Source organism: Gelidibacter mesophilus DSM 14095 (genome assembly GCF_000423005.1).
Lineage (GTDB): Bacteria > Bacteroidota > Bacteroidia > Flavobacteriales > Flavobacteriaceae > Gelidibacter > Gelidibacter mesophilus.
Map to the genome: position 1 here is coordinate 115,344 of NZ_AUHD01000004.1, position 115,343 is coordinate 230,686.

A 115,343-nucleotide genomic window follows, 5' to 3' on the forward strand; every position below is an offset into this window, starting at 1 on the left:
TTTTAACGTACTTTCAAGTTTCTTTCCAGCATCTGCTGCAGCTTTTTCATCGGTTGCAACTAAAGCATCTTTAAGCACCATATAATCAGCCAATACTTGTTGGGATTCAGGATTTTGCACATTAGACTTAGATGTACTTGCTTGCTCTTGGCTCACTTCAGAGTCCATTGTAGCAGTTGAATCTTTCTTCTGATCATCTTTACAAGACATTGCTGTTAGGCCTACAAAAGCCATTGCCATAATTGTTGTTGTTACTCGTAAATTCTTCATTTTGATTTTAATTTAGATTAATACTTGGTTTTAACTGATTTATAAAGTTTTATTAGAATCTCACTGACAGCCCACCACCTGCACCAAAACGGTTGTCGTAGCTTGCCATCAATGAAAAATCTCGTGATAAAAAATATTCTACGCCTGCATTCCAGGTCACTTCGTTTGCGTAATTATTTCCGAAGGGAAGGCTATCAGCCCATCCGAAATCTGCCTGATATTCATACCTTCCAAAAATGGCTGTTCTTGGAAAAATCAATAGTTCACGGGACAGGCTTATCTGTGGTCTCAATTTGCTGTCGATACGTACATCAAGATTGAACAGATACGGTGTTAAAAATCGAATCCCGGCGATAGCGGTGGTCGAAATATCATCCATACTGTCTGCCATTTCATTTTCAGCTTTCACGCCACCGAAAACTCTGAAATAATCGTGTAGATAACGTTCATAGGTCACTTCGGCTTCCAAATTTTGGTTCCAGCCATATTCTGCGGAAATATTAAATTGGTTTCGAATATTAGATGCAACGAAATTAAATGACGCCATATGTGAGGCTGCTTCAAGTGTTGACCAAGCATAAAATTCGTCTGCTTCCTTGATTAAATGCTTTACTGGATGCTCTTCCATTCTTGGGTCACGTGGCGTCTCATAACTCACCACTCGTGCCATTCCACTCATCATATGATATAAGATATGACAGTGAAAAAACCAATCACCATGTTCGTCGCCTTCGTTTCCGCTGAATTCGATGGTCACTTCTTGCATCGGTGCAACATTAACGGTATGTTTTAAAGGGGAGTATTCCCCATTTTCATTGACAACTCTAAAAAAATGACCGTGCAAGTGCATGGGATGATGCATCATGGTAAGGTTATTAAAAGTTATCCGAGTTATCTCTTTTCCACTTATTTTAATATCATCTGTCTCACTTAATGGAACGCCGTTCATACTCCAGATATATCGGTTCATATTTCCAGTTAGGTTCAAAAGGATTTACTTAACAGGAAGTTCTTTATCATAGGTCGTTGGTTCTGGGGATTTCAGATAGTCATAATTGTATTCTGAAAACATACCCATACCTTCCATTCCTGAATGGTCCATTGCCATTCCCTTTTCAGCTTCAGTGGAATCCTTTTTCATTGCCATTTTGGAATGATCCATTTTGGAATGATCCATTTTCTCATCGATAGCAGCCTCTTTGGAAGTTTCCATCTTCATTTCATCCATTTGCATTCCGTATTCTTCCTTCATTTCATAGCGCTCATCCTTTTTTGGACGGAATTTCAAAGCGTGTGCCCCCATTTTCATATCCATTTTTGCCATCTCCTGCATCATCTCAATCTTATCGGGTTTTGCCATAACCCCTGCAGGAAGCACTTCTCCTTTTCCAAAATACGCTGTAACTATCCCAGAACCATCCTGTGCCATTGCCCGTAACTCAATCTTCCCATGATGAGGAATAGTGATTATAAAATCATAGGTTTCGGCTGTAGCTATGAAAGTTTTAGGATGTTCAACGGGAACAACATCAACCCCATCAGCAGATACTAATAAAGGCGTTTCCCCTCCCATGGTCATCCAAAACTGAGAGGAAGCAGAACCGTTTATGACTCGTAATCGTACCTTCTCACCTGGTTTATAATTAGGATATTCTTGAGTTTTCTCTCCATTGACCAAAAATGCGGGATAATAGACATCCGCTATGTCTGCACCACCCATCCGTTGTCTCCAGAAATCGAGCTGTGCACCGAACGCACCACGGGCAATGACCTTATTCAAAGGTGTTGCCGTTCCCTTCTTCATTTGATACCATTCGTTACCGCGCTTAATATTTTGCATGATGCGGTGCGGATTTTCATTGGTCCAATCAGATAACATGACAATTAAATCATGGTCATAATCCAAGGTTTTTTCCTTTGGATGGCTCAGCAAGGAACCAAAAACGCCACTTTGCTCTTGGAGCATGGTGTGGGAGTGGTACCAATACGTTCCCGACTGTCTGATAGGAAATTCATATTTAAATGTGGTTCCAGCTTTAATTGGAGGCGTTGTTAAATAAGGTACACCGTCAAAAAAATTGGGTAACAAAAGTCCGTGCCAATGAATTGAGGTTTCAACGCTCATTTCATTTTTCACGTAAATCACAGCATAATCCCCTTGTGCAAACTCCAAAGTTGGCCCTGGAATGGTTCCATTGACGGTCATTCCCTTAACCTGTTTTCCTGTTTTACTGATCAATTCTTCCTTGATTACCAAGGTATATTCACGAACCGGAAGATTATCAGGATTGCCTTCCACTATTTGTGCAGTTATCTGTCCACAGCCTATTAAAAGCAATATTGAAAAGAACTTTAGATGGTTCATTTGTTATTAGTTTTAAATTATTGTGTATTCGAATTCATTGATAAATAGTCATCAATTTGTTCCCATAAAATAATCAATGATGCTCACTTGATGAAAATATGCACCGATCGCATCGATACGATTCAATTGAAAATTCAACTGCAATTCTTGCACATCTAAAACCTCTCTAAAATCTGTAGTGCCCGTCTCATAGTTTTTAAACAAAATTTCAGTCGCATTCTCTGCTTGTTTCAAATTCTTGTCCTGCGTTTCCAAACTGATACGCGCTGCATTCCTGCTTCTCACAGCAGTCTGCAATTCTGCAATCAAGGAATTTTGGGAAGCTTGCTTTTGAACCTCCAAGGCTTCATGTTGGATTTTGTTCTGCTTCGCAATGGACTTATATTTATTATTGAAAATTGGTATTGAAACGGATACCATCGGCATCAACATATTAGGCGCTTCGTTGTACAACATATACTCCATCCCTACCCCAAACCCCGGTGCACTCTCTTTTTTATTGAGCGCATCGGCTTGGGAAACGACCTTGTTCAGTTCCTCGAATTTTCGCAATTCGGGATGCAAAGTAAGATTGTCAAAATCTATGTCACTATCCTTTTCGGGCATGATTAAGCTATCTAAAATTGAGATCTCGGCTATTTCATTCCGGTTCATAATCTTATTGAACGCTGTCAGCTCTGCGGCATAATCTTGCTCCAGCACTAATTTTCGTTCCATTAGATCGTTTTGTCGCATCTGAAGTCGCAACACCGAAACTGCAGAAGCCTGCCCTACTTCGACAGAGGTTAATGCCATCCGCTCATAAACCTGTAAAAGCTGAATGTTGGCATCCAATACTTCTTGCTTTTTAGCGATTGCATATAAGCGGTAATACGATTGTGACAAGACCATGGCGATTTTTCTTTTGGCAATTTCAATCTCCAAAAAATCTGCATCGGCCATTGCTGCGGCATAGTCGCCACGAGCCGAAATCGTCCCAAACCAAGGCAGCATTTGCATCACCGAAAATTCCGCTTGTTGCATCATGGGCATCTCGGTGCCTATCATATAACCTCCTGAAAACTCGGTATTGGGAAGTGTGTTGGTCTCTATGATCTTTTCAGTAGAAATAGCATGTTGCTTTTCTACGGCCTGAATATTCGGATTGTTATTGATGGCTTCTTTAATATAAGTTTCCAGCTGCTGGCTTTGCGAAGACCAACCAAAAAATAGCAGCGTCACAAGACATAGACCCCCAACACGACACTGCTGAAAACGCAAACGAATAGTTGTATTTAAATTTAGATTCATTATTTCTATTGTTTTTTAAGGATTCTTAGCCGTCTTTTCAATTTTGCTTCGCGTCTCCAACTGAAGAGTACAGGAACAACAAAAAGCGTAATCAGCGCAATCAACATGCCGCCAAAACTCGGAATGGCCATCGGGATCATGATATCACTTCCCCGACCTGTAGAGGTCAATATTGGCAACAAGGCCAAAATAGTGGTGGCCGTAGTCATCAAAGCGGGACGTATTCTTTTATTTCCTGCTTCTACTACAGATGCACGGATTTCCTTGACATCTTCGGGGTCGTTTTTATCAAAAGTTTGGGTGAGATACGTTGCCATCACCACACCATCATCCGTAGCAATCCCGAAGAGGGCAATAAATCCTACCCAGACGGCCACACTTAGATTAATGGGATGCATTTGGAACATCTCCCGCAAGTTTTCTCCAAAAAAGGTAAAATTTAAGAACCAATCCTGTCCGTAAAACCAAATCAGCAAAAATCCTCCGGCAAAAGCAACGGTGATTCCTGAAAATACTATCAGTGAAGTAAATACAGAACGGAACTGGAAATAAAGGATCAATAAGATGATCCCCAAGGCCAAAGGCACAATTACGGAAAGTGTTTTCTCGGCGCGTATCTGGTTTTCATAAGTTCCAGTAAATTGATAATTGATCCCTTTTGGAACGGTGAGTTCTCCACTGGCGATCTTTTCTTTGATCAACGCCTGTGCATTCTCAACGACATTGACTTCTGCGTAACCTTCCAATTTATCGAACAAGACATAACCCACCAAAAATGTGTCCTCACTTTTGATCATCTGCGGCCCCTGCTCGTAGCGTATTTCTACAAGTTCTCCCAATGGTACTGGATTGCCTTTTTCTACCGGCACATAGATATTCTTAAGATCGTATGGGTTTGCCCGTAACTCGCGTGGATAGCGAACCCGAACGTCATAACGTTCTCTTCCTTCTACCGTTTGGGTCAATGGCATCCCTCCGACTGCAACTTGCAAAATTTGCTGTACATCTTCTATAGACACTCCATATCGCGCTAAACGATCTCTTTTAATATCTATTAACAGGTAAGGTTTTCCTACAATTCGATCGGCAAAAACAGCTTCTACTTTTACGCCTTCGGCATGTTTTAAGATTTCCTCAAGTTCAATTCCAAAGGCTTCAATTTCCCGCAGATCTTGACCTTTTACTTTAATCCCCATCGGCGCTCGCATTCCAGTTTGCAACATGACCAATCGGGTTTCAATAGGCTGCAATTTTGGAGCGGAGGTGACACCAGGGATTTTCGTTACCCGAACGATTTCATTCCAAATATCATCAGGGGATTTTATTTCCGGTCGCCAGTTTCTATAAAATTCGCCATCATCATCCGGAACAAGATCTTGGTCCTTCACGAAAAACGCATCCTGAGTTTCTGAATTCTCAGTAGATCTATCTTTAGCGGCTTCACTATTTGGATTGAGAGCAAGTTTGCCGTCCTTAAGAATAAATAGCCCATCATTATTCACTTTAAACCTTTGGCGCTTTCCATCTTCATTTAGAGCGTATTCCGACTTATAGAGAATGATATTCTCATACATTGCCAATGGCGCTGGGTCAAGTGCCGACTCGGTCCGACCTGCCTTTCCAACAACGGTTTCAATCTCTGGAATGCTCGCCACGGCCATATCCAATTGCTGAAGTACCCGTTTGTTTTCTTCCACGCCAGAGTGGGGCATGGAGGTAGGCATCAACAAAAAGGAACCTTCATTTAAGGAAGGCATAAATTCCTTACCTGTATTTTGCCAAATCATAATTCCAAAAACAACGATAAGAGCTGGTATAGACAGGAACACTAACTTGTTGCGAAGTGCCCAACCGAGGATACGCGTATAGTAATGCATAAACAACCAGAATACGCCCAAAAGACCAAAACAGATCAATCCAACAAATATAAGGTTCCAGAAGATACTTTTATCCACGCCAAGTGGGCGCCAGAATTCTGCCAAAAGGAAGACTACAGCCAAGGCCGAAATAAATATATTGATGCTATTGGCCCGCTCGTCAGTTAGTGTTAACCTGTTAGATATTTTAGAAGCAGTCCCTTCATCCTTTAACAGCGCAGTGATACCGAATCCTATTAAGATCAGACCCAACCAATACCCAAAAACTATGGCTGCAATGCCTATGATGATCAATAATCCACTAATTATAGTTGTAGTTACCTTTTTTAAACTTGTTCTTCGGAACAAGTAGGCCGCAAACGGAGGAATCAGAAATAGCGCCACGATAAATGAAGCGGTAATGGCCATGGTTTTGGTAAAGGCCAAGGGTCTGAATAATTTCCCTTCCGCACCGATCATCGTGAACACCGGAATAAAACTGATGATGGTCGTCAATACTGCAGTAAGAATAGCACTTGAAACTTCGGCACTTCCCTCATAGACCACTGTATTGATCGATTTTTTACTACCTGTCAGGCTATAACGTTCCTTTTCCTCATCGAGATGTCGGATGATATTTTCGGTAAGGATGATCCCAATATCCACCATGGTCCCAATGGCAATGGCAATCCCGGATAAGGCCACAATATTGGCATCCACATTAAAGAACTTCATTGTGATAAAGACCATTAAGACCGCAACGGGCAAGAGTCCAGAAATTAGTACGGAAGCTCTTAGATTGAAGACCATCACGATAATCACAAAGATGGTAATGAGTATTTCCAGGCTTAAAGCTTCATCAAGCGTGTCCAAAGTTTCCTGAATAAGTATCGAACGGTCGTAAAACGGAACAACCGTAAGCTGGGATAGTCTACCATCAGAAAGTTCCTTGGAAGGCAGACCGGCTTTAAGTTCTTCCAGCTTTAACTTGACATTGTTGATCACCTCCATTGGGTTGGCACCGTAGCGCGCCGTAACAACGCCGCCCACAACCTCAGCACCTTCCTTGTCCAAAATCCCTCTTCGAGGAGCAGGGCCCAAGCTGACGTTTGCGATATCCTTTATCCGTATGGATGTATAATTTTCGGAGGTCACCACGGCATCTTCAATATCTGCAACGGACTTGATATATCCGAGACCTCGAACCAAGTATTCCACCTGATTGATTTCCATGGTCTGGGCACCAATATCCTTATTGCTTTCTTTGACTGCTTTAACAATTTCAGACAAGCTGATATTGTATTGGCGCATCAACTCTGGTTTCACATCAATTTGATATTCCTGTACATAGCCTCCAATAGACGCCACTTCAGAAACGCCACTTGCAGAAGAAAGTGCATATTTCACATAATAGTCCTGAATGCTTCTGAGTTCGTGAAGATCCCAACCTCCGGTGACGTTACCATCTTTATCGCGACCTTCCAAAGTGTACCAGTACACCTGGCCTAATCCTGTGGCATCTGGGCCCAAGGATGGGTTGACACCATCGGGAAGCAGACCGGAAGGTAAGGAATTGAGTTTTTCCAAGATACGGCTACGACTCCAGTAGAACTCGACATCTTCTTCAAAAATGATATAGATGCTCGAAAAGCCGAACATGGAAGAACTACGGATGGTCTTCACCCCTGAAATGCCCAGTAAGGTCGTGGTAAGTGGATAGCTTATTTGATCCTCTATATCTTGTGGGGAACGCCCTTCCCATTGGGTATAAACGATTTGTTGGTTTTCGCCAATATCAGGAATGGCATCAACGGCGACAGGATTGCTGGGAAGAAAGCCAGTGTCCCACTTAAAAGGTGCATTGACCACACCCATGCCTACAAAGAGTGCGAGTAATAGAACTGCGACGAGTTTATTCTCTATGAGAAATTTTATGCTTTTATTTAGCATGTAAATGGATTGTTAAACAGTTGAACCTCGTGTCGTACGCTGATAAAATCAGAATATGAAACACAACAAAATGTGCCCAAAACGGAACTACCGCAGGGCAAAATATTTACTGTTTAAAATCAAATTAAATAAGTCTCGTGTAGCTTTTGTATATCCCGTATAACAAAGGGAGGATTATAGTCTCTAAAAGGAACGCTATTCTCGTCTTGTACTTCAAAGAGATTAAGATACGAATGATAAAAAGTGGCAACAAAGACCTGTTGCTCAAAGGTTAGTGTATCAAATGATAATTTCAGATCATCTTGACCTTCCATGATTATCTGCGACTCTGAACAGCATGTACTTTTTGTAAGTTCAGTGCCACAATCCTTAGTTGATTTTTGTTTTTCCATTCCGCACGTTTTTACGTTATCGAATAAAGAAAAATCGACTAAAGTATCGCCACAAAAATGCATATTAAGAGCGAAAGAAAGAGTGCTGAACAACACTAGACCTGCCATCTTTATAGATAATATTTTAAAAATTAATGCATTCATGGTATCGCAAAATTAGGCAAAATAAATGATATGGGTAGCGACAATCCCTCAAATTTAAAAATTTAACCTGATTTAACAGTTCCTTTTATATTAAAACACGCTAAAATAAAAAGCTTTAAATTTACTGATTCTTTTTCAAGACCTCTTTTTGTAATTGAAATAAAGTTACGGAAAGAAGACTTACAGTCCCGAGCATAACAACAGACACATCACTATGCAAAACTTAACAATGTAAACAAAGCGACCATGTTGAAGTCGCTTATAATTGATTCAGCTACATTTCAAAAGAGCAACTCAAATATTTAATTCTTTCAAATTACGCTACACTTTGCAACCAGCGTTGCACATAGCTGTCATTTCTAGCATACCATTGCGTATTGATAGCATAGGAAAACCCGTTACGTTTAAATTCAAAATCCCAAGTCCATCGGTTCACACCTTTTCCATCTTTTACGGCATCAGTTTTTTCTTTGTCCGTAAAATGCTCTGGAACTTTTAAAAATAGCGGCATGTTGATATCAAAAACAGATTTTGAATGGGTCTTTTTACAGAACTTGTCCAATTCGGCATCTGAAAATTTTTTAATTGCGTTTGAAATTTTTTCTTGAATTTCAGTGTTGGAATATATTCGTTGATTCATAATTAATTCTAAGTTCTCGTTAATTTCTTTATGGCTAAACCCAAGGGTGCAAGATAGGGGATTAAGTGTCGGGTTGAAATTATTTTAAGTCTTCATTTGATATCTATTCGTAAAAAACTAAATGTTGTAAATTTGCTTTTATATAATAGATTAAATTACCTAAAATCATCTTTCTGATCACGTCAACATTCAACATCATATTTATGAAAAATATATATTCTAAAATTCTAGTACTTGCAATTGGTTCTCTAATGGTGTCCTGTGCTGGTAATCCATACGCTCCCACAAACAGAGCGCATAAAAAACAAACCAACGCACTCAGTAAAGAATTAAAAGTCCTGCCACCACCTGCACCAGGAACTTCTGCCATGTTTAAATATGCCGATAACTGGGTTGGCACTACAAATTTTAATTTAAGACGACCAAATCTTGTCGTGATTCACCACACGGCCCAAGATTCTGTTGGACAAACTCTTAAAACGTTTACATTGGAACGAACCCAAGTGAGTTCGCATTATGTGATAGGAAAAAATGGTGAAATCTATCATATGCTTAACGATCTCTATCGCGCATGGCACGGAGGCAGTGGCCAATGGGGGTCAAACACCGATATAAATTCTGCATCTATTGGTATCGAATTGGATAATAATGGTTTTGATGAATTTTCGCCAGTCCAAATTGCAAGTCTGTTGGAATTATTAGAAGATCTCAAAACAAAATATAAGATTCCAGCCGCCAATTTTATTGGTCATTCGGATATAGCTCCTACCAGGAAAAACGATCCTAATAGGACATTCCCATGGAAGTTACTCGCAAAAAAAGGCTACGGATTGTGGTATGATGAAAGTATTACAGCAATTGTTAAACCTTTGGAAGACAGCAGTTTTTCTTCACAAGTGGCAACAACAGAACTTCATACTATTTTGAACGATTCGGCTAATGTGACTACAATAGAAGTCGCAAAAGAAGCCATATTGGATGTGAGTCCTGCTGTGGCCTTAAAGATAATTGGGTATGATGTGACAGACTTACCAGCTGCCATCAAAGCATTCAAGCTGCACTTTATACAAACTGAGGTTGATTCAACATTAACAGATTATGATTTAAAGGTGCTCAACAATCTTTATAAGAAATATTTATGACCCTTTTAATATGCAAATAATAACTGATATTTTGACACTATTGAACGTCGAGCCTTCATTTTCATAGATGATTTGTTCTAAAGTTGCAGATGGAGTACCGTTCCCGCTCTTGTCAATTCTGATAGATACAGGGCAATATTTCTTTTGGACATATCCAAACTGATCCGATCTCAACCAATTGGGGTCTATAAATTCATTAGCCATGAGGTTTTCACATCATGAGACTAACCTTCCTCCTTTTACCTCCATGAAATTATAAACTCATGAAATCGCCATTGAATTATAATCATTCAAAAGTTTCTAAAATTAGAAAAATCTGTTGGAAAAAAACACCAATTTCTGGATGAAACAATTGACTGATCATAACCTAAAAATTACATACTGTCGCATTATGTATTTATATTCGCAAATGCAACAACAAAAATGAGTGTATTTCTCTTTGCTTGTAGGTATATGTTGTTTTGCTAAGCGAATTTATAATTGTTTCATGAGGTTTATACAATCAATTTTAAGAGGAATCGGCCAAGTCTTCTTTCAGAATAATATATTTTCTGGTATATTATTTTTAGTCGGCATCTTTTATAACTCCTGGTTATTAGGCTTAGCCGCCCTGTTCGGAACAGTTATAAGCACAACTACGGCTCAAGTTCTAAGATTTTCGAAAGCAGATATTGAAAACGGACTATATGGTTTTAATGGTACCTTAACAGGGATTGCCATTTTGTATTTTTTTGAGTTCAATTTTATTAGCGTTTTCGCCCTCTTATTAGGTTCCGTTTTTTCAACATTGGTAATGCATTTTCTAAAGAAAATCATTCCACCATTCACATTCCCATTCGTTTTGACCACTTGGCTCATCATGTCCATATTTTTATTATTTCTTGAAATTCCCCTCTTATCCTCATCACAATCATTAACAAATATTATTGACATCCTAAGCGTATCAAGCAATAGCTTTGGGCAAGTAATGTTTCAAGAAAACATAGTCACTGGCGTATTTTTTTTATTAGCCATTTTGGTAAATAATAGATTAATGGCAGTCTATGCTGTGTATGCTGTTATTTTAGGTTCACTAACGGGATGGGCTTTATCCGAGGCAGTGACATCAATAAATTCTGGCTTTATGGGCTACAACGCTATACTTTGCGCCATTGCTCTTACTGGAAAAAGTTGGAAAGACTTATTATGGGTTAGCGTTGCGATAGTTCTCTCAACCCTGCTAAAAATTTGGTTGACCCAGATGGGAATTATTACTTTGACCGCTCCTTTTGTTCTAGCCACGTGGACTGTTTTAATACTAAAGAACCCCAAATCCATCCGACGAGGTATCAATAAAAGATTGTATTTTCGGTCAAGTCAAAACTCGGAATATTAAAACCCAGTTGTGTCAACTATAGGTTTTGAAAGGCACAGCGTAGGATTTTATTGTTTTATTCTCGATTTTTGTATCGTTAAGCACCTTACGTGCTTGAATATGCTTATGGTGGATCACCTCTTCTATTTCCAAGATTGGAGACAAGAAGGTGTCGTAATCTTTACTTAAACTCGCCCATTCATCTCTTGTTTTGGTTTTAAAAAGTAATTCCAAGTCCTTTTTGGGAAAGATGCCATCAATCAATTCCATATCTGTTTTTCTTTTCCAGTCTGGTTTATCCACCATCTCACAGAAGGCATTCCAAAATTTAGGTTCCAACGCTCCTAAGGCCACCCATTTTCCATCTGAACATTCGTAAACATTATAATTGACCAACATGCCACTTAAAATAGGTGTTTTTTTATAAGATGCACCGCCTTGGAACATACTGTGTGCAATGGCATTTAATGGGATGGTAGCATCGAGCAAGCTAAGATCGATATACTGTGGTTTATTCTGTAATTTCTGAGCCAACATGCCCCATGTACACGCCGAAAGCAGCATATAAGAGCCACCGGCAATATCGGCGATTTGAAAACCGGGAATAACGGGTTTCCCTTGGTTATCCCTATTCAAATCCAATAAGCCTGCCGTAGCCAAATAATTAATATCATGCCCGGCCTTTGTATGCAGATCTCCATTTTGTCCGTAGCCTGTAACCGAGACATAAACAATATTTGGGTTGCTATTTTTTACCGTCTCAAAATCCAAATTAAAACTGGCCATGGCGCCCGGACGAAACTGTTCGATCAACACATCGGCAGTGGCTGTTAAATCGGTTATTTTCTGATAGCCTTCTTCAGTTTCATAATCAATAATAACCTGTTCCTTAGAATGGTTCATTGCATGAAACATGAGCGAACTATCTCCTATTTTAGGCTCGTAAAAACGGGTGTAATCCAATCGCTTGGGACTTTCTATTTTGATGACCTTAGCGCCCAATTGGCTTAATAAATGCGTGCCCAAAGGCCCAGGCAACAAACGCGTGAAATCAATAATGGTAATCCCTTGCAGTGGCTTTGTTTCTTGCATTAATCTTCTATTTGATGGCATTTATCTCTTCCAATGGGAATTCTCAATTTGAATGATATGAATAGGCGCTAAAACCTCCTCTGCACGAACGCGTAACTATGTATCTTGGAAGTGTCTCACCAGCTCTAATTTTTTTGACACGTCCCGATAGCTAACGGGATCACTAATTTTCACAAAACTAAGCGCTCTTCAAACCTTGACAATTACAATACTTATCATTTCACGAACCTGACTATCGTGAGGCAGGTTCGATAGATTTTCAGTCTGTATTTAAAATACTTCCTGAAGTCAGAGCGACATGATTTTTTAATGCATAACCGCTTAATTTTTCTTGCGCGCGGCCTTCATTTGCGCAAACAACTCTTTAAATAGGCCTCTTGCCACCACTAATTTCATGATTTCATTGGTTCCGGCATAAATCCGTGCCACCCGATTATCGGCGTACATTCTCGCGATAGGATATTCCCACATATAGCCATAGCCTCCAAAGAGCTGTAAACATTCGTCAACAACTTTACTGTGCATGTCGGTTGCCGAAAACTTGGCCATGGACGCACTTTCTGCAGAAAGTTTATGTTGTGCTAAATCTTCTGTACAACGGTCCACAAAGGCTTGATGGATCTGTAATTGCGCCGTAGCCTCAGCTAATTTGAATTGGGTGTTCTGAAACCCAGCAATAGGTTGTTTAAAAGCCGTTCTGGTAGAGGTGTAATCTATGGTTTCTTCGATGGCACCTTCTGCACCTCCAATGGCCGCTAAAGCTACGGACAAACGCTCTCGTGCCAATTCCTTCATCATAATCACAAAACCTTCTCCTTGTTTGCCTAAGAGGTTTTCTTTGGGCACTTTGACATTGTCAAAAAAGAGCTCGCAGGTGTCTTGTGCTTTCATTCCTATTTTATGGAAAGGCACCCCTTTTTCGAAGCCTTCCCATTTGCTTTCCATAATCAATAAGGACACGCCTTCGTCAGGAGTTCCTGAATTGGTTTTTACAGCCACAATGGCCATATCACACATATAGCCATTGGTGATAAATGTTTTTTGTCCGTTGACCAAATAATGGTCGCCTTTATCTACCGCTGTTGTGCGAAGGGCTTGCAAATCTGAACCACAATTTGGCTCCGTCATCCCAATGGCGGTAATTATTTCTCCGGTGGCCATAATGGGCAAATACTGCTGCTTTTGAGCTTCTGTTCCCCATTTTAATATATAGGGCGCAATAATGTCGGAGTGCAATGAAAATCCAGGACCACTGATGGCTTTTTTAGCTAATTCTTCAATGAACAAAGCGCTAAAACTAAAATCCAATCCAGAGCCACCGTAAGCTTCTGGCATGTCTATACACAGCAAACCCAAGTCCCCTGCCCGTTTCCAGATGTCACGACTCACCATGCCATCCTTTTCCCAAGCGTCCATTTGAGGCAAGATTTCATTTTTAATAAAATCCTGAATCATGCCTTGCATCATCTTGTGTTCTTCTGAGGCATATATTTTCCGTTCTAATAATACGTTTTGTAACATGGCTGTTATATTTTATTATTCGTTATTATTTAATTTTTATAGAACACCCGATTAACACCCGCATCTTGAATACGCTGCAAAAGTGATTTTGGCAATTGGAATCTCTCGCCATGCTTTTGCGCCAAAAATGCTGCATAGTCTTTAAACTTTTGTGCCCCTATATAATCGATATAAGACATGACGCCTCCAGTATGAATTGGGAATCCAAGTCCTAAGATAGAACCTATATCCGCATCTTTAGGTTCTTTTAACACACCACTATCCAAACATTTGTACGCATCGATGACCATAGCAAATAATAAACGTCTTCCTATTTCTTCTTTGTCATAGTCCTCTATTGTTGGATAAATGGTACTCCACTCTTTCCTGAGGTGTTTTTTTGCTCCTTTCGGATAGTCATAAAACCCTTTGCCTTCCTTTTTACCAGGTCTCTTATGGGTATGGACTATCGTCGAAATTATTTTTTCCAGTTCTTTTTCGAAATCCGTTAATGTAGGGTCTTCACTCATAATGTCCAACATGAGCTTCAAATTCACCTCATCTGAAATTGCCAAAGGACCTACCGGCATGCCAATCTTCTTGGCAACATTTTCTATGACTGCTGGCGGAACGCCTTCCGTTAACATGGTGATGCCTTCGTTTACAAATTTCGCGAAAACACGAGAAGTGAAAAATCCGCGACCATCATTCACGATAATGGGTACTTTTCGTATTTTAATAACATAATCAATAGCCGCTGCCAAGGTTTCATCAGACGTTTCTTTACCAACGATAACCTCAACCAAAGGCATTCTATCTACCGGCGAAAAGAAATGTAAGCCTATAAATTTATCAGGCCTTGATGATGCTTTTGCCAGCGTTGAAATTGGAATGGTTGATGTATTACTGGCATAAATCACCTCGGGCTTAATGACCGCTTCCGTTTCTTTGGTGACCCGATTTTTTAAGTCTTCATTTTCAAAAACAGCTTCGATAATTAAATCACAATCTTTTAAATCGCCCACACTCTCCGAAGGGATGATATGATCCAAAATTACCCTTGCCTTTTCTTGAGTACTTCTTCCCTTCTCTAATTTTTGCTGTTCGATACTTGCTGCATAACCTTTACCTCTTTCAGCGCCTTCTAAAGATAGGTCTTTTAAAACCACATCCAAGCCTGCTTTTGCCGACTCATAAGCAATTCCTGCGCCCATCATTCCCGCGCCTAAAACACCAATCTTTTTAAAGCTTACTTGCTCAAAACCTTTTGGTTTGGCTTTTCCTTTGGCAGCATCCCCTATGAAAATGAAAGAGGCTCTAATAATATTTTTGGTTTCTTTAGTAAATAAGGTATCCACAAAATAACGCGCCTCTACTTCCAAAGCATTATCAATGCCTGTAGAACTCCCATGGTATAAGGCACTCAACACGTTTTTGATATGCGGCAGATTGCCATGGGTTGTTTTATAGGCCATGGCATTGGAGGCCGAGTAAAATTCAGTATATCCAGATAGTTGTCCGATGCCATTTGGGGTTCCCGGAACTACAAATCGCTTGTCATCCCAAGGTTGTCTGACTTCTGGGTTTTGCAAGATCCATGCTTTCGCCAAAGCATTGATATCGTCTTCTGGTTTACAGATTTGATTGACCAATTGATCTTTTAAAGCCAGATCGGCAGTTAGTTTTTTAGCCTGAGTAATATATTCTATCGCTTTTTGAGGTCCCAACATTCTCAAGAAACGCTGTGTTCCTCCTGCGCCTGGAAGCAAACCCACAGAGCACTCCACCAATCCAATTCTATTGGCTGGATGATCCGTCATAATTCGATAATTACAAGCTAAGGCAATCTCTAAGCCGCCACCTAAGGCCAATCCGTTTATTGCCGCTACAACTGGTTTAGAGGATAATTCCAATTGTCGAAGGGCATGGTGGGTCTTCATAAGCATTTCAAAGCAATCCTCTTTGGATTTGGCGTAATCTAAGAACCACTTCAAATCGCCTCCAGAAATAAAATCTCTTTGTGCTGAGTTAATAACGATTCCTTTTACGGTATCATCTGCTAATGCCTTGCCTACAGTGGTCAAGAATTCTGACATCGTCTGTTCATTCATAAAATTAACCGGAGAGTTGGCCACATCCCAAGTAATAAAAGCAATCCCGTCAGTATCTATTGAATATTTTATATGTTGCATTTTGTCTTTTTTTTAGAAATTATACACGTTCGATGATCGTCGCAATACCCATACCACCACCAACGCAGAGCGTCGCTAAAGCGGTGCTTTTATCTTGCCGCTCCAATTCGTCCAAAGCCGTTCCAAGAATCATACACCCTGTAGCCCCTAAAGGATGGCCCATAGCAATAGCACCTCCGTTGACATTGACGATGGAGTGGTCGATCTCCATATTTTCCATGAGACGCAAAGGCACGACGGCAAAAGCCTCGTTGATCTCCCATAAATCGATATCTGAAGCATTCATTCCTGCTTTTTGTAAGGCTTTTTTAGTAGCAGGCGTTGGTCCTTCCAACATAATTAAAGGTTCTGAACCAATGATACTTCCCATTCTGATTTTTGCTCTTGGGGTCAAACCTAATTTTTCGCCAATTTCTTTGGTGCCGATTAACATTAATCCGGCACCATCTACAAGACCAGACGAATTTCCGGCATGGTGAACGTGGTTGATGCGCTCGATCTCGATATAAGTGTCCAAGGCCGTTTGATTAAATAATAGCTCACCCATCATTTCAAAGGATGGATTTAATTTACCTAAAGCTTCTAAGGTTGTGTTTGCACGAATATATTCGTCTTTTGATAAGTGTTCCAATCCATTAAGATCCCTGACCGGAATGATCGATTTATCAAATGCTTTCTTAGCCCAAGCTGCTGCTGCTCTTTTTTGGGATTCCACAGCAAAGGTGTCCACATCCTTTCTTGAATAACCGTATTTAGTAGCAATTAAATCAGCCGAAATCCCCTGGGGTACAAACTTCCCAAAAGCAGCATCCGGCTCCATAACCCAAGCAGAACCGTCAATGCCCATAGGGACTCTCGACATGGATTCTACACCGCCCGCGATAATCAAATCTGACCATCCAGATCTTACACGAGCTGCGGCTTGATTTACCGCCTCTAATCCAGAAGCGCAATATCTGTTGAGGGACACTGCCGCTAAATGATCGCCGTAATTCGCGACCTGCGCAGCTACTTTGGCAATATTTCCACCTTGCTCCCCTGCTTGCGTGACACAGCCCAATACCAAATCTTCCACATAAGAAGTGTCTAAATTATTGCGCTCTTTTAATGCCGTAAGCAACGTCGTTACTAATTGAACTGGGCTTACTTGAGATAAGCTTCCTGTGTTTTTTCCGATGCCTCGAGGCGTTCTTACAGAATCATAAATATATGCATCCATTATGTCTAATTGTTTAGAGTTACTAAGTGGTAACATGGAAATAAAAAAAATATGTGACCAAGTGGTTACAAACTTATACATAAGATTTATATTTGTCAAATAAAATAGCAGCGAATATTAAGATTGACTGCAAATTTACAACATGCAACTCACTGCTAATCTATCGCTTAATTAAAGCTAAAACATATGGAACCAACCTATTTAGAAGAGAATTGCAATTTTGACTACTCGTCTGTGGGAATTCAAAATTTAATTAAAAGGATAGAGGACGGTATTTCTGATGCCTCTCCCCTTGATTTTGCCCTAAAAGCCTATCACTATATTCGAGATACCTGGCCCTACAATCCCTATCGTTTCAGTTTAATTGAAGACGATTGGCGTGCGTCAAAAATCTGCACCCATAAAACAGGCCATTGTTTGGATAAAGCCATTTTGTTGATCAGTGTATTACGTGCCAAAAACATCCCTGCGCGATTAGGGTTGGCGAAAGTGAGAAATCATATTGCCGTTGAAGCTGTTATTGAAAAATTCGGTAATGATGTTTTGGTGCCACACGGCTATGTTGAACTCTATTTAAACGGCAAGTGGGTGAAAGCAACTCCGGCGTTCAATAAATCTTTATGCGAAAAATTGAATGTCGCACCGTTGGAGTTTGATGGGACAACTGATTCTTTGTTTCAGGCTTATGACAGTTCGGGCACATCGGTATTTATGGAGTATTTAGAAGATTATGGGGCCTTTGACCACGTGCCATTAGCCTATATGTTCAATTTAATGAAAGAAACCTATCCCCCATTACGAGAAAAAAATATAGACCTAGGAATGGTATTAAACCTCAACGAATTATAATCCCAATTAAACATTCAAATACTGTATTAAAAAATCCAATTGGTATAATGAAAAAAGATAGAGCCGCTACTGAAGATAAAATATACGAAAGCTTTTTAAGCCTTTTAGAAGAAAAAGGACCCCAGGCCGTGGGCATTAATGCCATTGCAAAAAAAGCAGGGGTTTCCAAAGAACTCATCTATCGGTACTTTGGTGGTTTGCAAGGACTGCTCCTCCAACTGGCCAAAAAAGGTGATTTTTTCAGGTCGATGTTGGCCCTTCACGATAAAGACTTAGCCACAGTGGAAGATCTAAAGGAATTTGCGAAAGCTGGAACACAAGAGCTCAGAGAAAATAAACTTACCCAAGAAATCTTGCGTTGGCAGTTGCTCGAAAACAACGAGGTGACGCGCGATTTGTTTAAGTACAGCAATAAAGAAATAGGTAAAATGTTCGCTATTTCTAATAAGGACAGCTCCCTTAACCACGCTTTTCAATTGATGATTGGAGGTTACGTATATTTTACGCTATTGTCCAAATTCAATAAAAAATTTATTACTACCGATCTAAGCTCCCAGGAGTCCTGGGATAACTTTGATAAAGCGATTGAAAAGACGATTGATTTATTTAATGAATAAGGATTTTTACAATGTCGTTTAAAAGTGGATAATTGTTGCGGGCAAACACCAAAATAGCGTGATTACGATAAGATAACGGTCTGCCGCAAACAGCGTTTCTATATCAGTCTAAAAACCTTTTATATCCTCTCTTTTTAAAATATCTACAAAGCCTAAGCTTATAGCTTAAATGGTTTTTCAATCTATTCTTTTCAAAATAAACAATTTCCATATTTGAGCCACCCCATGTATGATTAAATTTTAACTTTGCGCGAATTAAATCAATCGCATCTGTTGTATGACTCACGACGTCCTAAGGCAACCAAGTAGGGGTTGGATTTTAGCGGCATTAATGCTAACGATGGCTTTAGCCGCCATGGATAGTACCATTGTCGCGACTGCAATTCCTCAAATTGTGGGAGACTTAGGTGGGTTTTCTTTATTCAGTTGGCTATTCTCCATATACCTTCTGATTCAAACCATTACAATTCCCATTTACGGAAAATTGGCAGACACCTATGGGCGTAAACCTATCCTAATTTATGGAGTGATTGTTTTTCTTTTAGGCTCTGCCGCTTGTGCTGGCGCTTGGGACATGATCAGCTTAATTGTATTCAGAGGTCTGCAAGCCGTAGGTGCCGGTGCCATTATGGCGACGGTCAATACTATTGCTGCAGATATTTATACACTTGAAGAGCGCGCAAAAATTCAAGGCTGGCTTTCTAGTGTGTGGGGCGTTTCTGCGATTTTAGGACCAACATTGGGAGGTGCCCTGGCCGATTATGCGTCTTGGCGCTGGATTTTCTTGATTAACATTCCCGTTGGGATTGGATCTATCATTATGATCAGTATGTTTCTTAAAGAAAATAAGCCCACCAAATACGCAAAAATCGATTGGCTTGGTGCATTGGCCCTATTGATCACGGGTGGATTTATCATGTTCGGATTGATGCAGGGTGGGCAATCTTGGGATTGGATTTCCTACGAAACCGTTATTTTTACTGCGGTTTCAGCCCTTTTAGTTTATGCAACCATGAAAATCGAGGCGCACGCCGAAAGTCCTATTTTACCACGTTGGGTGTGGCGAAAGCGGATTCTTGTGGGTGCTAATCTTGCAACTATCGGCATGGGTGTCATGACAATGGGACCCAACATGTTTTTACCAGTTTTTTCGCAATCTGTCATTGGCGTAGGGGCCATTATGGCAGGTTTCATATTGGCAAGTATGGGAATTACTTGGCCCATATCCTCATAGTTTTCGGGAAGATTATATCTACGCGTTGGCTTTAGAAATACAGCGCTTTGCGGTATTTCCATTGTAATTATTGCCGTGTCAAGTTTTCTCTTCATGCCCTACCCAGGTGCCGTATGGACATTAATTGCTATCCAATTGCTTATGGGTGCAGGATTTGGATTGATTTCTACTCCGTTAATGGTTGGGGTGCAATCCACAGTTGATTGGGGTCAAAGAGGTGTTGTAACTGGGGCCAGCATGTTCTCTAGATATTTCGGTCAAAGTTTAGGTGCTGCCGTTTTTGCGGCTATTTTCAATTCGGTGTTATTTGATAAAATGACGGAGGCACCTGAAAATTTACAGAGCGCGCTACCCAAAGTGAATGAAGTTGTAGAGGTATTGCAATCCGCCCACTCAGACGATAGCGTTCAAAACTATCTGCAACATGCCTTTTTTGATTCGACACACACGGTTTATATTGGGTTATTGACCGTGGGAGTGCTTACCCTTATTGTTTTGTTGCTCACACCAAAACACTTTGGAAAAATTGATAAGTTTTAAACATTAAATATCGATATCTGAATTTTGGTTAGCGAGGTATAGTTTTAAGCATAAATCGAAACTCCTAACTTTAATTCCAATCCCAACAAAAATCAGCAAAATAGTAACTATCTTGCACCCTTAATTTTTCATAAAAAAAATTGGACACGTGGTTCGAAATTCTCCCACGTTAAAAAACTAAGAAACGCTTTATGTCCGTTACTAAAAACACTCGACTTGTAGGATTACTCGTCGGATTTCACATTCTTATTATTGCGTCAAGCAACTACCTAGTTCAGTTTCCTATTTCCATTTTCGGATTCAAGGCCACGTGGGGTGCATTTACCTTTCCTTTCATCTTTTTGGCTACAGATCTGACCGTACGGCTTTTTGGTGCACAAATGGGGAGACAGATTGTTTTTTATGCCATGCTTCCGGCCTTAGTCGTTTCCTATTTGATTACCGTTGGATTTCGCAATGGCATTTGGTTGGGATTCGATGCTTTCTTGAACTTTGACCTATTTGTAGCGCGAATTGCCATCGCCAGCTTCGCAGCCTACGTCGTTGGTCAGGTTTTAGATGTTTTCGTATTCAATAAGCTTCGGCAACATAAACAATGGTGGCACGCGCCAATAGCTTCGGGTATTTTTGGGAATTTCATGGACACTCTGGCATTTTTCTTTATTGCCTTTTACAGAACTTCAGACATTTATCTTGCAGAAAATTTGGTAGAAATAGCCACCGTCGATTATTTTTTTAAAATAATAATCAGTGCGCTGTTCTTCCTTCCACTTTATAAAGTTATTTTAGATAGGGTGACAAAAAGATTGAAAGAAAATAGCATTAGAAGTTGAGCCTACTCATAAAGTATTTTCTTTTCAAAATAGACTAAAGAAGATTCTTACTCTATTTTCTGTAAAATGTAGAACGCCATACCTCCCAATAGATAGCACAGAACATCCCAAAGATCTCCGGTATATCGATTATCTTGTTGTGGGAGATAGTATTCAAATACAAATGAAAAGAGTATTACTAGACTTAAAATTGTAAAATTATTCAAACGAATGGTTTGGTCCTTCTTAATAAGCCAAACGCCATGCAAACCTGCTGTAGCAACCATCGGAATTACCAAAAAATCATTGAGGTGATGGAAAATCCAATTAGAGACAACTATGGAAAAGAATTTGAAGCTCTGAACAATTAAAAATACCACCAAAGAAAGTAGTATATAACGATGCAACGTATTTAGCGGAAACCGACGCATCATATAAACAGCATGGCTATTAACCAAGCTAGAAACATTCCGATAGCCATTACAACCGACCATATAGAATAAAAGATGTAATAAATACCGCGCACAAGAAAAAACCGATGGGTTTTCATACGTTCAGAAAACGGTACTTCGTTGACAACTTCAGGTGTTAATTCAGATTCAGTATCGTCTCCGTTATGTTCAGAAATCAAAGTCTTACCCCTGAACGTCTGAAAAAGATGATCATCCTCATTGTTGGTATTGTCTATTTCCTCTGACATAACATAAAAATTTCAACCTGCAAGAATACTAATTATTATTTACGATGCAGGCCAAATAGGCTATTGTTTAACATAATATACAAATTATCTGAGAATTATAATTAAACAAAAAACAGGCTCATAAAACACTGAACCTGTTCTTTAAATATTCTATAGGTACTTCTATATATCAATCAACTATATTGAATACTTAAGCCTCACAACTCGCACAATCTTTCTTTTGTGCAAACTTTTGAGCGGCATTCATGCTGTGCTGGTAGTAAAGTGATTTTAATCCCAATTTCCAAGCGGTAACGTGAATTTTATTAATTTCTTTGACAGGCATTTCTGGATGTACAATAATATTCACCGATTGTCCCTGATCAATGTGATTCTGACGGTTGGCTGCTTGATAAATCAAGTCCAACTGATCTATTTCCGAATAGGTTTTAAACACCTCTTTCTCGTTCTCTGATAAGAAATCAAGGTGTTGTACAGATCCATCATTATTACGAATATCCCTCCAAACGTCGGCAGTGTTTTGACCTTTTGTTTCCAATAACTCCTCTAAGTAAGAGTTTTTAATTGTGGTCTTGATCTTTGCAATATCCTTCACATAAACGTTAGACCAGATGGGCTCAATACCTTGCGATACTTGACCCAAGATAAAGGCCGATGATGTGGTTGGTGCAATGGCATTCAGGGTGGCGTTACGTCTGCCGTATCCTTTTAGGACCTCTGGCTCTCCAAATAATCCTGCCAATTCTTCTGATGCCTTATATGATTTTTCTTGGATCGTTTTAAAAATCTCACTATTTAAATTATATGCCTTTTGGCTATTTAATGGCAACATTTTTGACTGTAACAAAGAATGCCATCCCAAAACACCTAGTCCTAGCGCACGATTGTCTTTTGCAAAATTATAGGCACGTTCCATAAATAGGAAGGTCTGTCTATCTTCTCTACTTTCAGAGTCGCGATAGTCTTCTAATTTTTCAACAAATTCCGTGATCACTGCGTCCAGGAAATACACCATAGTCTCCACAGCGTCAGTATTCTTCCACTTATCATAGTGCAATAAATTTACTGAAGAAAGTACACATACAAAAGACCAATCGTCATTTGAAGGCAACATGATCTCCGTACATAGGTTACTGGCATAAATTGGAAGCTCTTTATCTTTATAAACATCGGCAGCCCCATTATTGGCATTGTCTTTAAAGAAAATGTATGGATAGCCCATTTCTCCACGTCTTTGAAGCACTTTTGCCCAAATAGATCGTTTTGCTTCGTCACCAGCTATCATTTCCTCCATCCATTGGTTGGTTACGGTAACCCCATGGGTCAACTCCTGAATAGGATTCCCTTCTGTTCCAATTTCCAAAAATTCCATAATATCTGGATGTTCCACTGGTAAATACGGTGAAAAACGACCACGTCTTACGGAGCCTTGGCTCACAACATCTACCATGGATTCAAACAACTGCATGATATGAACCGCACCAGATGCTTGTCCGTTATTTTTAACCTCTGCCCCACGATGACGAATTTTTCCGAAATAACCCGACGTTCCGCCTCCTAGTTTAGACATCATCCCTACTTCTGATTGGGTGTATAGAATGTTGCCCATATCGTCACCAATATGCGACCCAAAACAGCTGATAGGAAGGCCTCTTTTCTTTCCGAAATTTGACCAAACCGGTGATGCCAAAGAGAAAAATCCTTCAGACATATAACCATAAAATTTATCTGAGTATCCAGGGATACCCAATATTTGTTCGGCTCTATCCGCTATTTCGCGAATGCGTTCCTCTGCGGTTATTCCCGGGGTGAGATAGCCTGAAGCTAAAAAGTTACGGCTATGTTCATTAAGCCATTCAAAACCTTGTGATTTAGTTTCTTCTGTTTTTTGCAGCGCTTCCTTTCGAGCATTTACAAGGTTGTCAGTTTCTGAATTTGTTTTTGAAATTTGTGTGTCGAGGGTAAGGTTTGGATTGTTCATTTAAAAAAGGTCATCACTGGTTATACTTTGAGTTCTTTTACTGTAATTGATAGAGCGTTTCACGAAGAAGTCGCCATGTTTGGTCCCGATAATCTCGTCATCAAACCATTCCGTTTGCGCTATGAGGCTTTGGTCTATCTCAAATATTTTTGCTATTCCGATGCTTTCAAGGGAATTGTTAAATCTGTTTTTTATAAATTCATTAACCACGGCTTTGGGAAGAAAATCCAATTCGCCTTCTTCGAAAATCCAATCCACGATTCTGCTTTCAGAGGCAAAGGCTTCTTTACAGATTTCTTGGATCATTTTGTTGTAGTTGTCATCGAACCATTCTGGATTTTCGTCTTTGATTATTTTGATGATATCGATTCCAAAATCACCGTGAATCTGCTCCTCCTTTGAAGTTGCTTCCACCACGTTTGAGATTCCTTTCAGCATATTTTTATGCTTATTAAAGGCCATAATAATCAAAAACTGAGAAAATAACGACACGTGCTCGATAAACAGCGAGAAAAGCAAAATCGATTCTGCATATTCCTTATTATCCTCACTTTTCGCGTTTTTAAGAGCCGTTTCTAAATATTGGACCCGCATCATGATGGCCGGTTTTTTCTTAAGATCCTTGAATTCTTCGTTGAGACCCAAAATTTCCAATAAATGCGAATAGGCATCATGATGGCGCACTTCACTTTCGGCAAAAGTGGCACCTACAGAACCAATTTCTGGTTTTGGCATTCGGTGATAGATATCTCCCCAAAAACTCTTTACGGCAACCTCAATTTGTGAGATGGCAAGCATCGTATTTTTAATGGCACTGCGTTCAACTTCTGTCAATCGTGTTTTGAAATCTTGAATATCACTTGTAAAATTGAATTCGGTATGGATCCAATACGAATGTCGGATAGCCGGTACATATTCGTAGACTGCTGGATACTCATAAGGCTTCAAATTGATACGCTTTTCAAAAATATTTAGCTTGCGCTTTTGAGTCTGTTGATTTCTATAAAGGATATATCCCTTTGCCACATCAAAAAAGCCATTTTCCATCAATTTGGTTTCCACAAAATCCTGAACCTCCTCAACGGTAGGAATATATTTCCCGTCCAATCGTCTTCTTTCTAGAAGGGCCTCATAAACATTTTCAGAGATGCGTTGTGCATCCTCTGGCCCACCGTGTTTTGCAGCGGTCATCGCCTTTAAGATAGCGTCTGTAATCTTTTGTAAATGAAAGAGTTTTGTGGCAAAATCTCTTTTTATAACGTGAGTAATTTCCATGAAATGAAGACTAAAAATTAAAAAAATTAGTGAGGTGTAAAGATGGAAATTTTATCAATGACTTTTTGTTGACACTTCAAATTGTTGTCAAATGGTTATCAACAATTGGTTATAATATGGAAATAATTGAAGGTGAAGCTGTTCAAGAAATGTTGATGAACAAGTGGTCAATATAATACAGGAATAACGCCATATTTATTAAAATTTGCATCTATTAAAGCTTCTTATTGTACAATTTACCTTATTGTTCAGATCCGATTAATAGTATATAAAATTATATAATTTCAATGGTACTATATCCAGATCCCAATTTCTCCAAGCGAATTTGTGTCGTGATTCGATTTTTTAAGGCTTCCACATGAGAAATAACCCCAATGGATTTATCGCCTTCGTTTTGCATCTTCTCCAAAATAGTGATGGCTTGATTTAAGGTTTCAGGATCTAAAGTACCAAAACCTTCATCTATAAAGATAGATTCTATTTTGACGTTTTTAGCGGCTAAATCTGAAAGCGCGAATGCCATTGCCAAACTTACCATAAAGGTTTCGCCACCTGATAAGGTGTTGATGGATCTGCGGGCATCGCCTTGATGGCTATCAAACACTTTTAAGGAATCATTTTTATCGGCCTCGTCCGCCGTTGGAATATCAAGAACATAGCGGTCATTCATATCTTTTAATCGCAGATTGGCATATCCGATCAATTGTTCGAGTGTTAAGTCCTGAACGAAATTTGAAAACCGTTTGCCGTTGGCATCACCAATCAAACCGTTCATGGTTTTCCATAAGGCTTCTTCTTTTTTTAAGCCTTTTAATTTTTCCAATAGCGCTTCCTGCTTTTCTTTGGCTTTTGCATCTGCCTCCAATTTGGTTTTTATAATCCCGATCTGTTCGTTTAAACTGCCAAAGGCTTCCTCTAACTTAGCGTAGTTTAATTCGAAGGCTGGAAGAGGTTCATCGGAAGTGATTCGTTTTTTAAAATTTTCAATTTCCTTTTGGGCGTTTTCTTTTTCGGTTTTTAAACGCTCTTGCCGTAATTCAATAGCTTTCTTTGTTTGACGGATCTGCTCCGCATCTCTTTCAGAAAGAATAAAAGCTTTCAGATGGGCAATACTTTCAATAGACTCATTTTTTAAGATATCATTGAGTCGCTTTTCAAAAATCTCTTTTTCTTTGACGATAATTGCCAGTTTAGCTTTGAAGGTAGCGATGGATTGCTGGTTATTTTTGATATTTTCAATATTTGCAACCCATTTCGAAATTAACGATTGTACTTTATTTTCTACTGTGTCACCATCATAAAGCGTTTTTCTTTTCGTTTCCTTCTCTATTATTAAATCTGAACTTTTAAGCCACTGTTTTGCTGAATGGCTTAGGCTTTCTAATCGTTTTTTTATTTCAAATGCTTTTCTGACCCGCTCGACCAATTGCGATTCTTTTAAAAACTGGTTTTCTAAAATCTGAAGTGTCTCAATATCGGGAATGCTTTCTAATTGAAGGTATGTGCAAAGTTTTTCGATCTCAACAAGCTTAGGCGCAATAGCTTCATCAATACTAAGAATGTCTTGCTTCAAGGTTTTAACCTTTTTCTGCTCATTGTCTAAATTGGTGTATGTAGCTGTTTCTAAAGCGCGTTTAGTGTTTAGTAATTCGTTTTTCGATTTTAGAGCCGCTTCTTTTAAATCAAAAATCGGATTGTCCATGGCAAACGGATGTTCTAATGACCCACAGAGCGGACAAGCTTCCCCATCAACCAAGGTGTTTCTGTGTGCCTCCAAACTTTGATGCTTTTTCCGATTTTCTTCTTCCTTAATCAGGGTATCAACCTCCACTTCTAAAAGCTTCAATTCGTCTTCTAAAGACTTTAGTTGGGTGCTATATTTTTCAACCAAGTCTTCACTAGCCTTCAATTCGGTTGCTTTCGAGTTACTGTTTTTTAATTCCGAATGGTATTGTGTCAGGGCAATTTTGATGGCATTGATCAACTGTGATTTTTCTTTGAGCTTTGCGTCCTTTTCTGCTAATTCTTCCTGACTATTGATCTGGGCTGTTTTTAAGAAAGTCTCAATTTTTTCTTCAATGGGCTGAATGCCCTCAATAAAAACATCAGGTCGCGGATTAAAACGAATACGCTCGGAATCCTTATTAATGTCCAAAAGAAGCTTTTTAATAGTTTCTTCATGAAGTTTGGCTTCTGCTCTGGCCAAATCTTCTTCTTTTTTCAATGCTGTTACTGCTTTATTAAAGTCGGCTAAATGATGAACAAACTCTTCATCGGTAAGCTTTCTTTTTAACAAGATTGAAGCTTCTTCCAAAAGACTGCTCTTCTCTTTTAAAATATGTGTTTGTTTTACCTTCTCTCGAGTAAGTTCCTCCGTATATTCCACAAACGCTCTCGCTTGTTGTTCAAAATCAGAAATCAGCTGGGCGTGTACCGCATATTTGGAATGGTTTTTTAAAGTGATTTCCTCTTTTTTGAAATTTTCAATTTCCTGAGATAATTCTTTTTGCTGGGTTTCATTCGTACTTAAAAGGGTCTGGTTTTTAAGAATGCCTTTCTGGTTTTCAATGGTCACTTTTAAAAGATCCAGCTCTTTTTTCTGAGTGAGCTTGGATTTATTTAAACCAGTTTCCTGGGCAATTAAATCCTTCTTTTCGGCTTCAGGAAGCAATTCAACTTCGCCCAGCTTAATCTCCTGTTCTTTACAAACCTCTGAGGCTGCTTTGAACTTTCTAAAAACTGCAATTCCAATCGACCTATAGTCCTTGGCTCCCGTAATATCTTCCAGCAACTTATTTCGTTCATCTCTTTTGGCTTGTAGCAATTTGCTAAATTGCCCTTGAGACAATACCATGGCTTTTACGAACTGATCATAACTGAGCCCAATTAATTCTTCGTTTTTAGCGGGTACTGCAGATTTCCCACTCTCAAGTATCGTACCCGTTGCCACGTCGATAATTTCCTGCTTTCGATCGTTGAGATTGTTGTTGCGATTTCTTTCAATTGACCAATGTGAGCGGTATGTTTTTTGGTTGACGGTATATTCCACTTCAGCGTAACAATCCGTTGCATTACGGGTCATAATCCCACCCTCATCGTCAATAACCGATTTGCTGATAGAACCAATCCTAGGAACCTTATTATATAATGCTAAAGTAATCACGTCCAAGAGCGTCGATTTCCCTGATCCAGTAGCACCTGTAATCGCAAAAAGACCGCTTTCTGCCAAAGGTCCTGATGAAAAATCGATATGGTGTTCGCCACGAAGCGAATGGATATTTTTAAAACTGATTTTACTGATTTTCATAAAACTACAGGTTAAGCTCTTCTAGAATTTGACGAAATGCATTTTTTAATTCCTCGGTGTTTTCCTGATTGCCATCCAACTCCAATCTTTTTTCAAACATTTCCATGGGTGTTACATCAGCAACACTTATTCCTGGCTCAAAAGCGTCTGAAGCCCCGCGTACTTTATTGCCAAAGTTCAATTTTGATTTTACAATGTTAAGATGCTCATTATAATAATTATCCAATAAGTCATCTAAATCGCGACGAATCTGTATGTTTTCATTGGGTTCGTGTACGATTATCTCCGCTAGTGAGACGAGAGGCGTAATGGGCGAATATTCATGTAATTGTTTTTTAACGTCTTCGAGCGGTCCCTGAAAAGCAACCAAATTTCTGAACCTTGGGACGGGTACAATCTCCACCTCAAGATGTTTTCCTTTGACCGAGATAATATTGACTTGTTTCTGCTCTTCTCTTTCACTAAAACTTAATGAAATGGGTGAGCCAGAATAATGTACATTTTTTGAAACGGCATAAGGTTTATGGATATGGCCTAAAGCTACATAGTGCGGTGCATCGCCAAAAACAGTTCCCGAAACTCCAGCTTGATTGCCAATTTGGATATCCCGCATACTTTCGGAAACATGAGCACCCTGAACGTATAAATGTCCCATCACAATAAGGCAATGTTCTTGATAATGTTGATAGTAGTGGCTGTTGATTTTAGAGAAATAGCTTTTAATACCCTCTTGAATCTGTTCAATCTTATCACTATAGGATTCTCCCGCGGCGGCACTCCTAATATCCTTGTCCCTTAAAAATGGGACAGCGGCAACAACCACCTGTTCGTCCTTTTTATCGTATTCTATGAAAAGATCGTTAATATTCTCAGGAGCGCCACCAATAACATCAATATTCAAGAACCCAAGGATGTCCTTTGGTGCATTTAAAACAGAAGCCGAATCGTGATTCCCGCCCGTTAAGATAATTTTGCAATCCGTACCAAGCATACGTTTTAAAAATCCATAATACTGCTTTAAAGAAGCTTGAGAAGGGTTGGCCTGATCAAATACATCTCCTGAAACCAAAAGCAAATCAATGTGTTCTTTCGCGATGGTATCTAGTAGCCAATCAAAAAACAATTCCAGATCTTCCGATAAATCTATCTTATGCAACTGCTTGCCTATATGCCAATCGGCGGTATGTAATATTTTCATGTCAATTCATTAGATTCTTAATCAAGATTCGTAGTAGGACTTTTTCCCTGGATCATCCCTCATGATTAAAAAAAGTGTTAGTCGTTCCGAAAATGAAAAACAAACAAAATCGTTTCTATTTCATGCCAGTTTTATCAGAGCCTAAACTTAAGAAAAAAAACTTCAGAACAGGTCAAAGAGTTATTGAATGGAAGTTTTTTCTTCTTTAAAGTCTTGAGAAAAATTAGCTCAAACCTCAAAATCTATTATGATTGGCCTATAAATTATGAGGTTTAATGAAACATTAGAAATCGAAGTGAGATTAGGTCATTGGAGATAATTCCTTCCTATTTTATAAAGGAGAGATACTACATTCCACGTTGACCTTAAGAAGATTCGTCTTTCTCTATATTCACATTAAAACTTGGCGGCTTATAATCCTTGGCACGATATTTTGACGGAATGGTTGTTTCATTTCCATCGCGCTGTGCACGGTAATGTGGTGATAGAATTTCGATGCCTCTTTCGTTAAAGACATTTTGTATGTTCTGATGCAGATAAGAATAAATGCTTGCCTGTTTTGAGGCTTCTCTGGTATGTGCATTTATTTGATAAGCTACATAATAGTCATTAAGACTGGTTTGCAAAACAAAAGGCTGTGGTTCTGGTAAAACTGTTTCCGTTAACAAGGCAGCATCAATGAGTGCTTGATGCACATCTTGCCAAGGCACATCATACCCAATGGTCACGGTTGAATGGATTATAAGACCTTGGCCTTTTGCCTCAATACTGTAGTTGATGGTATTTCCTGAAAGGACAGAGGAATTGGGAATGGTAATAATTTCATTTTTTGTGGTTCGTATCCGTGTAATCAATAAAGTTTTCTCAACAACATCACCAACCACATCGGCAATTTTAATTCGGTCTCCGATTCTAAAGGGACGCATATAGGTAATGACCAATCCTGCTACCATATTTGCAATGGCCGTAGATGAGCCTAACGAAAATAGAACCCCTATAAAAACGGAAACCCCTTTGAATATTTCAGAATGGGATCCTGGCAATAGTGGAAATATAACCACGAACATAAAAGCATAAAGGAGAAACTTAATAATACTAAACGTAGGAACGGCCCAGTCAGAATGAAAACCAGAAATTTTTAGTTTCTCAGTTTCGATTTCCCGGAAGCCATATCTTATAATTTTTACGAGATATTTAATGACAAAATAGATGACCAAGATCCTAAAAACATTGGGCAAATAATTCCAAACGGAAATGAGAATTGACTTAAGTGGTGACCAAATGAGCTGGAACAAAGCATCGGCCCAGTGTTGAGAAATGGGAAATATACTAAAGATTATAGGGAGTGCAATATAAAGCACGAAAATAAGAACGACCCAACGGAAAAGTCTTAAAAGAAAAAAAATGATCTGCAACTCCTGTTCAGCGGACAGGAATGTGTAATCCTTATAGTTTAAACTTTTAAGCCATTTTTCTTTTTTTACCGAAATTCGCAGCAGTGCCCAACGATGCAACCTCCCAAGCAGCCAAATAACAAACCAAACACCCCCAATCGCGACGAACGCCAAGCCCACGCGCATTAAAATTTTAGAAACCTTACGCTCCTCTCGCAAGTCTGCTATTGAATTTTCAATGGTTTTCTCCAAGTGCTGAGCCAAACCCAAAGAAGTCGTTCCATACCAAAGTCCGTCCGTTTCAGAGACACTCATGATAATTGTATTCCCATATACTATATCATTGGTATATTGGGATTGAACTACTGCGAAGGAATCTCTCTTAAAAAAATCATCTTCAAATAAAAGCTTGATTTTCGTGCTCACATTCGCTGCTCTTTCTTTAGCTGTGGTAGCTCCAATTCTAGAATGAATCAAAAAAAGTGTGTCACGATTTACACCCACAACTGGAAACCCTTTGGTTGTTTTCTGTAACCAATCAATATGTGCTTTTTTAGCTGCCAAGTTTTTGCTTTCTGCAGCATTGATGGCGTCTAATTGGCTTTGGGCATTTTTCTTTTGTGCGTCCTCTTTCTTAATGAGCACCCTCAACTGCTCCTCTAAATGCACTCTTTTTACTGAATCAATGAGGCGTTGTTTCTCAGTGGCTACAATTTTAGAAATGGAATCCTTTTGCTGAAAATGAGTATTTGAATATATCATAGAAGTACTGCCAACAATAAGCAAGACAATTACAATTGTTTTTAGCGATAATTTTTTCATACTCATGATAGAATCATTAACAATATACGAGAAATAATTTTATAAAATCAAATGCGATGTAATGGACTTTCAGAATGATATATTGTACTCATCATGACCACGAAAAATCAGTTCAAAATTCTTGCGCGATGGTAAAATCAAAAACCCCTAGGCGAGCCGTAGGGGAATTGCTGTAATTTAAAGATAAATATAATTCTGAAATATTGTAACTTAGAACGTTATTTTATTGACTACCAAGTCAATAAACAGAATTTAGGAGCGCTTATTTTTTTGGAGTTTCCAAACTTTCAATCATAAGTTCAACATACTTGGCCGCACTTTTATAAGCATCTCTAGGGTCTTCCATTGAGGTAGTCACAACGCCAACCAATTGATTTTCTTCAGGAGCATCTAAGTTATAGGCTACAGTTTCTAGGACATAATCCGTTTCAACACGTGTAGAGGAAGACATTGGGATATAGCCTCCAAAAGAGTCATAATAAGATCCATAGGCATAAGGATGATTATAATAGTTATAAAAACCACCATAATAACCAGGATAATAAGCCCCGTATGAAGCACCAACATACAAACCACTAGAAGTTGTTCTGACAGTTTCTTTTTTGTCCTTGATAACCGTTAAGACCACTGCTGTAAATCCCTCACTATCCATTAAACTCTTAATCATAGCCAATCGTTCTTCTGACATTTCTCGTTCAGCATGAATTGTTGGGGCTTTACTATAACTCTCAACAGCGTTAATACCTTTGTTGCGCAATGCATCAGCTATTTCTCTCTCAAAAGAATATCTTGCATTTTCATTTGCGGTACGAGCAATTACAAGTACCTTTTTTGTTTTAAAAAGGTCTACCACAGAAGGCTCAGCTTTCCAAGAATCAATTACCTTAGTGCTAGCGCAGTTTTGAAGACATATAAAAGCTAATGCTAAAAGAATAAAATGATATTTAATTTTCATGATTTAATTTTGTTATAAATACGTTGTTAATTTTTGTTTATTTTTTTGATCAAAACCAAGTTGTTATGAAATCAATAATTCTGTGTTAAAAACAGAAGGTATTCCACGTCACTTTTTCCTTGGCAGTTTGTTGATTATAATAAAAATCTCCAATTTGCAGAAAATAATATGGATTTACGATCGCCTATCACCCCTATTTCTGTTCTGAACATCCAATTTTTATTCATTTGATACTGCCCACCAATAATACCATTCCATTGTTCTTTGGTACGCTTGTCAAGACCATATCTAATCACTGCTGATCCGTCCGCTGCTCCAATGGCATCCACAAGTGGTCCAATAGTTTTGTCGGCGATAACCTTTTGCGGTAGTGTAGCTGTATTATTATACCAATCATCATAAGAGGCGATAATTTCATCAGCACGATCCCAAGTTTCAGGAGGCAGTGCATCTATAAGCTTTATCGAGCCCACTGTATTCGAACCTAAGCCCACACTCATCGCACCAATCCAGATTCCAATATTTCTGTCAGGCTTTCTACTATTAACAAAAGTATGACCAACTCTAGCGCCAAAAGTTTTGACTTTGACTGATTTATCTAACAATTCAGGCTTTGTCCAAGTCACATTCCAATCTAAAGCGAGCCAAATAGGTCCAACGCCGCCTGCAGCCGTAGCGCCAAACCCATTTGAGACTATTTTCTGTTCAACCAACGACTGTAACTCGACTGGAAATTTTAGATTTATTTCAGTAGTTGCTCTGCCTCTACCAAATAAACCATAGAGATTTAAAAATGGAAGCACCCAAATATCTGGTCTTACTAAGACAGTTTCGGCAGTACTATAATTATTGCCAAATTCAATGAAATCGACTCCAGTAAGCGGCAGGTCTATAGTATCGGTTTTTAATCCTAACCTCATATTATCGATAAGAAGTCCTTGTTTCATATAAACAAGGTTAACCATAACTCCCGTTGGATAAGGGATATCAAACCCCTTTTCATAAATTTTTTGTCCAAAAATTGGAAAAAAATTATCGTATTTCACCTGCTTCAAACTATCCGTATAGGCTTCGTGAACTGCCTTAACCTTAGTTGTAGCATATTGCGCATGCCCTTGTTGAGCAAGCACTACGGATGCCATTAAGGTTAATATGAATAGTCTGACCATCATAAATTCTTACTTGTTTTTTGATTTTCCTCTGCTCCTCTATTTAAACGCACCTATTAAAATCATTTATCTCAAAAACTTAAAATTGAAATGAGTGTCAATTATCTCTAAAGCACACTAGAAATCGTTACTAGTCTAACGTTCATATCTGCCTAACCTATAAACTGACACTCAATCCAATATATAGAATTAAGTCAAGCGGAAAAACCACACTATCTCAAAATTATTTGTTCTCAAAACTTTTGGTAATAGCTTTTACGTATTGTGATGCTATTTTTGAAGCACCTTCTGGATCTTCAATTTTTGAAGTCACCACGGCAACTAATTGGTTTTCGTTTGTCTCATCAAGATCATAAATTACCGTCTCTAAAATATAATTTTTTGAAGAAGAAGTAACATAGGTTTCAGGCACATAGTTTCCCATGGTAGAATATGACATTGGATGGTGATAATAACCATAAAAACCTCCATAATATCTTGGGTAATACTCATAATAGTTTCCACCTGCGTAATAACCCCCTTCTTGAGTGGTTTTCGTCAAATTTTGAACATCTTTGATCACCGTAAGTACCACAGCATTAAATCCTGCTTTCTTTATAGTGCTCTCAATTTCTGCTTTTCTTTCTTCCGTCACTTCCACATCAGGATTAAGTGATGGAAATTTTGTAAAACTTGCGGTGGCTTTCATCCCTTTCTCAGACAACTGTTTTACGATCTCGTTTTCAAAAGCAATTCGTGATTGCGTATCCGAAGTACGTGCTATGACAATAAAATTTTTATCTTTTACAGCTGCTGCATTATCTCCTTTCCAGGAGTTCATTACTTTGACACTTGAACATCCGCTGAACAATAAAACGGCTGTTAAACCTAAAACTAAACTGATTGACTTTTTCATTTATTAAATATGGATTAAATTATTAAAGTTTGCCACAATAACATTCTTTGGTTTCGCATAACAATTATTGATGTTACTTCCAGTAACTCGCAGAAGCAAAAACAACTTATGTATGAGATATACCATGGGCTGAAGTATATAAAAAATATTAATCTATAGAAGCTTATTCTGTAAAATACTCAATTTCTAATACTTTACAAGTGCATCTATTTTAAATAAAGACTTCCAGTTAGGTTCATTTGTAATAATCAAAAATATCAAAATTCTCAAATTTTGATTAGTTTTAGATTTGATTGGCGTAGTCCATTTTACGATGGATTTTTAAAGAAATTAAAGTTTTTGCATTGAAAAAACAATTACCTATTGCTTTAAGCAAATTATAAACGTTTAAAACTATGGCTTTTGCAAATCAATGGATTTATGTAAATTCGTGATTATATTTTTTTCATTCGTTATGATCCCCTGATCTACATTTCAACGCCCATAGCATCAGATTAGAAAAGAAATTTACATTGATTTAGCACCAATCAAGAGCACATAACGTATAAATCAAATTTAAAATAAATAGATGCGCTTAAACATACAATTTTCAATAAGTGTTACGCTGTTCTTGTTTTGCGTAACTTTTAGTAATTCACAAGAGAAAACAGAAAATTCTCCAAATATTATCATTTTTTTAATTGATGATATAGGCCTCATGGATACTTCTGTTCCCTTTTTAACCAATGCCAATGGTGATTTGATCAACTATCCATTAAATGACTATTACATCACCCCTAACATGGAAAAACTTGCCGAACAAGGCATTCGGTTTACAAATTTTTATGCACATTCAGTGTGTTCTCCTTCGCGGACGTCCATAATGACCGGACAGAATTCTGCCCGCCACCGCGTAACCAATTGGATAAAATCTGAAGATAACAATCGTACCGAATTTGGTCCAGCCCAATGGAACTGGAACGGTCTTTCCAAAGTATCTATAACTCTTCCACGACTGCTTCAACAAAAAGGCTATAAAACGATTCATGTCGGAAAAGCCCATTTTGGGCCATTTAATAGCGAGGGGGAAGATCCTCTAAATTTAGGATTTGATGTTAATATTGCCGGCAGCTCCATTGGCCAACCTGGAAGTTATTTGGGCACTGAAAGTTTCGGTCATGACGGAGGCAACCTCACAAGAGCTGTTCCCGGTTTGGAAAAATATCATGGTCAAGACATATTTTTGACAGAAGCTTTGACCTTGGAAGCTAATCTGGCCATTTCGGAAGCTAAAGAAGAAGGCAAACCATTTTTCCTCAACATGTCCCATTACGCGGTCCACGCTCCATTTTATTCTGATGCGCGTTTTAAAGATCATTATATAAATTCGGGAAAGTCTGAAAATGCCCAAGCTTATGCTACGCTTATTGAAGGAATGGACAAATCTCTTGGAGACCTCATGCAGCACGTCAAAAACCTAGGTTTGGGAGAAAATACGCTTATTTTGTTTTTGGGAGACAACGGATCAGACGCACCCCTGCCAAATGAAAATGATTACAGCAGTTCTTCCCCATTAAAAGGTAAAAAAGGCAATCATTGGGAAGGTGGCATGCGCGTTCCGTTTATTGCGGCTTGGGTCACACCAAACAAAAAAGCAAATCTCCAAAAAAAGTTACCCATTGCACAAAACGCGGTTCAAAACCAATTGGGCTCTATTCTGGATATTTTTCCAACGCTTAGTCATCTTACCAACATCACACCACCAGAGCGATATAATTTGGATGGTTTTGATCTTCATGATCAATTAAGTGGCAAGAAAAATCACGAACGGCGTGTCTTATTTCTTAATCATTTTCCTCATGGCAATCATCGAAGCAACTATTTTACAAGTTTAGTTGATGCGGATTGGAAAATCATTTATCATTATCAACCAAAAAGTCAACCACGCTATGAACTCTACGACTTAAAGGAAGATCCTTTTGAAACCAATAATTTGGCAGATAAAAATCCGGAACAACTGAAAATTATGATGGCAGCATTATCGGATGAAATGAACACTAAAAATGCGCTCTATCCTGAAAATGGACAAGAAAAATTCAAATTGGTAATTCCTAGATAAATTAAAAACTCCACTTTAAACAATGATTATTAAATTTAGGATCCTTGGCTAAAATCTTATACACCATCTATGTTATTGAACTATCAAAACGTGTTTTTAATGAAAACACGAAGTTCAGGGCCGCAAATCCACAGTTTAATGGTGTTTTGCAATGCTTATACGTTGGCCAGACCAGCAAAACGCCCATAGAACGTTTTCAGCAACATAAAATGGGCTATAGAAATAAGAAAGGCCACAAATTATCGGCTTCTATTGTTGAGAAATACGGATTATACCTCAGGCCTAGTTTATACACACATATCGATCCGTTTTTAACAAGAGCCGAAGCCTTAACAGCGGAGGAGCAAATCTCTCTGGAGTTGCGTCGTGAAGGATATGCCGTTTGGTTTAATTAAATTTTGACGTTTCAATGCAAAGAAAAATCGACGATTAATAATCGACTCACTAAAATGATATCTTGGAAAATTCCAACTCAAAATTCATAAAGAAAATCGCTCCAGAATTAGATTACGGAAATGACTGCGATTTCAGTCCTAAAACAGGCGAAATAATTGCGATTCCTAAATGATCAAATTTTATGGATTTTTCAAGGAGATTTACAAAAAGGAAAACAAAGGGCACTATACAAAAACACACATTGAAATAATAAGATGTGACCACGCTCTGCAACCTCTTCGTTTTTAATTAACTTCTAAACATCTCATAATCTGTTCTCAATAGCCTGTTCCTAATTCCCCAAATCATGCATCACTAGAATTGGAACTTTTGAGTCATACGTAATCCCTTTTACCAAAGGCTGATTAAGAATACTTGCAAAAAATGAATGTTTACTATTAATGAAAGCAACCATATCACTTTCTCTACTTTCTACAAAACAATTGATGGCAGCAGCTACTGACAGTTGACTTAAATTGTGAAAAGAGTGGCTGACCTCTTCAAAATTCTCGTCCAGCAATTTTTTGTTATTGGTTTGCTTTTCGTTTAATTTGCCATCTTCAGAAACATGCAAAACCTTTATGGAAGCATTACAAATTTTAACAATATTGATCAAATGCTTCAATTCGTGCTTCTTAAAAGGTGTTCTATAATTGGTGGGGAACACAATTTCTTTTGGCAGTTGACGCTTTGCCAATTGCGGCACAACAATTACCGGGCAATTCCTGATTTTCTCCATTACATCTATGGCGTTGCTTCCATAAATTTTACTTCTAGTATTGGTTTGACCCCGGGTTCCCATAACAATAAGATCAATGTCCTTTTCTTCCACAATTGATTTTATGGCCTGTAAAGGTTCATTGAAAGTTGAAATGGTTTGAAAACTATGCTTCAGATTACCGTTCTCTCCAAAGGCGACCTCACTTAACAATTGATCCAACTGGCGTTTCGAATTTTTCTTGGCAGCCTCAAATAAGTCACTTCCTGGTTCCATGCCGATCAGACTTTCAATATTTGTTGGGTTTATAAAAAAGACGTTCAAAAGATAAAATAGACACTCTTGGTCTTTATAAAGTTCTAACGCATATTTGATGGCCTGTGAAGCGTTCTCCGAAAAATCTGTTGGCAATAAAATTTTTATTTTCATTGGTATCTATTTATTTCAATGTGATTGATGGTTTTTAAAATTTGCCTGCCTGTCGGCAGACAGGGAATTTGGAATTTGTTACTTTGAACTTCCCCCTTTATTTGGGGATCACCAAAAAAGGCACCGTGGGTTGGTAACCTATATTTTTGATAACCGGCTCCTTAATTATTCTTTCCACGAGACTATGTTTATAGTGCACCATGACAAGTATATCTATTTTAAAATGGTCTATAAACTCATTGATCTCATTTGATTTTGTGCCAGTTTTTTCCATCCAATGAAAAGTATGCTCATAGTTCTCCATATGACTTTGGAGTGCTCTCATATTGCCTTTCTGTAGGTCACTCAAGCCCTCTTTTGCTTTAATATGCATGATATAAATATGGGCAGTGTACAGGTTTGTTAACTCAATCAATGGTTGTAACTCTTTCAAATCATGAACACGATTAAAATCTGTTGGAAATGCAATATGTTTGGGTGTTTTAAATTCAAATGCATCAGGCACCGCAAGCATAGGGCAATCTTTCAAATTTTGAATGATTTTTACCGTATTGCTTCCTAAAAAATATTTATCAATTCCTGTCGCACCTTTTGTGCCCGTTACAACCAAGTCAATTTTATAGGTTTTAACAGCTCTTTGGATTGCTGGCGTGATATCTTCTGAGGTACTGAGCACTTCAAAATTATGATTTGAATTAATATTTAGCTTTATGATACGCGCTTTCAATTCCTCCAATTTTCGATTAGAATTTTCAGCAAGCCCATCTACAAAACTAGTGGTAATATAGGCTCTTGAATCGGCATGAGTAAGAGACCATGAATTCAGAAAATAAAATATACAGTCTTGCTGTGCATATAAGTTTATGGCATAAAGAGTAGCGCTCCACGCATTATTTGAAAAATCGGTTGGTATTAAGACACGTCGCTTGAGTGATGTCATGGTAGTTTCGTTTTATATTTTTTTAATGGAATTACGAGAAATGGAATCGTCAAATAGAATCCTATTTGATCGATGGTATCTTTGAAAATCAAGTTTTCAAAAAATGTTTGTCGATTATTGATCATCACTAACAAATCAACGGGTTGTTTATTCTGAAATTTATCAATTGCGTGAGGAATTTCCATGTCTTCAAACTCCTGGAACTCATAGTTCAGTTTTTTTAACAGCTTCGTTAACTTGTCCTTATTAACAGTTTGCGAAGTGCTCAAGTCATGACCTGTACTAACATGTAAGACATTGATTTTAGAATGGTGCAACTGCACTATTTTTTTAAGAATTTCTAGTTGGGAATAGTCATAATCGATTTTTAGGTCCGTGGGAAACAAAATCTCTTGTGGTGCCACATAGTCAAAATTTGAAGGAATTGCCAACACAGGGCATTGAATCTCCCCAACGACTTGAACAGTATTAGAACCAAAGAAAATTTTTTTTGCACCAGTTGCACCTTTGGTCCCCATGAATACCAAGTCAATATGACGTTCTTCAATCAATTCTTTGATACCAACAATCAAGGTTTCAAAACGAGCAATAATTTTAAATTGATGGTTTGGATTGGTGCCAAATTTCTCTATAATCTGCGCGCTCAATTCGTTTAACTTTTCTCTTGAAGCTTTTCTTATCGGATCGCGAAGACCAAATTGTTCAGACCTGTAATTTAGAGCATAAGACAGATCATATATCACTGGTGTATAAGCATTGAATAAATAAAATGTGCATTGATCATTTTTTAAAAACTGCACGGCATATCGTATAGCATTCCAAGAATTATCAGAAAAATCAGTAGGTAAAAGTATATTTTTCATGACCTAAATAAAATGTTATAGCAACGGCATTGAACGTCTTGAATTTTGCATAGCCAATAATGGGATCTCCAGATCGAGACTAACTTTATCTATGGTAGATGGAAACAACATGTTTTCTAAAAACGAGTACTGACTGTTAACCATCACGAGCATATCTACAGCATTCTCTTTTATATAATCCTTAATACCCACTGCAACGTTTTTATTTTGGGAGGTTTGAAAATTGATTTCAGTTTTACAAATAACATCTTTAAGAAAGGCTTGATTATCTTCTTGACGGATGGATAATTTGTTACTTTTCGAAACATACAGCACATCAATGATACTTCTGTAGGGCGCTGCCAGATCACATAGCAATTTCAATTCCCTACGTTTGTAGGGAATAAGATAATCTGTAGGAAACAGAATCCGTCTTGGTTGGGTGTTGGTATAATTGGCTGGGACTGCCAAAACCGGACATTGTACATATTTTAAAACTTGAAAGGTTTCGCTTCCAAATACAATATTGCGATTATCTGATTTTCCTTTGGTTCCCATGACAATCAGGTCAATATTTTTGGTATCCGCAATGGTGTTTGCTTCTTCAACAAGTGTGTTATGGGCAGAAATACTGTGATATTTGAATTTTGGATTTGGAGAAATTTCTTTAACCGACTTTAAAAGATTTGCCAAATTAGCTTCGGACTGGTTTTTAACGCGTTCCAAAACCTCATTATAAACCTCACGTGAAACTAAATCTTCATGATCATAGAATTCCTTTTGATAGGCATTCATAAAATAAAATTCAGCCTTTTCATATTTAAAAAATTCTAAGGCATATCTGATGGCATTCATTGAATTCTCAGAAAAATCTGTTGGGAAAAGAATGGAAATCATAGTGTTATATTTTTGAGCATGTGATAAAATTAGGACTTTAAAATAAGATAAACTATGATTAATGTCATTTCAAAAGAAGGGCACAGAAAACTTCATCAGCCGTTAGATAGATTTATAGATTCAGTTTTAAAATCTTCCTAATCCTTTATTCAGAAATAAGTATGTTATCCTGACACTTCCAGTGACGATAGTAATTGAATTTGCGATCGAAATAGGATAAATAAATAAGTAGGTTAACGACTCTGAATTGAATGTCGTATCAATTCATTTTATCATGCATGACCAAAAACGGAATTCGAGTATGGTATGTGATTTCTTCAACTTTTGAATGAAACAAGATCCGCTGAAAGTAATTCAAATTTTTTGCCACCATGGCCACCATTTTGATATCTCTACTTTGTACAAAACACTCAATAGCGTCTTCTACATTTTTATTGGCAAGATTGTAAAACTTCGTCTTAAACTTATTAAAATAATCGTTCAAGAGATCTTTATTCTCTTGCTGGCCAATGCTCAAATCTTCAACTTTATTAGTGATGTGTACCACCTGTAAACTTGACTTGTGAACAGCCAAAATATTATAGAGTGGTTTTAAAAGATCAACTCCAAAATTCAAATAATAATCTGTAGGAAATGCAATTTCATCCAAGTCCACAAATGCTGCCTCCTCTGGCACGACCAAAGTTGGACACTTTACCTTTTTTATCACATCGGCCGCATTACTGCCCACGATTACTTTTCTCAATCCCGTGGCACCTTTGGTCCCCATTACAATCATATCTATATTCTTTTCTGATACCTGATGGCGCACAGACTCCACAAAAAAATTATAATCGGTAAGTTTGAAAAATTGGTGATTCTGATTTTCAGGAAAATCGGTTGAAATGCGCTTAAGAAGTGTTGCTAATTGTTTTTTGGCTGGTTTCGTAAACGTGTTTTCTCCAAAATCCTTATCTTGAACATATGGCGAATCATTAGCCGCTATATAACTTAAAGCATTGACGTGTAACACATAAAAGTTGCAATTTGTTTTCTCGAAAAACTTAAGTGCATAAGCAATAGCATTCCAAGAGTTTTCAGAAAAGTCAGTAGGCAATAAAATATTTTTCATAGAAATCCGTCATTAATATAAACAGCACAAAGTTAGAACGAGGTTTCTTAACTTGAAATGATATTGGTCATGTGTGTCCGTTTTTAGCTGAGCTTGAGACATTAACAGGTTTAAATCGTTAACGTGTCAAAATTCCTCCCACTATCATTTTAAAAAACCCTCATGTTTTGAACTTCTTACAAAAGCCCTATACCCATTCCCTACTGCTCACTAATAAAAATTCCTAAGCTCTAAATTAGGATCTTCCAATGACAATTTATGTTGATATTCATAAAAAATTATTTTTAACAAAATTTGAATATTTTTGCATGCAAATAGTCCTCTTGTCGGATTTTTTGGTATTTTTATCAGATTTATTGTGATATTCAACCAAACCTTCCACCATAAGTGATTAAAATGAAGCGACTTTTTGTGTTTTTACCGCTATTTTTCTTATGCTTTTATATGGGCATCGCACAGGAATGCCCTAAAAAGCACACTGTTAGCAATGGCGAAACTATATTGTCCATAGCCAAAAGATATAGCGTGACACCTTTTGATCTGCAACAGGCCAATCCCAATAATTTCCAAAGTATTGTGGCGGGTGATATTCTAATCATCCCGGAAAGCAAAATTAAAACCCCCATCCTGAATAGTAGTTCTGATTCAATTAAAGTTTCGGTGGTGAGCTCGTCTATTAGCTACACGGTCAAATACGGGGATACAAAATATAGTCTTGCCAAACGCTTTGAGATGAGCATAAGAGAACTCGAATCGCAAAACCCACATATTATTTCTGGTTTGGAAGCAGGGCATGTATTAGAGATCCAAAATGCTTCAACAGCTCATATACCAGCACCAAAAACCGTGGAGAAAAAAGCACCGATAACACCAACAAAAACTATCGTGAGCGAAGCGAAACCAACTATTCCTAAGAACAGCAATCCGGAGGTAAAATCTAATGTTATTGAGAGCTATCGTGTTGTAAGCGGAGATACTAAATTCGGACTAGCCAAACGCTTCAATACGACAATTCCTGAGTTGGAACGAACAAATCCCCATATAAGAAACATGCTTATCGTGGGTCAAATTCTTAAGATTCCTACTGATTCAGGTGAAGCCGAAGAACAGCGCGCTACAAATCCTGTTGAAAATCAGATCAATGATTCGCGAGAGGACCTCAAAGAGGAAACTTCAGTTATAAAAGAGGTACAGACGGATAACATCATTCTTGAAGAAAAAATTGCTAAGCCTGTTGCCGTCAACTCAGAAAAATCAAAAATAAATCTGCCACAAGAAAGGGAAAATGGTGTTCCTATTATAGAGCAACCAAAAGAAATCCAAACTCCTGAAAAGGTAACAGTTAATAATGGTCAAACCGACAAAATTATCCTTCAAGAAAAAGCAGTAGAAGCTGGTGTTACTCCTGAAAAACAACCTGAAGAACTACTGATTAAGAAAAACGAAACGGCTACTTCACTTGAAACACCATCAAAAGATAGCGTAGCACAAAAAGAGTCTATAGAAAGTGTCGTTTCAACCAAGGATCAACCTGAAGAAATAGTAAAGGCGTCGGCAACTGCTACTCCATCAGATACAGCGTACGACTTATATAAAATAAAACCTAAAGAAACCCTATTTGATCTTTCAAGAAGAGCAGGCATGACCATGTCTGAATTTCTGATTCTCAATCCACAATTAGAACAATCCGTTCAAATTGGCTCCCTAATAAAAATGCCAAAAAATGACCCGGTTGAAAAAGTGGTATCCAACACACCAGTCGCATCAAAAGTGGTGAGAACCACTTCTCAATATCGCGATTTGAAAGCATCTGCGAACACGTCACAATCTAAACGTGTTCTATTCTTTCTTCCTTTTTCAAAATCAGAATATGATAATTTCGCTGAAAACGGCTACAAATTCAATTCTATTAGTGATGATTTCAAAAGGTATCATATGGAATTTTACAAAGGCGCCAACATTGCTATTGATTCGATTAGAAAGATGAACCTCGATATTACGATGGACATAGAAGAAGCGCAAGACACAAAACAAACTTCCAAAATCCAATCATTGACCAAACAGAACAATTACAAGGACTATGATGCCATCATCTTACCGTTTTATGAAACTATGGAAGAAGACTTGGCCACCTTTTCTGAGGGCAGCACTATTCCAGTCATAACGGCATCAACAATTGCGCATCAAATTACGACCAATAATTTATATAGCGCCTTGCCGTCCATCAACCAGCAAAAAATAAAAGTACTCGATTATATGCTGTCTAAACAAGCCCATATTATTGTACTAAGTGATAGTTATCGTACGGAAAGCAAAAATTTTGTTTCAGATTATGTGCCGAGTGCTGACATTATCAATATCAAAATAAATGGTACGTTCAGTGAAAGTGAGTTGTTGTCTAAATTTAAAAAGGACCAGCTCAATTTTGTGGTTATTGACAGTGAAAGAAATAGTGTGTTTTTAAACACCACCAACATCCTTTTGGGGCAGTTATCAAACTACTCCCTTCAATTAGCTGTTTTAGAAGCATCGTTGGTTCCTGACGATGGTGATGTATCCCAAAAAAGATATCGGATTTTAAAAATGATTTTTCCATCTTTGATCCCTGAAAAATCAACGGTGAGTTCTAAGAAATTTTTGGGAGACTATTTAAAAGACTATAATGTATTCCCATCAAGAAATACGATGTTTGGATTTGATATTACTTTTGACAGTTTATTGAGACTCACTCAAGAACAAAGCTTTGAGAATACAGCAATATACGATATAACGGAATATACGCAACTCAAATTTAATTATGAAAAAAACGCCCTTGGTGGTTATAATAATGGCGGAATTTACATCTTACAATATGACTCAGGTGATAGTATCCGACAAGCTGAGTAATATAAATGATAAGAGATTATACGTTTCTAGTTTTAAAAGAAATCAATATTGAGTTGGTAAAGTGGAACAAAAAAAAACAAATGACCATACCTATCGAAAATAAATAAATTGCAGGATCCCAATAGCTAACATGACAATGAATTCTCGGTTAAATCCAACGAACCGCCTTTTAAATTTATGAAAAAAACTACAAAAGCACATCTCTATAATAAATTTATTGTTGCCGCCTTATGGTGTATGATTACCACATTAAGTTCTTTTGGACAATGTCCAACAGTAGTTAATCCAACGCAGAGCTTTTGTGATATTCAAGCCCCCATGGTAGGAAACCTTGTAGCAACCAACAATGGTGGAGGAGTTCGTTGGTACAGCACACCAACATCCACAATACCACTTTCTAATACTCAAGGTTTAATAAATAACCAAGATTATTATGCGGACGATCTTACGGGTTCATGTGGTTCACGACAACGTGTCAAGGCCATTATTTTTGGTCCTCCCGTGGCACTCAGCTATCAAGGTGTTTGTGTAGAGCAACCAGAGGATGCTACGATTTCTGACCTATTTGTCGTTGGGAATGATGTCCAATGGTATAATGTACCTACAGGAGGATCCCCATTGACCCCCACTACCTTGTTGACAGACGGTACTATTTATTATGTCAATCAATCCAATCCTTATACAGGGTGTAGAACTTCAAGATTCTCAGTTCTTGTAAGTGTCGGAATTGTGCCCTTACCCTCCGGGAGTTCTATTCAACAATTTTGTAATGACGTTCCTCCAACGGTAGCCGATTTAGAGGCTTCCGGATCCAACAACTGGTATAGCACCTCGGCGTCTGGTTCTCCTCTCCCATTAACAACACCTTTGATTGATGGCGAAAGTTATTTTGCGACAACAGTCGACCCTCCTTGTGAAAGCATAGGACGATTACAAGTGACCGTCGAAATCATCCCGCCAAACAATTCTGGTGGCAATGGCGAAATAGAAATATGTGAAACAGGTCTGGTCAGTACCAACACAATTAATTTATTTGACGGTCTTTTAGGGACGCCAGATACCAATGGTACATGGTCAGGCCCGTTGCCAACTACCAATGGCAGTACTGGCCGGGTCAATGTCAGTACCATGAATGTTAACGAGAGTCCTTATGTGTTTACTTATAGCGTGTCTTCTGAAACGTGTCCAACCAGCTCATCAACCGTTAGTATTTTAATTATTGAAGGACCGGATCCTGGAACTAATGGTTCTTTAGTACTTTGTGTCAATGATTCGGCACAGGATCTTTTCGAAAGACTGGAAGGTACGCCCGAATTTGGCGGAATTTGGTCTCCTGCATTAGCCAGTGGTACCGGGATTTTTGATCCATCCAAAGATGCTGCAGGACTTTATACTTATACTATTCAGGGCGTTCCACCTTGTGGGGAAGTTTCGGCAACCGTCGAGGTTACTGTCAATCCAGAAGCTGACCCTGGCATCAATGGTAATTTAACACTTTGTGAAGATAGTGCACCTGAGGATTTATTCAATAGCTTAGGAGGATCTCCCCAGTCAGGAGGCACCTGGACGCCTGCATTGGCAAGTGGCACTGGTGTTTTTGACCCTTCGGTAGACCCTGCTGGCAATTATATTTATACAGTTCAAGGAATTGCGCCCTGCGGAGAAGCCACTTCTCAGGTTTCCGTGACCATCATTCCAAAGGCTGATGCTGGTAATAACGGCAGCTTGGTTTTATGTAGTAATGATGCATCCCAAGATCTCTTTAATAGCCTGAACGGTACTCCAAAACCAGGAGGTACTTGGTCGCCTGCATTGATAAGTGGGAATGGTGTTTTTGATCCAGCACAAGATGCTCCAGGAGTTTACACCTATACAGTTCAGGGGACTTCTCCATGTGGAGAGGCTACCGCCACTGTGAATGTATCCGTCAACCCCGAAACAGAACCGGGCACCAATGGCAACTTAATATTATGTATTGATAGTGCTCCGCAAGATCTTTTTAACAGTTTGGGCGGCTCGCCGCAACCGGGTGGCACATGGACACCGGCCTTAGCAAGTGGCACGGGAGTTTTCGATCCTTCCAAAGATCTAGCTGGTACTTATATCTATAATCTCTCAGGTATTACACCTTGTGGAGATGCGTCTTCTACGGTAACCGTAACCATCAATCCTTTAGCGAACGCTGGTACGAATGGCAGCCTAATTTTATGTAGTAATGAGGCGCCACAAAATCTTTTTGACAGTTTAGGTGGCACTCCTGAAACAGGAGGCACCTGGTCTCCTGCCCTTGTCAGCGGTACAGGAGTATTTGATCCTTCGGTAGACACCGCCGGAAATTACACCTACACAGTTCAGGGTAATGCCCCATGCGGACCTGCAATAGCCATAGTTAATGTGACGGTCAACCCCGCTGCAGAACCAGGAACTGACGGCAATTTAGCATTATGTATTGATAGTGCTCCACAAGATCTTTTTAACAGTTTGGGTGGCACCCCAGAGTCAGGAGGCACATGGTCACCAGCTTTGGTAAGTGGCACTGGAGTTTTTGATCCTTCAAAAGATGCTGCGGGTACCTATATCTACTCTATTTCAGGAATCACACCTTGCGGAGAATCCACATCTACGGTTACGGTTACCATAAATCCGCTAGCAAATGCTGGCACTAACGGAAGTGTCATTGTATGTAGCAATGATGCCTCTAAAGATCTTTTTAATAGTTTGGGTGGCACCCCAGAAACAGGAGGAGTTTGGTCGCCAGCCTTGGCAAGTGGCACTGGTATTTTTGATCCTTCAAAAGACGCACCTGGAAATTACACTTATACTGTTCCGGGTGTTGCACCTTGCGGAGTAGCAACGGCCATAATCAATGTAGCTATCAGTCCTGTTGCAGAACCTGGCACGGATGGTGCATTATCCATTTGTATTGACGGTACGCCACAAGACTTATTTAACAGTTTGGGTGGTACTCCAGAATCTGGTGGTACATGGACACCAGCCTTGTCTAGTGGTACTGGGGTTTTTGACCCTTCTAAAGATGCCGCTGGGGTTTATACATATACAATTAAAGGCGATGCTCCTTGTGGCGATGCCACGGCCAAAGTTACTGTCTCTATCGCCAAAATACCTCAAGCAGGTTCAGGAAGCCGATTGGCAATCTGTTCAAACGACGCCCCTCAAGACCTTTTTGAAAGTCTCGGGGGAACGCCTGATCTTGGCGGTACTTGGTCCCCAGCTCTGGCAAGTGGTTCTGGCATTTTTAATCCTGTATTGGATTCTGCCGGCGCATACACCTATACCATCACCACCGCATGTGGTACTGATTCAGCAATTGTAACGGTTGCAATTGTCCAATCACCAAATATTACAGGTTTAACGCTTAGCACCAATGACATTTGTTTAGATGAGGCTGTTGTCATCAATTTATCAGGCGCAACACAACTCAATGATGGAAATTACAACCTTAATTATGCGCTCACAGGTGCCAATAACACAGAAGACACAGTAGCTGTCACAATGACTAACGGCAACGCTGTTATTTCAATACCTGATTCGCAATTAACCGTTCTTGGGTCTACGACCTTCACCATTTTGAATCTTTTGGACCCTGTAACAAATTGTGGTACGGCGTCAAGCGCACTTCCTACAGTAACATTTAATATAGAGCAAGCACAAACACCGCAACTGGTTACTAACGGAAATACATTCTGTTTTGATGATAACCCGACTATTGCCAATTTAACGAGCAATCTCATTGGTGCTGATCAAATTATATGGTATGACGCATTAGAGAATGGCAATGCTTATTCTGATGACATGCCTTTGGTAGATGGCGATACTTATTATGCTTCAAACAGTACCGTTAATGGTTGTACCAACGGCATTCGATTGGCCGTAACGGTCAAAATTGATCAATGTGATTCATTAGGACTTATCATTCCGGATGGCTTTAGTCCAAATGGTGACAACATTAATGATGATTTTAGAATCAAAAACCTAAGAGAATTATATCCTGATTTCAAATTGCAAATTTATAACCGCTATGGGAATATCCTTTACAAAGGTGATATCAATACCCCTAATTGGGATGGCACTTCAAATCAAGGCCGAGAAGTGGGTAACGGTGTTTTACCAGTAGGAGTTTACTATTATATATTGGAACTCAATAACCCAAATAGCAAAACGCTACAAGGTAGCGTCTACCTTAGCAGGTAATCCGAATAATGGTATCTATGATAATTAAAAGTTTAAAATATACGCTGCAAGGTTGTCTACTCTTAGTAGGACTTTTCAGCATGGCCCAACAAGACCCTCAATACACACAATACATGTATAATATGAGCGTCATTAATCCGGCCTACGCTACTGAAGGTGATGAAATCAATGTGGGTGCTTTATACCGTTCACAATGGGTAGGAACTGTAGGTGCTCCAAATACGGGCTCTCTTTTTGTTCATGTGCCATTACAGGAAAAAATTCAGGTTGGTCTTTCTGTCATTAACGATCAAATTGGAAATGTAGTGAATGAAACCAATGTCTATGCTGATTTTGCCTATATATTGTCACTTGGGGAAACCACAAAATTATCCCTAGGTGTCAAGGCAGGAGCCACATTTTTCAATACAAATTTTAACGGATTTATATATTCGGATGATTTGCCAGACCCGGCTTTTGCCAATAACCTGAGTAAAACATTTCCTAATATTGGTGCAGGTGCTTATTTATTTGGAGACAATTACTACGTCGGTTTGTCTGCACCTAACTTATTGAATTCAAAACATCTTGAGAAAGATAGTGGCATTGTAGCAAACGGTGTGGAAGCGCTTCATTTCTTTCTAACTGGAGGTTATGTATTTGAGATAAATGAACAGCTCAAATTAAAACCGGCCTTTATGACCAAAGCGGTTTCTGGAGCCCCCCTATCCCTAGATTTAACCGCCAACGTCCTATTTAACAATGTTCTTGAAATTGGTGCTGGGTATCGGTTTGATGATGCGGTCACCGGTCTTGCTAATTTCAGGATAAGTCAATCCATGCGCATTGGCTATGCTTATGACTACACCTTATCTAATCTGGGTAAATTCAATTCAGGCACCCATGAAATTATGATTTTATTTGATATCGACAAATTAGGAAACCCAAAAGGATATGATAAATCGCCAAGATTTTTCTAAAACAATTCACATGAGAACCATTTGCCTACTTTTATGTTTACTTACAGCGTCATGGACCCTACATGCGCAAAGACCAAGCTTGAAAAAGGCCAACAAACTTTTTGAACAAAAGTCGTACGTTGAAGCTGCAAAAATGTACCGTGCGCTCGACCAAAGCCAAGAAGTACTTCAGAATTTGGCCGATTCATATTATTATAATTCTGAGATGAAAATGGCAAGGACCCCTTACAACGGTCTTTTTACCAAATATAAAGACAGCTTAAACCAGGAAGTCTATTTTAGATATGCTCAAGCCTTAAGAGGCGCAAAGGATTATGAGAAAGCCGATGAAATAATGGGAGAATATCTTGGCTATGTCGTGGATACCAAGAAATTTAAAGAAAACCTTAGCCGGATTATTCCTTTTAACTATGAGACCAACTTGATGAACCAAAGTTCGCGAACCGGTGATTTCGGGATTGCCTATTATGGAGACAAAGTGGTATTTTCATCGTTTAGAAATCGTGAAAATCCAGTTTATAGCTGGAACAATCAGCCCTATCTCGACCTGTATAAAGCGGATGTCTCCAAAGATAACAAACTCATTAATATCCAGCCATTTTCGGCGGAAATCAATACGAAAACGCATGAGAGCAATGCAACTTTTACGTCTGACGGAAAAACGATGTACTTTTCAAGAACCAACGAAAACAGAGTTCAAATTGGCGAAGAATTGGTTGCTACCGTTAAGCTTTATAAAGCCGAATTAAAAGATACCCTATGGACAAATATCACAGAACTCCCTTTTAATAGCGATCTCTATTCCACTCAACATCCGGTGCTTAACCACGACAATACACGATTGTATTTTTCAAGTGATATGCCCGGAAGCCTAGGATCTTTCGATATTTTTTATGTTGATATTATTGATCATTACGAAGGCTATGTTGAGACCTCTTACAGCCAACCAATCAATACGGGAAGGACAATCAATACCAAACACAGAGAGCAATTCCCCTTTGTAGGCGAAGATGAAACACTTTATTTTGCTTCTGACGGCCATCAAGGTATGGGTGGATTGGATATTTTTATGAGTAAAATTTTTGATGGCATGTATTCCAAGCCTCTAAATTTGGGAGAAACCATTAACACCGAGATGGACGATTTTGGATATGTCCTCAATGAAGAAAAAAATATGGGCTATTTTGCATCCAACCGCGCCGGCTACGATAATTTGTATGCATTTGAGCGCAAAGAAAACAAACGTCAGTTTACGGTTGAAGGTGATGTAAGGGATAAAATCACGAAGAATATACTTCCAGGGACAACCGTTACCTTATACGACGAAAACGATATGGTGGTTGGCCAAATGGTAGTTGGTGGCGATGCGCGATATGTGTTTAATACAGAACCGAATAAAACATATGTTCTTGAAGGGCATCGGGATTTCTACATTCCAACTTCTGAATCGTTTACCACAAATGATGACGGAAAAATCACTTTTAATATTGAGCTTTCCATTGAATCCTATGATGATGCCGAAGATATTGTAGTCACCAAAGATGATGGGTATATTTATATTGAATTAGAAAATATATATTTTGATTTCGGCAAATATGAAATCAAACCTCAGGCGGCAAGGACATTGGATGTTTTGGTAGATTTGTTGAATAAATATCCGCGCATGGAAATCCAATTGGGAGCACATACTGACAATAGATCTTCGGACCTTTACAATTTAGCTTTGTCACATAATAGAGCGGCTGCAACGCTTGAATACATGGTTGAAAATGGAATCGAAAGAAAGCGTTTAAGATCTAAGGGTTATGGGGAGCGCTTACCGTTAGTTGATTGTGGCAAGGACTGTAGTGAAGAAGAACATTCCATTAACAGACGTTGTGAGTTTATAATTATGAAATAAGAAGATAACCAAATCACTAAATAGAGAATGACAATACAGCCAGACAGACGATCTGGCTATGTACCTTAATGAGGCTTTAAAAAAAAGTTGGAATTATTCCTGCTTTACTTAGGTTTTGGGGCAATAGATAAGACTAGGTTCATCACACTAAATATTTCAGGAGAGGATTAGATTTTTGACACCAACAAAGTCATTTACATAAAAACTAGTGACATATTTTAAAGACTTGTGTTTTATTTATCTCATAATGCGCACCAGCAATTCCTTTAGCAAATCACCTTGAGGGACCGCATTTGATCCCACGCCTTTACTTTTAACGTCAAACTCGCGTAAGGTGGCCACAACTCCACTCACTTTTCTCATCGGGAAATTTCTAGCCGCCGTTATATATTCATTCACAAAATACGGATTGATCTTTAATGCAGAAGCCACATTCCGGGGTGACTTATCGCTCATTCCATGAAAATACAACAATTGTGAAAAGAAATTAAACAATAAGGCTACGGTTACAACTATAGGATTGTCCTTAGGATTTTCGGCAAAATAATTAACAATTTGATGGGCTTTTTTGATGTCACCGTCGCCAATGGCCTTGCGCAACTCAAAATTATTGAAGTCCTTACTGATACCTATGTTTTCTTCAATGTGTTCTGGAGAAATCTGAGTACCCTTAGGTAAAACAATTTGTAATTTATTAAGTTCGTTATTGATTTTGCTCAAATCCGTCCCTAAAAACTCCACAAGCATCTGCGAAGCTTTTGGAGAAATGGTGTAATCTTTTGGTGCCAAAACACGTCTTATCCAATCGGCCACCTGATTTTCGTAAAGTTTTTTACTTTCATAAACCACCCCCATTTTATTCAGGGTTTTATATAATGATTTACGCTTATCGATCGTTTTGTACTTATAGTTCATCACCAGGATGGTAGTTGGCTGTGGCTGTTTAGCATAATCCGCCAATTTCTCAATGCTTCTTGCTAAATCCTGCGCTTCTTTTACAATGATTACCTGATATTCCGCCATCATTGGAAAACGTTTGGCGTTGCCTACAATATCATCAATAGAAACGTCACGTCCATAGAGCACCATCTGATTGAAACCCCGTTCCTCCTCAGTAAGCACATTATCCTCAATAAAATCTGAAATCTTATCTATATAATAAGGTTCTTCCCCCATTAAGAAATAAATGGGTTTCAACTTTCTGTTCTTAATATCAGCAGCTAACTGTTTTACTTCGTCCAAACTTTGTAAATTTTGAGATTCTCATCACCACATTCCGATTTAACCGTAGGGAATTTGGTATTTAGTTATTGAAGATTAACTTTGGCAATATTTAAACAAGAAGTCTTGCAACCACTCAATTTTCCAAAGTTTTCGTTCCGATTCAAAAATAGCGAAAATAAAGTATCTATTTTCGACGTCGTTCGTAAAAAATTTATCATTTTACAACCAGAGGAATGGGTACGACAACACTGTGTGCATTACTTGATGACTGAAAAAAACTATCCGCATTCGTTGATTAATGTTGAAAAGGAAATGGTTATAAACGGTTTGAAAAAACGCTATGATATTGTGGTATTCAACACGCAAGGAGACGTGCACTTAATTGTGGAATGTAAAGCTCCAAAAATTCAAATCGAGCAAACTACTTTTGATCAAATAGCCCGGTATAATCTGGCATTGAAAGCCAATTATTTAATGGTGACCAATGGATTGGATCACTATTATTGCCAGATGGATTTTGAAAAAGAGAGTTATCTGTTTTTGAAGGATATTCCTGATTACGGGAGGCATGAGGTGAAGTGATAGCGATTAGGGATTTCTAATTTTACTTTATGGAATTGGAATTTGGATATTGGTATTTGGTATTTGGTATTTGGTATTTAATAAGTAAAAATTAAAGTATTTGTGGCTAAAAAAGAAATCGCAGTTGTTATATTAAATTGGAATGGTAAAAGCTTGTTGGAGAAATTTCTTCCTTCAGTGATTTTGTATTCAAAGGAAGCCCATATCTATGTGGCTGACAATGCATCCACCGATGATTCCATCCGATTTTTAAAGCAAAATTACCCCGCTGTAAAAATCATTCAAAATGAGGAAAATGGCGGCTATGCCAAAGGATATAATGAGGCGTTAAAACATGTGGATGAGGATATCTTTTGTCTCTTAAATAGTGACATTGAGGTTACCGCAGATTGGCTCTCTCCTATTCTCAATATTTTTAGGAGAGAAAGCAAGACGGCCATAATCCAACCAAAGATTCTCGACTATAAAAACAAGATGTATTTTGAATATGCCGGAGCTGGAGGCGGATTTATTGATCAATTAGGATATCCATATTGTAGAGGACGTATTTTTGATACCATAGAAAAGGATGTTGGCCAATATAATGACACCACCACAATCTTTTGGGCCTCTGGCGCGTGTTTTTTTATTAGAAAATCGGTTTTTGAATCCTTAAATGGTTTTGACGATTCATTTTTTGCCCATATGGAAGAAATCGATCTATGTTGGCGAGCACATAACTCAGGATACAGCACAAAGTACGTGGGCAGTTCTACCGTATTTCATGTGGGTGGAGCTACCCTCAACACTACAAATCCTAAAAAAACCTATCTTAACTTTAGGAACAGTTTATTTACGTTGACAAAAAACGCACCCAATAACCTGTTCTTTTTAATTTTTTACCGATTGATTCTCGATGGTGTTGCAAGTTTGAAGTTCTTTTTAGAATTTAAGTTCTCCCATATCCTTGCAGTTCTTAAAGCACATGGAAGTTTTTATTTGAAACTTCCAAACTTACTGAAAAAACGAAAAATAGCACGAACAAATCTATCACTTAATACAGAAGTTAAATACTATAATGTAAGATCCATTTTATGGCTTTATTATATAAGAAAACACAAGATTTTTGACCAATAATCAAATGTGTTAAAATAGTTGTTAATTCTTCGTGAAATTGGCATTTTTTGTATAATTTTGGCTTGTTAAATTTTTAATTATTTAATCACTACCATTATGAAAAAAATCATGTTATTAAGTGTGTTTTCATTGTTGGTTTTAAGTTCATGTGTATCGAAAAAAGAATACACAGCGCTTGAAGCCAAACAAAAAGAAACACAAGATTTATTGAATACCGCAACAGTAAAGCTAAACAGTTGTTTATCAGAAAGAGCTACCGCACAAGCACGTGTTGAAGGTCTACAAGAACAATTGGCTGACATGCGTAGAACAAATTTAGACCTAATTGATACTAAAGGAAACCTAACAACTTTAACTCAAAAAGGTGCTGAGAATCTTGAAAGATCTCTTGAGAGTTTAAAAGAAAAAGATCTTAAAATCACACGTTTACAAGACGCGTTAACTAAAAAAGACAGTGTTACTCTTGCTATTGTAACAAGTTTGAAGAAAGACGTTGGTCTTAACGATCCAGACATTCAGATAAATGTTGAGAAAGGTGTGGTTTATATTTCTATCGCCGATAAGTTATTATTCCAAAGTGGGAGCTACAACGTGACCTCTAAAGCTAAGACCATCTTAAGCAAAGTGGCTACTGTAGTCAACGGAAAACCTGATTTTGAATGTATGGTTGAAGGCCATACAGATAGTGTACCTTACAAAAGAGGTGGCATCATCGAGGATAACTGGGATTTAAGTGTGAAACGTGCAACTTCTATTGTTAGAGTATTGGAAGAGTTAGGCGTCAACCCTAAACAACTTATTGCTTCTGGACGTAGCGAATACGTGCCATTGGTACCAAATGACAGCGCTGAGAACAGAGCTATTAACAGACGTACACGTATTTTAGTACTTCCTAAAATTGACCAGTTCTATGATATGGTTGAAAAAGAAATGAAAAACATGATTGCTGAAGACCAAAAGTAAGAAGCAATAAAATTAGTATATACTTAAAAAGCTCAACTTAACGGTTGAGCTTTTTTTATTCCTGCGCAGGCAGGAATCTCTATTTTAATTTCTATTTAATAATTTTATCAAGAAAAAAGACATCACTCTATGAGCGCACGTGAAATAGTTGTTTTTTTTTTTAAGTTGATAGAGAATTCAAAATAATTGGTCAGAACTTTCATGTAGTAAAAACTATAACCATTTTAAAAAATTTCCAAACTCCCTTTTCCTTCCCTCACAATCACAGGAACTTCTTCAGACAGATCAATCACAGTGGATGCTAAATTATCACCATAGCCACCGTCAATTACCAAATCCACAAGATTATCCCATTTTTCCAAAATCAACTCAGGATCTGTGGTATACTCTATAATTTCATCCTCATCTCTTATAGATGTCGAAATAATTGGACGCCCCAATTGCTTTACAATTTCTAAAGCAATATTATTTTTTGGCACCCTTATACCTACTGTTTTTTTCTTTTTAAAAGGATGCGGAAGCGTTTTGGCTCCTGGAAGAATAAACGTATACGGACCAGGCAATGCACGTTTTAAGATCTTAAATGTGGTGGTATCTATTTGCTTTACATAATCGCTTAAATTACTCAGGTCATAGCAGATAAAAGAAAAGTTAGCTTTATCCAATTTCACTCCTTTTATTTGTGCAACGCGCTCTAAAGCCTTTATATTATTGATATCACAGCCTAAACCGTAAACAGTATCTGTTGGATAGATAATCAATCCCCCATCTTTAAGAACCTTAATGACCTTTTTAATTTCTTTGGCATTCGGGTTCTCTTCATATATTCTAATAAATTCAGCCATACTATGTGTGTTGGAATTACGTTTACAAAGTAATTAATATTTTCATCATGAAAGCTATAAAACTAATATTACTCAGTATTATCGTTGCTTCAATTTCATTTTCTTGTACTAAAGACAGCACTGAGACAAATGTTGATGGCCTCAATCCAACAGAATATTATCAAGAGCTGGATATTAGTTATGGCCCAAGTAATCATCAAAAATTTGATTTATACCTTCCTAGAAACCGAAGTAATACAACAAAAGTCATAGTTTTAGTGCATGGCGGTGGATGGTCCGGTGGCGATAAAGTTGACATGAATGCATTTAAGGATATTATGCGTTTAGATTTGCCCGACATTGCCATAGTAAACATCAACTACAGATTGGCAGACGCCAATCACAATCCGTATCCCATGCAGATTGAAGATCTTACTTCTGTGATAGATCATCTTAAAGAAAAACAGGATTATTAGGTCCTGTCTGACGATTATGGTTTCGTTGGTGTTAGTGCGGGCGCACATTTAGCATTGCTTTGGAGCTATACTTTTGATAGCAAAAACGATGTGAAAATGGTGTGCAGTATTGTTGGGCCTACAAACTTTACAGATCCCGCCTATTTAAACACTACCGACCCGAACATTCGTAATTTGATGAACTTGTATGGTATTGCTGCCACAACTGATTTTTTGGAAGAAGTCAGCCCATACCATCGTGTCACTGTTCAATCACCACCAACAACTTTATTTTATGGTGGCCAAGATTTGTTGGTTCCCACAACCCAGGGGACTGACATGACTACTCGTTTACAACAATTGGGCGTCACCCATGAATTTACACTCTATGAAAATGCTGGTCACGGTTTGGTAGGACTTGAACTATTGGATACATGGTCAAAATTAAAAGCATTTATAATTTTCACATTAACCTAATACATCCAACTTTGCAAAGCGCAATAATAACTTTTTGACACCACCGTGCTCAAAATTTATTTCCGCTTTCGTATCTGCGCCCACACCTTCAATTTTTAGGACTTCACCTTTACCAAAACGCATATGTTCCACTACATTGCCTACCGTTAATTTGCCATCGAACAAATTGACATCAGGACTTCCCGTAGATTTACCAATAGGTTTTAATTTGGCGGGCGGAATAAACTTAGGTGGTTTTGCTTCCAATTTTCGTTTCGTAGGTTTTTTAAATCTGATTTGGTCAGGTTCCACATCTCCAAAGATATCCGCAGATAACATAGGATTGAAACGTCTATCGTCAACCGGAGTCATAATCTCCACGAAGTTTTCGTCAATTTCCTCTATAAAACGGCTTGGTTCAGCATCAATCAATTTGCCCCAACGGTAGCGTGACATCGTATAAGTCAAATAGGCCTGCTTTTCTGCCCTGGTCAAGGCTACGTAAAATAAACGTCGCTCCTCCTCCAGCTCACTACGCGTATTCATACTCATCCCACTCGGAAAGAGATCTTCTTCCATGCCCACAATATAAACGTATGGGAACTCCAAACCTTTGGCCAAGTGAATGGTCATTAAGGCCACATGATCCGCATCACCCTTATTGGCGTCCAAATCGGTTGCTAAGGCCACATCTTCCAAAAACTCAGGCAAGGCACCAGTGGCATCCGCCAATTCTTCCTGACCTTCCACAAAATCCTTGATTCCATTGAGCAACTCCTCAATATTCTCCATCTTGGCAATCCCTTCAGGAGTACCATCATTTTTAAATTCCTTAATAAGTCCGGTCACCTTGGTCACGTGTTCCGCCAAATCAAACGCGTTGGCAGTTTGGTTCATCACCTGAAAACTCTCAATCATGGTGACAAAATTCTTCAGCTTATTTTTTGTACCTGAATTGATATTGATTTCTATCTTATCAATATGCTTCATCACTTCAAAAATAGAACGGTTATAGCCGTTTGCAGCCACCACTAATCGATCTATAGTAGTTTGACCAATCCCACGTCCTGGGAAATTGATGACGCGTTTAAGCGCTTCCTCATCGGCGGGATTGATGATCAACCTTAGATAAGACAAGACATCCTTAATCTCTTTACGTTGGTAAAAAGATAATCCACCATAAATTCTATAAGGAATACTACGTTTCCTCAGAGCGTCCTCCATAGCACGAGATTGTGCATTGGTACGGTATAAAATAGCAAAATCACTATTCATCAATTGATTTTCCATTTTGTTTTCAAAAATGGAACTTGCCACAAAACGGCCTTCATCGCCATCAGTCATCAATCGGTGTACCTTTATTTTTCCACCTTCATCATTGGCGGTCCACACCACTTTTTCAAGTTTGGTCTGGTTTTTATCGATTATGGAATTGGCAGCATTGACAATATTTTTGGTCGATCGGTAATTCTGCTCCAAACGGAACATTTTTACATCGTCATAATCCTTCTGAAAATTTAAAATATTACTAATATTAGCACCCCTAAAGGCATATATACTCTGTGCATCATCTCCAACGACGCAAATATTTTGAAAGCGATCAGCGAGCGCCCTAACAATTAAATACTGCGAGTGGTTGGTATCTTGGTACTCATCAACCAAGATATAACGAAACCGATTCTGATATTTCGCCAGCACATCCGGGAAACGCGTCAGCAATTCGTTGGTTTTTAATAACAGATCATCAAAGTCCATGGCGCCTGCCTTAAAGCATCTATCCACGTAGTTTTTGTAAATATCTCCAAGTCGCGGACGTTTGGCCATGGTATCGGCTTCAATCAAATCAGAATTTTGAAAATAAGCTTTCACGGTGATCAAACTATTTTTATAGGATGATATTCGAGAACTTATCTGTTTGGTTTTATAAATATCCTTATCAAGACCCATTTCTTTGATAATGGCACCAATCAACCGTTGTGAATCCTGCGCGTCATAAATGGTAAAATTATTCGGATAGCCCAATTTGTCGGCTTCGATGCGCAATATTTTAGCAAAAACCGAGTGAAACGTGCCCATCCAAAGATTTTTGGCTTCACTTGTTCCTACAATATCAGCAATCCTAGCCTTCATTTCACGAGCAGCTTTATTTGTAAACGTCAACGATAAGATGTTGAATGCGTCAACCCCCAAACTCATTAAGTAGGCAATCCTATAAGTTAACACCCTAGTTTTACCAGAACCAGCACCCGCAATCACAATCATAGGGCCATCTTTTTGCAGTGTTGGTGCTAACTGCGCTTCATTTAACTGACTTAAATATTTTTCCAAATCTCTTCCAATTATTAATCCGTGAAATTAACCAAAGCTTAGGTTTATAGTAAACGTTTTTATCAATAATTATAAACAATTCCGTTTGTTTTAAACTCTAAAATAATTTGAATATCTTTAGAATGATTACAAAATTTCTTTCCTATGAAATATTTCTGTCTTATTTTCAGTCTCTCTGGAGGTTTCATTCTTAACGCTCAAACTAATTTAGAAAATGATTTTAAGATCATCGAACCTAAAGTAGTCGAGTGGAGACGTCATTTCCATGAACATCCGGAGCTGAGCAATCAGGAATTTAAAACTGCAGAAACTATTGCTGAACACTTAACATCCTTGGGCATTGAAGTTCAAACTGGTGTTGCAAAAACCGGAGTGGTTGGGGTGTTAAAAGGAAATAGCCCCGGCAAAGTTGTGGCGCTAAGAGCAGATATTGACGGCCTTCCGGTCACTGAACGAAATGAGTTGCCGTTTAAATCGAATGTCAAAGCAGAATTTATGGGCACCAAAACCGGAGTCATGCATGCCTGCGGACATGATACGCATATTGCCATTTTGATGGGTGTTGCCGAAGTACTATCCAAACATAAAGACAAGATTAACGGTACTGTAAAATTCATTTTCCAACCTGCAGAAGAAGGCCCTCCTCCAGGTGAAGAGGGCGGCGCCAAACTCATGATCAAGGAAGGCGTTCTGAAAGAACCAAAGGTCGATGCCATTTTCGGCCTGCATATCAACTCGGCCACCCCAGTTGGAACTATTAAGTACAAGTCTGGTGGTATCATGGCCGCAGTAGAACGATTTGTGATTCATATAAAAGGGAAACAGAGTCATGGTTCCCAACCTTGGCTTGGCGTTGACCCTATTGTGATTTCTGCCAAAATCATTGACGGGCTGCAAACTATAATCAGCAGGGAATCTGATCTGACCGAGGAAGCCGCGGTGATTACCGTTGGAAAAATAACCAGTGGGGTGCGGTTCAATATTATTCCTGAAAGCGCCGAACTCATTGGAACCGTCCGTTCTTTAGATACCGACATGAAAGCGAAAATAATCAAGCGGATGACGGAAATGACCGAAACGATTGCCAAAGCCTATGGCGGCGAAGCTACAATTACATTTGAGAACTTTACGTCCATAACCTATAATGATCCCGATTTAACCACAACCATGTTGCCGACGCTTCAAAAAGTAGCAGGAGCTGATCATGTGGTGCTTACCAAAGCCGTAACTGGTGGAGAAGATTTCTCCTATTTTCAAGAAGTTGTACCCGGATTGTATTTTTTTTTGGGTGGCATGACACCGGGAAATACGGAAGCTTTTCCACATCACACGCAAGATTTTATCATTGATGAAAGCGGTTTGCTTTTGGGTGTTAAAACAATGACCCAGTTGGCAATTGATTATTTAAAGCTTGATTAAAAGCTAGTTTCTAATTTCTAGGAAAATTTAAAGTTTCGAGATTTAAAAACCTCATTTTTTCTTTATAAAAGTTGGTTCGTTGATCCCAACATCTTAATTCTTGAAACATGTTTCTTAGCTCAATTCTTGGCCCCAAAAGTTCCATCTATTTCTTGCCATCACCTGTCAAGATACTTGCTAATCCTGCCTTAACACTTATCCAAAGAAAATTAAAGATAGATTTGGTATGATCTCTATCAATCCCTTCCTTAGATCCTTCTCTGTACCCATCTGAAGTCTTATCACTGCCTTTTGCAATAAATAGATTTGCAATCGCCGATAAGACACTGTTCTTGTTACGACCATCCTTTTCCAGTATCTCAACCTTAAAATCATCATACTTGGCTCTCATGGTAACGCGGGAAGTATTCGCATCGCCAGAAATCGTCGCGTAGGTTTGTAGCAATTCGCCTTCAAGTTTCACTTTTAAATTGGGTTGCGAAAACGGATTCAAATCGGGTGCTGGCAACTTACCAATATCAATTTTGAACCCAAACACATCGTTCACATCATTGACATCAAAATCCCAAATGACTTTTAGCGGGGTTTTTTCCATAAAAACAGCATCAATATCTAAAATCGTTTTTTCCGATTCACCATAAGTATTACTGATGTTTTTTATATCTGCATTCAATTTTGTAAATGCTAGCTCACCTGCCGGCATATCACTATTTACTTTTTCAGAATATTTAATCGTAGCATTTCTTAATAAAACAGAACTTAAAGTAAGATTGAACTTAAGCTCTCTCAACATTTTACTATAAAGGCTTTTACGTGTTAGATCATCAGCGATTAATTTATTTCTATAAATGCGTAGTTCAGGATCTTCGAATGTTACTTTTGGACTTTTAAAATAAAACAGGGAATCCTTTTCAAATCCAAATTTTTGATCCTCTAGAACCAACGATAATATGGATACGTCAAAATGATCGCGCTCAATAGAAAGCATTTTATCAAACTCTGCCTTAGAATATTTCGTGTAAAACTTCAAATGGTCAATCGCCACTTTTTCTTGAGTTATACTTGCGGAAGAAATTGTTAGATTTTCATATTGGCCGGCAGCACTAAAAAACTCATGGAATGATAAATTATAATCTTCATAATTAAAAGGAATAGAATTTTGAATGGAGGCGTTATCCGCCGTAATCCCGAGGACATTTGCAGTTAATTTTTCAGCATATAACAAAAGAGAATCCGTTTCAACATCCTTGACGGTTATTTCAGCATTTTGAATATTAAACCTATCTAATTGAAGCTTCTGCTTTAACTGCTCTGGAGAAGAATTTTTGTATTCCTTTTTGGGAATAGCACTATTGTGGTTATACAGCATTTTAGGACTTCTCAACTGCACGTTTTCTACATGAATCTTATCATTGACCAGGTAGCTCCATAATCCAAATCCGTCCACCAATAAAGTATCTAGCACCACTTCAGCATTGTTTTCTAAAGTATAAGTGCCTATTTTCACGATTTTTGGCTGCACCAACATAACACGCCCACCCCATATACTGACCTCCAAGGATTCATAATCCACGCTAAGATTTTCGGGCAGCTCGGTTTTTAGGAACTTTTCAAGTTTTGAGGTCAGCATTGAATTTGCCACAAAATATCCCACAATAGTGAGCACCAATAACGTCAGCAAGGTTATAAGTGTGATTTTTAAAGGTCTTGTCATAAGATAAAGATAGGTTTTAATAGACTTCCGTTTTAATTTTTAAATATAAAATTTCGAATTGCAAAAACCCTGAAACCATATAGCTTGCAAATATCTATTTTTTTAATTTCTTAATGAATTTTAAAAAAAACATCTTATGTTTGATAAAATTTTTCACTCCAATATGGACTTAGGAACAAAACTAATTGACGCCTTACTTTATGCAATTCCCGCAATAATCACCGGACTTGTGGCCTATTATTTTTTTAGGGAACACACCAAGAACGAAGATGGCAGAAGGCGCTTTTTATTGCATAAAGACTTACAAGTTAATGCCATGCCGTTACGCCTACTGGCCTATGAAAGAATGGTTATTTTTATGGAGCGCATCACCCCTGCAAAATTACTTATTAGGGTGTCTCCAACATCTTCAAATAAAGACGATTACGAAAGCTTACTTATAGCAAGCATAGAACAAGAATTTGAACATAATTTGGCCCAACAAATATATATTACCAATGACTGTTGGAACGTTATTTGCGCGGCTAAAAACGCCACCATTCAACTCATCAGAAAAGCAAGCCTTTTAGAAAAAACTGATACTGCAAATAAGCTCAGAGAAGTTATTTTGACAGAAATGATGGAAAAACGCGCCCCTAGCGATGCCGCTTTATCCTATATCAAGAAAGAAGCAAGTGAAATGTGGTAAGCAGCATTAAAGCAAATGCTCATCCGGCACCGTCTGGTGTTTTGATTTCGCATAATTAAAGCCTTGAGCCCACCACTTGGCCATTAACTTTTTACTGAAAATCAATGAGTTTTCTGTTAATGTGGTGGGCGTGTAGTACAAATTGAGTTTTACATTTTGATTTATGGCCGCTAATTGCCCGATGGTCACATCGCTTTTTTCTACTTGATCCATCAAATAAGAAAAAAGGTTCATCATGAGCGAAAATGGATTTTTCCCTAAAACCTTATTACCTTCCATGTTTTCAGATTCCAAAATTACCGCGTCAATCTCGGTAGCCCCTCTTAAAATAGCTTCTCTTATAGGCACAACGCAACCAAAACCCCCATCGGCGTATTCACACCCTTCTTTGACCGCCAATGACATAAACGGAATATAATTACACGAAATCCATATCCAATCACAGAATTCCTCATATCCAAAGTCTTTTATGGACTTATACTCCACCGTGCTTTTTGTAAGATTTGAAACGGTTACAATAACATCAATTCCTGATGTCCTGATTTTATTAAACTCATGTTTTGTGAAATTACGCTTGATGTTTTTGCGCAAGGCACCACTCTCCCCGAAGGTTCGCTTTCGCTTAACAAACTGAATTAGAGAATTAAAATAGTTAATGGAAACAAATTCCCGTCCGTCCTTTTTATGCTGCACAAACGGACTGGTGCTAAAAACATCCTTCTGGCTCACATTGGTAAAAACATCATACAATTTACCTATATCATTGACGGCCAAATGAGGAATTAACAGACTCCCCGTGGATGTCCCTAAAAACATATCATAGTTTTTACCCTGATGTTCCATTAAGTATTGGGCAACACCTCCAGCAAATGCCCCTTTACTTCCTCCTCCTGAAATTACTAATGCTCTCTTCATTTATTCTGTTTTCTCGGGTTCCAAGGGGCTTGTTTCTTCATTTTTATATTTTGCAAAATCAAAGCCACTTTGCCACCAAGAGCTCATTTTATCTTTATTAAATACCAAGGCGTTGGTTGTCAAGACCGTTGGGGTGTAATAAAAATTAATAATTGCATCTTGATTTTTTGCGACAAATTTTCCGATGCGTATGTTCTGAAACTCTATGCGGTCCAACATAAACGAAAACATATTGGTCAACAACGAGAATGCGTTCAAAGATGGCATTCTATTTAATTGGGTCACTTCCGTTTGTAAAATCACAGCATCCACAACGGTTGCCCCTCGCAGGATAGCTTCCTCAATCGGCACCATAGACCCCAATCCGCCATCAGCATATTCGCATCCATTTTTCTTAACCAATGTCATAAAAGGCGTGTAATTACAGGAGATCCAAACCCACTCTAAAAATTCATCATAATCAAAATCCTTAACCGACTTGTATTCAACCTGATTAAGTGACAAATTAGAAACCGTTACCACCACATCAGCCTTCAGCGCTTGTAATGCATCAAACCCTTCTTCCGTAACATGTGATTTGATGAGTTTTTTCAAGTTGTGACTTTCACCAAAGGTTTTGCGCCCTCTGAAAAGATTTCGCAACACATTAAAGTGATTGATACTAATGGTTTCAATTCCTTTTTTCCTTTTGATGTTAAACGGGCACACATTAAAAATATCATTTTGAGCAACATTGGTATAAATCTCCTTGATTTCCTTTACCTTATTCAACGCCAAGTGAGACACCAACAAACTACCTGTAGAAGTACCAATATACAAGTCGTAATCCAACTTCTTGTTTTCAATAAGGTACTGGGCAACCCCACCGGCAAAAGCCCCTTTACTACCTCCTCCTGATATCACTAATGCCCTCATGTTTTGGTTTCTGATTTGTGCCTTAAAACAATACTTAATTTTTAATTCTTAATTTCATCAATCATCTGCTCATAAGCTTCAACCTCCCGCAGCTCTACCAATAATCGTTTTGCAAACTGCTGAAAGCGCCAATTATGATGGGATGTTGCCTGTATTAAATTGGTTAATGATATCTCATCAAAACCATTGATCAGCTTGAGATAATTAAAAGCATTCATTCGGAGTTCAAAACCAAAATCCGGATCCGTATAACCCCTCAGCACTTCAAAAACCACTTGTTTTTTATCTGGCTGATATTCTACAGTATTCAAATGCAAGACCAACCAAAGCAGTTTAACATTATAATCACTAAATCCATAAATAGCCTTAGTTTGCTGTAAATATTTTGAACGATCCAAAGGAAAGTTAACCCACAAATTATACAATGCGGCTTCGATGGTTACATAGGACGAATCTTTCAAAAAAGTTTCGTAAACATTCTTAAATTCAGATGGGATACGTGTTAGCTTTTGCGCAATGGCCTGCCGAACTTCTAAACCATTATTAAAATCCTCCAACTTAACTTGATAGCTCTCTTTTGAAAGAATTTTCACTTTTGCCTTATCAGATATGTCAGAAACGAGATAATCCCCACATTTTGAAGGATAGCTTTCACAGCTTACATCCATATATTCTTGAATGAAACCTGATTGCTTTAAGCTCTTAATCATCGCATCTTGAGGCAGCACGATGTCTTCTAGCCAGGTTTTTACAAATCCCGATAGATCTAGACCACTTTTGCTTTCAACTTCCTTTATAAAATCAGAAGTTTTAACGTTGTTGTACTTATGTTTTTGGAGATAATTCTCAACTGCCAACTTAAAATTATCACCCCCAACCTGTTCCCTCAAGACATGTAAAGCCCAACAGCCTTTTTGATAAAAGGTTAAACTGCTGGATTTCGGATCGAGCAAAGAGGTGCCTTCTCCAGCGTTCTCCTGTTCCAGAAGCTGTTGCGCATACTCTTGTAAGCGCCAATAGTAATAATCATCGCCAAACACATCACGTTCCGCTAAAAGCGCATAGTACGTCGCAAAACCTTCCTGCAACCAATGATGTTCTCCATTTGTTGCGGTTATCAAGTCTCCAAACCATTGATGGGCGAGTTCATGGGCGTTGACGTTGACATAATTCCGGTCATTGAACCCAATGTCATCCACCACGAGAGCATCTGAAAATATCGTCAAAGTCGTGTTTTCCATCCCAGAATACAAAAAGTCCTTGACTGGAACCTGCCTGTAGACCTCCCAAGGAAAGGCTACTCCTATCTCCTTTTCAAGAAAATCGAACATTTGCTTGCTATAATGAAAGGTTGGTCCTACCTTTGAAGAATCTTCTGGATAATAATAATAATATTCTAAAGGAATACCACTTTCTGAAAATTGCGTCTTTTTATTATATCTTCCAATAACGAGAGCAACAAGATAACTGCTCATAGGTTTACTCATATCATAATCCCATTTGTTTTGATTCTGCGTGATAGCTTCTTTGGAAAGAAGCGCGCCATTGGCCAACACCTCAAAGCCATCTTCATAGGATAGCGACAAATCGAATTCAATCTTATCATTTGTATCGTCAATACTTGGCAGCCAGTTACTCGTATATTTCCCCTGGCCTTGTGTCCATATCTGATCGCCTACAAAATACAATGCTTTTTTGGGTTCAGCCGAATACCAAAAGCTTAATACATAGTCCTTATCTTTTTCAAAATTGTTTAAAATGACGATTTTATCTGCTTCAAGTCTGAAATCACTGGTCTCAACAGCATCTGTCGCGATATTTTTCAATGTTACACCCCTAAACTCCATATTTTTAGCGTCAATATAGACAGAATGGATATTATTCAAAGTTTTAAAATAAATGAAAACAACCCCCGAAACCCTTGACGCTTCTTTAAAATCAAGTTCCGCCTTGACTCTTTTAAAATCAACCCTATCAGTTTGCTGCGCAGAAGCTGTTCCAAATAGAAATACAAAAATAAATACTAAGCAACTCCTCATCTGTAGGTTTTAGTTAAGATATGGCCAAAATAAGAAAATAAAAACGATAATTTCACAATGCCAACACCCCTTTGTGAAACTTCTTTTTCTTTGTGTAACTTTGTGAAATAGCCATTAAATAAAGTGGAATCCAGAAGACCTAAAGAACCATAATCCGGTATTTTAGATAATTTCCACCTCGCAAGAAAATATATGAATACCAATCTTCAAACCCCTATAGACTACCTGAAAGGTGTCGGTCCAAATCGTGCGAATTTACTCCGCAGTGAACTTGGCATCCATACGTATCAAGATTTAATCAACCTTTTTCCCCATCGCTATATCGATAGAACCCAATACTACAAAATCAATCAATTGCAACAAAATAGCGCTGACGTTCAGATTATTGGAGAAGTATCGGGCTTTAAAGAAATGGGACAAGGACGTGCAAAACGCTTGATCGGAACCTTTAAAGATGATACTGGAATCATAGAACTGGTTTGGTTTAGAGGCCAAAAATGGATCAGGGAGAGCATCAAAATCGGTAAAAAATATGTGATTTTTGGAAAGACAAATTGGTTCAATGGCGTTTTTAATATGCCGCATCCCGAAATGGAGCTATTGGAGGACCATGAAAAGAATTTAAGATCCGCCATGCAACCCATTTATCCATCTACAGAAAAACTAACAAATAAAGGCATCAGCAATCGGGTCTTGAACAAGATAATGCAGCACTTATTTTTGGAAACCAAAGGTCGGTTTGAAGAAACGCTCTCTGAAAACTTACGCTCGGAACTCAAATTAATCTCCAAAAACAAAGCGCTTTTTAACATCCATTTTCCCGAAAACAATAAGCTCTTGGCACAGGCACAATACCGTTTGAAATTCGAAGAATTATTCTACATTCAATTGCAACTGATCATTAAAAATCTGATCCATAAAACAAAAATTAAAGGCTATAATTTTGAACATGTAGGCCATTACTTTAACACCTTTTTCCAAGAGCATTTACCCTTCGATTTGACCAACGCGCAGAAACGTGTTTTAAAAGAAATTCGGGCCGATTTAGGAAGCAATGCCCAAATGAACCGCCTACTGCAAGGTGATGTCGGCTCCGGGAAGACCATAGTTGCGCTAATGTCAATGTTAATGGCGCTTGACAACGGTTTTCAAGCCTGCTTAATGGCGCCGACTGCTATTTTGTCAGTTCAGCACTACCAAGGTTTAGAACAACTATGTAAAAATCTGAACATCAGAATAGAACTACTTACAGGATCAACTAAAGCTTCAACTAGACGGAAAATTCATGAAGCACTTGAAAATGGCACATTAGATATCTTAATTGGCACCCATGCCCTACTAGAAGACAAGGTGAAATTTAAGAATTTGGGGCTGGCAATCATTGACGAACAACATCGTTTTGGAGTGGCGCAACGAAGTAAATTATGGCATAAAAACACATCGCCTCCACACATTTTAATCATGACCGCAACTCCAATTCCGAGAACCTTGGCCATGTCAGTTTATGGTGATTTGGATGTGTCCGTTATAGACGAATTACCACCCGGAAGAAAGGACGTAAAAACCGTCCATCGCTACGATAAAAATCGGCTGAAAGTTTTTAGATTCATCAGAGATGAAATTGAAAAAGGACGACAGGTTTATATCGTATATCCGTTGATCCAGGAAAGCCAAACAATGGATTATAAAGATTTGATGGATGGTTATGAAAGTATCGCTCGAGAGTTTCCCATGCCTAAATATCAAATTTCCATCGTTCACGGACAAATGAAGCCGGCCGATAAAGATTTCGAGATGCAGCGGTTTGTTAAAGGGGAAACTCAAATTATGGTGGCCACAACGGTTATTGAAGTGGGTGTGAATGTTCCAAATGCTTCCGTAATGATTATCGAAAGCGCTGAACGCTTCGGGTTGTCACAACTGCATCAATTGAGAGGCCGTGTGGGCCGTGGTGCCGAGCAAAGCTATTGTATTTTGATGACCAGCCACAAACTCAGTGAAGACAGTAAGACCCGTTTACAAACCATGGTCAGCACCAATGACGGATTTGAAATTGCCGAAGTGGATTTGAGACTTCGTGGCCCGGGTGATTTAATGGGAACCCAACAAAGTGGCGTGTTGAATCTCAAAATAGCAGATGTCATCAAGGATAAGGATATTTTACAACATGCACGCTACCACGCTAAGGCTATCTTAAAGGCTGACCCGTCGCTATCCGCTCCTGAGAATAAAGTACTGCGGCATACCTACGGACAACTCGTTAAGTATAAGAATATATGGAATTATATTTCGTGAGTTTTGGTCTTTAGTTAGTTGGCAATCTCTGTTTTCGGGTTATCAAAAACAATTCAAATCTGTTCAAAATAGGACAGAATAGACAATGAGCAATCTGCAGGTTTCGTGGAAAATTTTTCATCGTAAACGCTTCAGATTTTTTAAAAGAGCATACTTCCCAACTAAAATGACAGATATTTCATAAATTTGAGTGAAATCCATTAGATTCAAAACGATAAATTTCAGGTAATTGATTCATAAACTGATTAAAAATATGAAATCCTTCAACACGCTTTTTGCAATAAGCCTATTTTCATTTAGCTTTTTAATTTCTTCTTGTCAAGAAAAACACTCTAAAAAAGAAGATCTAGAAAAAACCATTCAGAATCAAATAGATTCCATTGAAGGCACAGTTGCTGTTGCTTTTTATAGTCTTTCTGAACCTAAAGACAGTCTATTGATTAATGCCGATGAGAAGTTTCATGCGGCAAGCACGATGAAAGTACCTGTGATGATTGAATTGTTCAAACAAGCCTCCGAAGGGAAATTAGATTTGAAAGACTCCATTTTATTAAAAAATGAGTTTAAAAGTATTGTGGACGGCAGTTTATATAGCATGGACATCAATGATGATAGTGACGATATTATTTACAGTCAAATAGGTACCAAAGTGGCGCTGTGGGATTTGATGCACAGTATGATTACCGTAAGCAGCAATTTGGCCACCAACGTTCTAATAGAACTCGTGGATGCTAAAAAAGTCACGGCTTCAATGCGCCGTTTAGGCGCCAAAGACATAGAAGTTTTGAGAGGCGTTGAAGACCAGAAAGCTTATGACAAGGGCTTGAGCAATTCTACCACCGCGAAGGATTTAATGGTTATTATGGAAGCTATCGCTAATAAAACTGCTGGCAATCAAAAGGATTGTGACGCCATGATTGCTATTTTAAAAGACCAACAGCACAATGATATTATTCCGCTGTATTTACCTAAGGAGATTGAAGTAGCTCACAAAACAGGCTCAATAACTGGAGTTCATCATGACGCAGCAATTGTTTATTTGCCGGATGGCCGCGCTTATATTTTAGTTCTGCTCTCTAAAAACTTAAAGGATTTCGACCAAGGAACCGATCAATTGGCCAACATATCTAAAACAATTTATGATTATGCCATCAGCAATTGAGCAAAGAAGTTATATATCATATTCATATGTCTCTCTATTGCGCTAATCATAAGGCTAATACTACTATAAAACCTAATAACACAGTCCAACTTGTTGAGAATTGCATTTTTTCATGTGTATTGGCTTTAAACAACATCTTAAAATATCACTATCTTCGAAGATTATTTCAAAAGTTTAATAGTCCACGGATATCACATGCTACACTTAAAATTAGAAACCGATCCACGTTGGGCGGTTATTGCCGAAGAGAACATAGAAGAAATTTTAACAGACCATGCGTGGTGTGAGCAAAAAGCTGCCACGAATGCTATTACCATCATTACTAACAATTCGCAATATGTTGATTTGGTGACTGATTTATTGGAATTGGCTAAGGAGGAATTAGAGCACTTCCAAATGGTCCACGAGATCATTAAAAAAAGAGGCTATACCTTAGGAAGAGAACGCAGAGACTGCTACGTCAACAAACTTTATAAGTTTATGAATAAAGGCGGCAACCAATTACAGAGTATGGTGGACCGGTTATTATTTTCGGCAATGATTGAAGCCAGAAGTTGCGAACGCTTTAAAATGCTATCAAAACATGTACAAGACCCAGAACTGGCAAAGTTTTATTATGATTTAATGGTCAGCGAAGCTGGTCACTACACCCTTTTTATAGGATATGCTCGAAAATATGGAAAAGATATCGATGTTGATAAACGCTGGAAAGAACTTGTGGAATTTGAAGGCGAATTAATCAAAAGTTATGGAAAGAGTGAAAGTATTCATGGATAGTCTATCTAAGCAGCAGTTAGCGACAGTCAATATATCTGAACTTTTAACTTTATTCTTCTTCTCTTCTTAGTCAACCGCAATGGCTTAGCATCTCAATAAAATAATCACAGCATACCTTCTACATCACCAAAAACGAACTCATAATATGATCAAAAGAATCCCTTGGCAGCTCATTGTTCTAGTCTTAATTAGCATTAGTTTTTTATCTTGCAAATCCTCGTCTCATGTCTCAGAACAAGGTTTAACCCAAAACTCAAAGGCTTCAATTAAAAAACCATACGTCATCTTAATCTCCCTAGATGGTTTCCGTTGGGATTATGTCGATAAATACAAGCCTCCACATCTCACCAACTTTATTGAAAACGGCATTCAATCGGAGTATTTAACCCCTTCGTTTCCTTCTAAAACATTTCCAAACCACTATTCTATTGCAACAGGGATGTATCCTGACAAACATGGCATCATTGGGAATACCTTTTATAGCTACAAAAAAGAGCGCACTTATGAAAACAGGAACAGGGAAATGGTGGAAGACGGCAGCTTTTACGGAGGCTCTCCAATTTGGGCCCAAGCAGATAAAAGTCAAATGGTATCCGCAAGCTATTTTTTTGTCGGTTCTGAATCTAAAATTCAAGACATAAGACCAACCTATTATTACCGTTATGATGGCGCTGTAAAAAATGAAGCACGTATTGCACAAGCTATGACATGGTTGTCTTTGCCCGAGAAAGAAAGGCCTCACTTAATCACCCTATACTTTTCGGATATGGATGATGTGGGCCACAGGTACGGGCCAAGCAATGAAGTTAAAATTAAGCAGGCACTCTTCAAACTGGATCAAAATCTTGGCGATCTTTTTAAAGGTGTAAAATCTACCGCTCTGCCAGTAAATATCATCATAGTTTCAGATCATGGCATGTCAGATCTTTCAACGAAAAATTTTCTAGAAATTGAGACCATAAAAAATGATAGCTTATACTCGACAATTGATAATGGAAGTCTAGTAAGTCTTCATCCAAAAAAGGGATCAAATATTGATGCGATAATACGCAATTTAAAGAAAAAAGAACATCATTTTAAAGTTTATAAAACCGCAGACACACCAGGGTTTGAATACGTTCCTAAAAACAAAGACTGGGGCGCCATACAGGTACAACCCGATTATGGTTACTATTTTTCTACAAAGGGAAAAATTGAAACCATGAAAACAGCCGCGATCCACAGTGTGGGCGTCCATGGATACGGCCCAGAACACAAAGATATGGCTGGTATCTTTTACGCCAAGGGACCAGCCTTTAAAAAAGGATTTTCTCTGGGCGCCATAAGAAACATTGAAATCTACCCATTGATCTGTGAGATTTTAAATCTTGAAATCCCAAGAGATATTGATGGAAGTTTAGAGATGATCAAAAGTGTGCTAAAAACCGAATAAAGCTCCGGAAAGTTAGAAGAAAAAAAATAAGACCTAACTGATTTAGACGAATGCTGATAGAAATATTTTCTTTTTAAATTTAGAACAAACCTACTCTTCCAAAAGGGTGTTCAAAAATGTACTAAAGTCCTTTTTGAACGCGATATACTTATCTCCAGTTGCAGGACCATTAAAACCTGTATGAATTTTTCGGACCTCCCCTTTTTTGTCAATAAAAATGGTCGTTGGGTATGAGACCACCTGTTGCAACATTGGCAACTTCTTTTGAGCCTCCACTTTATCAGAAGACCCAGATTGGGCCAACAAAATTGGATATTCGATACCCAATCGATCCTTTAATCGTTTTATATTTTCAAATGCCAAAGCATCTGACTTTGCGTTTTCGAAGGCAAGTGCAACAAATGCGATATTCTTCTCAGAATTGATTTTATAATATTCAGAAAAAAACACACTTTCGTCCAAACAGTTAGGACACCAAGACCCCATGAGTTGTACTACAACCACTTTATTCTCAAATTGCTTGTCTGCCAGAGAGAGCATTTTCCCATTTTCATCAGGAAAATTAAACTCAAACCGCTCATAATCTTTATGTAACGACGTGAGCCCATCAGCATCCGGCAATTCAAAATGCTCATTTCGTTTAGCCTCAAATGTAGTACTCCAATGATTACCTGAATAAAAAACACCCTTCAGTGTACTATCCTTAACTGTGGCAACGAATAAAAACGAATGAGAACCGTCAAATGCAGACATTCTTAATTCATCACCACTAAGTACCCCTTCTAAATATCTATAATCACCTAATTTGGTCCTAAAAGTCCCTGTTACCTTTGCTCCAGTTTGTTGAAAAATCCCTTTCCCCATGTAAAGATCCTCTTGAGAATCAGGACTAAACACAACTTCCCAGTTTCCAGAGATATCAGTTGCCGGTGCTTCTTTCATCTCAAAACGACGTTTAGCATTAAATGTCGCTTTAAACGGGATGCGCGTTTCCAAACTTTCATTAATAAAATGACCGATCATCTCTTCATCCGTCAGTTTTACGGCAAAATAACCCTCAAAAACAGGCATTCTGATTATAACCGAATCATTTCGATAGGTTACATCATCTACCAAAATCACTTCTTCTGCATTCAGAATTTTTAGGCTTTTATCAGATGTGACCTCAAAATTAAAAGGTAATTTTACTTTGTCATTCAACACCATCTCACCTAACCAATGCCCGTGAGGCATTTTTTTTGAGAAATCGATATTACAGGAAACTATTGTGAAAGCAGAAAGAATGATAAGCAAATACTTCATACGCGGTTTAAAAACTTTGAATTGAGTGGGGCAATTTAAGGTGAAAAAACATCTAAAATAAAATAATTTTCAATTTCAATAACTATATACTATTATTATCTTTACGCCATATTTAAAAACGATGCTATACGCAGGTTTTTAGAGGATCGCAAATTTAAAAAATTAGATAAAACACATCAACCATAAAAGTATAACACTCAAAAAATGAAGATTTCCTATAATTGGTTAAAACAATTTGTAAATATTGATTGGACTCCTGAACAAACTGGAGAGCTCCTTACAGATTTAGGTCTTGAAGTTGAAGGCATCCATGAATTTCAATCTATAAAAGGCGGATTGGAAGGCATTGTTGTTGGAGAGGTTTTGACCTGCGTTCAACACCCAAATGCCGATCGTCTTAAAATCACCACGGTCAATATTGGTTCTGGCGCTCCTTTACAAATTGTATGCGGTGCCCCAAACGTTGCTGCAGGACAAAAAGTACCGGTCGCTACTATCGGGACCACACTTTACACCAATAAAGGCGAAGCTTGGACCATTAAGAAAGGAAAAATAAGAGGTGAAGAAAGTCACGGAATGATTTGTGCCGAAGACGAATTAGGACTTGGAACTTCTCATGATGGCATCTTGGTTTTGGATAGTGAAACTACTGTTGGCACTATGCTCGCAGAACTCTATGAAGTTGAAAACGATCAGGTTTTTGAAATTGGCCTCACACCAAATCGGGCGGATGCCATGAGTCATTTTGGAACTGCTAGAGACTTGAAAGCTGGGTTTTCCCATAAAGATATTCATGTAGAATTGATCACACCTTCCGTTAGTGCTTTCCGTGTTGAAAATACCTTATTAAAAGTTGATGTGGAAGTTCTTAACAAGGAATTGGCGCCTCGCTATTGCGGAATTACAATCTCAGACGTAAAAGTCGGGACCTCTCCCACGTGGCTTCAAAACAGACTTAAAGCTATTGGCCTGACTCCAAAAAACAACATCGTTGACGTTACCAATTACGTGCTGCATGAACTTGGTCAGCCTTTGCACGCTTTTGATGTCAATAAAATTGAAGGCAATAAAATTATTGTAAAGACACTCCCAAAAGGAACGAAATTTAAGACTTTGGATGGCGTAGAACGCACCCTTCATGAAGAAGATTTAATGATTTGTGATACTGCAAAACCCATGTGTATTGCTGGTGTTTTTGGTGGTGAAAACTCAGGAGTTACTGAGCATACGACTAGTATTTTCTTAGAAAGTGCTTATTTCAACCCAATTAGTATCCGCAAATCGGCTAAAAGACATGCCTTAAACACTGACGCTTCATTTAGATTTGAGCGTGGCGTTGATCCAAATATTACAGAATATGCCCTAAAACGTGCCGCCTTGCTGATTCAAGAAGTGGCTGGCGGGTATGTTACCAGTAATCTCGTAGATGTTTATCCTAAAAAGATAGAAGATTTTCAGGTACGTTTGAGTTTTGAAAATGCACAAAAATTGATTGGGGAAGAAATCCCGAAAGATATTATTAAAAGCATTTTAATGTCTTTAGACATTAAAGTCAATAATGTTACTGAAACAGGCTTGGGACTTACGGTGCCGGCCTATAGAAACGATGTGGTACGAGAAGCCGATATTATTGAGGAAATTCTGAGGGTTTACGGGTATAACAATATCAAATTCACCCAGAAGTTAAATGCTTCCATCTCCCCAACCTCACGATTTGAAGATTTTAAACTCCAGAATATGGTTGGCAACCAATTGGCAGCGCAAGGATTTTACGAGATTTTATCAAATTCATTGACCACACCTGCTTATGTAAAACTAAGTGAAGATTTAAAAGACGAAGATCATGTGGTCATGCTGAATCCGCTGAGCAACGATTTAAGTGTGATGCGTCAAAGTTTATTGTTTTCAGGACTTGAAGCGGTCAACCGAAATATCAACAGGAGGCGTTCAGATTTAAAATTATTTGAATTTGGCAAATCCTACCATAGTCATGGAGGGAAGTATATTGAAAATAAGCACTTAGCACTTTTCATAACTGGTGATAAAGCAGCTGAGCGCTGGAATTCACAGCCACAACCAAGTAATTTCTTTTACTTAAAAGGAATTATAACTGCTATCTTAGAACGTTTGGGCCTAAACCGAATAAAGGTAGCACCAATTGAAAACGATGTATTTAGCGAAGGCATTAGCCTTAAGGCTGGCAAAAAGACCTTAGTCGATTTTGGATTGGTCAATAAAAAAATCCTGAAGTATTTCGATATCTCGCAAGACATACTTTATGCCGATTTTAATTGGGACAATGTGATTGAGATGGCAAAAAGCAACACTATTAATTTTAAGGAACTTCCCAAATACCCAGAATCGAGACGTGATTTTGCCTTGCTGATAGACGATAGCGTCACTTTTGAAACCATTGACACTATTGCTAATCAGACAGAAAAACGCTTACTTAAAGATGTCGATCTGTTTGATGTTTACCAAGGAGAAAACCTTCCCAAAGGTAAAAAGAGTTATGCGGTCAGTTTTAAATTTCAAGATGAACACAGCACGCTAACGGATAAGCAGGTTGATAAAATCATGCAAAAACTGAAGTCTAACTTCGAAAAACAATTAGGAGCGGAATTGCGATAGACTTTAGAGATTCTAGAAAAAAAAATAATTGAAATAACTGTCTCGTAATTTTGGCCTTAAAAAACTGTATGAAATCGAATTAGTATTTCATTTAATTTATCGTTATATTTTGACAGCGCATTAACGAAACATTATGTTTTAATTAGTAGCTAAACCCTCAAATAATTATTAATTTTAACAACTCACAATAAAACATATATATTATGGCAACTATAACATTTAAGGGCAGCCCTGTATCCACATATGGAGAACTTCCAAAAAAAGGAACCGATGCTCCAAACTTTAGATTAACTGCAACAGATCTCTCTTCAAAATCACTTCATGATTTTTTGGGCCACAATGTGGTTATGAATATTTTTCCAAGTGTGGATACTGGGGTTTGTGCACAATCAGTCCGAACATTTAATGAAAAAGCATCGCAACTAGACAACACGAAAGTGCTGTGTATTTCTAAAGATCTACCATTTGCATTCTCTCGTTTTTGTGCGGCTGAAGGCTTGGACAATGTGGAAAGCCTATCTGATTTTAGAGATGGAAATTTCGGAAAAAGCTATGGTTTAACCCTTGTTGATGGCCCATTGGAAGCTTTACACTCCAGATGTGTAGTAGTTCTAAATGACAAAGCAGAAGTGATCTATACCGAACAAGTTTCAGAAATAGGTGATGAACCCAATTACGATGCCGCATTAAAATCGCTTTCTTAGATTTTTCTTATGTCCGAAAAAAAAGATTCGTTCTTGGTCAATCGCTTAAAAAGTGTGGGTTGGGCATTTAAAGGCGCACTGATTTTACTACGAACGGAGGCGAGTATCAAAATTCAATTTTTTATAGCCATTCTGGTTACCATAGCAGGGTTCTATTTTGAAATTTCTGCAACAGAATGGCTTTTTCAAGTGGCCATGATTGGTTTAGTAATAAGTATTGAAGGTATAAATACCTCCATTGAGCATATTGCAGACTTTATTCATCCTGAACATCATTCCAGTATTGGACGCATAAAAGACGTTGCCGCTGGAGCGGTTTTTTTTGCTGGAATCACAGCAGTTATAGTGGCCATCATCATTTATTATCCGAAGCTTTTTTAATATTATTTCCGTTAGGATTAACGGTAGTAATTTGTATTTTTGTTTCCTCAGCGAAACAGATAAGGCTGATGTATATTAGTTATCCAATTAGAATCAAATAGATTTCCGTAGTTACGGAAAGTGCACATGGCGAAGAAGAAAACCAAAGCTAAAACAAGTACAACAAAACAAACTAGAAAATTTAGTTTTAAATTATCAAGCCAGCAAAAACTGATTTTTGGTAGCTTGTTGGTTATTCTTGGCATTTTGTTGTTTATAGCTTTTTTATCTTTCTTTTTTACAGGAAAGGCTGATCAAAGTACGCTAACTGAAATTGGAAACCGAGAAGTTGTTGCTGAAAACTGGCTCAATAAACTGGGCGCCTGGGTGAGCAACTTCTTTATCATGAAAGGTTTTGGAGTATCCTCTTTCATTTTAGCGGGGTTAATATTTCTTTCCGGAATTTATGTCACCTTAAACATCAATAAAAGTAAACTGAGAAGCCATTGGATTTGGGGAACCCTAATCGCCATTTGGTTATCCATTTTTTTCGGATTCTTTTCTCATAAATATGATGCGCTGGGTGGCACTATCGGATTTGAAATGAATTCTTTTATTACCGATTATATTGGCAGTATTGGTACCGCGCTCCTACTCTTTTTCGGTTTGATCATTTATGCCGCCATCAGGTTTAAAGTTACGGGTGAATCTATTGTAAATGCATTTAAATCGGCCAAAAGCGACATTAAAGACGATTTTAGAAGAAAAGCAAATGCGTCAGCTGCTGCTACAGAATCGTATGTCCCATTAGATAATGATCTCACTGCGGAAGCCGAAGATATCAAAGCAGCTTTTGATTTGACGCCTTCCAAAGAGATGGCTGCACCTGCTACCAAAAGCATTCCTAAACCACAAACAGTCACTCCCAGTCTCAATATTGAAGTTCCTCAAGTGGCAGAAGCTGAGGAAGAAGAGTTGGCCATGGAAGTTGAACATGTTGTTGAAGAAATTTCTGAAAGTGATAATCTATCAAATAAATTGGTTTCCGATTTTGGACAATTTGATCCTACCTTAGAATTAAGTAAATACCAATTCCCACCTTTAGATTTATTGAAAAAATATGATTCTGAAGGCATCACTATTGATCAAGACGAATTGGAGGAAAATAAAAACCGAATTGTTGAAACCTTAAACAATTACAATATTGGCATCAGCAATATCAAGGCTACTATTGGTCCCACCGTCACCTTATATGAAATTGTGCCCAATGCCGGAGTTAGGATTTCCAAGATTAAAAACTTAGAAGATGATATTGCCTTGTCATTGGCAGCATTAGGGATTCGAATTATTGCGCCAATTCCTGGTAAAGGCACTATAGGCATTGAAGTTCCTAACAAAAATTCTACAATAGTTTCCATGCGTTCGGTTATTGCATCGCAGAAATTTCAAAAATCGGAAATGGAATTGCCCATTGCTTTTGGTAAGACCATCAGTAACGAAACGTTTGTCGTCGATTTGGCAAAAATGCCGCATCTCTTAATGGCTGGAGCCACTGGACAAGGAAAATCGGTAGGTCTAAACGCGGTATTGACATCACTGCTTTATAAAAAGCATCCTGCGGAAGTTAAATTTGTACTTGTAGACCCGAAAAAAGTAGAGTTAACCCTGTTCAACAAAATAGAGCGCCACTACTTGGCTAAACTTCCGGATAGCGAGGATGCCATTATAACTGACAATGCGAAGGTTATAAACACATTGAATTCGTTGTGTATTGAGATGGATAACCGTTATGAGATGTTGAAAAACGCCTTATGTCGAAACATCAAAGAATATAACGATAAGTTTAAGGCTCGAAAACTCAACCCTAATGACGGGCATCAGTTTTTACCATATATTGTTTTGGTAGTGGATGAGTTTGCCGATTTGATCATGACCGCTGGGAAAGAAGTAGAAACACCCATTGCACGATTGGCGCAATTGGCGCGTGCTATAGGAATTCACTTGATTATTGCTACCCAACGTCCATCGGTCAATGTGATTACCGGTATTATCAAAGCGAATTTCCCGGCAAGAATTGCATTTAGGGTAACCTCCAAAATTGATTCAAGGACCATTTTAGACAGTTCTGGAGCGGACCAACTTATCGGTCGTGGAGACATGCTTTACACCCAAGGGAATGAGCTTACCAGAATTCAATGCGCTTTTGTTGACACCCCTGAAGTGGAATTAATAACTGAGTTTATTGGCGGACAAAAAGCCTATCCTGATGCCTACCTCTTACCCGAATATGTGGGTGAGGAAAGTGGCACAAGTCTTGATGTAGACATCTCAGACCGAGACAAACTTTTTAGAGAGGCTGCTGAAGTTATCGTCACAGCACAACAGGGCTCTGCTTCCCTATTACAAAGAAAATTGAAATTGGGCTATAACCGAGCTGGTCGATTGATTGACCAATTGGAAGCTGCCGGGATCGTTGGGCAATTTGAAGGCAGTAAGGCCAGGCAAGTATTGGTTCCAGACCTTGTAGCCTTAGATCAACTTTTAGCAAATGAAATAGAGTAAACAGCAATAAAAAAAAGCAAGATCACAAACCGGACTTTTAAAAAACACAATCATGAAAAAACTATTTGTATTAGCCATAGCAATGTTGTCTTTTGCGTCTTATGCACAAGAAGCAGAGAAAGCAAAAGCCTTATTGAATGAAGTGAATGCCAAGGTTAAAGGCTATAATAATATCAGCATTGATTTTAAATATGTCCTCAAAAACACCAGTGAGAACATCAATCAAGAAACACGTGGAGACGTTGTTATTGAAGGCGAGAAATACCTATTGAATATTCTTGGAGTCACTCGTATTTATGACGGCAAAACGCTTTATACAGTAAACCCGGAAGATGAAGAAGTAACCATCTCAAAAAATAATACAGAAGATTCCAACACCATCACTCCAAGCAAAATGTTATCGTTTTACAAAGAAGGCTACAATTACGCTATGGATATTGTTCAAAATATCAGCGGCCGAAAAATTCAGTATGTAAAATTGACGCCAATTGATAGTAATTCTGAAATTAAGCACGTCTTATTGGGAATTGATGCCCAGACCAAACATATTTATAACCTTATAGAAGTAGGGAAAAATGGCACCCAGACCACTTTAACTGTAAATAGTTTTAAAACGAATGAGCCAATTTCGAAAACCTTATTTACTTTTGATGCCAACAAATACAAAGGCTATTACCTCAACAAGCTCGATTAGATAAGGTGCCATTTTTATGAAAATACTCGATAGGTACATACTTAAGACCTACTTAAAAACTTTTTTGAGCGTGTTTGTTATACTCATGCTCATTTTTGTTTTACAGGCTGTTTGGCTATATATTTCTGAATTGGCCGGAAAGGATTTGGATATTGAGACGATCCTTAAATTCTTATTATATGTTACCCCTACCCTTATTCCCTTAATTTTACCGCTTACCATACTATTGGTTTCGATTATGGTATTTGGCACTTTTGCGGAAAATTATGAGTTCGCTGCCATGAAATCCACTGGAATTTCATTACAACGAGCCATGAGAGGATTGAGTATCTTTATCGTACTTCTGTCTGTAACCACCTTTTTGTTCTCTAATAATGTCATTCCTTGGGCGGAATATAACGCCTACAATTTAAGAAAGAACATCGCAAAGCTTAAACCTCAAATGGCCATTGCACCCGGACAATTTAATGAAGTTGGCAATTTTAATATTAAAGTCGATAAAAAAACAGGTGATCGCGGCCAGTTTCTTTCAAAAGTGATCCTACACCAACGTCACGATAACCGACCGGGAAACCATACCGTGATTGTGGCTGATTCTGGGGAATTAAAAAGCAGTGCCAACTCAAATATTCTTCAACTCATTTTATTCAACGGCAACTATTACGAAGAGGTTTACAGTAAGAAACCATCGGAAATCCAGAAAAAACCAGGTGTAAACAGCTACTTTGACACCTACACGATGAACGTGGATCTTGAAGCGTTAAACGATGTGGATATGGATGACAAAAGCTATACCAACAGGTATAACATGCTTGATGTTGGAGGCCTCAATTATACCATTGACAGCCTTTATCAAAACAAATCCAATGACTATAAGAATCTAGCAGAAACTTTATATGGAAGAACATCCATCAGTAATTTAGATAAAAATTTAAAACCAGAAACCGATAGTATTTTTGAAGGCGATATCATGGATCTTTTTGATAACAAGAGTAAATTGCAAATCACTAATTTGGCCTTGAACACCATTAACAGTACGACGCAAATTATAACTACCAAAGATCAATTTATGGGCGTTTCAGATAAATTACTGAATAAACATATCATTGCACTACATGAAAAATATGTTTTGGGTTTTGCTTGTTTCATTCTCTTTTTTGTAGGAGCTCCATTGGGTGCCCTCATTCGGAAAGGTGGTATCGGCTTGCCTTTGGTAGTCGCTATACTTTTGTTTCTAACTTATCATTTTATCGGAATATTTGCAAAAAATAGCGCCGAAGACGGTACTTTAAACCCAATCTTAGCGACCTGGCTCTCTACATTAATAATGTTGCCACTTGGCGTATATCTTACCAGTCGTGCTACCAATGACAAAGGACTTTTTGATTTTGACAGTTATCTCAATCCACTCAAAAAATTCCTAAATCTCCGTCCTAAAAATTCGGTAATGATTGATGGTGAATTAGTTCAGTATAGTTTTTTAGATGACTATAATAATGAGAAACTAATTGAGATCATCAAAAACCATGAAGAACTTGATTTTGATAAAAGCATCAAACCATTCGCCTTAGATCAATTATTAAAACGTAACCAAAGCATTGAAGTTCTTCAAAAACAAGGCGTTGAAATCGATAACGCTTATATTCTTTCAAGAAAAGAAGCAAAAGATGTTGTAGATTATTCTAAGTTTGCTGTTCTATTCTACGCCATTGGTATAGTTTTACTGATTATGCATTTCGTTTTAAAGAACAATAAACTTCCCGAAGTTGCTTCTGCAGTCATAGATTTAAGCATCATTTCTTTGCTCATTTATCTGGTTTATTATGTTGTAACCTGGATAAAGGCCACTGTATTTTACAAAGATGTTGGAACAAAATCAAAAGGCTTGGAGATTTTTTTAATGATATTAGCCTTTCCTTTTTATGGAGTTTCCCACTTTCTACTTAAGAACAAAATCAAGGAAGACTTGGATAAAAGTTGCATCCTAAATGTAAAATAAGCCATATCTTTGCATATAATTTCAAAAAAATGACCACAACAAGTACATACATGCCAACCATAACCCTGAATACCATTGAGGAAGCCATTAAGGATATCAAAAATGGAAAAGTCATTATTGTTGTTGACGATGCCGATCGAGAAAATGAAGGTGATTTTGTAGCTGCTGCAGAAATGGTAACTCCAGAAATGATTAATTTTATGGCGACTCATGGGCGTGGATTAATTTGTACGCCTTTAACTGAAAAACGTTGTAAAGAATTGGAATTAAACCCAATGGTCCATAATAATACGGATCCCATGGAAACTGCCTTTACCGTTTCGGTGGATTTGCGTGGCAACGGCGTGACCACTGGGATTTCTGCAAGTGATCGAGCAAAAACCGTAAAAGCTTTGATAGATCCTGACACCAAGCCTTTTGAATTGGGACGTCCTGGCCATATTTTTCCTTTAGTTGCTAAACAAGGTGGTGTATTAAGACGTACCGGACATACGGAAGCAGCGATTGATTTTGCACGTTTAGCAGGATTAAAGCCAGCCGGTGTGATTGTAGAAATCATGAATGATGACGGCACTATGGCACGATTGCCACAATTGATGAAGGTAGCCAAGAAATTTGATGTTAAGATTGTGTCAATTGAAGATTTAGTGGCTTACAGAATGCAGCACGATTCCTTAATTGAAAAGAAAGATGATTTTGAGATCTTAACGCGATTTGGAAAATTTAGATTGAGAGCTTATCAGCAAACGACAAACAATCAAGTGCATATTGCTTTGACTAAAGGCGCCTGGAAAACCAATGAGCCTGTTTTGACCAGAGTCAATTCTACCCTAGTTAATAATGATGTTTTAGGCACCTTGACCAACAATGCCGATAAGAAATTAGATGATATGTTTAAGTTGATCAACGATGACGGCAAAGGCGCCATTCTTTTCATCAACCAGCAACACCAATCGACTGATTTGCTCAATCGTTTAAAAACACTAAAACAAGAACAAAATCATACCACTGTCGTCAAAGCACCGAGTATTGTAATGGATAATAAGGATTTTGGAATAGGCGCACAAATCTTACATGATCTCAACATCCATAAATTACTGTTGATGTCCAATAGCGAACACACTAAACGTGTGGGCATCATTGGTTATGGTTTGGAAATTGTGGATCATGTGAGCTATTAGAGCTCAATAAGAATCAAAATTAAAAAATGACGTGATTTAATAAACCATCCAAGATTTTCAAGAATAATAAATGATTTACTTCTTTGATTTCTACAAAATATCAGTTTAAACCACTTTAAAATATCTTAAATTGCATGTTAAGATTTTGTTCCGGGGAGGCCTAGCCAATCTATTCTATTTGACCAATATTCTTTGTGTGGTGCTCATATCATTTTGATAGACTTTTAGCACATATAATCCTGATTTTAAATCATCTGTTCTAATGAGATTATCAATAACAGAGGATTTCACTTTTTTACCTAAGACATCATAAAGTTCCATTTTGTCAACTTTCAATACCGAAGACACATTAATGATATCAGTAGCAGGATTAGGGAATACCTTGAAATTTTCCATATTAAAAGTTGGAACGCTCAAAGTGAAAGGTTTGACAAGAGAATAGTCTCTTTCAATTTTGCTTTCAGGTTCCCAAACTTTGTCCGTCTCATCCCACTCTTCAATGATAATAATTGTGGCATTTCCATTGGTATCAAATGTAGTTAATGACCTATCTTCATTTATCCATTCAGAACCCCGTCTTTCTTGATATAGCACTTCCGTTGCCAGTCCATTGTTGTACGTAATTAAGGTTCTCGCATCCAATTTCCAAGCGCCATTTTCATACTCCTCATTAATGGCCTCAGTTATCATATCCACAGTATAGGTGTAGGTGATGCGTTCATCAAACTCCCATTTGTTTAGATCAGAGTCCCACTCCCTGATAATGGTTTGGATCATTTTTCCCGAGGAGTCATAAGCAATTTCTGTCACTTCATCATTAATCCATGCCTTTGCACCAGCGTTCCATTCTTGTTCAGTCTCCTTAATAAGGTTGATTCCTGAATATTCATACAATTTTCTAGAAGAATCCGTCCAAGTGTTAGCGCCACTATTCCAATTTTGTTTGGTTTCATTTGTAAGATTCGAATCTGAATAGGCATATAAAATTCTAGTACTATTTATATAAGCTGTGGTATTTGGATTATAGCTTTGAGTAGTTTCTGATTTTATTTGGGAGCTTTCATAGGTGTAATTTGTCTTTGCCATGCTTTGCCAATCCATAAGAGTAGGGATCCAAATTTCTGAAACCATCTCTATTATAAGATTATTGGCGTTGTACGCTTTAGTTTGCCTAAATTGATTTTCTGAGCTAGGCATAACTATGCTAAGCAATTCGGTCTCTTTGTCTCCTTCATTATCAAACTTAGATTTTTGGGTCAATTCTTGTTCCCATTCGCTATTCTCCCAAGAATAAAAGCGTTGTTCATCAACCTTATATTGAGGATATGCCGAAAAGCTCATAAGAATACAAAAAATAAATATTGGAAAAAGTAGCTGTTGTTTCATGTTTTACGATTTTTAAAATTGTTTATATAGATATTGAAGTCAAAATAGATATAGCATCTAAAATTGAATCACTTGTTAACCCATTAAAACATAAGGAGAAGTTACTTGAGGTCTTTGCTGGTATAATAAAAACTAGTACCACCTAAGTAAATTTAAATTCGTTAAGCACAACAAGAAGAGAGGCAGTGTTAAATGAAAAATAAATAATCATGTTTTTTTACTATCTCAAACATGATTAACTCGCTTAGCCTTACTAATTTACATTTTTTTAAAGACATGCGCAAATAATATTCAACCGAGATGCTACCAGCTTCATATTCGATTAAAATTAGGTGTTTGAGAATTTACTATCATATTTTTAAATTATCATTCAAAAAGGGATTTAGAAAAACCGCTCTAAATCCCTTTTTTATTTGACAAATTGTAATACGACCACACTATCACTGTCCTTTTAATGTCTAATCCGTAATCGGCCAATACTTTTATAATATGATGCGTGTTGTTAAGTTTGAAACATCAATGGATTTACTGGTCGCAAGTTTCCTTCAGTAATTTAGCCATCTCCCCATGACAATTGAAATCGCAAATAATTTAATGCTTTCTCATTTCCAGCTATTTCACGAAGCAGAGCTTCAATCGGTCAATATTAAACCACGGATTTCCATTCCATAGAATATTTGATTTCTAAAATGAGCCATGATTATATTGATTTTTCTAATAAAACACCCTTAAGATGATATGTTCATATGCTGCCATAACCATTAGAGCAACAGCATCCAAACCTATTGACAGATCATTTTCAATGCTAACGTACCAATTTCAATGCTAAAGAAATTGCCTGGACCATAGCTTCTGCACGTGATTTCACCTCTTCTTCTGTCCAGGACAATTTGATCAAACAAGAAATGTTCCGTCCAATAAAATGATCAGATTGCTCAAAGGTTTTTGTTTGAAGATATTTAATACCTGATTTTATCTCTTCTGAAATTGGGTATAAAGATTTGAGATTCTTTAAATGATCCCACTTTCGGATATAATGCCAATTATTATCATAGTAATGAAAACAACCGTCCACACCCGCTTCTTTTAAGTTTTTGGAAGCTTTACGTGCAATTTCCAAGTCTGGAAGGAAAAAGTTTAAAAAAGCATAACTTTCTACGCCACCCTCCGGAACGGTTCTAAAGGTTATGTCGGGAATTTCAGATAAGGCTTCTCTCAATATTGTAAAGTTTTTTTTCTGAATAGCCAAAAAATCAGGTAAACGCCTTACCTGTGCCAACCCCACCGCAGCATGAAGTTCCGAAATGCGAAAATTATAGCCCATAAATGCATGGGCCTCGGCACCTCTATCATTGCCAAAGTGATCGTGCCCATGATCAGAATAATTATCGGCCTTAATATAATAATCTTTATTATCAGTTATGACCGCACCACCTTCACCACAGGTTATCGTTTTTACAAAATCGAATGAAAAACAACCTAAATCTCCAATACTTCCTAGAGGTTTCCCTTTATAAGTACCTCCAATTGCTTGGCATGCATCTTCGATCAAGATGAGCTTATGTTCGTCGCAAATTCTTTGTAGCGCATCCATATCACCCATACTACCGCACATTTGTACGACCATAATGGCCTTTGTTTTGGAGGTGATTGCTTTTTCTACCGTTTTTGGATCTAAAGTTAAGGTGTCGTCAATATCAACCATAATTGGAATTGCCCCCAGCATCAAAATCGATTCAAAACTCGCTACAAATGTAAAGGATGGCATGATGACCTCATCTCCTGCACCAATTCCTGCAGCAGCCAAGGCTGCTGTAACCGCAGCGGTACCACTTGATAATAATTGGACATGTTTGCTTTGGAAAGCTGATTGCAACTCGGTTTCCAACTCCTTTGCCTTCCAATGCCCGTTACGCATTCCGTCAAATCCATAACGCATCAAAACACCATTGTCTAAAACATCATTGACTTCTTTACGTTCCGCACTTCCAAATAATTCAAATCCTGGCATAACTATCTATTCATTTATAAATTTAGAACTCAAAATTACAATATATATGTTCAATCAAAAAGTGAATGATCTGAATTAATAATCTCAATTTAAACATAAAAATCAATCGGAAACATTAAGATTTTGTATATTTAAATTGTAAAATTCATTCTTGCCATGAAAAAATCGTTTGTGTTATTCGTTTTATTTTCTTCTTTACTCATTAGCAATTGTGGTCCTAGCAAAAGTGTCATAAAGGTTGACCCTTATATTGGTTCCTGGAACTTGCTGATAGAAGATACACCACAAGGCAATGTATCAGCGACGATGACAATTACAAAAAATACCGAAGGTACATATTCTGGCAGTGTGAATTCTGATGTGGGGGCATTTGACCTTTATGAAATAAAAATTATGGACGGTAAACTATCAGCGGGTTTTATGATTCAGGGCGCTGAGTTTGATATTATCGGTAATTTTGAAGATCTTCATTTCAAAGGATATGTCTCAGGAATGGGCGAAGATTATCAGACGAATGGAAATAAAATGCTCGAATAAAAGCATCACTTCAATTCTATTTCAATGATTGTTTTACATTTCGACAATACTATGTTTTAACTCCTTCCTTACTTTTTTAAAGCTTGAAAACATATCATCTTCTGCCCTATATCCCACAGGTAACAACAAAATTGATTTGAGATGCCTCTCATTCAGCTTCAAAATAGCATCAAATTGTGCGCGATCAAATCCCTCCATAGGACAGGAATCTATACGCTCCACCGCGCAAACGGTCATCAAATTACCGAGAGCAATATATGCCTGATTTATGGACCATTCCTGCTGTTCTTCCAAACTCTTATTTTGCATAATCGATTTTAGATTATTTCTGAAAGGTTCAAGAATGGTTTCTGGAGTTTGTCTTAAATGGCTGACATTATCAAATAAATCGTCCACATCATCTTCCTTGATTGTGTTTTTGACACAGAGCACCAATAGATGTGATGCATCTACAATCTGACTTTGGTTATAAGCAGCTCCCAATAATTCATTTCTCAAGGTGTCGTTTTTAATAATAAGCATAGAAATGGTTTGCAAACCAAAAGACGTTGCAGTCAAATTAAAAGCCTGCTTAAGTATATCTAGTTTTTCTTGGGCAAGAATCTTCTTCGGGTCAAATTTTTTAGTGGCATAGCGCCATTGTAAACTCTCTATGATGCTCATTAGTATTGATTTCTGATTGCTGCAAAAATAAGGGATGCGCACGGCAATGTTAAACGATTTCCATAAATTAATTCAATGGTCCATATTATTTTTTAAAAAGTTGAGATTTTACTTGAAAGAATAAAAAAAGGGTTCTATATTTGCACCCGCATTCAGGACATAACCTGATGAGACCAAAACTGGAGAAATGGCAGAGCGGTCGAATGCGGCAGTCTTGAAAACTGTTGAGGGTCATACCTCCGGGGGTTCGAATCCCTCTTTCTCCGCTGAAAAGCCCCGAAACACTAGTGTTTACGGGGCTTTGTTTTTCTGGGTGTTGAATTAGGTGTTGTTTGTAGAAATTTTATTTCTTTTCTATCACATCAATAATCTTTTATTACCCAAACATAGATTGAATTTCTCATTACAATTTTACAAACTGAAAGTAAGGGTCCATTAATTGGTATTCCTGAACTTCATTCATGTTATTATTCAACTTAAATGATGCTAAGTAAATTTTCTCAGTTATTTCAGAGTTTGGAATAAGTTTTTTATCCCATTGATAAATACCTTGTTTAGGTCGATTGAAAAATCCAGCTTCCAAAAACATTGGAACTACACTATAAATTCCATTTTCGGTTGCACGATTTCCGCCATAAACATTAGAGATTGATTTCTTAACCGTATTAGCATTAATAATTTCTTGAACTGCAAAATATTTTCCAAAAATCTGTAGAACATCATAAGAAAACGGGAAGGCTGAATTTAAAAGAGCGATTAAGATTATATCTCTATCCTGTTTTTTCTTGATTGCTAATTTTAAGGTCGTCTTATTTTCGTTTACTAAAGACAATAATGGATTTTTTGGGATAATTCTATTCACTATTCTAAGTGCTTTTTTTAAACGGTTTTCACCATTATATTCTAATCGTAATTGTTCCATAATGTAATCATTGGAATAATTATCGTTCAAGAATGCTTCTAAAGCAGCATAAAGAGTTTCCAATGGAATCCTCTGATTAATATCTATTGATTTATTATTCATTTGTAATTTCTATAAATGGTATCACTACTTCAAGGAAGTGAGCTCCACCATGAGTTACTAAATCATCTCTTCTCGAAAAGCTCAAATCATCTTTGAAATAGATCGCTTGTTCTTCCTGAACAACAGAATCAATTAGCTCCGGATTGTTATCTAAAAACTCATCTTTCAATCTTTTTTCAGAGTATTCAAGGTGACGTTCGCTTCTACTTCCTGATTTATTCGTTCCTAATTTTTCTTTTCCATTCAAACCACGCCATCCTTTAGCTTGAATATTTCCATGATCGCTTGTAATAATAACTCTAAAACCTTGTGAGAGTAATTCTTGAATAATTGTTTGAATTCTGCTACGTTCAAACCAATTTTCAGTCAGTTTAAGCAGATCTATATAATCCTTGGAACTGTGCATATAATCGTCTAAATCTTTATAAACAAGACCTAATCTTTTGACTCCATCAATACCGGTGAGATTAACCGTATCATGCTTATAGTCTATTTCGAAGTCGTTGAAGTTTTTGGATTTCCAGTATTTCTTCCAAAGTCTTGATTCATTAGTAGGATTTTGCTTATAAGAATTCAATGGACTAGAACCCCTGAAAATTGACTGACGAGATAGTTGTGTAATCGAGGGAATCCAAGAAAAGGTAATTGCTTCCTTTTTATTGTCGAGTAATCTATCTGCAATCAAGGAGTACTGCCAAAAACTTAAACCATCTACTACAATAAGAGCAACAGGCTCTTCCTTGAAATTGAAATCTATATAATCTAAAATTTTAGATACAATTTGTGGTTTCTTTATTGAGTTTGAATTTTTAATCTGCGCATAGTTTTCCTTAATATACTCCTGAAATTTATCATTGGCTTGTTTAATTTTTTCAAGAATCAAGTCAAACTGATCTGAACCGATAGTGCGTGAAATAGCATTGCCAAAAAGTGTGGCTATTTCATACCAATCAATGGTTTCGTCACTTAAATTTTCATTAACACTATTAGTAAAACTTTCAATATTAAAGTTTTGATTTTCAGGATTCGATAAAGAAGAAATTTTTGCAATTTCTTTTAACGTTTCGCTTTTTGAAAGCGAAAACAATTGTTTCGTAACGAACAACTTATCAAGGATTAGTAATGACAAATCCTTTATTGATGGTATGTGATATTCAGAAAGATATTGGCTTAAAAAAAACTCGGAATGAATGGCAACTGCCTCAATGTCCTCTAGATATTGTCTGTTTTGCTTATTAATAAGAAATAACGTTTTACTATTATTTCTTAACTCAAATGCTACTCTTTGAGAAAGACTGTTCCCAATCGATACATTGATGTTATTTCGACCTAATTGCTCTATTACATCTGCTCGAAATAAAAACCCATCATTATTTTCGATAATGAGAACTGGAGCATCATAACCTGAGAGGACTTTGATAATATGTTTTATTAGGCTATTCTCCATCTAATCTGAATGTTAAAAGTTGTTTAGTGCCTGGAATCAATCTTTGATTCTCTTCAAAATCGGATAGCCATTTAGTGTGCTCATTTTCAAGTCTTTTTAGTTTTGACTTGCGGATATTTTCAATTCCTATTTTATTAATTCTTGATCCAAAAACCCAATATTTTTTACCCTATATTTATCGATTAGATAACAAACTTCCAAAAGATCATAAATACACCTATGTCAAAACCCAAACTAACCCTAGACTGGCATAAGATCAACTTATAAATTTATAAATAAAAAGAAAAACAGAGCAAAAATAATTATTGTGGGAAGTTTTTTAGCGTCAATATTAGGCTCTGTAATTTCAGATGTTATATCTAACTCCATAAATACAGATTCTGAAACAGAAAAATTGAAAACTCAATTTCTAGAACTTCAAATTAAAAAAATCAAACAAGATTTTGAAAAAGATAGCCTAGAAGCTCAACAAACAAATTTAGAAATCGATGAAGAGTTTGTTGTTACCCAAGAATTAATTGATTCAATAGCAATGTATATTTCTGAAATCAATAAAGTGAAACTTTCTAAATCCAAATTTTATTCATTATTATCAAAAGAAGATAAAGTTGAAAAAGTATCTACTCAAGAACTTAATGAAAATTTTGAACCAAAATCAACTGAAAAGATTGTACCACGATCTGATTTTAAACTATTTATTGTTAAAGAAACAGTTGTAGAACCTGAATACAAAGAGAATATAACTTTGGAAATCGTTTCACCAGTTCTTAAGAGGAATCGTATGAGTTGGAAAGCTATTTACATTAATCAAAATATCACTTTTAAACTAAAAGATGATGATTTTAAAAATTTAATACTAAATAAAAATTTGAGTTTTTCTAATGGTACAAAATTAGTTTGCGACATTGAAACTAAACAAAAAATGAATGATGATGGACAAATTAAAGAATCAGGCAGAAGCGTTTATAATGTCTCCAAAATAATTTACACTAACGGCGATGTAGTAGACTTAAAATAAGCACTTTTGCTAATCTAGTGAGGGTCTCTCCTAAACACAAAAGAAAAGCCCTCTCCAATCGCACAGAAAAACTTTGTAGACGATGGTTAAAACAATTGAATTTAGTTATTTTTTAACAACGGTCAATAACTGATACCCTGTCATTCTATCCAACCTTAACCTTGAAAGGGTATCCATAATTTCCCCACGCTCTTCTCCTCCACTCAACCCCAAAAACCCAATATTTTTACCCTATATTTATCCTTTGGATTAAACCAACTCCCAAAACACACTAAACACACCTATGTCCATTAACAAACTAACCCTAGACACCCTAGAATCATGGCTATGGGATTCAGCCAATATATTACGAGGCAGCATTGACTCCTCAGATTTTAAAAACTACATTTTCGGATTGCTTTTCTTGAAACGCTCCAACGATGTGTTTGAAGAAGAAGTTGAAAATATTATGAAACGTGATGGCGTATCCAGAACCGAGGCTGAAGATGACACCTACTTCCAACTCCCACCAGAATCACGTTGGGAAACCATAAAGAAACACACTGAAAACATTGGTATTGCCTTAGATAAAGCCTTTGCCGCCATTGAGCGTGAAAACACAAGTTTAGAAGGTGTAATGACCGCTACCAAATTTGGAGACAAGGAAAAACTGTCTGACGAATTACTGCAACGCCTATTACGCCATTTCAACCAACATTCCTTACGTAATGATCATTTGGAATCTAACGATTTGTTGGGCGATGCTTATGAATACTTGATCAAACAATTTGCAGATGATGCTGGTAAAAAAGAAGGTGAATTCTACACACCTCGTGGCGTTGTACAATTGATCGTGCAATTAATCAAACCAGAACCAAAACAAAAAGTTTATGATCCCACCTGTGGTTCAGGTGGAATGCTGATTGAGTCTGCGCGATATATAGCCGAACAGCCCAACGGCAAAGTGAGTAACAACATCAACGTATCGCTCTACGGACAAGAAAAAAACTTAGGCACCTGGGCGATTGGTAAACTGAATATGTTGCTCCATAACTTTATGGATGCCGATATTAGAAAAGGCGATACGCTCATCAACCCACAGCATAAAAATGAAAACAGTGAGTTGACGCTCTTTGACCGCGTTATTGCCAATCCCCCATTTTCTATGGATGGTTGGTGGACACCTGCTGAAAACTCCATGAGGTAAAGCTGGATAAAGATGGCAAAGAAAAGAAAGTAACGCCTAATTATAATAAGCAAGTAAGCGACGCTTACGGACGTTTTCAATACGGTATCCCACCACGAGGTTATGCCGATTTAGCTTTTTTACAACACATGATTGCCGTATTAAAACAAGATGGAAAAGCAGGCGTTGTTTTGCCTCACGGCACTTTGTTTAGAAGTGGCACCGAAGGCAAAATACGTCAAGCCTTATTAGAAGCCGATTTAGTGGAAGGTATTGTGGGTTTACCAAGTGCCTTGTTTTACAATACAGGCATTCCTGCATCAATTTGGATTATCAATAAAAACAAAACCGAAGCCCAAAAAGGAAAGGTCACCATCATTGAGTACCTATTGAAAGAATAAGACTTACTTTGAGTTGGTTTTTCTTCTATTTTAGAAATGATGTTTTTCCATATCACTTCTTTACTTACTTTAATATTCTCTGCATTATAATCTGAGAGAATTGTTTTTCCATCCTGATAAGAGTCGAGAAATGTCTCTAATAATTCTAATTCATCAGAAGAACATTTATTATCTAAATATTTATTAAATAGTTTTTTTGCTTGTTTTGAGTTCATTGAAATCTACATTAAAACAATTGGTTTATTAATATGTACCCAAAAGACAGCTCCGGTACACTTCATTTTTTAAATATTTTCAAAATATTTGACGCAAAAAACCTAGACACCTTATAATCAGATTTTTAAAAAAAAAAGAAAACTTAGAAATGATAAACAAAAAAAATCTGAAATATGAAGAGAAGCTCTTCCTTATGAAGATTTGCTCGAATAGCGATTAGAGCTTTTGATATTTGGTTTTTTACTGCTTGAATTGAGACATTCCAAGCTTCTGCAATTTCTTTGTTTGATTTATGTTCGTATCGACTTAATTCGAAAATCTCTTTACATCGTGGTGGCAATTTACTTACAACATTAAGAATAGCTGATTCCAGCTCGTCATATTCCAGTTTCTTAGCAGCATTAATAGAAACGTCGACTATGTTGAGACGGGTTAAATCCTCATTGGAAAATTTTTGACTTCTAAAATACTTGAACACTTGAAATTTAACTGCTCTAAAAAGATAAGCTTCGAGATTCTTAATGGAGGTGATTTTTCTTTTTGTCCAAAAATCAACAAAAATGTTTTGCATTAAGTCCTCACAAACATCTTTATTATTCAAAATATTCAAAGCATATAGCAGCATTTTGCTAGCGTGTCTTTTATAGATTTCCTCAAAAGCCATTATATTATCATCTGCAATTTGGCTCAATAGTTCGGAATCACTAAATGACTTCAACATGTTACTTATAGGGATAAGGATAAGGCTTAAATGTATAAAAAATAATCAACTTCACACTATTTGGAAGCTAAAATGCCCAATTGGACATTACCCATATAAAAGAAATAAAAGTGCTCAGTAAAATATTGAAATTAAATCAAGTCTATATCTATTTGATTAATTTGCTTTTAAATTTATATAATAAAACATCTAACTCAATATTTTTGCGAGGTTCGTAATTCGGTGGGCAAATATATTAAAATAATTACAACTATTTAATTATCAAAACGTTAAAACAATATAAATAGTCCCTCTTTATAGGCCTTGTATGAAAAAAGGGCACGGGGTTTCAAATTGCATCTCCTTTATAATTGAATATAGTGTTTAAATTATGATGTGCCCTATTTTTACTGCACAACACAACCTTATCTCAAACCCGATTTTATGGAAAAGCTAACACACCCCAGGTTAAACCCCTTCTTAATCTTCTGTTGCAAAAGAAAAAGCCGAAGATAATTCGACGACTTTTTTCAGTTAGCATTGCCTCAACAGCATATTTACAAACTCCTATCAAGAATAGCTTTGGGTACTATTTTTTTTGGAGTTTAACCATCAACACCTCATGAATTCCCAAGTTGGCCTTTAAGTTTCTGGAGGTATCCTCTAAATTGGTATGGCTGGATAGATCTCGGATGTTATAAATACTGTTGTGTAAATCCATTCTCTTGCCATTTACGTCATCTCCAATATCATGTTTCATCCAATCAAAATCCAAATTGACGAGCTTGTCATTCATATTTACAAACGTCATTGCCCACGCGTCATTTTCTAAAGGCTTGATCCAAATTTCGACATTGTTTTCATTTGAAAACCGGAAGCCCTGAATGCCTAATTTGTCTTGATTGACACTAATGACTTCTTGGTTGGTCAGGGTTTTTATAGTTTCTGGGGAAGCGGTTCTCAGATCATTTCCCATGATGAGAGGGGAGACCAACATGCTCCACATGGCAAAATGGCTTCTGTCTTCTGCATCGGTCATTCCATTGCCCACTTCCATCATATCGAGGTCATTCCAATGGTCCGGACCGGCTGCGCTACGAATGTTTTTTCGCATATTTATGATGTTCCACACGCCAAACGATGACCAGGAGCCATGGCCTACTTCACAGTCCCAACAGTTGATGATGTCTCCCGAAACGCGCCAGAGATGGCCCACATCTTTTGCCCATTTCCATGGTTCATTGTCTCCCCATTCGCAAATACTGAACACCATAGGCCTTCCTGCCTTTTTTAAAGCATCGCGCATGGTAATATAAGCGCCTTCAGCATTTAGTTTTTCTGTGTTGCACCAATCGTATTTTAAATAATCCACCTCCCAAGAGGCATAACTCCGGGCGTCTTGATACTCATAGCCTCTGCTTCCAGGATAACCAGCGCAAGTTTTTGAGCCTGCACAATTGTACAAACCAAATTTTAATCCTTTGGCATGGATATAGTCTGCTAAGGCTTTCATCCCACCGGGGAATTTTATGGGATCTGCAATAAGGTTTCCGTTGGCGTCACGTTCTTTTGCCATCCACCCATCGTCCAACACGATATAATCATAGCCCGCATCCTTTAAACCTAGGTCTATAAATTTGTCGGCAATATTTTTCACCAAGGTTTCATTAATATCTGTGCCAAAGGTGTTCCAACTATTCCAGCCCATTGGCGGTGTTTCCGCTAAGCCTTCAAACTTTTGTGAGTGGCCAAGGGTGGTTAATAGAAGGAAACAGAGAAGTGATAGTTTTTTCATTATGGGTTAAGTTTTGTGTTAAAAAAATATTCCCTGTAAAAACTCTACAGGGAATACAGCTAATTTAAAATTTCTTTATTCATAAATGGGGACGGGCTTATAATTCTTCAAATCTTACGTTGTCCATGGCGAAATTCAACGGCGTTACCACCCCATCATCATCGAAGGCCATTCCAAATTCCTGATTTACCGCACTAAAATCTGGTTGACCTATTACAGATAAAGGAATGGTTATAGTTATCCAACCTCCTTCAGTATCTAAAGGGTTACCTGTATCATTCCATGGTGCCCATTTATATACGGCATCAACCGCAGCGCTATGGAATCTTATATTAAATGTGCCATTGGAGATTGGTTGATCTAAAGTATTGATGTCAAATTTCAACACATAGCCATTAATGTTTGTCCCCACAATACTAGCACCATTAAAAGTGGCATCATTTCTCCATAACAGGTCATTCCAACCGCCACCACTGGTGTTTAAATTTGCCCTTCCGTAGTTAGATCCATCCAAACTGATGGCGGCTAAATCTTCTGCGGCTACAGCGCCCCAATAAATGCCGTAGGTATCCCAATCAAAGAACACTAAATCAGCATCTGCAACGGGTTCTGGGCCCCCGCATCCCGGAGTGTCAAACCTTACATTGTCTATGGCAAAGTTTAAAAGCACATCTGCGCCCTCAAATGCCATCCCAAATTCTTGGTTGACCAGACTAAAATCTGGAACTCCCAATACAGATAGAGGAATTTCAATGGTTTCCCAACCGTCTGTGGTAAAAGGCTCGCCAGTTTCATTCCAAGGCTCCCAATCGTAAAATGCATCTACGGCATCACTATGGAATCTTATTCTGAATGCTCCTGCTGTTAAGGGTTCAATAACATTGATATCAAATTTTAAGGAATACCCACTTACATTTGATCCTACAATGGATGCACCATTAAAAGTCGCGTCATTTCTCCAAAACAGATCTTGCCAACCCGTACTTCCGGTCTGAAAGTTGGCTCTACCATAAGAACTTCCGTCAATACTAAGGGAGGCTTGGTTTTCAGGAGTTACATTGCCCCAATAACTGCCCTTGGCATCCCAATCAAAGAACACCAAAGCTGGATCATTAACAGGGCAAAGGCCACCGTCACCCGTATCAATTCCTAAGGCGCTTACTAATGCGTCAGGTATTAACACTCTATTGATTTCATGCAACATCCCATTAGTAGCACCAATATTTGGCGTCACCACCCCAGACGGGATAGCCTCTTCAAATGAAGGTTTTAGACGGGGAATATCACCAGTTAAATCTACCGTAATAGCATCGCCATATATTGTGGCAATCGTACCGCCATCTGTGAAATCGCTGGCCATTAAAGTACCGTCGTATAGGTGGTATTTCAATAAATCACCTAAAGTTATCAGCTCATCAGGGGTGTCAAAATCCTCTAAACTTTCAAAATTATTAATTGTTGCAAACAGGGCCACAAAGGCATCATCATTTGGTGCAAAAACAGTAAGTTTATCCGTTGATAGCATAGAAGTTAATCCTGCTTTTTCCACCGCAGCCAAGAAGGTGGTAAACCCTCTATCAGTAGCTCGCTCTACCACATTAAGTGTCGCACTTAAAAGCGATTGGAACACCACTTCAGGCAATAGCACCTTATCAATACCATGCACAATTCCATTAACCGCCTGTACATCAGTCAACACAATGCCAGCATTGGTGTAAGAATTATCATCAATAACGGTCCCCTCTATAGAAAACGTGCCTCCTTGCAGGGTGGTTTGGGTGGTGCCGTTTGTATCAGCAGCTAAGGTATTACTCCCTGCAACCACATGGTACATTACGACCTGTTGTAAAACTTCGGTGGGAATATCACTTAGGGAGGACCATCCAAAGGCACCGTTTAATTGGGCCATTAACATTTCAAACGCCGCATTATTAGGCGCAAAAAGGGTAAATGGATAATTGTCGTTGGTAGGATCTGATACGGATAACGCTTCTGTTAAACCCGAAATTTCAATAGCTTCAGCCAAGGTAGAATAGTCTGGATTTGCCATTACTTGATCAACAATTGTTGGAGGCATAAGCACCCCATCCACTACATGAAGCACGCCATTGGTCGCCCCTAAATCTGAAGCGCTATCTACCAATGATGCCATGCCGTTAAAGGCATACGCCTCAGCATTGGTATAGAAGCTCAGATTATTTCCATCGGGCCCCGTGGCCATTGTGGTTTTGTACCCTGTAATCATAGTAGAGGCAAAATCCGCAGTGGTCGTGCTCATTACATGGTTCAGCACCATGTTGTTGAGTTCCTCATTGTTTAAGCCAGAAAGATCCACGGCACTAAAGGACGCATCATTAGGTGCGAAAACGGTATAGGTAGTGGTGGTTCTCAAGGTTGAATCTAAATTGGTCTGTAAAAGGACATTTTCCAGTGTTGTCAAATCGGACCTTTCAGAAATTATTTCAGCAATATTGTGCGGATTATTTCCCAAAGAAGGAAAATCATCGTCATCATCTTTACAGGCCGTTGAAAATAGAAACAAGGCTGAAGACAAAATGAGGTATGATATTTTGTATAGTTTCATTATCGTTTATTTAAAGAATTGATTTAATTTTTAGTGGATGAATAACTTTTACAAAAACCCGAAATCATCAACATAGAATATATATTCAGAGAGTCCTGTATTGGAAGACTCTTGGAAATCCAATCTAAAAATTGCGTTAGGTTCTCCACCGTTAGGATATAAATCTGCTAATGGAATTACAAACTTTTTCCATTCGCCCGGAGATAAGGTTAGGGTTATAGGCGTTGAAGCTGCATCAAAATCATTGATCGCTAAATTAACCGAAACAATATTTCCAACGCCATAAATGGACACGGTAAGCGACTCATATTCATCAAAATCTATATTTGGAGCAAGGAACGACAGGCCGGACCAGCCTTCTCTAACACTTTTTATTGAATACTGCCCTAAAGCATTCTCTGTAGATTCAACATCAAAGGTACCGCCCCATTGACTCATAGTCCAATCCGGATTTAAGGCATCAATGTATATGGAATAACTAAAGCCATAAGAATCTGATTGCACTACAGCACCGCGAGAGGTTTGAATATAAATATAAGCCTGTTCCACACCATCTGGAACTTCAACCTTAACTTGGGTTTCTGAAATGGAAATAATACTTGCAGGACGTTCTACCAAATCTCCGGTCTCTTCCGTTCCTGACACAAAGGTCACCGAAGCGGTATCTGTAAAATCACCACCTGTTAAGGTGACTGTTTTAACTCCGTCAATGGTTTCTTCGGAAAAACCCTCAATGGTCAAAAGGGAAAAATCGTACTCTGTAAACCCTTGCAAATTTTCTAACCTGAGGGTGTTACTTTGCCCTACATACGGGGCTTCAGTGGGGATACGAACAAAAGCAATTTCATTGGTAACCAAGGCAGGATTAAACCCTGCCGGTTGCCCATTAAAATAGATGGCAATAAGAGAAGATAGGTTTTTTCCTCTAATGATATAAGTGTTATCTAGGACGCCTTGTGTTACAGGGGCATCTTCTTGTGCTTCGCTCACACTTGTGATTATTGGAGGTCCGGAAGCTTCTGCCAGGGACTCTTTTCTAAATTCGTTGTCGCATGATGTTAGTGGTAACAAAATCAGCATGAACATATAGAACCAACCGTTCTTTTTTAGTAATTGCTCAATATTTTTCATAATATTTTTATAATATTTATTATTCTGAATCAAAATCATAAGGCACTGGCTCTTCCAATAATGCAGGATTATTTTGGATTTCATTTGAAGGATAAGGGAAAAGCAAATCACTGACCGTTGGGGTGTACATTTCGGACTCAATAGTGGGCGGTGTGGTGTCATCATTATAGGTTCCTCTTTCTGTAGTACTTAAGAAATCTATAGCAAACGCAGGTCCTCTTCTCACCACATCATACCAAAATTCAAATTCAAAGGCCAGTTCAATTCTTCTTTCATGAAACACATCCTCCAAGGTAGGGTTTGGGATGTCTTCCAGGCCTGCCCTTCTTCTAACCTTATTGAAAGAGTTGACCCCATTTACGATGGGCCCGCCACCCATAAGCGCTGCTTCCGCATGGATCAATAATAATTCCCCATATCTTAAAATATACGTATTGTTAGGGTAACTCTGTTGGGCTCCGCCTCCATTTGTAGCAGCATTACCTACTACATATTTTTTGATGCCCTTATTGGTACCTTGATGATCTACGGTTTCTGATACGGTGTAGCCCCCATTTAAATCAGGATAATAAGAACCAGGGTCCATTATTGTAGCATAATACCGCAGGTCCTTTTCTTGATCTTCATACGCATTTTGCAAATCAATAGAAGGACCAATAGCAGAGTATCCGTCTGAAAAACCAGTGATACCCGCTTGTGCAAATAGGGACTGCAACCCATTACCTTCAGAATATTGTCCAGAATTTGACCATTGTAAGGCAAAAATAGATTCAGGATTATTGTTGTTTGCGGTTAAAAACAAATCGTAATAACTCCCGGTAGGATCCCCATCTTCTGCATCACCTCCATAGAGTTTAAATTCACCAGAATTAATTACTTCATCCGCCAATTGATAGGCCATGGAATAGTTTTCTTCGTACAAATAGATTTTGGACAGCATGGCTTTGGCGGACCCACTGGACACCTTGGCGTTGACCTCATAGTTGCTTCCGCGGAGGTCTTCGTAACAATTGTCTATTGCAAATTGGTAATCCCTTTTGATAAATTCATAGACGTCCTCAACAGCATTTCGAGGTACAAATGGCTGAGCAACATATTTGGTGTTATCAGCAATAATTGGTACGGATCCAAAAATTCTTACCAAATAAAAATATGCTGTAGCCCTGATAAACCGTGCTTCTCCCAAGGCATTATTAACAACGTCCTGCGGAACATCTGCACTGACTGCTGTTGGTAAGGTATTAATGACAGAGTTTGCTTGTGCAACAACGGCGTATAAGGATTCCCAAGATTGAGTTAGGGTCCCATGTTGCCCGGTGACGGCAAAGTTATCGAAATCGCCATTTCTAGGGTCCCAAGTACGGCCATTGCCTGAGCTTAACTCTCCTATACACCAGGCAACATTGGTAATAAAATTAAACCAAGGTTTAGAATATAGATGATTTGTACCAGCGTTTACCTGATCTACCGTTTGGTAAAAATCAGCAACGTTATAGGAATCTTCCGGTGGCCTATCTAAAAAATCATTACTACAAGAAGGTATCAAAAAAATAAACCCCGCCATTAATAAAAACTTAATTTTAAATAAATTTTTCATATGCTTTATTTTGTTTTTTATGTACATAATTTTTTTTAAAAGTCAATATTCATCCCTAGGGTAAACGTTCTAGGAGAAGGGTAACGACCATTGTCTACACCTAATAATAGTGCATTTTGATTATAGGCTCCAACTTCAGGATCATACCCAGAATATTTTGTAAATGTGTACAGGTTTTGAATACTTCCATATATCTTGAAGCGCGATAAACCTATTTTTTCAGAAACATCATACGGTAAGGTATAGCCAAGGGTGACGTTTTGAATTCTTAAATACGAACCATCTTCAATATACCTGTCAGAGATATTGATATTGGGGGTGTCATTTCTGGCCAGCCTTGGTTGACTCGAGTTTGGGTTTTCAATAGACCAATAATCCAATACAGAAGGAGATTGGTTAGTATAGGTTCTATTGCCTGCGGTTAAGGCTCTGTCCACTAAATTCAGGATGTCATTGCCGTAAGACCCCTGCATAAAAATAGAAAGATCAAAATTCTTGTAAGCAAAGGAGTTTTGGAAACCAAAAGTAAAATCGGGGTGTGGATTTCCTATGATCGTTCTGTCATCACTATTGACTACACCATCTCCATTAACATCCTTAAATTTAATATCGCCTAACCATGTAGATGAAAAAAGCGCATCTTCAAATGGTCTGCCAAATTGAACTGGGGCACCGTTGATGTCGTTAAGCGTCCTGAAGATTCCTTCCACCTTATAGCCGTAAAAGAGGCCTAAAGGTTGGCCAACTTGCGTCAGTGTTATGTTTTGATTGGACGTGTCAACCGTTAAGTTTCCATTGATGGTTAATTCTCCCAATAATTTATTGACTTTGTTTTTGTAATGCGTAGCGGTTAATGAAGAATTCCAGACAAACGGAGCACTTTCATTAGTTTTGAAGCCTAAGGTGACATCAATTCCTTTATTCACCATTTCACCCAAATTGACCCACGGTGCCGTTATGGCGCCAGGAGATTGGCCTCCAGTAACAAAATCAGTTACAGCAAGTTGATAAAGGAAATCTTTGGAGACCTTATTATACACTTCTACAGTGGCATTAAAACGTGATTTGAACAATCTGAAATCCACTCCTATATTGGTTTGGGTTGAGGATTCCCAAGTTAAGTCTGCATTGGCAAAGTTGGCATATTCAAATCCTGTGCCCAGCCCTGTTGAGATTGTATTAAGTCTGGCTCCATAGGCAAAATTGGATATGTTTTGATTTCCTACCTCCCCATAACCTCCATAGATTTTAAGATCTTGGATGGCGTCAAAACCATTCATGAAACTTTCATTGGAAATCCTCCAAGAGCCTGACACAGATGGGAAATACCCCCATTTATTGCCTTCGGCAAATTTGGAAGACCCATCGGCCCTTATAGACGCAGTAATATTGTAGCGATTGTCAAACGAATATATGAGCCTTCCAAAATAAGATTCCAGGGCAGTACTTCCTTTGTATTGATCCGTAAAATCATTAGCATCGCCAGTTCCTAGAATAGGCACATCATTACTTACAAAATTGCCATCTTGAGCTATGACGCCCCCCCATTTGGATTCTTGTACTTCTTGTCCCGCTAAGAGCGTTACATCATGGACATCATTGAATTTTTTATTGAAGGTCAGCAAGTTTTTTACAATCCAAAAATCGTTGTTTTCCCTTCTCAAATTTAAAACACTCTCTCCTCCAGAAAAATCACCGTAGGTATAGGTTGGGATAAACCGATCATTCAAATTGTTCCCAAAATCCCCACCAAATTCGATTCTGTAAGTTAAGGTGTTGCTCAACTTAAATTCCGCATAGAGATTGCCCAAGATTCTATTCCGGGTCAATTGGTTTTCAATGCTCAAGGCATCTGCAATTGGGTTTTGATATCTAAAATCATCACTTAATTTAGGTCCTGCAAATGATCCATCAGGATTATAAACACCAATAGCCGGATTATTGAACAAGGATAAGGAAATGATCCCGTTACTGGAGTTGTTAAGCGTTAAGTTTTCATTGGTTCTACTTCCGGTCATACTAATACCAACATTCAACCATTCCTTAAGTTTGGCATTGACATTGGCTCTTATGGTGATCCTGTCAAAAGAAGAGCCTATAACGGTACCTTCCTGATCTACAAAACCTGCCGATAAAAAGTAATTGATATTTTCTTGTCCGCCACTGAATGAAACCTGATGGCTCTGCATGAGGGCATCATCGAATATTTCCTTTTGCCAGTGCGTTCCTGCCCCCAATAAACTAGGATTTAGATATTCTACTGTTGGATTTAAACCATAAATTTCTCCAATTTCATTTTGTAACCTTGCATAGCCCGGGAGGTCTAAAACATCAATAATGTTAGTAGGCCTTTGGATGGAAAAAAAGGTGTTATAGGATAATTTTCCGACTCCAGATTTTCCTTTTTTAGTGGTTATAATAACAACGCCGTTAGAACCTCTTGACCCATAGATTGCAGTAGCAGAGGCATCTTTTAATATATTGATGGATTCAATATCACTCGGGTTTAAAGAAGCCAACGGACTTACCCCATTGGATCCGGCGTCTTCCCCCAAACCATTATCAGCTATAGATCGGCCGCTGGTACCAATATTGCTAGAATCTCCAGAAACCGGTACCCCGTCAATAATATATAAAGGCTCACTAGATCCCGTAAGGGTATTGACCCCCCTAATCCTCACAGAGACCGCACTACCGGGTTGTCCTGAATTTTGGGTCACACTTACGCCTGCCGCCCTACCCTGTAGCAATTGATCAATCCCAACTTGTGGAATATTCTCTAAAGCTTCCGTATTGACCGTAGATACGGAACCACTCAAGTCCTCCTTCAATTGCGACCCATAGCCAATAACGATAACCTCGTTCAAGCTTTGCAGATCTTCAACAAGTGTTACATTTATTACACCGCCGGCCACTTTTATTTCTTGGTTTATAAAGCCCACATAACTAAAAATCAAGGTGGCATTGTTTCCCGCAGTCATGGTGTACCTCCCATCAAAATCCGTGACCACGCCATTGGTGGTACCTTTTTCAATAACATTAACGCCGGCAAGACTTACGCCATTCTCATCAGTTACCACTCCTTTAACCTCTGTTTGTGCCAAAGCCAGTTGGCCCACTAAACAAAATAGGACAAATGTGAACCGTAATTTTATAGTGCCACAAAGGTTTTTTGAAATTAATTTTTGCATGTTTTTTGGTGTTAGTCTATTTAATTGTGAATTGTGAGTTTTATCTCCTTATTATTTACTGTTTTGATAAATAAAGGTTATTTCTTTTGAATAATTCAAAATTAGTGGAAATGTTAAGTTAGTGTTAATATTATTTTGTCATTTCCTAATAAGATAATTTCTTAATAACGAAAGATTTAAAAATAACAAGGAAAAAACTGAGAAAACCCAAAATGTATAGCGGTTGGGAGCGCCTTAATAAAAGAAGGTAAAAGGTAAGGTACGACAAACTTATGCGCGGTAAAAGTGTGGGGAAGAACACAGTTTAAGACATCATAAAATTCGTTTTATACCAGAGAATTCATTTTTATATTGACTAGGTGTACATTTTTTTAAATTCTTAAATACCCTATTAAAATTGGCAATATTATTAAAGCCGCAATTAAAGGCTATTTCAGAAATACTGTTGTCTTTTTCTATGAGGCGGATGGCTGCAAAACCTATTCTCACGTCATTAACATATTCTACAAAGGTTTTGCCTGTTCTCTTTTTCATAAACCTATTAAAGGACACATGGCTCATGTTCACTAAGTCAGAAACCTCGGCAAGGGTTATTTTTTTATGGTAATTTTCCTGTACAAACTCATATACGGTTTTAATTTTATCGCTATTTTCAAAACTTTCCCTATTGGCGGTGTAGGTTGATAACAACCTTTGGTTCCTGGAATTTGCAAGGTCATGAAGGATGGAAATTATTTCTAGAAAATAGTCCATACTATCTAAACGTGACACTTGTGATATTCTGCCATAAATTTCTTTAGTTGTTTTGTTTGAGAACAAGATGCCATGTATTGACCTATCAAACATATCTTTAATAGGCTTCATGATTTTTCTGGAGAGGAATTCCGTGTTAAAGAGTTGTTCGTGGAACTGTATGGTTATTTCGTGGATCTTTTTACTCTTGCAATTATGCATAACCCATCCATGATGAAGATTTGGCCCGACCAATACCAATTCAATGTCCTCAATTTCCTCCATACTATCCCCCACAATACGCTTTACCCCTTTGGCGTTCTTTATAAAATTCAGTTCGTATTCTGGATGAAAATGGATAGGAAAATCAAAATCATCCTTTACTCTATCAAAAACCAAAAAACTATCCTCAGGAGATAGCGGCGTGATTTCTCTATGTACTTTTTTTAAGATTTCCATATAACTTGTAATAATACTTGATTATTATGATAAAATAATATCATCAAGGTGAAAGTGGTATCATTATTTTTGAACATTCTAAATTTAGAACGGCATAAAATTAGATAATTTACATTTGAATTGCCATAAAAACAGTAATAGTTTAACAAATGCGAACATTTATTCCAAACACCTCAACCCAATTGTTTTTGAGAAGACTGTCTGTGCTACTGATGGTCTCATTTTTAACTTCCTGTAAATCGACCTTGAATACACTCTATAAAACCCCAAGACTAGTGGATAAAAAAGCATCACCCAGTGCCCAGGTCCTGCATAAAAGATTGTTTGACATTTCAAAAAAGGGGTTTGCGGTAGGCCATCAAGATGACACCTCTTACGGGGTAGGTTGGCGACATTCAGAAGATTTGGGCGAAACCTATTCAGATGTCTATGACGTGATTGGCGATTACCCGGCAGTTTACGGTTTTGACATTGGACACTTAGAGCTTGGAAATGAAAACAATTTGGATAATGTTCCTTTTGACACGATGAGACAATTAATCATAGATGCGCATAAAAATGGCGGGATCATCACCTTAAGCTGGCATTTGGACAATCCTACCTCTGGTGGCACTTCTTGGGATCAGACACCTGCTGTAAAAGACATCTTAGACGGTGGCATACATCAGGAAAAGTATGAGCTTTGGGTGGCACGCGTAGCAGATTTTCTCAAAACATTGAATTATAATACCCAACCCATTCCTTTACTATTTAGACCCTTTCATGAAATGAACGGTTCCTGGTTTTGGTGGGGAGAGGGCAATTGCAGTGCTTCAGATTATAAAAAATTATGGAGAAATACGGTTAGACTTCTGCGTGATAAGCATCAACTGCACAACCTTTTATATGTGTATTCGCCCAATAAACTCAATCGGGAAGATAAGTATTTGAAATATTTTCCCGGCAATAGATATGTGGATATTTTAGGAATTGATATTTATGATTTCAAAAACTCTCGAGATTACATCACTTCAGTAGTGAATGACTTGGGTGTTGTAAAAGACATAGCCAATAGAAAGAAGAAGCTTTACGCTTTCACTGAAACTGGCATTGAGAAAATACCAACCCCAAATTGGTTTACCAGGGTGTTGTATCCGTACATAGAAGATTCAGGAATTGCCTGGATTTTGTTTTGGAGGAATGATAGACCAGAGCATCATTATATGCCTTACAAAACCCACGAAAGCGAGAATGATTTTAAGGAGTTTGAGACCTTCGCAAAAACATTATTTTTAAAAGACATTAACAATCTCAACCAACCAAACCACTAGATGTTACAAAGTTTAGACATCCTTATTATCGTGGCCTATTTACTGACCACCATAGTCATAGGGCTCATATTGAGAAAAAAGGCCCAACGCAGTAAAGATGATTACCTGTTAGGCGGCAAATCGTTGCCATGGTATATGCTGGGACTCTCCAATGCTTCTGGAATGTTTGATATTTCCGGAACGATTTGGTTAGTCACCTTAATGTTTGCCTATGGGGTAAAGAGTGCCTGGATTCCGTGGCTATGGCCCGTGTTCAATCAAGTATTCTTGATGGTGTATCTCTCCAAATGGCTCCGTAGGTCTAATGCCACTACGGGTGCGGAGTGGATCCAAACCCGATTTGGATTTGGAAAAGGTGGCCGGTTATCACATAATATAGTGGTTATTTTTGCCCTATTAAGCTGTTTGGGCTTTTTGGCCTATGGGTTTATAGGGTTGGGGAAATTTGTGGAAATCTTTATCCCATGGGAAACCGTAAGCAATTATATCCCTTTCAATGTGGCGCCAGAATATGTGCCCCACTTTTACGGCATTATGGTTACGCTTTTTGCGGTGTTCTATTCCCTACTCGGTGGAATGTCTGGTATTGTATGGGCAGATGTGCTACAATTTGCAATCATGACGGTTTCAGCATTGGTGATTGCCTATATTGGTTATCAAGCCATCGGAAACAATCTGTTAATTGTGCCGGAGGGCTGGATGAGCCCGTTCTTTGGATGGGAGCTCGATATGGATTGGAGCGAAATCATTCCTCAGGTCAACGAAAAAATAAAATCAGACGGATACAGTTTATTTACGGTCTTTTTTATGATGATGATCTTTAAGGGCGTTTTGGTAAGTGTGGCCGGACCTGCACCTAATTATGACATGCAAAAAATCCTTTCAACAAAATCTCCTCAGGAGGCGTCTAAAATGAGCGGGTTTGTTTCTGTGGTCTTAATGCCCATCCGCTATTTAATGATTGCGGGCTTTGCTGCACTGGCCATTATATTCTATGATAGATTGGATTTGATCACTGCTACTGGCGATGTGGATTTTGAGCTGATCCTACCAGCAGCAATTAAAGAATTTTTACCCGTAGGCCTCCTGGGCCTCTTGCTGGCAGGGCTTCTCGCCGCGTTTATGTCAACTTTTGCTGGCACTCTTAACGCCGCCCAGGCCTATCTGATCAATGATATATATTTAAAATATAAGAAAACCGACGCCACCTCTTCCCAGATCAAACTGATGAATTATGGTTCTGGAATTGCAGTCGTTATCGTCAGTATTATCTTAGGCTTTTTTGTGGAAGACGTTAATTCCGTGTTGCAATGGTTGGTATCGGCATTGTTTGGTAGCTATGTGGTGGCCAATGTTTTGAAATGGCATTGGTGGCGTTTTAATGGTGAAGGATTTTTCTGGGGCATGGTGGCCGGAATGATTCCAGCACTTATACTCCCGCTCATCTTTACACAAACTTTAGATCTCTATTACTTTCCGATACTTTTGCTAACCTCGGCTATAGGTTGTATTGTAGGCACCTATTCTGCGCCTCCAACAGAAATAGAAGTGTTAAAATCCTTTTACACCAATGTGAGACCATGGGGATTTTGGAAACCAATCCACGATCAAATCATTGTAGACCATCCTAAGGTCAAAAAGAACACCAAGTTTGGTCGGGATATGTTTAATGTGGTTATAGGCATTATCGCCCAAACGGCATTAGTAATATTACCTATGTATTTGATTTTTAGACAGAACACACCAGTATATATATTAATTGTGGTACTTATCATTTGTATTTATCTCTTAAAACGATTTTGGTGGAATACTTTAAACGAAAAACTTGATTAGCATGCACGAACAATTGAAAATAAAACATCAAAAGCTTGAAAAGGTCATGATGGTACACAATGATCTTCTTCACAAGAAAAATAGCCCTTGCCCCACCTACAATGGCATCTATGAACGCTATAAAAACCCTATCGTCACGGCAGACCATGTACCATTGACCTGGCGTTTTGATTTTGATGAAGTGTCAAATCCTTATCAAATGGAACGGATAGGATTTAATGCCACCTTTAACGCAGGTGCCATTAAATGGAACAATAATTACGTTTTATGTGTGCGTGTGGAAGGCAATGATAGGAAATCATTTTTCGCCATAGCAGAAAGTCCCAATGGCGTTGATAATTTTGTGTTTTGGGAAAAGCCCTGTATTATTCCACAACTTAAAGACAACCCTGATACCAACACCTATGATATGCGTCTGACCCAGCATCAGGATGGTTGGGTCTACGGCATATTCTGTACAGAACGGAAAGACCCAAAAGCGCCATCTGGAGATACCAGCGCTGCTATTGCCAATGCAGGAATTGTAAGAACAAAAGATTTGTTGAACTGGGAACGCCTCCCAGATTTGGTCTCCAATTCCGGCCAGCAAAGAAATGTGGTCATGCATCCTGAATTTGTCAACGGTAAATATGCCGTTTATACCAGGCCTCAGGACGGGTTCATTCAAGTTGGCGCAGGCGGCGGAATTGGCCTGGGCTACGTAACCGACATGATCAATCCGATAGTAGAAAATGAAACAATCATAAACAATAAAGTATACCATACCATTTTCGAGTTGAAAAACGGTTTGGGACCAGCGCCAATTAAAACGGATAAAGGCTGGTTGCATTTAGCCCATGGCGTGCGCAATACAGCGGCAGGATTGCGCTACACCTTATACATGTTTATGACCGGTTTAAATGACATCTCTAAAGTCATCCACCAACCAGCAGGCCATTTTATGGGCCCTGTTGCCGAAGAACGTGTGGGCGATGTTTCCAACGTACTCTTTTCCAACGGATGGATTGCAGATGCTGACGGCAAAGTCTATATATATTATGCTTCCTCTGACACCAGAATGCATGTAGCCACCTCAACAGTGGACAAACTTGTAGATTATGTTATGAATTCCCCAAAAGACAAGTACACCTCCGCAGGTTCGGTTCAGAACATCATCACTCTTATTGACAAAAACAAAAAAACAGTGTAATGGAGGAAGACTACAACAACCTTAGGCAAGCATTACATACGGAATTACACGCCATCCTTAACTATTGGCAGAATAATACCGTGGATGGACTGCACGGGGGGTTTGTTGGAAAAAGAGATTTTTATAATAATTTAATTCCGAAGGCATCTAAGGGAATAATACTTAATACCAGAATTCTTTGGGCTTTTTCTGCGGCTTCCAATTATTTAAAAAGCGATACCTATACATCCATCTGTAAAAGGTCTTATGACTATTTACAAACCAAGTTTCGGGACAAGGTCAACAAAGGTGTTTTTTGGGAACTCGATTATGTAGGCCAACCCGTCAATAGTCGAAAACAAGCCTATGCACAAGCATTTGCAATTTATGCCTTGTCTGAATATTACACATTTTCTAAAAATGAGGATGCCAAACACTGGGCCATTGAACTTTTCGAATGTTTGGAACTGCATGCTAGAGACAAAAAACATTTGGGTTATCTGGAAGCCTTCAATGAAGACTGGACCGAGATTAAAGACATGAGACTGAGTGATAAAGACATGAATGCCGCAAAAACAATGAACACCCACCTTCATGTTTTGGAAGCCTATACCTCATTGCTCAAGATATATGATCATCATCCGCTTAAAGACGCTTTGAAGCTGCTAATTGAACTATTCCATCAAAAATTTTTGAATTGCGAACATCATTACGACTTATTTTTTGATGAAAATTGGACCTTGTTAAGTGATTCCGTGTCCTATGGGCATGACATAGAAGCCGCTTGGTTGGTTATGGATGCGGCCGAACTGGTGGGGGATGAAAAATTACTAACGCATGCCAAGAACATAGCACTTAAAGTAGCGGACACTTTTATTGCGGAAGCGGTAGACTCTGATGGTGGTGTGTTTAATGAAAAAAACAGAACAACTGCGCATATAGATACAGATAAACATTGGTGGCCACAAGTGGAAGCGCTTGTAGGGCTGGATTATGCCTATGCGCTCACACAAGACCCAAAGTATGCCAAATGTGCATTACAGATCTGGGATTTTACTAAAAACAATCTCATAGACCATGACCATGGTGAATGGCATTTTAGAGTGGATAAAGAAGGCAACAACTATAGTCAAGAAGATAAGGTGAGTATGTGGAAAGCTCCTTATCATACCACAAGAGCTTGCATAAAATTAAACACAAACATATGAAAAAATTAAAGATTGTTTTTGCCTTAGTATGCATGGCCTTATTTATTTATAGTTGTTCCAAAGATGACAAAGTAACCCCAGATCCCAATGCTACCCTCAAAATAACTACAGAAAGCAATACTGTCTCTGAACTATCTACCACAGGTTCCTTCACCCTGACCTTGAGTGCTGCATTAAGCACAACAACAACGGTAAGCTATACGGTAAGCGGCACTGCCAAAAACGGCACGGACTATCAAAACATAGCCAGTACTGCTGTAATACCCGCAAATAGCACCGTGGCAACCATTGAGGTCACTATTTTGGAAGATACAGTCGCTGAAGACATTGAAACCATTACCCTCACTTTAAACAGTACCAATAATGGCAACGTCACTATTGTTTCACCAAAGTCCGCCACCATAAGCATCACAGACGGTACCACGGCGTATGTATTACTTCCGGAAGACACCCCAAATTATATGGTGAATCCTAATTCTACTCCAGAAACTATTGCGTTATTCTATAACTTAAAAATCTTGTCTAAAACTAAATTTATTGTGGGACAGCAAGATGCATTTAACAGCTTTTACAATAACAACGCAGGCGACTCAGACATGAAGAAGGCCACGGGAAGCGATCCAGGCTTGTTAGGATCTGATTTTATGTTTATCACAGATGACAATAATGATGGAAGCGCTTCTAACTGGTTCTATCAACAAGAACAAACTATTAAGGCAAATGTGGTTGAAGCCTATGACAAGGGCATGGTAAACGTGTTCTGTTGGCACTTGAGGGAACCTTTTGAGGGCACGGAATTCTATACCAGTGCCATGACTGATTTTCAAAAGAACAATGCGTTTATAAGCATCTTACCCGGCGGTGAAAACCATGACTATTATAAACAAAAATTACAAAAGGTAGCTGAAGTTGCCAATAGCATGATGGGAAGTGATGGTCAATTGATCCCTTTTGTATTTAGACCATTCCATGAATTTGATGGCGATTGGTTCTGGTGGGGTGCCGCATATTGCACCCCACAGCAATACAAAACCTTATGGCAGTTTACAGTAAATTATTTAAAAGATGAACTCCATGTGAGAAACATTCTGTATGCATACTCACCAGATAAAAATTTCACGACCCCAACCGATTACTTAAGTAGATATCCAGGAGACAATTATGTAGATATACTTGGAATGGATAACTATGGCGATTTTGATAATATGGGTCAAATGGCTTTGGAGAACGCCAATCAAAAGCTGCAAGTCATATCAAATCTGGCTATAGAAAAGGTAAAAATCAGTGCGTTGACGGAATCTTGTTTTTTCGTCACCCCGGGCCAAACCAACCCTATCCCGAATTTTTATACCAGTAACCTTTACAATGCCTTATCAAATAATAATATTGAAATAAGCTTTATGATGTTCTGGAACAACAGCCAGGACACCTATTGCACCCCCGTACCAGGTGTTTCCGGTACAGCGGATTTTATCGAATTTGCCAATAAACCGCGAACTGTCCTACAGACTGATTTACCAAACATGTATCAATTGCCATGAAGATAAAAACACACTCTATTAAAGTCTATCTTGTTGTTGTATGTACAGCTTTATTGATCTCTTGTAAAGCAACCAAAACAGTTATGGAACAATCTGCTAAAGATTCCACATTCATTACGGTCCGTGATTCAAAATTTTATAAGCAAGGAAAGCCCTATTATTTCGTGGGCGCCAATTATTGGTATGGCCCGATAATAGCATCTGAAAAAACAGGAGATCGTGAGCGTCTCCTAAAAGAGCTGGACCTCATGAAAGACGTGGGCATTGACAATCTCCGGATCTTGGTGGGAGCAGAAGGCCATGGCGGTGATTCCAGAGTCTACCCTACTTTACAGCCTGAACAGGGTGTTTATAATGAAGATTTGTTGGACGGGCTGGATTTCCTATTGGCAGAAATGGAAAAACGGGAAATGTATGCCGTTTTGTATCTCAATAACAATTGGATTTGGTCTGGGGGCATGTCTGAATATTTGACGTGGAATGGCTACGGAGAAGTTCCAAACCCTTTTTTAGAGCAGTATTCATGGGATGATTATATGAACTATACCAAACAATTCCACAGCTGCAACCCCTGTATGCAGGCCTTTAGGCAGCATGTAAAATTCATCATCGGACGAACGAATGCCTATACCAACAAAAAATACACCGAAGACCCTACCATCATGTCTTGGCAGGTGGCCAATGAGCCACGCGTGCTAATGACCCCAGATCATGAAAAACCCTTTTCAAAATGGCTCAATGAAACCGTAGATCTTATTGAATCCTTAGATGGCAATCACCTCATTTCAACGGGTGCAGAAGGAAAAGCCAGTTATCTTCAGGATATAAACATGTATGGACGTTTGCATTCCAATCCAAATATTGATTATTTAACGATGCATATGTGGCCTAAAAACTGGGGTTGGTAT

The 115,343-nt window shown here is 38.1% G+C and carries 83 protein-coding genes, 1 tRNA gene, 2 pseudogenes and 1 riboswitch (2 of these 87 cut by a window edge); of the genes and pseudogenes, 41 read left to right on the forward strand and 45 right to left on the reverse strand.

Translation table 11 applies throughout. The annotated features are described in order from the left end of the window. The 6 genes and pseudogenes from G525_RS0103975 to G525_RS20165 form a co-directional block, all read right to left on the reverse strand. Positions 1 to 270, reverse strand: the 5' portion of a protein-coding gene (locus tag G525_RS0103975; protein ID WP_027125007.1) for a DUF3347 domain-containing protein. It extends 309 nt beyond the left edge of the window; only the first 270 of its 579 coding nucleotides appear in the window; the start codon lies at positions 268 to 270; its stop codon lies beyond the left edge, outside the window. Positions 271 to 322: 52 nt separating this feature from the next. Continuing rightward, positions 323 to 2,635: pseudogene (locus G525_RS20160) on the reverse strand (multicopper oxidase domain-containing protein). A gap of 51 nt (positions 2,636 to 2,686) precedes the next feature. Then, a complete protein-coding gene (locus G525_RS0103985; RefSeq protein ID WP_051209769.1) occupies positions 2,687 to 3,925 on the reverse strand; it encodes a TolC family protein in 1,239 nt (412 codons plus the stop codon). 5 nt (positions 3,926 to 3,930) lie between these two features. Then, positions 3,931 to 7,731 carry an efflux RND transporter permease subunit gene (locus G525_RS0103990; protein WP_027125009.1) on the reverse strand — a complete coding sequence of 1,267 codons (3,801 nt, stop codon included), beginning with the start codon at positions 7,729 to 7,731 and terminating at the stop codon, positions 3,931 to 3,933. A gap of 119 nt (positions 7,732 to 7,850) precedes the next feature. After that, the gene (locus G525_RS0103995) at positions 7,851 to 8,267 is read right to left on the reverse strand and encodes an HYC_CC_PP family protein (RefSeq protein ID WP_027125010.1); all 417 of its coding nucleotides are present in this window, start codon (positions 8,265 to 8,267) and stop codon (positions 7,851 to 7,853) included. A 316-nt stretch (positions 8,268 to 8,583) separates the two neighbouring features. After that, the gene (locus G525_RS20165) at positions 8,584 to 8,907 is read right to left on the reverse strand and encodes a hypothetical protein (RefSeq protein ID WP_051209771.1); all 324 of its coding nucleotides are present in this window, start codon (positions 8,905 to 8,907) and stop codon (positions 8,584 to 8,586) included. Positions 8,908 to 9,110: 203 nt separating this feature from the next. On the opposite strand from G525_RS20165, the gene G525_RS0104005 reads away from it, so the two are divergent. Further along, positions 9,111 to 10,049 (forward strand): N-acetylmuramoyl-L-alanine amidase, encoded by a 939-nt coding sequence (locus G525_RS0104005; protein ID WP_027125011.1) that lies wholly within the window; start codon positions 9,111 to 9,113, stop codon positions 10,047 to 10,049. Between the two features lie 487 nt (positions 10,050 to 10,536). Further along, positions 10,537 to 11,424 (forward strand): urea transporter, encoded by an 888-nt coding sequence (locus G525_RS20170; RefSeq protein WP_051209772.1) that lies wholly within the window; start codon positions 10,537 to 10,539, stop codon positions 11,422 to 11,424. Between the two features lie 12 nt (positions 11,425 to 11,436). Here G525_RS20170 and G525_RS20175 read toward each other — a convergent pair whose 3' ends face one another. From G525_RS20175 to G525_RS0104030, 4 genes are all read right to left on the reverse strand, one after another. After that, the gene (locus G525_RS20175; RefSeq protein WP_051209774.1) at positions 11,437 to 12,495 is read right to left on the reverse strand and encodes a CaiB/BaiF CoA transferase family protein; all 1,059 of its coding nucleotides are present in this window, start codon (positions 12,493 to 12,495) and stop codon (positions 11,437 to 11,439) included. A 321-nt stretch (positions 12,496 to 12,816) separates the two neighbouring features. Continuing rightward, entirely contained in the window at positions 12,817 to 14,016 is a 1,200-nt protein-coding gene (locus G525_RS0104020; protein ID WP_027125012.1) for an acyl-CoA dehydrogenase family protein, read from the reverse strand. A 29-nt stretch (positions 14,017 to 14,045) separates the two neighbouring features. Then, entirely contained in the window at positions 14,046 to 16,187 is a 2,142-nt protein-coding gene (locus G525_RS0104025) for a 3-hydroxyacyl-CoA dehydrogenase NAD-binding domain-containing protein (RefSeq protein ID WP_027125013.1), read from the reverse strand. 19 nt (positions 16,188 to 16,206) lie between these two features. After that, a complete protein-coding gene (locus G525_RS0104030; RefSeq protein WP_027125014.1) occupies positions 16,207 to 17,406 on the reverse strand; it encodes an acetyl-CoA C-acetyltransferase in 1,200 nt (399 codons plus the stop codon). A 186-nt stretch (positions 17,407 to 17,592) separates the two neighbouring features. Here G525_RS0104030 and G525_RS20180 point away from each other — a divergent pair, with 186 nt between their 5' ends. The 5 genes from G525_RS20180 to G525_RS0104050 all read left to right on the forward strand — a co-directional run bounded on the left by G525_RS20180 (position 17,593) and on the right by G525_RS0104050 (position 21,479). Then, entirely contained in the window at positions 17,593 to 18,255 is a 663-nt protein-coding gene (locus tag G525_RS20180; RefSeq protein WP_035478974.1) for a transglutaminase-like domain-containing protein, read from the forward strand. A 47-nt stretch (positions 18,256 to 18,302) separates the two neighbouring features. Then, positions 18,303 to 18,872: a TetR/AcrR family transcriptional regulator gene (locus G525_RS0104040; RefSeq protein ID WP_027125015.1), complete on the forward strand. Its 570-nt coding sequence runs from the start codon at positions 18,303 to 18,305 to the stop codon at positions 18,870 to 18,872. A gap of 277 nt (positions 18,873 to 19,149) precedes the next feature. After that, positions 19,150 to 20,106: an MFS transporter gene (locus tag G525_RS22475; protein ID WP_211222901.1), complete on the forward strand. Its 957-nt coding sequence runs from the start codon at positions 19,150 to 19,152 to the stop codon at positions 20,104 to 20,106. A 93-nt stretch (positions 20,107 to 20,199) separates the two neighbouring features. Next, entirely contained in the window at positions 20,200 to 20,646 is a 447-nt protein-coding gene (locus G525_RS22480) for an MFS transporter (RefSeq protein WP_211222902.1), read from the forward strand. A gap of 142 nt (positions 20,647 to 20,788) precedes the next feature. Then, a riboswitch (PreQ1 riboswitch) is annotated at positions 20,789 to 20,833 on the forward strand. Between the two features lie 4 nt (positions 20,834 to 20,837). Further along, a complete protein-coding gene (locus G525_RS0104050; protein WP_027125016.1) occupies positions 20,838 to 21,479 on the forward strand; it encodes a 7-cyano-7-deazaguanine/7-aminomethyl-7-deazaguanine transporter in 642 nt (213 codons plus the stop codon). Positions 21,480 to 21,526: 47 nt separating this feature from the next. Here G525_RS0104050 and G525_RS22370 read toward each other — a convergent pair whose 3' ends face one another. The 10 genes from G525_RS22370 to G525_RS0104100 all read right to left on the reverse strand — a co-directional run bounded on the left by G525_RS22370 (position 21,527) and on the right by G525_RS0104100 (position 35,154). Continuing rightward, positions 21,527 to 21,916, reverse strand: coding sequence for a hypothetical protein (locus G525_RS22370; RefSeq protein WP_211222903.1), 390 nt, complete (start codon positions 21,914 to 21,916; stop codon positions 21,527 to 21,529). Beyond that, complete coding sequence (locus G525_RS20195; RefSeq protein ID WP_035478976.1) at positions 21,889 to 22,158, reverse strand: hypothetical protein; 270 nt, start codon at positions 22,156 to 22,158, stop codon at positions 21,889 to 21,891. Before G525_RS20195 ends, G525_RS22370 begins: the two co-directional genes overlap by 28 nt. Positions 22,159 to 22,348: 190 nt before the next feature. After that, positions 22,349 to 24,139 (reverse strand): ribonucleoside-diphosphate reductase subunit alpha, encoded by a 1,791-nt coding sequence (locus G525_RS0104065; protein ID WP_027125017.1) that lies wholly within the window; start codon positions 24,137 to 24,139, stop codon positions 22,349 to 22,351. Continuing rightward, complete coding sequence (locus G525_RS0104070) at positions 24,140 to 25,414, reverse strand: ribonucleotide-diphosphate reductase subunit beta (RefSeq protein WP_027125018.1); 1,275 nt, start codon at positions 25,412 to 25,414, stop codon at positions 24,140 to 24,142. It lies immediately after the preceding gene. A gap of 274 nt (positions 25,415 to 25,688) precedes the next feature. Beyond that, positions 25,689 to 28,721 carry an AAA family ATPase gene (locus G525_RS0104075; RefSeq protein ID WP_027125019.1) on the reverse strand — a complete coding sequence of 1,011 codons (3,033 nt, stop codon included), beginning with the start codon at positions 28,719 to 28,721 and terminating at the stop codon, positions 25,689 to 25,691. Positions 28,722 to 28,725: 4 nt separating this feature from the next. Then, on the reverse strand, positions 28,726 to 29,919 hold the full coding sequence (gene sbcD / locus G525_RS0104080) for an exonuclease subunit SbcD (RefSeq protein ID WP_027125020.1): 1,194 nt from the start codon (positions 29,917 to 29,919) through the stop codon (positions 28,726 to 28,728). 365 nt (positions 29,920 to 30,284) lie between these two features. Next, positions 30,285 to 32,141, reverse strand: coding sequence for a mechanosensitive ion channel family protein (locus tag G525_RS0104085; protein WP_211222904.1), 1,857 nt, complete (start codon positions 32,139 to 32,141; stop codon positions 30,285 to 30,287). Between the two features lie 256 nt (positions 32,142 to 32,397). Then, a complete protein-coding gene (locus G525_RS0104090) occupies positions 32,398 to 33,090 on the reverse strand; it encodes a hypothetical protein (protein ID WP_027125022.1) in 693 nt (230 codons plus the stop codon). 134 nt (positions 33,091 to 33,224) lie between these two features. Further along, the gene (locus tag G525_RS0104095) at positions 33,225 to 34,262 is read right to left on the reverse strand and encodes a hypothetical protein (RefSeq protein WP_157491879.1); all 1,038 of its coding nucleotides are present in this window, start codon (positions 34,260 to 34,262) and stop codon (positions 33,225 to 33,227) included. 220 nt (positions 34,263 to 34,482) lie between these two features. Beyond that, positions 34,483 to 35,154 (reverse strand): hypothetical protein, encoded by a 672-nt coding sequence (locus G525_RS0104100; protein ID WP_027125024.1) that lies wholly within the window; start codon positions 35,152 to 35,154, stop codon positions 34,483 to 34,485. A gap of 568 nt (positions 35,155 to 35,722) precedes the next feature. Here G525_RS0104100 and G525_RS0104105 point away from each other — a divergent pair. Together G525_RS0104105 and G525_RS0104110 are read left to right on the forward strand one after the other, a co-directional pair. Next, the gene (locus G525_RS0104105) at positions 35,723 to 37,252 is read left to right on the forward strand and encodes a sulfatase (protein ID WP_051209778.1); all 1,530 of its coding nucleotides are present in this window, start codon (positions 35,723 to 35,725) and stop codon (positions 37,250 to 37,252) included. 44 nt (positions 37,253 to 37,296) lie between these two features. Next, complete coding sequence (locus tag G525_RS0104110) at positions 37,297 to 37,647, forward strand: GIY-YIG nuclease family protein (RefSeq protein ID WP_027125026.1); 351 nt, start codon at positions 37,297 to 37,299, stop codon at positions 37,645 to 37,647. Between the two features lie 332 nt (positions 37,648 to 37,979). Here the strand turns inward: G525_RS0104110 and G525_RS0104115 are convergent, their stop codons facing one another. The 5 genes from G525_RS0104115 to G525_RS0104135 form a co-directional block, all read right to left on the reverse strand. Then, positions 37,980 to 38,834, reverse strand: coding sequence for a universal stress protein (locus G525_RS0104115; RefSeq protein WP_027125027.1), 855 nt, complete (start codon positions 38,832 to 38,834; stop codon positions 37,980 to 37,982). 97 nt (positions 38,835 to 38,931) lie between these two features. After that, entirely contained in the window at positions 38,932 to 39,774 is an 843-nt protein-coding gene (locus G525_RS0104120) for a universal stress protein (RefSeq protein WP_027125028.1), read from the reverse strand. Then, positions 39,771 to 40,637 (reverse strand): universal stress protein, encoded by an 867-nt coding sequence (locus G525_RS0104125; RefSeq protein ID WP_027125029.1) that lies wholly within the window; start codon positions 40,635 to 40,637, stop codon positions 39,771 to 39,773. The genes G525_RS0104120 and G525_RS0104125 overlap by 4 nt, the downstream gene beginning before the upstream one ends. A gap of 15 nt (positions 40,638 to 40,652) precedes the next feature. Further along, complete coding sequence (locus G525_RS0104130) at positions 40,653 to 41,513, reverse strand: universal stress protein (RefSeq protein ID WP_027125030.1); 861 nt, start codon at positions 41,511 to 41,513, stop codon at positions 40,653 to 40,655. A 259-nt stretch (positions 41,514 to 41,772) separates the two neighbouring features. Further along, on the reverse strand, positions 41,773 to 42,624 hold the full coding sequence (locus G525_RS0104135; RefSeq protein ID WP_027125031.1) for a universal stress protein: 852 nt from the start codon (positions 42,622 to 42,624) through the stop codon (positions 41,773 to 41,775). Positions 42,625 to 43,020: 396 nt separating this feature from the next. Here G525_RS0104135 and G525_RS0104145 point away from each other — a divergent pair, with 396 nt between their 5' ends. The 4 genes from G525_RS0104145 to G525_RS0104160 all read left to right on the forward strand — a co-directional run bounded on the left by G525_RS0104145 (position 43,021) and on the right by G525_RS0104160 (position 52,581). After that, on the forward strand, positions 43,021 to 45,510 hold the full coding sequence (locus tag G525_RS0104145) for a LysM peptidoglycan-binding domain-containing protein (RefSeq protein WP_157491880.1): 2,490 nt from the start codon (positions 43,021 to 43,023) through the stop codon (positions 45,508 to 45,510). 177 nt (positions 45,511 to 45,687) lie between these two features. Continuing rightward, the gene (locus G525_RS0104150) at positions 45,688 to 49,722 is read left to right on the forward strand and encodes a gliding motility-associated C-terminal domain-containing protein (protein WP_027125033.1); all 4,035 of its coding nucleotides are present in this window, start codon (positions 45,688 to 45,690) and stop codon (positions 49,720 to 49,722) included. 17 nt (positions 49,723 to 49,739) lie between these two features. Beyond that, positions 49,740 to 50,681, forward strand: coding sequence for a PorP/SprF family type IX secretion system membrane protein (locus G525_RS0104155; protein ID WP_035478980.1), 942 nt, complete (start codon positions 49,740 to 49,742; stop codon positions 50,679 to 50,681). Between the two features lie 10 nt (positions 50,682 to 50,691). Continuing rightward, the gene (locus G525_RS0104160; RefSeq protein ID WP_027125035.1) at positions 50,692 to 52,581 is read left to right on the forward strand and encodes an OmpA family protein; all 1,890 of its coding nucleotides are present in this window, start codon (positions 50,692 to 50,694) and stop codon (positions 52,579 to 52,581) included. A 237-nt stretch (positions 52,582 to 52,818) separates the two neighbouring features. Here G525_RS0104160 and holA read toward each other — a convergent pair whose 3' ends face one another. Continuing rightward, entirely contained in the window at positions 52,819 to 53,823 is a 1,005-nt protein-coding gene (holA, locus tag G525_RS0104165; RefSeq protein WP_027125036.1) for a DNA polymerase III subunit delta, read from the reverse strand. Positions 53,824 to 53,928: 105 nt separating this feature from the next. On the opposite strand from holA, the gene G525_RS0104170 reads away from it, so the two are divergent. The 3 genes from G525_RS0104170 (at position 53,929) to G525_RS0104180 (ending at position 56,466) form a co-directional block, all read left to right on the forward strand. Next, positions 53,929 to 54,387 (forward strand): type I restriction enzyme HsdR N-terminal domain-containing protein, encoded by a 459-nt coding sequence (locus G525_RS0104170; RefSeq protein WP_027125037.1) that lies wholly within the window; start codon positions 53,929 to 53,931, stop codon positions 54,385 to 54,387. Between the two features lie 102 nt (positions 54,388 to 54,489). Next, positions 54,490 to 55,503: a glycosyltransferase family 2 protein gene (locus G525_RS0104175; RefSeq protein ID WP_035478983.1), complete on the forward strand. Its 1,014-nt coding sequence runs from the start codon at positions 54,490 to 54,492 to the stop codon at positions 55,501 to 55,503. A gap of 96 nt (positions 55,504 to 55,599) precedes the next feature. Beyond that, positions 55,600 to 56,466: an OmpA/MotB family protein gene (locus G525_RS0104180; protein WP_027125039.1), complete on the forward strand. Its 867-nt coding sequence runs from the start codon at positions 55,600 to 55,602 to the stop codon at positions 56,464 to 56,466. Positions 56,467 to 56,690: 224 nt separating this feature from the next. On the opposite strand, the gene G525_RS0104185 is transcribed toward G525_RS0104180, so the two are convergent. Further along, on the reverse strand, positions 56,691 to 57,311 hold the full coding sequence (locus G525_RS0104185) for an L-threonylcarbamoyladenylate synthase (RefSeq protein ID WP_027125040.1): 621 nt from the start codon (positions 57,309 to 57,311) through the stop codon (positions 56,691 to 56,693). Positions 57,312 to 57,316: 5 nt separating this feature from the next. On the opposite strand from G525_RS0104185, the pseudogene G525_RS20200 reads away from it, so the two are divergent. Further along, positions 57,317 to 58,222, forward strand: a pseudogene (locus G525_RS20200) (alpha/beta hydrolase). Here G525_RS20200 and G525_RS0104195 read toward each other — a convergent pair. Further along, the gene (locus G525_RS0104195) at positions 58,214 to 60,529 is read right to left on the reverse strand and encodes an ATP-dependent helicase (RefSeq protein ID WP_027125041.1); all 2,316 of its coding nucleotides are present in this window, start codon (positions 60,527 to 60,529) and stop codon (positions 58,214 to 58,216) included. The pseudogene G525_RS20200 and the gene G525_RS0104195 sit on opposite strands and share 9 nt — an antisense overlap. A 144-nt stretch (positions 60,530 to 60,673) precedes the next feature. Here G525_RS0104195 and G525_RS0104200 point away from each other — a divergent pair, with 144 nt between their 5' ends. Further along, positions 60,674 to 61,948, forward strand: a complete 1,275-nt coding sequence (locus tag G525_RS0104200; RefSeq protein WP_027125042.1) for an amidohydrolase — start codon at positions 60,674 to 60,676, stop codon at positions 61,946 to 61,948. Between the two features lie 145 nt (positions 61,949 to 62,093). On the opposite strand, the gene G525_RS0104210 is transcribed toward G525_RS0104200, so the two are convergent. Further along, positions 62,094 to 63,662: a hypothetical protein gene (locus G525_RS0104210; RefSeq protein ID WP_027125043.1), complete on the reverse strand. Its 1,569-nt coding sequence runs from the start codon at positions 63,660 to 63,662 to the stop codon at positions 62,094 to 62,096. A gap of 136 nt (positions 63,663 to 63,798) precedes the next feature. Here G525_RS0104210 and G525_RS0104215 point away from each other — a divergent pair, with 136 nt between their 5' ends. Beyond that, on the forward strand, positions 63,799 to 64,350 hold the full coding sequence (locus tag G525_RS0104215) for a DUF7935 family protein (RefSeq protein WP_245577724.1): 552 nt from the start codon (positions 63,799 to 63,801) through the stop codon (positions 64,348 to 64,350). A gap of 6 nt (positions 64,351 to 64,356) precedes the next feature. On the opposite strand, the gene G525_RS0104220 is transcribed toward G525_RS0104215, so the two are convergent. From G525_RS0104220 to G525_RS0104230, 3 genes are read right to left on the reverse strand one after another with little or no spacing between them, the layout of a single operon-like run. Next, complete coding sequence (locus G525_RS0104220; protein WP_027125045.1) at positions 64,357 to 65,265, reverse strand: patatin-like phospholipase family protein; 909 nt, start codon at positions 65,263 to 65,265, stop codon at positions 64,357 to 64,359. Next, positions 65,266 to 66,180: a patatin-like phospholipase family protein gene (locus tag G525_RS0104225; RefSeq protein WP_027125046.1), complete on the reverse strand. Its 915-nt coding sequence runs from the start codon at positions 66,178 to 66,180 to the stop codon at positions 65,266 to 65,268. 41 nt (positions 66,181 to 66,221) lie between these two features. Further along, complete coding sequence (locus G525_RS0104230) at positions 66,222 to 68,219, reverse strand: M1 family metallopeptidase (RefSeq protein WP_027125047.1); 1,998 nt, start codon at positions 68,217 to 68,219, stop codon at positions 66,222 to 66,224. A gap of 192 nt (positions 68,220 to 68,411) precedes the next feature. Here G525_RS0104230 and recG point away from each other — a divergent pair, with 192 nt between their 5' ends. From recG to G525_RS0104255, 4 genes are all read left to right on the forward strand, one after another. Then, complete coding sequence (gene recG, locus G525_RS0104240) at positions 68,412 to 70,514, forward strand: ATP-dependent DNA helicase RecG (protein ID WP_027125049.1); 2,103 nt, start codon at positions 68,412 to 68,414, stop codon at positions 70,512 to 70,514. Positions 70,515 to 70,767: 253 nt separating this feature from the next. Next, positions 70,768 to 71,676 (forward strand): serine hydrolase, encoded by a 909-nt coding sequence (locus tag G525_RS0104245; protein ID WP_027125050.1) that lies wholly within the window; start codon positions 70,768 to 70,770, stop codon positions 71,674 to 71,676. A 195-nt stretch (positions 71,677 to 71,871) separates the two neighbouring features. Further along, complete coding sequence (locus tag G525_RS0104250; protein ID WP_027125051.1) at positions 71,872 to 72,453, forward strand: MiaE family protein; 582 nt, start codon at positions 71,872 to 71,874, stop codon at positions 72,451 to 72,453. A 145-nt stretch (positions 72,454 to 72,598) separates the two neighbouring features. After that, positions 72,599 to 73,885 carry an alkaline phosphatase family protein gene (locus tag G525_RS0104255; RefSeq protein WP_027125052.1) on the forward strand — a complete coding sequence of 429 codons (1,287 nt, stop codon included), beginning with the start codon at positions 72,599 to 72,601 and terminating at the stop codon, positions 73,883 to 73,885. Between the two features lie 90 nt (positions 73,886 to 73,975). Here G525_RS0104255 and G525_RS0104260 read toward each other — a convergent pair whose 3' ends face one another. Continuing rightward, positions 73,976 to 75,187, reverse strand: coding sequence for a TlpA disulfide reductase family protein (locus tag G525_RS0104260; protein ID WP_027125053.1), 1,212 nt, complete (start codon positions 75,185 to 75,187; stop codon positions 73,976 to 73,978). A gap of 204 nt (positions 75,188 to 75,391) precedes the next feature. Here G525_RS0104260 and pheT point away from each other — a divergent pair, with 204 nt between their 5' ends. The 7 genes from pheT (at position 75,392) to ribB (ending at position 85,318) form a co-directional block, all read left to right on the forward strand. After that, positions 75,392 to 77,818 carry a phenylalanine--tRNA ligase subunit beta gene (gene pheT / locus G525_RS0104265; protein ID WP_027125054.1) on the forward strand — a complete coding sequence of 809 codons (2,427 nt, stop codon included), beginning with the start codon at positions 75,392 to 75,394 and terminating at the stop codon, positions 77,816 to 77,818. A gap of 203 nt (positions 77,819 to 78,021) precedes the next feature. After that, on the forward strand, positions 78,022 to 78,522 hold the full coding sequence (gene tpx, locus G525_RS0104270; protein WP_027125055.1) for a thiol peroxidase: 501 nt from the start codon (positions 78,022 to 78,024) through the stop codon (positions 78,520 to 78,522). Between the two features lie 9 nt (positions 78,523 to 78,531). Then, on the forward strand, positions 78,532 to 78,903 hold the full coding sequence (locus G525_RS0104275) for a diacylglycerol kinase family protein (protein ID WP_027125056.1): 372 nt from the start codon (positions 78,532 to 78,534) through the stop codon (positions 78,901 to 78,903). Positions 78,904 to 79,029: 126 nt separating this feature from the next. Continuing rightward, positions 79,030 to 81,444, forward strand: coding sequence for an FtsK/SpoIIIE family DNA translocase (locus tag G525_RS0104280; protein WP_027125057.1), 2,415 nt, complete (start codon positions 79,030 to 79,032; stop codon positions 81,442 to 81,444). A gap of 52 nt (positions 81,445 to 81,496) precedes the next feature. Next, positions 81,497 to 82,138 carry an outer membrane lipoprotein periplasmic chaperone LolA1 gene (gene lolA1 / locus G525_RS0104285; RefSeq protein ID WP_027125058.1) on the forward strand — a complete coding sequence of 214 codons (642 nt, stop codon included), beginning with the start codon at positions 81,497 to 81,499 and terminating at the stop codon, positions 82,136 to 82,138. Positions 82,139 to 82,154: 16 nt separating this feature from the next. Further along, complete coding sequence (locus tag G525_RS20205) at positions 82,155 to 84,137, forward strand: LptF/LptG family permease (RefSeq protein ID WP_084647701.1); 1,983 nt, start codon at positions 82,155 to 82,157, stop codon at positions 84,135 to 84,137. Between the two features lie 29 nt (positions 84,138 to 84,166). Then, positions 84,167 to 85,318: a 3,4-dihydroxy-2-butanone-4-phosphate synthase gene (ribB, locus tag G525_RS0104295; protein WP_027125059.1), complete on the forward strand. Its 1,152-nt coding sequence runs from the start codon at positions 84,167 to 84,169 to the stop codon at positions 85,316 to 85,318. A gap of 174 nt (positions 85,319 to 85,492) precedes the next feature. Here the strand turns inward: ribB and G525_RS0104300 are convergent, their stop codons facing one another. Both G525_RS0104300 and G525_RS0104305 read right to left on the reverse strand, forming a co-directional pair. Next, on the reverse strand, positions 85,493 to 86,704 hold the full coding sequence (locus G525_RS0104300; protein WP_084647702.1) for a T9SS type A sorting domain-containing protein: 1,212 nt from the start codon (positions 86,702 to 86,704) through the stop codon (positions 85,493 to 85,495). An 805-nt stretch (positions 86,705 to 87,509) separates the two neighbouring features. After that, a complete protein-coding gene (locus tag G525_RS0104305) occupies positions 87,510 to 88,715 on the reverse strand; it encodes a DegT/DnrJ/EryC1/StrS family aminotransferase (protein WP_027125061.1) in 1,206 nt (401 codons plus the stop codon). A gap of 156 nt (positions 88,716 to 88,871) precedes the next feature. Between G525_RS0104305 and G525_RS0104310 the strand changes: the two genes are divergently transcribed. Further along, complete coding sequence (locus G525_RS0104310) at positions 88,872 to 89,252, forward strand: hypothetical protein (protein ID WP_027125062.1); 381 nt, start codon at positions 88,872 to 88,874, stop codon at positions 89,250 to 89,252. A 33-nt stretch (positions 89,253 to 89,285) separates the two neighbouring features. Here the strand turns inward: G525_RS0104310 and G525_RS0104315 are convergent, their stop codons facing one another. Continuing rightward, positions 89,286 to 89,915, reverse strand: a complete 630-nt coding sequence (locus G525_RS0104315; protein WP_027125063.1) for an NAD(P)H-dependent oxidoreductase — start codon at positions 89,913 to 89,915, stop codon at positions 89,286 to 89,288. Between the two features lie 181 nt (positions 89,916 to 90,096). On the opposite strand from G525_RS0104315, the gene G525_RS0104320 reads away from it, so the two are divergent. Beyond that, a tRNA-Ser gene (locus G525_RS0104320) sits at positions 90,097 to 90,181 on the forward strand. Between the two features lie 137 nt (positions 90,182 to 90,318). Here G525_RS0104320 and G525_RS0104325 read toward each other — a convergent pair. Together G525_RS0104325 and G525_RS0104330 are read right to left on the reverse strand one after the other, a co-directional pair. Next, positions 90,319 to 90,939: a hypothetical protein gene (locus tag G525_RS0104325; RefSeq protein ID WP_027125064.1), complete on the reverse strand. Its 621-nt coding sequence runs from the start codon at positions 90,937 to 90,939 to the stop codon at positions 90,319 to 90,321. Continuing rightward, the gene (locus G525_RS0104330) at positions 90,932 to 92,386 is read right to left on the reverse strand and encodes a PglZ domain-containing protein (protein WP_027125065.1); all 1,455 of its coding nucleotides are present in this window, start codon (positions 92,384 to 92,386) and stop codon (positions 90,932 to 90,934) included. Before G525_RS0104330 ends, G525_RS0104325 begins: the two co-directional genes overlap by 8 nt. A 307-nt stretch (positions 92,387 to 92,693) precedes the next feature. Here G525_RS0104330 and G525_RS20210 point away from each other — a divergent pair, with 307 nt between their 5' ends. From G525_RS20210 to G525_RS22765, 3 genes are all read left to right on the forward strand, one after another. Next, positions 92,694 to 93,404, forward strand: coding sequence for a hypothetical protein (locus G525_RS20210; RefSeq protein WP_051209782.1), 711 nt, complete (start codon positions 92,694 to 92,696; stop codon positions 93,402 to 93,404). A 283-nt stretch (positions 93,405 to 93,687) separates the two neighbouring features. Beyond that, positions 93,688 to 94,590: a class I SAM-dependent DNA methyltransferase gene (locus tag G525_RS20215; protein ID WP_211222905.1), complete on the forward strand. Its 903-nt coding sequence runs from the start codon at positions 93,688 to 93,690 to the stop codon at positions 94,588 to 94,590. 86 nt (positions 94,591 to 94,676) lie between these two features. Continuing rightward, positions 94,677 to 94,970, forward strand: a complete 294-nt coding sequence (locus tag G525_RS22765; RefSeq protein ID WP_281170384.1) for an N-6 DNA methylase — start codon at positions 94,677 to 94,679, stop codon at positions 94,968 to 94,970. Between the two features lie 358 nt (positions 94,971 to 95,328). Here G525_RS22765 and G525_RS20220 read toward each other — a convergent pair whose 3' ends face one another. The 7 genes from G525_RS20220 to G525_RS0104375 all read right to left on the reverse strand — a co-directional run bounded on the left by G525_RS20220 (position 95,329) and on the right by G525_RS0104375 (position 107,375). Beyond that, positions 95,329 to 95,850, reverse strand: a complete 522-nt coding sequence (locus G525_RS20220; protein ID WP_169514425.1) for an RNA polymerase sigma-70 factor — start codon at positions 95,848 to 95,850, stop codon at positions 95,329 to 95,331. A 625-nt stretch (positions 95,851 to 96,475) separates the two neighbouring features. Then, positions 96,476 to 97,681: a glycoside hydrolase family 27 protein gene (locus G525_RS0104350; protein WP_027125066.1), complete on the reverse strand. Its 1,206-nt coding sequence runs from the start codon at positions 97,679 to 97,681 to the stop codon at positions 96,476 to 96,478. A gap of 97 nt (positions 97,682 to 97,778) precedes the next feature. Then, entirely contained in the window at positions 97,779 to 100,265 is a 2,487-nt protein-coding gene (locus G525_RS0104355) for a glycan-binding surface protein (protein ID WP_027125067.1), read from the reverse strand. 48 nt (positions 100,266 to 100,313) lie between these two features. Beyond that, a complete protein-coding gene (locus tag G525_RS0104360) occupies positions 100,314 to 101,396 on the reverse strand; it encodes a hypothetical protein (RefSeq protein WP_157491881.1) in 1,083 nt (360 codons plus the stop codon). Positions 101,397 to 101,415: 19 nt separating this feature from the next. Continuing rightward, complete coding sequence (locus G525_RS0104365) at positions 101,416 to 102,993, reverse strand: RagB/SusD family nutrient uptake outer membrane protein (protein ID WP_027125069.1); 1,578 nt, start codon at positions 102,991 to 102,993, stop codon at positions 101,416 to 101,418. A 35-nt stretch (positions 102,994 to 103,028) separates the two neighbouring features. Continuing rightward, the gene (locus G525_RS0104370) at positions 103,029 to 106,184 is read right to left on the reverse strand and encodes a SusC/RagA family TonB-linked outer membrane protein (RefSeq protein WP_027125070.1); all 3,156 of its coding nucleotides are present in this window, start codon (positions 106,182 to 106,184) and stop codon (positions 103,029 to 103,031) included. A gap of 312 nt (positions 106,185 to 106,496) precedes the next feature. Next, the gene (locus G525_RS0104375; protein ID WP_027125071.1) at positions 106,497 to 107,375 is read right to left on the reverse strand and encodes an AraC family transcriptional regulator; all 879 of its coding nucleotides are present in this window, start codon (positions 107,373 to 107,375) and stop codon (positions 106,497 to 106,499) included. 149 nt (positions 107,376 to 107,524) lie between these two features. Between G525_RS0104375 and G525_RS0104380 the strand changes: the two genes are divergently transcribed. The 6 genes in view from G525_RS0104380 to G525_RS0104405 are tightly spaced (at most 1 nt apart) and all read left to right on the forward strand, a layout consistent with a single transcriptional unit that may run on beyond the window. Then, the gene (locus G525_RS0104380) at positions 107,525 to 108,685 is read left to right on the forward strand and encodes a glycoside hydrolase family 26 protein (protein ID WP_051209787.1); all 1,161 of its coding nucleotides are present in this window, start codon (positions 107,525 to 107,527) and stop codon (positions 108,683 to 108,685) included. Further along, positions 108,686 to 110,518: a sodium:solute symporter family protein gene (locus G525_RS0104385; protein WP_027125073.1), complete on the forward strand. Its 1,833-nt coding sequence runs from the start codon at positions 108,686 to 108,688 to the stop codon at positions 110,516 to 110,518. Between the two features lies 1 nt (position 110,519). After that, a complete protein-coding gene (locus tag G525_RS0104390) occupies positions 110,520 to 111,707 on the forward strand; it encodes a glycoside hydrolase family 130 protein (RefSeq protein WP_035478988.1) in 1,188 nt (395 codons plus the stop codon). Then, a complete protein-coding gene (locus G525_RS0104395; RefSeq protein ID WP_027125075.1) occupies positions 111,707 to 112,894 on the forward strand; it encodes an AGE family epimerase/isomerase in 1,188 nt (395 codons plus the stop codon). Before G525_RS0104390 ends, G525_RS0104395 begins: the two co-directional genes overlap by 1 nt. After that, positions 112,891 to 114,435, forward strand: coding sequence for a glycosyl hydrolase (locus G525_RS20225; protein WP_051209790.1), 1,545 nt, complete (start codon positions 112,891 to 112,893; stop codon positions 114,433 to 114,435). Before G525_RS0104395 ends, G525_RS20225 begins: the two co-directional genes overlap by 4 nt. Beyond that, positions 114,432 to 115,343 carry the 5' portion of a glycoside hydrolase 5 family protein gene (locus G525_RS0104405; RefSeq protein WP_035478991.1) on the forward strand. The gene runs 426 nt beyond the window's last position, so only the first 912 of its 1,338 coding nucleotides appear in the window; it begins with the start codon at positions 114,432 to 114,434; its stop codon lies off the right edge, out of view. Before G525_RS20225 ends, G525_RS0104405 begins: the two co-directional genes overlap by 4 nt.

What these genes read in the sequence shown, in the direction of transcription:
- G525_RS0103985 (WP_051209769.1), bottom strand. Translation starts at nt 3,925, where the DNA reads ATGAATCTAAATTTAAATACAACTATTCGTTTGCGTTTTCAGCAGTGT.
- G525_RS0103990 (WP_027125009.1), bottom strand. Translation starts at nt 7,731, where the DNA reads ATGCTAAATAAAAGCATAAAATTTCTCATAGAGAATAAACTCGTCGCA.
- G525_RS0103995 (WP_027125010.1), bottom strand. Translation starts at nt 8,267, where the DNA reads ATGAATGCATTAATTTTTAAAATATTATCTATAAAGATGGCAGGTCTA.
- G525_RS20165 (WP_051209771.1), bottom strand. Translation starts at nt 8,907, where the DNA reads ATGAATCAACGAATATATTCCAACACTGAAATTCAAGAAAAAATTTCA.
- G525_RS0104005 (WP_027125011.1), top strand. Translation starts at nt 9,111, where the DNA reads ATGAAAAATATATATTCTAAAATTCTAGTACTTGCAATTGGTTCTCTA.
- G525_RS20170 (WP_051209772.1), top strand. Translation starts at nt 10,537, where the DNA reads ATGAGGTTTATACAATCAATTTTAAGAGGAATCGGCCAAGTCTTCTTT.
- G525_RS20175 (WP_051209774.1), bottom strand. Translation starts at nt 12,495, where the DNA reads ATGCAAGAAACAAAGCCACTGCAAGGGATTACCATTATTGATTTCACG.
- G525_RS0104020 (WP_027125012.1), bottom strand. Translation starts at nt 14,016, where the DNA reads ATGTTACAAAACGTATTATTAGAACGGAAAATATATGCCTCAGAAGAA.
- G525_RS0104025 (WP_027125013.1), bottom strand. Translation starts at nt 16,187, where the DNA reads ATGCAACATATAAAATATTCAATAGATACTGACGGGATTGCTTTTATT.
- G525_RS0104030 (WP_027125014.1), bottom strand. Translation starts at nt 17,406, where the DNA reads ATGGATGCATATATTTATGATTCTGTAAGAACGCCTCGAGGCATCGGA.
- G525_RS20180 (WP_035478974.1), top strand. Translation starts at nt 17,593, where the DNA reads ATGGAACCAACCTATTTAGAAGAGAATTGCAATTTTGACTACTCGTCT.
- G525_RS0104040 (WP_027125015.1), top strand. Translation starts at nt 18,303, where the DNA reads ATGAAAAAAGATAGAGCCGCTACTGAAGATAAAATATACGAAAGCTTT.
- G525_RS22475 (WP_211222901.1), top strand. Translation starts at nt 19,150, where the DNA reads ATGACTCACGACGTCCTAAGGCAACCAAGTAGGGGTTGGATTTTAGCG.
- G525_RS22480 (WP_211222902.1), top strand. Translation starts at nt 20,200, where the DNA reads ATGCCCTACCCAGGTGCCGTATGGACATTAATTGCTATCCAATTGCTT.
- G525_RS0104050 (WP_027125016.1), top strand. Translation starts at nt 20,838, where the DNA reads ATGTCCGTTACTAAAAACACTCGACTTGTAGGATTACTCGTCGGATTT.
- G525_RS20195 (WP_035478976.1), bottom strand. Translation starts at nt 22,158, where the DNA reads ATGTCAGAGGAAATAGACAATACCAACAATGAGGATGATCATCTTTTT.
- G525_RS0104065 (WP_027125017.1), bottom strand. Translation starts at nt 24,139, where the DNA reads ATGAACAATCCAAACCTTACCCTCGACACACAAATTTCAAAAACAAAT.
- G525_RS0104070 (WP_027125018.1), bottom strand. Translation starts at nt 25,414, where the DNA reads ATGGAAATTACTCACGTTATAAAAAGAGATTTTGCCACAAAACTCTTT.
- G525_RS0104075 (WP_027125019.1), bottom strand. Translation starts at nt 28,721, where the DNA reads ATGAAAATCAGTAAAATCAGTTTTAAAAATATCCATTCGCTTCGTGGC.
- sbcD (WP_027125020.1), bottom strand. Translation starts at nt 29,919, where the DNA reads ATGAAAATATTACATACCGCCGATTGGCATATAGGCAAGCAGTTGCAT.
- G525_RS0104085 (WP_211222904.1), bottom strand. Translation starts at nt 32,141, where the DNA reads ATGAGTATGAAAAAATTATCGCTAAAAACAATTGTAATTGTCTTGCTT.
- G525_RS0104090 (WP_027125022.1), bottom strand. Translation starts at nt 33,090, where the DNA reads ATGAAAATTAAATATCATTTTATTCTTTTAGCATTAGCTTTTATATGT.
- G525_RS0104095 (WP_157491879.1), bottom strand. Translation starts at nt 34,262, where the DNA reads ATGATGGTCAGACTATTCATATTAACCTTAATGGCATCCGTAGTGCTT.
- G525_RS0104100 (WP_027125024.1), bottom strand. Translation starts at nt 35,154, where the DNA reads ATGAAAAAGTCAATCAGTTTAGTTTTAGGTTTAACAGCCGTTTTATTG.
- G525_RS0104105 (WP_051209778.1), top strand. Translation starts at nt 35,723, where the DNA reads ATGCGCTTAAACATACAATTTTCAATAAGTGTTACGCTGTTCTTGTTT.
- G525_RS0104115 (WP_027125027.1), bottom strand. Translation starts at nt 38,834, where the DNA reads ATGAAAATAAAAATTTTATTGCCAACAGATTTTTCGGAGAACGCTTCA.
- G525_RS0104120 (WP_027125028.1), bottom strand. Translation starts at nt 39,774, where the DNA reads ATGACATCACTCAAGCGACGTGTCTTAATACCAACCGATTTTTCAAAT.
- G525_RS0104125 (WP_027125029.1), bottom strand. Translation starts at nt 40,637, where the DNA reads ATGAAAAATATACTTTTACCTACTGATTTTTCTGATAATTCTTGGAAT.
- G525_RS0104130 (WP_027125030.1), bottom strand. Translation starts at nt 41,513, where the DNA reads ATGATTTCCATTCTTTTCCCAACAGATTTTTCTGAGAATTCAATGAAT.
- G525_RS0104135 (WP_027125031.1), bottom strand. Translation starts at nt 42,624, where the DNA reads ATGAAAAATATTTTATTGCCTACTGACTTTTCTGAAAACTCTTGGAAT.
- G525_RS0104145 (WP_157491880.1), top strand. Translation starts at nt 43,021, where the DNA reads ATGAAGCGACTTTTTGTGTTTTTACCGCTATTTTTCTTATGCTTTTAT.
- G525_RS0104150 (WP_027125033.1), top strand. Translation starts at nt 45,688, where the DNA reads ATGAAAAAAACTACAAAAGCACATCTCTATAATAAATTTATTGTTGCC.
- G525_RS0104155 (WP_035478980.1), top strand. Translation starts at nt 49,740, where the DNA reads ATGATAATTAAAAGTTTAAAATATACGCTGCAAGGTTGTCTACTCTTA.
- G525_RS0104160 (WP_027125035.1), top strand. Translation starts at nt 50,692, where the DNA reads ATGAGAACCATTTGCCTACTTTTATGTTTACTTACAGCGTCATGGACC.
- G525_RS0104180 (WP_027125039.1), top strand. Translation starts at nt 55,600, where the DNA reads ATGAAAAAAATCATGTTATTAAGTGTGTTTTCATTGTTGGTTTTAAGT.
- G525_RS0104185 (WP_027125040.1), bottom strand. Translation starts at nt 57,311, where the DNA reads ATGGCTGAATTTATTAGAATATATGAAGAGAACCCGAATGCCAAAGAA.
- G525_RS0104200 (WP_027125042.1), top strand. Translation starts at nt 60,674, where the DNA reads ATGAAATATTTCTGTCTTATTTTCAGTCTCTCTGGAGGTTTCATTCTT.
- G525_RS0104210 (WP_027125043.1), bottom strand. Translation starts at nt 63,662, where the DNA reads ATGACAAGACCTTTAAAAATCACACTTATAACCTTGCTGACGTTATTG.
- G525_RS0104215 (WP_245577724.1), top strand. Translation starts at nt 63,799, where the DNA reads ATGTTTGATAAAATTTTTCACTCCAATATGGACTTAGGAACAAAACTA.
- G525_RS0104220 (WP_027125045.1), bottom strand. Translation starts at nt 65,265, where the DNA reads ATGAAGAGAGCATTAGTAATTTCAGGAGGAGGAAGTAAAGGGGCATTT.
- G525_RS0104225 (WP_027125046.1), bottom strand. Translation starts at nt 66,180, where the DNA reads ATGAGGGCATTAGTGATATCAGGAGGAGGTAGTAAAGGGGCTTTTGCC.
- G525_RS0104230 (WP_027125047.1), bottom strand. Translation starts at nt 68,219, where the DNA reads ATGAGGAGTTGCTTAGTATTTATTTTTGTATTTCTATTTGGAACAGCT.
- recG (WP_027125049.1), top strand. Translation starts at nt 68,412, where the DNA reads ATGAATACCAATCTTCAAACCCCTATAGACTACCTGAAAGGTGTCGGT.
- G525_RS0104245 (WP_027125050.1), top strand. Translation starts at nt 70,768, where the DNA reads ATGAAATCCTTCAACACGCTTTTTGCAATAAGCCTATTTTCATTTAGC.
- G525_RS0104250 (WP_027125051.1), top strand. Translation starts at nt 71,872, where the DNA reads ATGCTACACTTAAAATTAGAAACCGATCCACGTTGGGCGGTTATTGCC.
- G525_RS0104255 (WP_027125052.1), top strand. Translation starts at nt 72,599, where the DNA reads ATGATCAAAAGAATCCCTTGGCAGCTCATTGTTCTAGTCTTAATTAGC.
- G525_RS0104260 (WP_027125053.1), bottom strand. Translation starts at nt 75,187, where the DNA reads ATGAAGTATTTGCTTATCATTCTTTCTGCTTTCACAATAGTTTCCTGT.
- pheT (WP_027125054.1), top strand. Translation starts at nt 75,392, where the DNA reads ATGAAGATTTCCTATAATTGGTTAAAACAATTTGTAAATATTGATTGG.
- tpx (WP_027125055.1), top strand. Translation starts at nt 78,022, where the DNA reads ATGGCAACTATAACATTTAAGGGCAGCCCTGTATCCACATATGGAGAA.
- G525_RS0104275 (WP_027125056.1), top strand. Translation starts at nt 78,532, where the DNA reads ATGTCCGAAAAAAAAGATTCGTTCTTGGTCAATCGCTTAAAAAGTGTG.
- G525_RS0104280 (WP_027125057.1), top strand. Translation starts at nt 79,030, where the DNA reads ATGGCGAAGAAGAAAACCAAAGCTAAAACAAGTACAACAAAACAAACT.
- lolA1 (WP_027125058.1), top strand. Translation starts at nt 81,497, where the DNA reads ATGAAAAAACTATTTGTATTAGCCATAGCAATGTTGTCTTTTGCGTCT.
- G525_RS20205 (WP_084647701.1), top strand. Translation starts at nt 82,155, where the DNA reads ATGAAAATACTCGATAGGTACATACTTAAGACCTACTTAAAAACTTTT.
- ribB (WP_027125059.1), top strand. Translation starts at nt 84,167, where the DNA reads ATGACCACAACAAGTACATACATGCCAACCATAACCCTGAATACCATT.
- G525_RS0104300 (WP_084647702.1), bottom strand. Translation starts at nt 86,704, where the DNA reads ATGAAACAACAGCTACTTTTTCCAATATTTATTTTTTGTATTCTTATG.
- G525_RS0104305 (WP_027125061.1), bottom strand. Translation starts at nt 88,715, where the DNA reads ATGCCAGGATTTGAATTATTTGGAAGTGCGGAACGTAAAGAAGTCAAT.
- G525_RS0104310 (WP_027125062.1), top strand. Translation starts at nt 88,872, where the DNA reads ATGAAAAAATCGTTTGTGTTATTCGTTTTATTTTCTTCTTTACTCATT.
- G525_RS0104315 (WP_027125063.1), bottom strand. Translation starts at nt 89,915, where the DNA reads ATGAGCATCATAGAGAGTTTACAATGGCGCTATGCCACTAAAAAATTT.
- G525_RS0104325 (WP_027125064.1), bottom strand. Translation starts at nt 90,939, where the DNA reads ATGAATAATAAATCAATAGATATTAATCAGAGGATTCCATTGGAAACT.
- G525_RS0104330 (WP_027125065.1), bottom strand. Translation starts at nt 92,386, where the DNA reads ATGGAGAATAGCCTAATAAAACATATTATCAAAGTCCTCTCAGGTTAT.
- G525_RS20215 (WP_211222905.1), top strand. Translation starts at nt 93,688, where the DNA reads ATGTCCATTAACAAACTAACCCTAGACACCCTAGAATCATGGCTATGG.
- G525_RS20220 (WP_169514425.1), bottom strand. Translation starts at nt 95,850, where the DNA reads ATGGCTTTTGAGGAAATCTATAAAAGACACGCTAGCAAAATGCTGCTA.
- G525_RS0104350 (WP_027125066.1), bottom strand. Translation starts at nt 97,681, where the DNA reads ATGAAAAAACTATCACTTCTCTGTTTCCTTCTATTAACCACCCTTGGC.
- G525_RS0104355 (WP_027125067.1), bottom strand. Translation starts at nt 100,265, where the DNA reads ATGAAACTATACAAAATATCATACCTCATTTTGTCTTCAGCCTTGTTT.
- G525_RS0104360 (WP_157491881.1), bottom strand. Translation starts at nt 101,396, where the DNA reads ATGAAAAATATTGAGCAATTACTAAAAAAGAACGGTTGGTTCTATATG.
- G525_RS0104365 (WP_027125069.1), bottom strand. Translation starts at nt 102,993, where the DNA reads ATGAAAAATTTATTTAAAATTAAGTTTTTATTAATGGCGGGGTTTATT.
- G525_RS0104370 (WP_027125070.1), bottom strand. Translation starts at nt 106,184, where the DNA reads ATGCAAAAATTAATTTCAAAAAACCTTTGTGGCACTATAAAATTACGG.
- G525_RS0104375 (WP_027125071.1), bottom strand. Translation starts at nt 107,375, where the DNA reads ATGGAAATCTTAAAAAAAGTACATAGAGAAATCACGCCGCTATCTCCT.
- G525_RS0104380 (WP_051209787.1), top strand. Translation starts at nt 107,525, where the DNA reads ATGCGAACATTTATTCCAAACACCTCAACCCAATTGTTTTTGAGAAGA.
- G525_RS0104385 (WP_027125073.1), top strand. Translation starts at nt 108,686, where the DNA reads ATGTTACAAAGTTTAGACATCCTTATTATCGTGGCCTATTTACTGACC.
- G525_RS0104390 (WP_035478988.1), top strand. Translation starts at nt 110,520, where the DNA reads ATGCACGAACAATTGAAAATAAAACATCAAAAGCTTGAAAAGGTCATG.
- G525_RS0104395 (WP_027125075.1), top strand. Translation starts at nt 111,707, where the DNA reads ATGGAGGAAGACTACAACAACCTTAGGCAAGCATTACATACGGAATTA.
- G525_RS20225 (WP_051209790.1), top strand. Translation starts at nt 112,891, where the DNA reads ATGAAAAAATTAAAGATTGTTTTTGCCTTAGTATGCATGGCCTTATTT.